General features: G+C 43.2%; 114 protein-coding genes, 1 tRNA gene and 1 other annotated feature (2 of these 116 only partly in view). Of the genes, 77 read left to right on the top strand and 38 right to left on the bottom strand.

Annotated elements, in window-relative coordinates; genetic code table 11:
* Positions 1–586 carry the start of a replication-associated recombination protein A gene (locus tag IGI72_RS16270; protein ID WP_015510472.1) on the bottom strand. It extends 692 nt beyond the left edge of the window, so the window shows 586 of its 1,278 coding nt (coding positions 1–586); the start codon lies at positions 584–586; its stop codon lies off the left edge, out of view.
* Positions 587–802: 216 nt separating this feature from the next.
* On the opposite strand from IGI72_RS16270, the gene IGI72_RS16265 reads away from it, so the two are divergent.
* The 19 genes from IGI72_RS16265 to IGI72_RS16175 all read left to right on the top strand — a co-directional run bounded on the left by IGI72_RS16265 (position 803) and on the right by IGI72_RS16175 (position 21,824).
* Positions 803–1,423 carry a DNA-3-methyladenine glycosylase gene (locus IGI72_RS16265; RefSeq protein ID WP_010749036.1) on the top strand — a complete coding sequence of 207 codons (621 nt, stop codon included), beginning with the start codon at positions 803–805 and terminating at the stop codon, positions 1,421–1,423.
* Positions 1,424–1,439: 16 nt separating this feature from the next.
* A complete protein-coding gene (locus tag IGI72_RS16260) occupies positions 1,440–1,928 on the top strand; it encodes a DUF3013 family protein (protein ID WP_005227763.1) in 489 nt (162 codons plus the stop codon).
* An 11-nt stretch (positions 1,929–1,939) separates the two neighbouring features.
* A complete protein-coding gene (gene prmA / locus IGI72_RS16255; RefSeq protein WP_438754799.1) occupies positions 1,940–2,887 on the top strand; it encodes a 50S ribosomal protein L11 methyltransferase in 948 nt (315 codons plus the stop codon).
* Between the two features lies 1 nt (position 2,888).
* Entirely contained in the window at positions 2,889–3,644 is a 756-nt protein-coding gene (locus tag IGI72_RS16250) for a 16S rRNA (uracil(1498)-N(3))-methyltransferase (RefSeq protein ID WP_438754797.1), read from the top strand.
* Between the two features lie 4 nt (positions 3,645–3,648).
* Positions 3,649–4,314 carry a hypothetical protein gene (locus IGI72_RS16245; protein WP_005227769.1) on the top strand — a complete coding sequence of 222 codons (666 nt, stop codon included), beginning with the start codon at positions 3,649–3,651 and terminating at the stop codon, positions 4,312–4,314.
* 187 nt (positions 4,315–4,501) lie between these two features.
* Entirely contained in the window at positions 4,502–6,712 is a 2,211-nt protein-coding gene (locus IGI72_RS16240) for a RelA/SpoT family protein (RefSeq protein WP_005227770.1), read from the top strand.
* A 6-nt stretch (positions 6,713–6,718) separates the two neighbouring features.
* Positions 6,719–7,165: a D-aminoacyl-tRNA deacylase gene (dtd, locus tag IGI72_RS16235; RefSeq protein ID WP_284590702.1), complete on the top strand. Its 447-nt coding sequence runs from the start codon at positions 6,719–6,721 to the stop codon at positions 7,163–7,165.
* A gap of 312 nt (positions 7,166–7,477) precedes the next feature.
* Positions 7,478–9,019, top strand: a complete 1,542-nt coding sequence (locus IGI72_RS16230) for an FtsX-like permease family protein (protein WP_208769942.1) — start codon at positions 7,478–7,480, stop codon at positions 9,017–9,019.
* Between the two features lie 12 nt (positions 9,020–9,031).
* Positions 9,032–9,706, top strand: a complete 675-nt coding sequence (locus tag IGI72_RS16225; protein ID WP_005227776.1) for an ABC transporter ATP-binding protein — start codon at positions 9,032–9,034, stop codon at positions 9,704–9,706.
* The gene (locus IGI72_RS16220) at positions 9,699–11,249 is read left to right on the top strand and encodes a PASTA domain-containing protein (RefSeq protein ID WP_438754793.1); all 1,551 of its coding nucleotides are present in this window, start codon (positions 9,699–9,701) and stop codon (positions 11,247–11,249) included. The genes IGI72_RS16225 and IGI72_RS16220 overlap by 8 nt, the downstream gene beginning before the upstream one ends.
* 189 nt (positions 11,250–11,438) lie before the next feature.
* Complete coding sequence (locus tag IGI72_RS16215) at positions 11,439–13,178, top strand: ABC transporter ATP-binding protein (protein WP_010749042.1); 1,740 nt, start codon at positions 11,439–11,441, stop codon at positions 13,176–13,178.
* Complete coding sequence (locus IGI72_RS16210) at positions 13,117–15,039, top strand: ABC transporter ATP-binding protein (RefSeq protein WP_005227782.1); 1,923 nt, start codon at positions 13,117–13,119, stop codon at positions 15,037–15,039. The genes IGI72_RS16215 and IGI72_RS16210 overlap by 62 nt, the downstream gene beginning before the upstream one ends.
* A gap of 200 nt (positions 15,040–15,239) precedes the next feature.
* Positions 15,240–15,734: a methylated-DNA--[protein]-cysteine S-methyltransferase gene (locus IGI72_RS16205; protein WP_015510466.1), complete on the top strand. Its 495-nt coding sequence runs from the start codon at positions 15,240–15,242 to the stop codon at positions 15,732–15,734.
* Positions 15,735–15,837: 103 nt separating this feature from the next.
* Positions 15,838–17,343: a phosphomannomutase/phosphoglucomutase gene (locus IGI72_RS16200; protein WP_438754790.1), complete on the top strand. Its 1,506-nt coding sequence runs from the start codon at positions 15,838–15,840 to the stop codon at positions 17,341–17,343.
* Positions 17,344–17,362: 19 nt separating this feature from the next.
* The gene (locus IGI72_RS16195; protein ID WP_005227790.1) at positions 17,363–17,566 is read left to right on the top strand and encodes a hypothetical protein; all 204 of its coding nucleotides are present in this window, start codon (positions 17,363–17,365) and stop codon (positions 17,564–17,566) included.
* A 158-nt stretch (positions 17,567–17,724) separates the two neighbouring features.
* Positions 17,725–18,399: a two-component system response regulator SapR gene (sapR, locus tag IGI72_RS16190; RefSeq protein ID WP_005227794.1), complete on the top strand. Its 675-nt coding sequence runs from the start codon at positions 17,725–17,727 to the stop codon at positions 18,397–18,399.
* Positions 18,396–19,433: a two-component system sensor histidine kinase SapS gene (gene sapS / locus IGI72_RS16185; protein ID WP_010749047.1), complete on the top strand. Its 1,038-nt coding sequence runs from the start codon at positions 18,396–18,398 to the stop codon at positions 19,431–19,433. The genes sapR and sapS overlap by 4 nt, the downstream gene beginning before the upstream one ends.
* 115 nt (positions 19,434–19,548) lie before the next feature.
* Positions 19,549–20,415, top strand: a complete 867-nt coding sequence (locus IGI72_RS16180) for a GRP family sugar transporter (RefSeq protein ID WP_015510464.1) — start codon at positions 19,549–19,551, stop codon at positions 20,413–20,415.
* Positions 20,416–20,438: 23 nt separating this feature from the next.
* The gene (locus IGI72_RS16175; protein ID WP_081116932.1) at positions 20,439–21,824 is read left to right on the top strand and encodes an APC family permease; all 1,386 of its coding nucleotides are present in this window, start codon (positions 20,439–20,441) and stop codon (positions 21,822–21,824) included.
* Positions 21,825–22,029: 205 nt separating this feature from the next.
* Here IGI72_RS16175 and IGI72_RS16170 read toward each other — a convergent pair whose 3' ends face one another.
* The 3 genes from IGI72_RS16170 to IGI72_RS16160 form a co-directional block, all read right to left on the bottom strand.
* Positions 22,030–22,887, bottom strand: coding sequence for an IS3 family transposase (locus tag IGI72_RS16170; RefSeq protein ID WP_240457400.1), 858 nt, complete (start codon positions 22,885–22,887; stop codon positions 22,030–22,032).
* 35 nt (positions 22,888–22,922) lie between these two features.
* The gene (locus tag IGI72_RS16165; RefSeq protein ID WP_074935028.1) at positions 22,923–23,615 is read right to left on the bottom strand and encodes a helix-turn-helix domain-containing protein; all 693 of its coding nucleotides are present in this window, start codon (positions 23,613–23,615) and stop codon (positions 22,923–22,925) included.
* A gap of 428 nt (positions 23,616–24,043) precedes the next feature.
* The gene (locus IGI72_RS16160; RefSeq protein ID WP_438754788.1) at positions 24,044–24,790 is read right to left on the bottom strand and encodes a MurR/RpiR family transcriptional regulator; all 747 of its coding nucleotides are present in this window, start codon (positions 24,788–24,790) and stop codon (positions 24,044–24,046) included.
* Positions 24,791–25,026: 236 nt separating this feature from the next.
* On the opposite strand from IGI72_RS16160, the gene IGI72_RS16155 reads away from it, so the two are divergent.
* The 20 genes from IGI72_RS16155 to IGI72_RS16060 all read left to right on the top strand — a co-directional run bounded on the left by IGI72_RS16155 (position 25,027) and on the right by IGI72_RS16060 (position 43,722).
* The gene (locus IGI72_RS16155) at positions 25,027–25,875 is read left to right on the top strand and encodes a class II fructose-bisphosphate aldolase (RefSeq protein ID WP_438754786.1); all 849 of its coding nucleotides are present in this window, start codon (positions 25,027–25,029) and stop codon (positions 25,873–25,875) included.
* A gap of 11 nt (positions 25,876–25,886) precedes the next feature.
* Positions 25,887–26,891 (top strand): zinc-dependent alcohol dehydrogenase family protein, encoded by a 1,005-nt coding sequence (locus tag IGI72_RS16150; RefSeq protein WP_438754784.1) that lies wholly within the window; start codon positions 25,887–25,889, stop codon positions 26,889–26,891.
* Between the two features lie 12 nt (positions 26,892–26,903).
* Positions 26,904–28,565: a PTS system mannose/fructose/sorbose family transporter subunit IID gene (locus IGI72_RS16145; protein WP_438754782.1), complete on the top strand. Its 1,662-nt coding sequence runs from the start codon at positions 26,904–26,906 to the stop codon at positions 28,563–28,565.
* Positions 28,566–28,584: 19 nt separating this feature from the next.
* Positions 28,585–29,028, top strand: a complete 444-nt coding sequence (locus IGI72_RS16140) for a PTS sugar transporter subunit IIA (RefSeq protein WP_438754780.1) — start codon at positions 28,585–28,587, stop codon at positions 29,026–29,028.
* On the top strand, positions 28,997–29,467 hold the full coding sequence (locus IGI72_RS16135; protein WP_438754778.1) for a PTS system mannose/fructose/N-acetylgalactosamine-transporter subunit IIB: 471 nt from the start codon (positions 28,997–28,999) through the stop codon (positions 29,465–29,467). Before IGI72_RS16140 ends, IGI72_RS16135 begins: the two co-directional genes overlap by 32 nt.
* 19 nt (positions 29,468–29,486) lie before the next feature.
* Positions 29,487–30,248, top strand: coding sequence for an SDR family NAD(P)-dependent oxidoreductase (locus IGI72_RS16130; protein WP_438754776.1), 762 nt, complete (start codon positions 29,487–29,489; stop codon positions 30,246–30,248).
* A gap of 20 nt (positions 30,249–30,268) precedes the next feature.
* Positions 30,269–31,000, top strand: a complete 732-nt coding sequence (locus tag IGI72_RS16125; protein WP_438754774.1) for a GntR family transcriptional regulator — start codon at positions 30,269–30,271, stop codon at positions 30,998–31,000.
* Between the two features lie 14 nt (positions 31,001–31,014).
* Complete coding sequence (locus tag IGI72_RS16120; protein ID WP_438754771.1) at positions 31,015–31,626, top strand: AAA family ATPase; 612 nt, start codon at positions 31,015–31,017, stop codon at positions 31,624–31,626.
* A gap of 473 nt (positions 31,627–32,099) precedes the next feature.
* Positions 32,100–33,563, top strand: a complete 1,464-nt coding sequence (locus IGI72_RS16115; protein WP_034870298.1) for an ABC transporter permease — start codon at positions 32,100–32,102, stop codon at positions 33,561–33,563.
* 12 nt (positions 33,564–33,575) lie between these two features.
* Positions 33,576–34,250: an ABC transporter ATP-binding protein gene (locus tag IGI72_RS16110; protein WP_438754769.1), complete on the top strand. Its 675-nt coding sequence runs from the start codon at positions 33,576–33,578 to the stop codon at positions 34,248–34,250.
* A complete protein-coding gene (locus IGI72_RS16105) occupies positions 34,243–35,556 on the top strand; it encodes a PASTA domain-containing protein (RefSeq protein ID WP_438754767.1) in 1,314 nt (437 codons plus the stop codon). The genes IGI72_RS16110 and IGI72_RS16105 overlap by 8 nt, the downstream gene beginning before the upstream one ends.
* A gap of 41 nt (positions 35,557–35,597) precedes the next feature.
* A complete protein-coding gene (locus IGI72_RS16100; protein ID WP_005233508.1) occupies positions 35,598–35,756 on the top strand; it encodes a hypothetical protein in 159 nt (52 codons plus the stop codon).
* Between the two features lie 75 nt (positions 35,757–35,831).
* Entirely contained in the window at positions 35,832–36,518 is a 687-nt protein-coding gene (locus IGI72_RS16095; protein WP_015510460.1) for a response regulator transcription factor, read from the top strand.
* Complete coding sequence (locus IGI72_RS16090) at positions 36,512–37,843, top strand: sensor histidine kinase (RefSeq protein ID WP_438754765.1); 1,332 nt, start codon at positions 36,512–36,514, stop codon at positions 37,841–37,843. Before IGI72_RS16095 ends, IGI72_RS16090 begins: the two co-directional genes overlap by 7 nt.
* A gap of 229 nt (positions 37,844–38,072) precedes the next feature.
* Complete coding sequence (locus IGI72_RS16085; protein ID WP_438754763.1) at positions 38,073–39,059, top strand: LacI family DNA-binding transcriptional regulator; 987 nt, start codon at positions 38,073–38,075, stop codon at positions 39,057–39,059.
* Positions 39,052–39,957, top strand: a complete 906-nt coding sequence (gene rbsK / locus IGI72_RS16080; RefSeq protein WP_438754761.1) for a ribokinase — start codon at positions 39,052–39,054, stop codon at positions 39,955–39,957. Before IGI72_RS16085 ends, rbsK begins: the two co-directional genes overlap by 8 nt.
* On the top strand, positions 39,932–40,327 hold the full coding sequence (gene rbsD, locus IGI72_RS16075; protein WP_074934048.1) for a D-ribose pyranase: 396 nt from the start codon (positions 39,932–39,934) through the stop codon (positions 40,325–40,327). Before rbsK ends, rbsD begins: the two co-directional genes overlap by 26 nt.
* Positions 40,328–40,346: 19 nt before the next feature.
* Positions 40,347–41,831, top strand: coding sequence for a sugar ABC transporter ATP-binding protein (locus IGI72_RS16070; protein ID WP_428206799.1), 1,485 nt, complete (start codon positions 40,347–40,349; stop codon positions 41,829–41,831).
* Position 41,832: 1 nt separating this feature from the next.
* Positions 41,833–42,786 (top strand): ABC transporter permease, encoded by a 954-nt coding sequence (locus IGI72_RS16065; protein WP_086337773.1) that lies wholly within the window; start codon positions 41,833–41,835, stop codon positions 42,784–42,786.
* An 18-nt stretch (positions 42,787–42,804) separates the two neighbouring features.
* Positions 42,805–43,722, top strand: a complete 918-nt coding sequence (locus tag IGI72_RS16060; RefSeq protein WP_074934049.1) for a D-ribose ABC transporter substrate-binding protein — start codon at positions 42,805–42,807, stop codon at positions 43,720–43,722.
* Positions 43,723–43,824: 102 nt separating this feature from the next.
* Here the strand turns inward: IGI72_RS16060 and IGI72_RS16055 are convergent, their stop codons facing one another.
* Together IGI72_RS16055 and IGI72_RS16050 are read right to left on the bottom strand one after the other, a co-directional pair.
* A complete protein-coding gene (locus IGI72_RS16055) occupies positions 43,825–45,018 on the bottom strand; it encodes a toxic anion resistance protein (RefSeq protein WP_005227814.1) in 1,194 nt (397 codons plus the stop codon).
* A 97-nt stretch (positions 45,019–45,115) separates the two neighbouring features.
* On the bottom strand, positions 45,116–45,757 hold the full coding sequence (locus IGI72_RS16050; protein ID WP_010749055.1) for a 5-bromo-4-chloroindolyl phosphate hydrolysis family protein: 642 nt from the start codon (positions 45,755–45,757) through the stop codon (positions 45,116–45,118).
* 218 nt (positions 45,758–45,975) lie between these two features.
* On the opposite strand from IGI72_RS16050, the gene IGI72_RS16045 reads away from it, so the two are divergent.
* Together IGI72_RS16045 and macP are read left to right on the top strand one after the other, a co-directional pair.
* Entirely contained in the window at positions 45,976–46,554 is a 579-nt protein-coding gene (locus tag IGI72_RS16045; protein WP_005227818.1) for an NUDIX hydrolase, read from the top strand.
* On the top strand, positions 46,547–46,843 hold the full coding sequence (macP, locus tag IGI72_RS16040) for a cell wall synthase accessory phosphoprotein MacP (RefSeq protein WP_005227820.1): 297 nt from the start codon (positions 46,547–46,549) through the stop codon (positions 46,841–46,843). Before IGI72_RS16045 ends, macP begins: the two co-directional genes overlap by 8 nt.
* Positions 46,844–46,901: 58 nt before the next feature.
* Here the strand turns inward: macP and IGI72_RS16035 are convergent, their stop codons facing one another.
* Entirely contained in the window at positions 46,902–47,504 is a 603-nt protein-coding gene (locus IGI72_RS16035) for a class I SAM-dependent methyltransferase (protein WP_438754758.1), read from the bottom strand.
* Positions 47,505–47,655: 151 nt separating this feature from the next.
* Here IGI72_RS16035 and IGI72_RS16030 point away from each other — a divergent pair, with 151 nt between their 5' ends.
* The 3 genes from IGI72_RS16030 to IGI72_RS16020 are packed head-to-tail and all read left to right on the top strand — an operon-like array spanning position 47,656 to position 49,258.
* Entirely contained in the window at positions 47,656–48,351 is a 696-nt protein-coding gene (locus tag IGI72_RS16030; protein ID WP_005227823.1) for a 5'-methylthioadenosine/adenosylhomocysteine nucleosidase, read from the top strand.
* Between the two features lie 43 nt (positions 48,352–48,394).
* Positions 48,395–48,958: a cysteine hydrolase family protein gene (locus tag IGI72_RS16025; protein WP_438754756.1), complete on the top strand. Its 564-nt coding sequence runs from the start codon at positions 48,395–48,397 to the stop codon at positions 48,956–48,958.
* Positions 48,959–49,258 (top strand): hypothetical protein, encoded by a 300-nt coding sequence (locus IGI72_RS16020; protein WP_005227832.1) that lies wholly within the window; start codon positions 48,959–48,961, stop codon positions 49,256–49,258.
* A 101-nt stretch (positions 49,259–49,359) separates the two neighbouring features.
* Here IGI72_RS16020 and IGI72_RS16015 read toward each other — a convergent pair whose 3' ends face one another.
* Together IGI72_RS16015 and IGI72_RS16010 are read right to left on the bottom strand one after the other, a co-directional pair.
* Positions 49,360–50,013: a hypothetical protein gene (locus IGI72_RS16015; protein WP_438754754.1), complete on the bottom strand. Its 654-nt coding sequence runs from the start codon at positions 50,011–50,013 to the stop codon at positions 49,360–49,362.
* Positions 50,014–50,058: 45 nt separating this feature from the next.
* Positions 50,059–50,388, bottom strand: coding sequence for a hypothetical protein (locus tag IGI72_RS16010; RefSeq protein WP_438754752.1), 330 nt, complete (start codon positions 50,386–50,388; stop codon positions 50,059–50,061).
* A gap of 870 nt (positions 50,389–51,258) precedes the next feature.
* Here IGI72_RS16010 and IGI72_RS16005 point away from each other — a divergent pair.
* Together IGI72_RS16005 and IGI72_RS16000 are read left to right on the top strand one after the other, a co-directional pair.
* The gene (locus tag IGI72_RS16005; protein ID WP_438754750.1) at positions 51,259–51,813 is read left to right on the top strand and encodes a hypothetical protein; all 555 of its coding nucleotides are present in this window, start codon (positions 51,259–51,261) and stop codon (positions 51,811–51,813) included.
* A 133-nt stretch (positions 51,814–51,946) separates the two neighbouring features.
* The gene (locus IGI72_RS16000) at positions 51,947–52,558 is read left to right on the top strand and encodes a hypothetical protein (protein ID WP_438754748.1); all 612 of its coding nucleotides are present in this window, start codon (positions 51,947–51,949) and stop codon (positions 52,556–52,558) included.
* Positions 52,559–52,767: 209 nt separating this feature from the next.
* Here the strand turns inward: IGI72_RS16000 and IGI72_RS15995 are convergent, their stop codons facing one another.
* From IGI72_RS15995 to IGI72_RS15985, 3 genes are all read right to left on the bottom strand, one after another.
* Positions 52,768–53,625, bottom strand: a complete 858-nt coding sequence (locus tag IGI72_RS15995; protein WP_240457400.1) for an IS3 family transposase — start codon at positions 53,623–53,625, stop codon at positions 52,768–52,770.
* A gap of 35 nt (positions 53,626–53,660) precedes the next feature.
* A complete protein-coding gene (locus IGI72_RS15990; protein WP_438753124.1) occupies positions 53,661–54,353 on the bottom strand; it encodes a transposase in 693 nt (230 codons plus the stop codon).
* A gap of 96 nt (positions 54,354–54,449) precedes the next feature.
* Positions 54,450–56,342 carry a M13 family metallopeptidase gene (locus IGI72_RS15985; protein ID WP_438754746.1) on the bottom strand — a complete coding sequence of 631 codons (1,893 nt, stop codon included), beginning with the start codon at positions 56,340–56,342 and terminating at the stop codon, positions 54,450–54,452.
* A gap of 140 nt (positions 56,343–56,482) precedes the next feature.
* Between IGI72_RS15985 and IGI72_RS15980 the strand changes: the two genes are divergently transcribed.
* Together IGI72_RS15980 and IGI72_RS15975 are read left to right on the top strand one after the other, a co-directional pair.
* Entirely contained in the window at positions 56,483–57,022 is a 540-nt protein-coding gene (locus IGI72_RS15980; protein ID WP_005233534.1) for a C39 family peptidase, read from the top strand.
* Between the two features lie 71 nt (positions 57,023–57,093).
* On the top strand, positions 57,094–58,059 hold the full coding sequence (locus IGI72_RS15975) for a ribose-phosphate diphosphokinase (protein WP_010749060.1): 966 nt from the start codon (positions 57,094–57,096) through the stop codon (positions 58,057–58,059).
* Positions 58,060–58,137: 78 nt separating this feature from the next.
* On the opposite strand, the gene IGI72_RS15970 is transcribed toward IGI72_RS15975, so the two are convergent.
* Together IGI72_RS15970 and IGI72_RS15965 are read right to left on the bottom strand one after the other, a co-directional pair.
* Positions 58,138–59,157: a LacI family DNA-binding transcriptional regulator gene (locus tag IGI72_RS15970; RefSeq protein WP_005227844.1), complete on the bottom strand. Its 1,020-nt coding sequence runs from the start codon at positions 59,155–59,157 to the stop codon at positions 58,138–58,140.
* A gap of 107 nt (positions 59,158–59,264) precedes the next feature.
* On the bottom strand, positions 59,265–61,529 hold the full coding sequence (locus IGI72_RS15965; RefSeq protein ID WP_438754745.1) for a glycoside hydrolase family 65 protein: 2,265 nt from the start codon (positions 61,527–61,529) through the stop codon (positions 59,265–59,267).
* Positions 61,530–61,780: 251 nt separating this feature from the next.
* On the opposite strand from IGI72_RS15965, the gene IGI72_RS15960 reads away from it, so the two are divergent.
* Together IGI72_RS15960 and IGI72_RS15955 are read left to right on the top strand one after the other, a co-directional pair.
* Positions 61,781–63,955 carry a PTS transporter subunit IIBC gene (locus IGI72_RS15960; RefSeq protein WP_074536166.1) on the top strand — a complete coding sequence of 725 codons (2,175 nt, stop codon included), beginning with the start codon at positions 61,781–61,783 and terminating at the stop codon, positions 63,953–63,955.
* A gap of 93 nt (positions 63,956–64,048) precedes the next feature.
* Positions 64,049–64,879 (top strand): endonuclease/exonuclease/phosphatase family protein, encoded by an 831-nt coding sequence (locus IGI72_RS15955; RefSeq protein ID WP_016609923.1) that lies wholly within the window; start codon positions 64,049–64,051, stop codon positions 64,877–64,879.
* A gap of 56 nt (positions 64,880–64,935) precedes the next feature.
* Here IGI72_RS15955 and IGI72_RS15950 read toward each other — a convergent pair whose 3' ends face one another.
* The 7 genes from IGI72_RS15950 to IGI72_RS15920 all read right to left on the bottom strand — a co-directional run bounded on the left by IGI72_RS15950 (position 64,936) and on the right by IGI72_RS15920 (position 73,000).
* Positions 64,936–65,376: a hypothetical protein gene (locus IGI72_RS15950; protein ID WP_005233546.1), complete on the bottom strand. Its 441-nt coding sequence runs from the start codon at positions 65,374–65,376 to the stop codon at positions 64,936–64,938.
* Positions 65,369–66,142 (bottom strand): MurR/RpiR family transcriptional regulator, encoded by a 774-nt coding sequence (locus tag IGI72_RS15945; RefSeq protein WP_005227853.1) that lies wholly within the window; start codon positions 66,140–66,142, stop codon positions 65,369–65,371. Before IGI72_RS15945 ends, IGI72_RS15950 begins: the two co-directional genes overlap by 8 nt.
* A gap of 63 nt (positions 66,143–66,205) precedes the next feature.
* Positions 66,206–67,537 carry a 6-phospho-alpha-glucosidase gene (locus IGI72_RS15940; RefSeq protein ID WP_008379332.1) on the bottom strand — a complete coding sequence of 444 codons (1,332 nt, stop codon included), beginning with the start codon at positions 67,535–67,537 and terminating at the stop codon, positions 66,206–66,208.
* Between the two features lie 13 nt (positions 67,538–67,550).
* Positions 67,551–69,143, bottom strand: coding sequence for an alpha-glucoside-specific PTS transporter subunit IIBC (locus IGI72_RS15935; protein WP_016609922.1), 1,593 nt, complete (start codon positions 69,141–69,143; stop codon positions 67,551–67,553).
* A 187-nt stretch (positions 69,144–69,330) separates the two neighbouring features.
* Positions 69,331–70,002: a type 1 glutamine amidotransferase gene (locus IGI72_RS15930; RefSeq protein WP_005227859.1), complete on the bottom strand. Its 672-nt coding sequence runs from the start codon at positions 70,000–70,002 to the stop codon at positions 69,331–69,333.
* Positions 69,995–71,344, bottom strand: coding sequence for a Mur ligase family protein (locus tag IGI72_RS15925; protein ID WP_005227862.1), 1,350 nt, complete (start codon positions 71,342–71,344; stop codon positions 69,995–69,997). The genes IGI72_RS15930 and IGI72_RS15925 overlap by 8 nt, the downstream gene beginning before the upstream one ends.
* Before the next feature lie 198 nt (positions 71,345–71,542).
* A complete protein-coding gene (locus IGI72_RS15920) occupies positions 71,543–73,000 on the bottom strand; it encodes a TrkH family potassium uptake protein (RefSeq protein ID WP_223597487.1) in 1,458 nt (485 codons plus the stop codon).
* 311 nt (positions 73,001–73,311) lie between these two features.
* Between IGI72_RS15920 and IGI72_RS15915 the strand changes: the two genes are divergently transcribed.
* On the top strand, positions 73,312–74,106 hold the full coding sequence (locus IGI72_RS15915) for a Cof-type HAD-IIB family hydrolase (protein ID WP_005227867.1): 795 nt from the start codon (positions 73,312–73,314) through the stop codon (positions 74,104–74,106).
* 150 nt (positions 74,107–74,256) lie between these two features.
* Here the strand turns inward: IGI72_RS15915 and IGI72_RS15910 are convergent, their stop codons facing one another.
* Positions 74,257–75,321 (bottom strand): iron-containing alcohol dehydrogenase family protein, encoded by a 1,065-nt coding sequence (locus IGI72_RS15910; protein ID WP_015510450.1) that lies wholly within the window; start codon positions 75,319–75,321, stop codon positions 74,257–74,259.
* Between the two features lie 162 nt (positions 75,322–75,483).
* Complete coding sequence (gene msrA / locus IGI72_RS15905; RefSeq protein ID WP_016609916.1) at positions 75,484–76,002, bottom strand: peptide-methionine (S)-S-oxide reductase MsrA; 519 nt, start codon at positions 76,000–76,002, stop codon at positions 75,484–75,486.
* A 128-nt stretch (positions 76,003–76,130) separates the two neighbouring features.
* Here msrA and IGI72_RS15900 point away from each other — a divergent pair, with 128 nt between their 5' ends.
* The 7 genes from IGI72_RS15900 (at position 76,131) to upp (ending at position 82,769) form a co-directional block, all read left to right on the top strand.
* On the top strand, positions 76,131–76,712 hold the full coding sequence (locus IGI72_RS15900) for a GNAT family N-acetyltransferase (RefSeq protein ID WP_015510449.1): 582 nt from the start codon (positions 76,131–76,133) through the stop codon (positions 76,710–76,712).
* Positions 76,713–76,848: 136 nt separating this feature from the next.
* Complete coding sequence (locus IGI72_RS15895; RefSeq protein WP_005227882.1) at positions 76,849–77,433, top strand: thymidine kinase; 585 nt, start codon at positions 76,849–76,851, stop codon at positions 77,431–77,433.
* 3 nt (positions 77,434–77,436) lie between these two features.
* Complete coding sequence (prfA, locus tag IGI72_RS15890; RefSeq protein ID WP_438754744.1) at positions 77,437–78,510, top strand: peptide chain release factor 1; 1,074 nt, start codon at positions 77,437–77,439, stop codon at positions 78,508–78,510.
* The gene (gene prmC / locus IGI72_RS15885; RefSeq protein ID WP_060791560.1) at positions 78,503–79,360 is read left to right on the top strand and encodes a peptide chain release factor N(5)-glutamine methyltransferase; all 858 of its coding nucleotides are present in this window, start codon (positions 78,503–78,505) and stop codon (positions 79,358–79,360) included. Before prfA ends, prmC begins: the two co-directional genes overlap by 8 nt.
* Before the next feature lie 176 nt (positions 79,361–79,536).
* Entirely contained in the window at positions 79,537–80,565 is a 1,029-nt protein-coding gene (locus tag IGI72_RS15880) for an L-threonylcarbamoyladenylate synthase (RefSeq protein ID WP_016609911.1), read from the top strand.
* Between the two features lie 81 nt (positions 80,566–80,646).
* A complete protein-coding gene (gene glyA / locus IGI72_RS15875) occupies positions 80,647–81,891 on the top strand; it encodes a serine hydroxymethyltransferase (RefSeq protein WP_005227890.1) in 1,245 nt (414 codons plus the stop codon).
* Positions 81,892–82,139: 248 nt separating this feature from the next.
* The gene (gene upp / locus IGI72_RS15870) at positions 82,140–82,769 is read left to right on the top strand and encodes a uracil phosphoribosyltransferase (protein ID WP_005227894.1); all 630 of its coding nucleotides are present in this window, start codon (positions 82,140–82,142) and stop codon (positions 82,767–82,769) included.
* A gap of 173 nt (positions 82,770–82,942) precedes the next feature.
* Here the strand turns inward: upp and IGI72_RS15865 are convergent, their stop codons facing one another.
* Positions 82,943–83,179 (bottom strand): hypothetical protein, encoded by a 237-nt coding sequence (locus IGI72_RS15865; RefSeq protein ID WP_005227896.1) that lies wholly within the window; start codon positions 83,177–83,179, stop codon positions 82,943–82,945.
* Between the two features lie 126 nt (positions 83,180–83,305).
* Between IGI72_RS15865 and IGI72_RS15860 the strand changes: the two genes are divergently transcribed.
* Positions 83,306–83,378 (top strand) — tRNA-Thr (locus tag IGI72_RS15860).
* 102 nt (positions 83,379–83,480) lie between these two features.
* Here the strand turns inward: IGI72_RS15860 and IGI72_RS15855 are convergent.
* Genes IGI72_RS15855 through IGI72_RS15825 form a run of 7 tightly spaced genes read right to left on the bottom strand, consistent with a single transcriptional unit; the run spans position 83,481 to position 89,608 of the window.
* The gene (locus tag IGI72_RS15855; protein WP_074934066.1) at positions 83,481–83,996 is read right to left on the bottom strand and encodes a YjbQ family protein; all 516 of its coding nucleotides are present in this window, start codon (positions 83,994–83,996) and stop codon (positions 83,481–83,483) included.
* A 4-nt stretch (positions 83,997–84,000) separates the two neighbouring features.
* On the bottom strand, positions 84,001–84,693 hold the full coding sequence (locus IGI72_RS15850; RefSeq protein ID WP_438754743.1) for a triose-phosphate isomerase: 693 nt from the start codon (positions 84,691–84,693) through the stop codon (positions 84,001–84,003).
* A complete protein-coding gene (locus tag IGI72_RS15845) occupies positions 84,693–85,541 on the bottom strand; it encodes a class II fructose-bisphosphate aldolase (RefSeq protein ID WP_159160653.1) in 849 nt (282 codons plus the stop codon). Before IGI72_RS15845 ends, IGI72_RS15850 begins: the two co-directional genes overlap by 1 nt.
* A gap of 12 nt (positions 85,542–85,553) precedes the next feature.
* The gene (locus IGI72_RS15840; protein WP_123834473.1) at positions 85,554–85,838 is read right to left on the bottom strand and encodes a PTS sugar transporter subunit IIB; all 285 of its coding nucleotides are present in this window, start codon (positions 85,836–85,838) and stop codon (positions 85,554–85,556) included.
* A gap of 15 nt (positions 85,839–85,853) precedes the next feature.
* A complete protein-coding gene (locus tag IGI72_RS15835) occupies positions 85,854–87,191 on the bottom strand; it encodes a PTS galactitol transporter subunit IIC (RefSeq protein WP_074536139.1) in 1,338 nt (445 codons plus the stop codon).
* 15 nt (positions 87,192–87,206) lie between these two features.
* Positions 87,207–87,662, bottom strand: coding sequence for a PTS sugar transporter subunit IIA (locus IGI72_RS15830; protein ID WP_005233600.1), 456 nt, complete (start codon positions 87,660–87,662; stop codon positions 87,207–87,209).
* A 2-nt stretch (positions 87,663–87,664) separates the two neighbouring features.
* A complete protein-coding gene (locus tag IGI72_RS15825) occupies positions 87,665–89,608 on the bottom strand; it encodes a BglG family transcription antiterminator (protein WP_123834475.1) in 1,944 nt (647 codons plus the stop codon).
* A 453-nt stretch (positions 89,609–90,061) separates the two neighbouring features.
* Between IGI72_RS15825 and IGI72_RS15820 the strand changes: the two genes are divergently transcribed.
* The 6 genes from IGI72_RS15820 to IGI72_RS15795 all read left to right on the top strand — a co-directional run bounded on the left by IGI72_RS15820 (position 90,062) and on the right by IGI72_RS15795 (position 94,964).
* Positions 90,062–91,246 carry an FtsW/RodA/SpoVE family cell cycle protein gene (locus tag IGI72_RS15820; RefSeq protein ID WP_074934069.1) on the top strand — a complete coding sequence of 395 codons (1,185 nt, stop codon included), beginning with the start codon at positions 90,062–90,064 and terminating at the stop codon, positions 91,244–91,246.
* A 9-nt stretch (positions 91,247–91,255) separates the two neighbouring features.
* The gene (locus IGI72_RS15815) at positions 91,256–91,633 is read left to right on the top strand and encodes an arsenate reductase family protein (protein WP_010749085.1); all 378 of its coding nucleotides are present in this window, start codon (positions 91,256–91,258) and stop codon (positions 91,631–91,633) included.
* Entirely contained in the window at positions 91,615–91,953 is a 339-nt protein-coding gene (locus IGI72_RS15810) for a glycine cleavage system protein H (RefSeq protein ID WP_010749086.1), read from the top strand. Before IGI72_RS15815 ends, IGI72_RS15810 begins: the two co-directional genes overlap by 19 nt.
* 77 nt (positions 91,954–92,030) lie before the next feature.
* Positions 92,031–92,280: a binding site (T-box leader), on the top strand.
* 71 nt (positions 92,281–92,351) lie between these two features.
* Positions 92,352–93,386 carry a methionine ABC transporter ATP-binding protein gene (locus IGI72_RS15805; RefSeq protein WP_005227918.1) on the top strand — a complete coding sequence of 345 codons (1,035 nt, stop codon included), beginning with the start codon at positions 92,352–92,354 and terminating at the stop codon, positions 93,384–93,386.
* Entirely contained in the window at positions 93,379–94,065 is a 687-nt protein-coding gene (locus IGI72_RS15800; RefSeq protein WP_005227919.1) for a methionine ABC transporter permease, read from the top strand. The genes IGI72_RS15805 and IGI72_RS15800 overlap by 8 nt, the downstream gene beginning before the upstream one ends.
* Before the next feature lie 44 nt (positions 94,066–94,109).
* Positions 94,110–94,964, top strand: a complete 855-nt coding sequence (locus tag IGI72_RS15795; protein ID WP_010749087.1) for a MetQ/NlpA family ABC transporter substrate-binding protein — start codon at positions 94,110–94,112, stop codon at positions 94,962–94,964.
* A 38-nt stretch (positions 94,965–95,002) separates the two neighbouring features.
* On the opposite strand, the gene IGI72_RS15790 is transcribed toward IGI72_RS15795, so the two are convergent.
* The 3 genes from IGI72_RS15790 to IGI72_RS15780 all read right to left on the bottom strand — a co-directional run bounded on the left by IGI72_RS15790 (position 95,003) and on the right by IGI72_RS15780 (position 97,546).
* Positions 95,003–96,049: a helix-turn-helix domain-containing protein gene (locus IGI72_RS15790; protein WP_213354847.1), complete on the bottom strand. Its 1,047-nt coding sequence runs from the start codon at positions 96,047–96,049 to the stop codon at positions 95,003–95,005.
* 248 nt (positions 96,050–96,297) lie between these two features.
* Positions 96,298–96,615, bottom strand: coding sequence for a DUF960 domain-containing protein (locus IGI72_RS15785; protein ID WP_005227922.1), 318 nt, complete (start codon positions 96,613–96,615; stop codon positions 96,298–96,300).
* A 316-nt stretch (positions 96,616–96,931) separates the two neighbouring features.
* The gene (locus IGI72_RS15780; protein WP_015510436.1) at positions 96,932–97,546 is read right to left on the bottom strand and encodes a 50S ribosomal protein L25/general stress protein Ctc; all 615 of its coding nucleotides are present in this window, start codon (positions 97,544–97,546) and stop codon (positions 96,932–96,934) included.
* A 300-nt stretch (positions 97,547–97,846) separates the two neighbouring features.
* Here IGI72_RS15780 and IGI72_RS15775 point away from each other — a divergent pair, with 300 nt between their 5' ends.
* The 3 genes from IGI72_RS15775 to udk all read left to right on the top strand — a co-directional run bounded on the left by IGI72_RS15775 (position 97,847) and on the right by udk (position 99,968).
* Positions 97,847–98,563, top strand: a complete 717-nt coding sequence (locus IGI72_RS15775) for a 16S rRNA pseudouridine(516) synthase (RefSeq protein WP_016609902.1) — start codon at positions 97,847–97,849, stop codon at positions 98,561–98,563.
* 14 nt (positions 98,564–98,577) lie between these two features.
* Positions 98,578–99,261, top strand: coding sequence for a YjjG family noncanonical pyrimidine nucleotidase (locus tag IGI72_RS15770; protein ID WP_438754742.1), 684 nt, complete (start codon positions 98,578–98,580; stop codon positions 99,259–99,261).
* Positions 99,262–99,344: 83 nt separating this feature from the next.
* A complete protein-coding gene (gene udk / locus IGI72_RS15765) occupies positions 99,345–99,968 on the top strand; it encodes a uridine kinase (protein WP_005227927.1) in 624 nt (207 codons plus the stop codon).
* 347 nt (positions 99,969–100,315) lie between these two features.
* On the opposite strand, the gene IGI72_RS15760 is transcribed toward udk, so the two are convergent.
* From IGI72_RS15760 to IGI72_RS15750, 3 genes are read right to left on the bottom strand one after another with little or no spacing between them, the layout of a single operon-like run.
* Complete coding sequence (locus IGI72_RS15760) at positions 100,316–100,789, bottom strand: GNAT family N-acetyltransferase (RefSeq protein WP_005227930.1); 474 nt, start codon at positions 100,787–100,789, stop codon at positions 100,316–100,318.
* A gap of 13 nt (positions 100,790–100,802) precedes the next feature.
* A complete protein-coding gene (locus tag IGI72_RS15755) occupies positions 100,803–102,119 on the bottom strand; it encodes a sensor histidine kinase (protein ID WP_005227932.1) in 1,317 nt (438 codons plus the stop codon).
* A 3-nt stretch (positions 102,120–102,122) separates the two neighbouring features.
* Positions 102,123–102,797: a response regulator transcription factor gene (locus tag IGI72_RS15750; RefSeq protein WP_005227933.1), complete on the bottom strand. Its 675-nt coding sequence runs from the start codon at positions 102,795–102,797 to the stop codon at positions 102,123–102,125.
* Positions 102,798–102,928: 131 nt separating this feature from the next.
* Between IGI72_RS15750 and IGI72_RS15745 the strand changes: the two genes are divergently transcribed.
* The 6 genes from IGI72_RS15745 to IGI72_RS15720 all read left to right on the top strand — a co-directional run bounded on the left by IGI72_RS15745 (position 102,929) and on the right by IGI72_RS15720 (position 109,141).
* Complete coding sequence (locus tag IGI72_RS15745) at positions 102,929–103,651, top strand: polyphosphate polymerase domain-containing protein (protein WP_121260667.1); 723 nt, start codon at positions 102,929–102,931, stop codon at positions 103,649–103,651.
* Complete coding sequence (locus IGI72_RS15740) at positions 103,641–104,318, top strand: DUF4956 domain-containing protein (RefSeq protein ID WP_005227945.1); 678 nt, start codon at positions 103,641–103,643, stop codon at positions 104,316–104,318. Before IGI72_RS15745 ends, IGI72_RS15740 begins: the two co-directional genes overlap by 11 nt.
* Before the next feature lie 15 nt (positions 104,319–104,333).
* On the top strand, positions 104,334–106,190 hold the full coding sequence (locus IGI72_RS15735) for a carbohydrate-binding domain-containing protein (RefSeq protein WP_438754741.1): 1,857 nt from the start codon (positions 104,334–104,336) through the stop codon (positions 106,188–106,190).
* 170 nt (positions 106,191–106,360) lie between these two features.
* Positions 106,361–107,845, top strand: coding sequence for an ABC transporter permease (locus IGI72_RS15730; RefSeq protein ID WP_284590737.1), 1,485 nt, complete (start codon positions 106,361–106,363; stop codon positions 107,843–107,845).
* Between the two features lie 10 nt (positions 107,846–107,855).
* Entirely contained in the window at positions 107,856–108,521 is a 666-nt protein-coding gene (locus IGI72_RS15725; protein ID WP_016609898.1) for an ABC transporter ATP-binding protein, read from the top strand.
* A 167-nt stretch (positions 108,522–108,688) separates the two neighbouring features.
* Positions 108,689–109,141: a YaiI/YqxD family protein gene (locus IGI72_RS15720; protein ID WP_015510428.1), complete on the top strand. Its 453-nt coding sequence runs from the start codon at positions 108,689–108,691 to the stop codon at positions 109,139–109,141.
* 52 nt (positions 109,142–109,193) lie between these two features.
* Here IGI72_RS15720 and IGI72_RS15715 read toward each other — a convergent pair whose 3' ends face one another.
* On the bottom strand, positions 109,194–110,936 hold the full coding sequence (locus IGI72_RS15715; protein ID WP_015510427.1) for an ABC1 kinase family protein: 1,743 nt from the start codon (positions 110,934–110,936) through the stop codon (positions 109,194–109,196).
* Positions 110,937–111,118: 182 nt separating this feature from the next.
* Between IGI72_RS15715 and IGI72_RS15710 the strand changes: the two genes are divergently transcribed.
* The 3 genes from IGI72_RS15710 to cshA all read left to right on the top strand — a co-directional run.
* Positions 111,119–112,195: a D-alanine--D-alanine ligase gene (locus IGI72_RS15710; protein ID WP_096741775.1), complete on the top strand. Its 1,077-nt coding sequence runs from the start codon at positions 111,119–111,121 to the stop codon at positions 112,193–112,195.
* Between the two features lie 86 nt (positions 112,196–112,281).
* The gene (locus IGI72_RS15705; RefSeq protein WP_413130402.1) at positions 112,282–113,631 is read left to right on the top strand and encodes a UDP-N-acetylmuramoyl-tripeptide--D-alanyl-D-alanine ligase; all 1,350 of its coding nucleotides are present in this window, start codon (positions 112,282–112,284) and stop codon (positions 113,629–113,631) included.
* A 290-nt stretch (positions 113,632–113,921) separates the two neighbouring features.
* On the top strand, positions 113,922–115,343 hold the 5' portion of the coding sequence (gene cshA / locus IGI72_RS15700; RefSeq protein WP_005227956.1) for a degradosome RNA helicase CshA. The gene runs 102 nt beyond the window's last position; 1,422 of the gene's 1,524 nt are visible here — the first part of the coding sequence; the start codon lies at positions 113,922–113,924; the stop codon falls past the right edge of the window.

Genomic DNA, 115,343 nt, shown 5'->3' with positions numbered 1-115,343 from the left:
CACTTCGTAAATCACCGTTGGTCGCTCGCGAGAGATGCAAGCGGGCATCATCGGTCAATACGATGGTTTCTGATCCAAGTCCGCGAGTTTCATCTGCTAAGGCTTGATCAATGGCGGTCAAAATGTCTTCTTCTTGGAGCGGTTTGACTTCAAAAATCTGTGTCCGACTGCGAATCGCTGGATTGATCGTAATGTAGGGATTTTCCGTCGTGGCACCGATCATAATGATCTTGCCGCTTTCTAAATGGGGCAGTAAAAAGTCTTGTTTTGTCTTGTCTAGTCGATGGACTTCATCAAGCAGTAAAATGACAGTACCGCTCATTTTGGCTTCCTCTGCCACGATCTGCAGGTCTTTTTTTGTATCTGTGGCGGCGTTCAGCATGCGAAACGCATAGCGTGTCGAGCCGGCGATCGCACTGGCAATGCTGGTTTTTCCGGTTCCCGGCGGTCCGTATAGGATCATCGAAGAAAGCATTTTGGCTTCGACCATTCGGCGAATGATTTTCCCCGGGCCAACCAAATGCTGCTGTCCGACGACTTCATCTAAGTTCCGTGGTCGCATTCGATAAGCAAGTGGCTGCTGCATAAAACGATCCTCTCCTTTTCCTGTAAGTATAACATAAGAACGTATATTCTCATAAACAAGCTGATTTGTGTCTTTACAGAAACAAAAGGGCGCTTATTTTCCACTCAGTCAGCAAAAATCAGGTTCGTTGAAAAGAAATCGTTGAGATCGTCGTAACTCTGTAGTCAAAGATAGTAAGTTCGCCGAGAATTGTGTAGAATAAAGAGGGTGATGAGAATGGATGAATTAATGGCACTTTTTGCGACACAGCCGACAACGACCATCGCACGTGCCTTATTAGGAATGTATTTGGAACATGAGACCCCAGAAGGAACAGTAGGTGGGTATATCGTGGATTGTGAAGCGTATCTAGGTCCCGATGATCTGGCGGCTCATAGTGTGGGCATGCGAAACACACCAAGGGTTCGGGCGATGTATCAGGAACCAGGTACGATTTATTTATATACGATGCATACGCATCGAATCGTCAACTTTATTACGCAGCCAAAAGGCATCCCGCAAGGAATCATGATTCGCGGGCTAGAACCGGTGGATGGGATCGCCTTGATGGAACAACAACGACAAAAAACAGGACCGGATGTAGCCAACGGCCCCGGGAAACTGGTACAGGCACTGCAGATCCCCGCTGAGCTTTATGGAGAATCGATTTTTACAAGCCCACTGCATTTGGTTCCTGAGCGCCGACGTACCCCAAAAGAAATTTTGGCATTGCCTCGGATCGGTATCCCAAATAAAGGGGAATGGACCCAGATGCCGCTTCGTTTTGCGGTGGCTGGCAATCCGTATTTGACAAATATACGAAAAACCGCTGTTCAGCAAGACCATGGATGGTGTTAAGAAAGAAGGAATAGTGATGGCGAAAGAAACGATATTGACTTACTTAGATCAGCGATTAACGAAAAAAATCACCGACTATGATGTGGCGATCGATTGGGATGCCAAAAATCATACGATCGAATTGGTGCTGCGCTTGTTTGCTGAAAATCCTCACCACGTGCAGATCGACGATGCACAAGGTGTGGCATCAGAAGAAGCGATCATTGAATTTGAAGATGGGATTTTGCTGTATGATCCACAAAAATCAACGTTTGATGAAGAAGATTATTTAGCGACGATCCCTTATGCAGGGAAAAAAGGGATCCAAAAAGCCTTGTTAGACGGATTGGTTGATTACATTCAAGAAATTTTAGAAGAAGGCCAAAGCGATCTGCTTGATTTCTTGAACGATGACAGTGAAGAAGCGATCTTTGAATTGCGATTCAACGAAGAAGAATTTGTGGAGAAAATGACGAACTATCAAGCGGGAGCTGGGGAAACCATGATCCCGTACCCTAGTTACTAAGGAGAACGAACATGAAATGGAATGAAGTAACCGTAGCGACAGCTAGCGAAGCAGTGGAAGCAGTCGCCAATATTTTAATGGAACACGGAGCAAGTGGGGTAGCGATCGAGGACGTTTTAGATATCGAAAATTTTAAAAGCGATGCGTATGGCGAAATTTTGGATAAAGAAACCTATACGACCTTAGAAGAAGGCGCCCAAGTCAGTGCCTATTTCCCAGAGACGATCTTTTTACCAGAAGTGCTGCCGACGATCAAAGCAGCCATCGACCGTCTGCCAGAATATGGTTTGGCGATCGGCAAAAACACCATCACAACGAGCGAGGTCGTGGAAGAAGCATGGGCGACGGCCTGGAAAAAATATTACCATCCAGTCCGTATCTCCCGCTATCTGACGATCGTGCCGAGCTGGGAAAACTATCAACCGCTGCAAGAAGAGGAAAAGATCATCACCCTTGATCCGGGGATGGCTTTTGGAACCGGCACGCATCCTACGACACGCTTGACATTACAAGCCCTAGAAGTCTACTTGCGAGGCGGTGAAACCGTCTTAGACGTCGGGACGGGCTCAGGCGTGTTGAGTATCGCCAGTAAATATTTAGGTGCCAAAGACGTGTTCGCTTATGATCTAGATGAAGTCGCTGTGAGGTCCGCCCAAGAAAATATGGCGATGAACCCTATTGCTCACGATGTGACCGTGCAGGCCAATGATCTCTTGCAAAAAGTGACGGTCCCTGCTGATCTTATCGTTGCTAATATTTTAGCGGACATCATTTTATTGATGATCCCTGATGCGTGGCGTCTATTGAAGCAAGAAGGGACCTTGATCGTTTCTGGGATCATTGAGACGAAAAAACAATTAGTGATCGATGCCATGATCGCACAAGGCTTTGAGATCGATCAATTGTTCAATCAAAAAGACTGGTATGCGATCGCCTTTAAAAAACCAGAGGTAGAGTAAGATGCAGCGATATTTTTTACAGGAGCCTTATGAAGCAAAAGCGGTGTTTGCCGTTTCGGGAGAACCCTTCCACCATATGATCCGAGTGATGCGCATGACTCCCGGGGCAAAAGTCGGTTTAGTCTTTGAGGATCATTTGGCGATCATTGCCAAGATCAAAGAAGCCGATGAAGAAACGGTGTACTTAGAGGAAGTCGAAAAAGAACAGCAGGACAAGGAATTGCCGCTGCAGGTCACGATCGCTAGCGGCTACCCGAAAGGCGACAAGCTGGAATTGATCGTTCAAAAAGGAACGGAGCTGGGGGCGGCAGCCTTTATCGGTTTTCCTGCACAAACTTCGGTCGTGAAATGGGATCAAAAGAAATTACAGAAAAAGCAGCAACGGCTGCAAAAAATCGCCCAAGAAGCGGCGGAGCAATCCCAACGGAAGATCGCACCAGCCATCACGCTGCTGGATAACGCCAAAGCATTTTGGCAAAGCCTCAGTCAGTATGATGCGGTCCTAGTGGCTTATGAAGAATCAGCCAAACAAGGAGAAGCAGCGATGCTGCTGCAAGTGATCACCGCATTGCCTGTTGGCAGCAAAGTTTTAGCGATCTTTGGTCCAGAAGGCGGTCTGACCCCCTCCGAAATCGAAGAAGCCCAGCAAAACAACGCCAAATTATGCGGGTTAGGCCCTCGAATTTTACGAACAGAAACAGCACCGTTTTATTTTTTAAGTGCTGTCAGTGTGCTAACGGAATTAAAGAGGATGTGAGTTGATGAATAAGAACCAAGAAGCAATCAGTGTCCGTTTGTTGACGGCCGATCTGACCGACTGGGTCTTGAAGGATTTTATCAATCAATATAAGACGACCTTAAAGGAAGTCGTCGTTTTGCCTAGTGCCATTCGGCGAGCGAAAATCTTGGCACAAGGCTCTTCCCTACAAATCGGCGCAGTGATCGATTACCCCCTTGCCCAAGGAACACTGGCAAAGGTGGCGTTTGAAATTGGTCGGGCGTTTATGGAAGGCGCCGATTTTTTGGAAGTCTGGCTGCCAGCTTCTTCCTTCATGGAAAATGATCGTGGCTTTGCGGAGCTGACTGAAACGATCCGCTCCTTGACCTTGACAGGAGGAGAGATCCGCTTAGCTGTGCAAACCGAGATCATGAATGAATTGACGAAGATCCAAGTAGCACAACGCTTGAAAGAAGAAGCTTGGCCAAAGATTGTGTTAGGGCAAAAACAACCACTAGCAGAAGCATTGCATGACGTGAGCTTGTTTTCCTTAGATGGCGGCAGTCAACTGTCGATCCAGATCAATCCTGACACAGTAGATGAACAAGCGCTGCAATCACTACAGGCTGCTGGCGCTGAGAAAATCGGGCTCTCGTATCATGTTTTTGAAGAATTGCTTAAGGACCAGCCGTCGCCCGATGTGCTTTGAACAACAGCGATTGAAAAATAGCTGAAAAATTTGTATAATAATACTACTAAATAAGAACTGCAGGTTAGACAGGAGTCCCATGCTTAGAACGTTTGTCCGCAAGGCTTTGGGTGCGTGACGAAACGTTAACAGCGACTTCTGTCTGCCTTTTTGATAGCACAAAAAAGAAAAGCAGGAGGCGGAATGAATGGCAAAAGAAGTTATATTGACCGGGCCCAATGTCATCAAATTGGTCGCTCATTATATGAGTGAAGAGCATGTTGCCTTTGTCCAAAAAGCATTAGATTACGCGACAGAAGCCCATAAAGAACAATTCCGTAAATCCGGCGAGCCTTACATTATTCATCCAATCCAAGTTGCGGGGATCTTGGCAGAATTGCAGATGGACCCTCATACCGTTGCAACTGGTTTTTTGCATGATGTCGTCGAAGATACCGATGTGACGTTAGCCGATCTGAAAGAAGAATTCGGTGCCGATGTAGCGATGCTAGTGGATGGCGTGACCAAGCTGGGTAAGATCAAGTACAAATCTCATGAAGAACAATTAGCAGAAAATCATCGAAAAATGTTGATCGCCATGGCGCAAGATTTACGGGTCATCATGGTCAAACTGGCTGACCGTTTACATAATATGCGTACGTTGAAACATCTGCGGGAAGACAAACAACGCCGCATCGCCCAAGAAACGATGGAAATCTATGCCCCATTGGCTCATCGTTTAGGGATCAGCCGCATCAAATGGGAATTAGAAGATATTTCTTTGCGTTATTTGAATCCACAGCAATATTACCGAATCGTGCATTTGATGCAGACAAAGCGAGAAGAACGGGAATCCTACGTTTCTGAAACCGTAGAAGAGATTCGAATCGCCACCGAGGAACTAGATATCTATGCTGAGATCTATGGCCGACCAAAGCATATTTACTCAATCTATCGCAAGATGAAAGACCAAAAGAAACAGTTCAATGAAATCTATGATTTGTTGGCGATCCGAGTGATCGTTGACTCCATCAAAGATTGTTATGCGGTTTTGGGAACGATCCATACAAAATGGAAACCAATGCCTGGGCGGTTCAAGGATTATATCGCGATGCCAAAAGCCAACATGTACCAATCGCTGCATACGACGGTCATTGGTCCCAAAGGCAATCCTGTCGAGATCCAAATTCGGACCCATGAAATGCATGAGATTGCTGAATTTGGGGTTGCTGCGCACTGGGCCTATAAAGAAGGCAAGACCGAAAAAGTCAGAGCCGACAAGATGACCCAACAAGTTGGCTGGTTCCGAGAAATCTTGGAACTACAAGATGAAAGCTATGATGCTTCTGAATTTATGGAAGGTGTCAAAGGCGATATTTTCAGCGACAAAGTCTATGTATTTACGCCAAAAGGTGATGTGACGGAGTTGCCTCAAGGCTCCAGTCCCCTGGATTTTGCCTATAGCATCCATACCGACATCGGTAACAAAACCACCGGCGCCAAGGTCAACGGCAAGATGGTCCAATTGGACTACAAGCTAAAAAATGGGGACATTATCGAGATCTTGACCTCACCAAATTCCTTTGGTCCAAGCCGCGACTGGGTCAAACTAGTGGCTACCAGCAAAGCGAAGAACAAAATCAAACGATTTTTTAAAGCCCAAGATCGTGATGAAAACATCATCAAAGGGCATGAGGCAGTGGTTCGTACCTTACAAGATATGGGCTTTGTGCCGAAAGAATTTTTGACGAAAAGCAAAATGGCGGAAGCTTGCGAACGGTTCAACTACCAAACAGAAGATGATCTATTTGCCTCTGTCGGCTATGGGGAAGTTAGTCCCACGACTTTAGCCAACCGTTTGACCGAAGAAGAACGGCGCGAGAAACAAATCGAGAAGCAAAAGCAGCAAGTCCAAGAGATGATCAATCAACCGACGAAAAAAGAACCAGAAAAAATGAAGGTTCGTCACGAAGGCGGCATTGTCATTGAAGGGGTCGATAACTTGTTGATCCGTATCTCCCGCTGCTGCAATCCGGTCCCTGGAGATTCGATCGTCGGCTACATTACCAAAGGCCGAGGAATCTCGATCCACCGCAGCGATTGTCCCAATGTTCAAAACAAAGACGCCGCGAACCGTTTGATCGATGTTGAGTGGGAAGATGCCACCGACATTAACAAAGAATACGATGCCGATCTTGAGATCTACGGCTATGATCGTTCTGGGTTGCTCAATGATGTCTTACAGACAGTCAACACTGTCACGAAGCGCTTAGTGAGTGTCGAAGCCAAAACCAACAAAGACAAAATGGCAACGATCCGCATCACGGTGGCGATTCAGAATTTGACTCATTTGAAATCGATCGTTGATAAGATCAAACAGATTCCAGATGTTTACAGCGTCAGACGTACGAAGGGATGAGAAAGAATGCGGGCAGTGATCCAGCGAGTCAGTCAAGCAAGTGTGTCGATTGAGGAGAATATCGTCGGTGCGATCCAACAAGGGTTTATGGTTTTATTGGGGATCACCCATGAGGATACAGGCGAAGATGTGGCTTATCTCATAAGAAAAATCAAAAATCTGCGGGTTTTTGAAGACGAAGAAGGTAAAATGAATCGGTCACTGGAAAGTATAAATGGCGCCGTCTTGAGTATTTCACAGTTCACCCTCTATGGGGAGACCAAGAAAGGCAATCGTCCCAGCTTCATTCAAGCGGCACCGCCAAGTATTGCGATCCCGCTTTACGAAGCTTTTAATGAAGGCTTAAAAGCAGAAGGGATCACTGTTGCTACTGGAAAATTTGGTGCAGATATGCAAGTCGCCTTGGTCAATGATGGCCCGGTGACGATTGTGATCGATACGAAAGAAAAATAAGTGATACAAAACGAAGGATTTTCTCGCTGGGAAAGAGTGAGAGAATTCCTTCGTTTTTTTATACTCTCGAAAGCGCCAAGCATTTTTGATGGAATCCAAGTAAAATTTAAGTTGAAATCGGGAAATCTTACAAAACTGTTAGCAAAAATCCCATTCTTTTATTTGTTATTTAACATCTTTTTCTTGTTCTTTTATAAGGGTTTTTAAATGGAAATATCGTTTGTACTCGTTTTTTTATATTTAAAATTCGAAAAACGCCCCTTTATTGCGATTGTTCTTGAGGGAGAAGTATGGAATAATTGTTAAAAAATAATGTCACTGGAGGAAAAAACAATGAACTTTTGGCAGCGTGCATTAAAAAGTATCACCAGAAGAAAAGGGAAATCATTTATTTTATTTTTAGTTCTATTTATTCTAGGCAATGTGATCGCTGGTGCTGTAGCAATTCAACAATCCACTGCCAACGTGGAGCGAGAGACGAAACGCAAAATGGGGAACGTAGCTACGGTGGAAATGGATTGGGAAGGTTTTGATAAAGACCATGCGGATGTTTCGGAGGAAGAACGGTCTCGAGAGGATTTTTATCCGAAACCACCAGCGCTTGATGTTTATAAGCAAATCGGTCAGTTAAGCTATGTCAAACAATATGACTATCAAATGATGGGCAGTTTAGAAACGAAAGAACTGAAAGCGTATGTACCAGAAGATGGTTCAATACAGATGGGCGGTCAATATTTCACATTGAAAGGCGGCAATTTGACACAGCCAATAGATATGCAAGAAGGGTTGATTCGTCTCGATGAAGGCGAAGGCCTAACGGAAAAAGATTTAAATGAACTGACGAATGCGGTATTGATCAGTAAAGAAGTTGCTGAACTGAATAACTTGAGCGTTGGTGATCAGTTGGTTTGGGATATCCGGACAGATATCATGATGGGCGGTGGAAGCGAGATCGTGGATGACGAAGAAAACGATGGCACAGAAGAAACTAGTGATGACAGCAACAGTGCCAGCTTTGATTATCCTGTGACGATCGCTGGAATTTTTTCGGTAGTTAAAAAAGATCAGAGCAATCAAAATGATTCATCGGATCAAAGTGGTAGTCAAAACTCCGATACGATATGGCAAGTGATGGATCAAATCAATACGTTTTATGCTAGTAATAATCTAGTCCTCGATTACACTAAGATTCAAGCAGAGAAGGTTTGGGGTGAAACAATCGATGAAGATGCAGATAACTTTTATCAACCGATCTTTGTCCTAAATTCAACGGATGACGTCGAAGCCTTTAAACAAGAAGCTGGTGCGTTATTGCCCCAATACTACCGCGTCGTTGCCAATACGGATCAATACGAGCAGATCGCCGGTGGTTTTACTCGTTTAGGAGTGATCGCAAATTACATCGTGATCATTGCATCGATCGCTACCATCTTTATCATTTCCTTAGTGGTCTTGCTTTTCTTACGAGATCGGAAACAAGAATTAGGCATCTATCTTTCCTTGGGGGAAAGTCGGGGGAAAGTCATTGGTCAGATCGTGATTGAAGTCTTGCTGGTTAGTTTAGCCGCATTGCTATTGTCCTTAGTGACCGGGAACTTATTAGGTGGTGCCGTTTCAAATACCTTGATGCAAAACGATTGGATGAGCAATCAAAATGAGATGGGCGGTGTTTATTATGGCAGTATGATGGCAGCTAATATTGATTACATGGATATCAAAAATGCTTATCAAGTATCCTTCTCAGCCGGCTACATCATCACGTATCTGCTGTTAGGTCTAGGAACTGTCTTACTCTCAGCGATTTTACCGCTATTGTATATTTTACGCTTGAATCCAAAGAAAATCATGATGTAGGAGGAACCAACGATGACTTTATTAGAAACGAAAGCAGTCGATTACTATTACCAAGACGGCGATCAGCGCCGCTATATACTGAAAGAGACCTCTGTTTCTTTTGAAAAAGGGACTTTCTATGCCATCTTAGGACAATCTGGTTCGGGAAAAACGACGTTTTTGTCCTTGATCAGTGCGTTGGATAGTCCGAAAAGCGGTCAAGTACTTTATGAAGGCACCGATATCGAAAAAATCGGGCATGAGAATTATCGCCGCGACGACATCAGTATCATTTTCCAAAGCTATAATCTGATTCCCTATTTGAGTGCAGTCGAAAATGTCTTAGTGCCGATGGCGATCACGAAAAATCAGCTACCAGACAATCAACGAGAAGTGGCGTACAATTTGCTGGATTATATAGGCATCACTAAAGAAAAAGCCGATCGTCTCGTCAATCAATTATCTGGTGGGGAACAACAACGGGTAGCGATCGCTCGGGCGTTAGCCACCAATGTCGATATCATTTTAGCGGACGAACCAACCGGGAATTTGGATGAAGAAATGGAACAAGAAATCATCGATATCTTTAAAGAGCTGGCACACGTCCACAACAAATGTGTGATCGTCGTGACCCACGCCAACGAGATCGCTCAACAAGCGGATGAAGTCTTGTATTTACGTAAAGGTGTGTTGAGCAAACATGAGTGATTTTTTATCAAATTTTAGCCCGGACAACTATGATGGCAAAAAGAAACCCACGCCCGATCACGAGAAAAAAACCAGCGAACCTGTCGGAGATCAAAACGCAAGTGGCGCAGAGCAAGCGGGCAAACCAGTAGAGCCGACGACGGTTCACCAATCAGAAGAGTCGACCGCTAGTGAGCCACTGAGTCGTTCGGCAGCCCGTCAACAAACACAGACGACTGAAGCAAAAGCGGCGAGTTCTTCGACGGAGAAGGTAGCATCAAAGGAACCAGTCAGCCGGTTTGGGAAAGAAGAAACGGAATTTGATCCGACCTACAAAAAGCGTAAGCAGAAAAAAATCTTGCTGATTTCCCTACTGACCGCCTTGGCGGTTGCCGTGATTGGGATCGTCTACTATCAAATGACCCATGTGAAGGTGCCAGATTTCACTGCCCAAGATCTGTCAGAAGCGCGGACGTGGGGCATGGAAGAAGGCGTCGCTATCAAAGTGGAGCAAGAATATGATTTTGACAAAGACGTCAACCAAGTGATTGACCAAAGTGTTGATCCTGACAAAAAGATCAAGAAGGGTGCCACATTGACACTGACGGCGAGTCTCGGGCCTGATCCTGAAGAACGCTTAGAGCTGCCAGATTTTTCAGCGATGCAAGTGACCGAAGCAAAAGAATGGATCGCCAGCAATAAAGCCGAGAACCTCTCTTTGATCGAACAATTTGACGACAACGTAGCAGCAGAAGCCTTTATTAAACAAGAGGCGGCCAACAAAGAGCTTGATTTGGCGGAATACAAACGCAAAGACCGTTTGAGTGTCTATTATTCAAAAGGGAAAGAGGTCTTTGAAAAGAATATTGAAGTACCTGATTTTACGGGCAAAGCCAAGAGTGAAGCTTCTGAATGGGCGAAAAAGAATGACTTGAAATACAAAGAAGAAACCGTCTTTTCTGACAGTGTCGCCCTGGATCTGGTGGTTTCACAAGAACCAGTCAAAGGCAGCAAACTCGCGAAAAAAGATGAATTTGTGGTGAAGGTCTCAAAAGGCCAAGCATTGACCGTTCCAGATTTTTCACAATACACGATCGAAGAAGCCCAAGGACTAGAATCGAAAATCCCGCTGCAAGTCAGCACAGTCTATTCCGATCAAGTGGCGTATGGTAGTTTCTTGAGCCAGTCGGAAGAAGCAGGCAAAGAATACAGCGAAAGCGATACTTTGCCAACCGTCAAAGTCGTCTACTCATTAGGCCGACCATATTTAAAAGACATCCGTTTCCAAGCAACGGAAGGCGACTTGCCAAAACTATTCTTTGATGAATACAAATCAAAAGGCGCCAACGTCTATTACGAAATCTACTATGTCGATTCGGCGGAACCAAAAGGAACCGTTGTTGAAATGAGCCGCTACGGCGAGTTTATTCCCCTAGAAACGTGGATCACCATCGGGATCAGCCGCGGCAATCTGCAAGGCAGTACCCAAACACCGCCGGCAGATGATGGCGGCGACGATGTCGATGAACCGATCAGTACCGCTGGTTCAAACGCTACCGAATAATCCTTACTAAGTGCTTTTTCAAACCGCATCAAAAAAGCAAGCACCCTTCTTTTTGGAAGGGTGCTTTTTACTTACTAATTGTAAAAAAAACACAAGCGAGCCGCTTGAAATCGCTGGGTCGATAAAGTAAACTTGATGGTAACGATAAAAAATGGCTCCGCAGTGCCATCTATAGAAGGGACGAAACAAATGATAAAAAAATTACTCGCGAATGTTGGCAGCTATAAGAAGGACAGCTTGCTGACCCCTGTGTATGTAGCAGGAGAGGTTGCCTTAGATGTCATTATGCCCCTGATCATGGCCATGATGATCGACCAAGGGATCGAAAAAGGAGACGCCGGTGTGATTCTAAGAGATGGCGGCTTGCTTTTTTTATGTTCCTTGATCGCATTACTTTTAGGAACGCTTGGCGGACGAACGGCAGCGATCGCTTCGGCTGGTTTTGCCCGCAACCTGCGGCACAATCTGTTTCGCCGAATCCAAGATTTTTCCTTTTCAAACATTGACCGCTTTTCTTCCTCCAGTTTGATCACCCGCTTGACCACTGACGTGACCAACGTCCAAAATGCTTACCAAATGATTATTCGTATTCTGGTCCGTAGTCCGTTAGTTCTGATTTTTTCACTTGCAATGGTTAGCACCATCAGTCCAGAACTTATGACGATCTATCTGGTTGTTTTACCGATCTTAGCGATTGGCCTGGCTTTAGTTATACGTTTTGCCCACCCGCTGTTTCTAAAAGTATTCCGCATTTATGACCGCCTGAATAATGTGGTGCAAGAAAATTTACAAGGGGTTCGCGTCGTGAAATCGTATGTTCGGGAAGAACAGCAAGAAGAACTGTTTGGCGAAGTGTCCACCGATGTTTATCGGAATTTCACGCTTGCGCAACGAATCGTCTCTTTCAACATGCCATTGATGCAATTTTCTGTCTATACGTGTATGCTGCTCCTGTCATGGTTTGGTGCTCAGCTGATCGTGGAACAAAGCAGCCTGACCACTGGGGAGTTAGTCAGCATGTTCAACTACACGATGCAGATTTTGATGAGCTTGATGATGATGTCGATGGCTTTCGTGCAGATTTTGATCGCACGAACGTCGGCAGAACGGGTCGTAGAAGTATTAGATGAAGAAAGTGACTTGAAAAATCCCGCCGATCCAGTCAAAGAGATCAAAGACGGCTCCATCGTTTTTGAGAATGTCGGCTTTAGTTACGCCAATGACAAAAACAAGCTGGCGCTGACGGATGCAAATCTGCGTATCGAATCCGGGGAAGTCATTGGAGTCATTGGGGGGACCGGGAGCGGAAAATCCACCCTCGTCCAGCTGATCCCGCGCTTATATGATGTGATTGAAGGGCGTGTCATCGTCGGCGGTCATGATGTTCGCGACTATGATTTAGAAGCATTGCGGGACCAAGTAAGTATGGTCTTGCAAAACAATGTCCTTTTCAGCGGCACCATCAACGACAATTTACGTTGGGGCAATGAAGAAGCGTCGGATGAAGAGATCCAGCGCGTGGCAACGATCGCACAAGCCGATCCCTTCATTCAAGAATTTCCTGATAAATATGAAACGCAGATCTCACAAGGAGGAAACAATGTTTCTGGTGGACAAAAACAACGGTTGACGATTGCTCGTGCCTTGTTGAAGAAACCGAAAATCTTGATCCTCGATGATTCTACCAGTGCCGTCGATACCAAAACCGACCGCAGTATTCGTGAAGGCTTGAAACGAGAAATCCCTGGAACGACGACGATCATTATTTCCCAACGGATCAATTCGATCGAAGATGCAGATCGGATCATCGTAATGGATGATGGCAAAATCAACGGCATCGGTACCCATGAAGAATTATTGGCAAACAATGCCATCTATCAAGAAGTGTACCATTCGCAGCAGAAAGGATTTGGTGAAGGTGAAGAATAGACAAGCAGCAAATCCCAAGCGCACATTGAAACGCTTATTGCGGACGATGTTTGGCGACTACAAAGGACAACTCCTATTCGTCGTTGTTATGATCTTATTAAGTGCCTTTGCCAACGTTCGCGGTTCGTTGTTTTTACAAGTCGTGATCGACGATCATATCACACCGCTTTTAGGGCAAGCCAATCCTGATTTTGGCGGCTTGTTTCGGGCGATCGTTCAAATGGCGATCATCTACCTGATTGGGATCTTGGCCGCACTGATCTATAACTTTATGATGGTCAAGATCAGTGAGGGGACGCAGAAAAAAATCCGTGACCAAATGTTTACGCATATGCAGTCTCTACCCGTCGGTTACTTTGATGCCCGCTCAGATGGCGACATCATGAGTCACTTTACCAACGATACGGATACGTTGCGCCAAATGATCTCCCAAAGTATTCCCAACTTGATGATGGCGGCGGTAACCTTTTGTTCTGTCTTTATCGCCATGTTCTCCATCAGTGTCCCATTGACTTTGTTCGTGATGCTGTCGATTATTTTGATGCTGAATGTGATCCGCATCATTTCTCGCCGCAGCGGCCGCTTCTTTGGCGCACAGCAACGAGATTTAGGCGCTGTCAACGGGTATATCGAAGAAATGATGCACGGGCAAAAAGTCGTCAAGATCTTCAATCATGAAAAAATCGTCATGGAAGAATTTGATGCCTTAAATGACCAACTACAAGAAAGTGCCACTAAAGCCAATGTCAATGCCAATACCTTGATGCCGATCATGATGAACTTACTGAATGTCCAATATGTCTTGATCGCCATCATTGGGGGCCTGTTTGCCATCAATGGTGTTTCTGGCCTAACGGTCGGGATGATCGCTTCTTTCTTGCAGCTGAGCCGTTCATTAAATGGTCCTATCAGCCAGGTGTCACAACAAATCAACTTTGTGATCATGGCGTTAGCTGGTGCCGAGCGGATCTTCCATCTATTAGATGAAACGCCAGAAATCGATCATGGCTACGTCACACTGGTCAATGCCAAATGGTCGCAAGGTCAGCTAGTTGAAACCAAAGAACGAACAGGCACGTGGGCGTGGAAACATCCCCACGAGGATGGGACCATTACCTATACGGAAGTGACGGGAGACGTGCGATTTGAAGATGTTGATTTCGGCTATGTCGACAATCAACTGGTCTTACATGATATCAATCTGTATGCAGAGCCTGGGCAAAAAGTTGCTTTTGTTGGTGCCACAGGTGCTGGTAAGACAACGATCACCAATTTGATCAATCGGTTCTACAACATCCAAGACGGGAAGATTCGTTATGATGGCATCAATATTGAAAAAATCCATCTAGAATCCTTGCGCCGCTCCTTAGGGATCGTGTTGCAAGACACCCATTTGTTTACTGGAACGATTCGCGAGAATATTCGCTTCGGAAAACTGGATGCTAGTGATGAAGAAGTGCTGGCAGCGGCAAAATTAGCCAATGCCGACATGTTTATCAACCACTTGCCAGAAAAATACGACACCGTGATCACGGGCGATGGCGAAGGGCTTTCCCAAGGGCAACGTCAGCTGTTGGCAATTGCGCGGGCAGCGATCGCTGATCCGCCAGTGATGATCTTAGACGAAGCCACCTCAAGCATCGATACCCGTACAGAGCGGATCGTCCAATCAGGGATGGACCGTTTGATGTCTGGACGGACCGTGTTTGTGATTGCCCATCGATTGTCTACGATCCAAAACTCCGATGCCATCATGGTGATGGATCATGGCCGTATCATTGAGCGGGGGACTCATGAAACGCTATTGGCGGAAAAAGGCACCTATTATCAGCTCTATACTGGAAAAATCGAATTGGATTGATCCTGCCATGGCTACGGCTTGAAGCTGCAGCGACTGGCGATCTACCTATTTTTCCCTTGTTTGCAACGACCGATTGGCAGTAAGCCAGTCGGTTTTTTTGCGCAGCTCGAAAAAATGGTATACTGTCACTGAGACAGCCGCACAACGGCGGCAGCACATAAGCAGTTGTGCTGCGAAAATGGATTCCATGAGGTGAAAACATGAAACTAGCATTGGCAAAGATCGTTTTAGATGATGAGTGGTATGAAGTGGTCCAATCGGAAAAAGGGTTAGTTTATTTTGGTCGGCAGCAGGATCATCATGAATTACTCAAGTTCTTTCCATTGGCTGAAATCAGTAGTACAGCTGATCTTGATCCAGTAATTGAAGCGCAGCTGCAAGCGTATTTTGCAGGGGAACCAGTGACATTTACTTTTGCGTTTGATTTTGTCGGGACACCATTTCAACAAACCGTTTGGCAAGCACTGACCCAAATTCCTTATGGACAAACCACTACGTATAGTGACTTGGCGCTGCGTATTCAACGACCGACTGCTGTCCGCGCTGTCGCAAATGCAGTGGGGCGTAACCCGATGATGATCGTGGTTCCTTGTCATCGGGTGTTAGGAAAAAACGGCCGCTTAACGGGGTACCGGGGCGGGTTAGCAACCAAACGCCGACTACTGCAACTGGAAGGGATTCCGTTTAAAGAGTAAGGGAAGCAAACTATTTATAGTAAAAAATACTAAAAAGCAATATCATTTCCTTTTTTCTCTGGTATAATAAAATTGATTCCGGTTACAAGAAGGGGTGGAGGAAATGAACATCGTTGATTTGCAAAATGGTTCTGATATTCGAGGAATTGCGATCGCAACAGAAAAAGAGCAGGTGACACTGACAGAGCAAGCGGTTCGGCAAGTTGCTTCGGGCTTGCGCAACTGGTTGGCAACAAAGGGCAGCGGTCCTTTTCGCGTGGCAGTCGGTCGTGACAGTCGCTTGAGTGGCGAAGCACTGCAAGAAGTGTTGATGGCACAGCTGCAGCAAGAAGGCGTGGCAGTGATCGATTGCGGCTTGGCAACGACACCTGCCATGTTTATGAGTACACAGTTTGCGGATTTCGACTGTGATGCTGGTGTGATGCTGACAGCGAGTCATTTGCCTTATTACTTTAATGGAATAAAAATTTTCAGCCGCCAAGGCGGTGCCGAAAAAACGGATATCCACTATATTTTGACCCACACTACCGTTCATGAGGCAGCGGAAAAAGGAAGCTATCAGCAAAAAGACTTGCTGACGCCTTATGCCCAAGATCTACTGCAAAAAATTCGCCAAGGGATAGGAACCAATGAGGAAAAACCTTTGGCTCGATTAAAGATCATTGTTGATGCAGGCAATGGCGCCGGCGGCTTTTTTGCTGAAAAAGTATTGCTGCCGCTAGGGGCAGATACGAATGGCTCGCAATTTTTAGAACCGGATGGGCATTTTCCCAATCATATCCCAAATCCAGACAATAAAGAGGCAATGGCAAGTATTCGCGAAGCCGTCTTGCGGGAACAAGCTGATTTAGGCATTATTTTCGATACCGATGTCGACCGCTCGGCCGTCGTGACCAAAAGCGGTGAGCCCTTGAACCGCAACAATATGATCGCTGTATTAAGCAAGATCATCTTAGCGGAACACCCTGGCACGCGTATCGTCACCAATTCGCCAACCTCTAATCATTTAAAAACCTTTATCGAAGCACTGGGAGGCCAGCAAGTACGCTATATTTCTGGCTACCGCAATGTGATCAACAAAGCGATCGAATTGAATGAAGCAGGACTGGACACACAGTTAGCCATCGAAACCAGCGGGCATGCCGCGTTTAAAGAAAATTTCTTTTTAGATGACGGGGCGTACGTGATCGCCAAGCTCTTGATGATGCTGCCTCAATTGCAACAGCAAGGCACGACACTGGATGAGCTGATCGCGGCGTTGCAACAACCCGCCGAGACCCAAGAATTGCGCTTTGCGATCCAACAAGCCGACTATCAAGACTATGGTCGCCAAGTGATCGCGGATTTAGCCGATCATTTGCTGCCAGGCTGGCAGATCGATCCAGAAAATGAGGAAGGCATTCGCATCAACTTGACAGCGCCTTATGGCCAAGGCTGGTTCTTGCTGCGAATGAGCCTGCACGAACCACTGCTGGTGCTGCAGATCGAAAATGATGAAGCGGGTCATCTACCGGCAGTCGTTCAAGCGATCGGTCGCTTCCTATCGCAGTATGAAGCCATCGATCAAAGCAAACTGACACAGTTTTTAGCACAGCAACCAAAAATTTGAAGAAAAGCAGGGAACTAAAATGGTGATCTTGATGCTGCTGATCATGGCAGTGACGTATGGTGTGAATTTTTTCTTGTTTCGTTACTTGAACAAACGACCAAAAATCGATGTCGTTGAACGGTTATCGATGTTATTAGGTGTCAACATGAGTGTGCTTTTTTTCGATGGAATCTTATTGTTTATCGGTAAATTACTGATCGAGACGGTAGAGATCATCGAATAACCCAATAGACATTTTTGCTTTGCCTCGCCACTGGCTTCTACCGTCAGTGGCGAGGTTTTTTAGGGTTTGCTAAAAACGGCGATTAATGTTCGCATTCGTTTTTGATATTTGATAAAGTAAAGAGGAGAAAATTACACAAAGTGAGGGAATTCACGGATATGGCAAAAATAATGGTAGTAGAAGATGAAGCGGTGATTCGCCAACTGATTATCGAAGAACTAGAAAAATGGCAGTTTGAGACCTTTGGCACGACGGATTTCCATCAAGTGTTGACTGACTTTGAAGAACAAGAGCCCCAACTGATTTTACTGGATATCAACTTGCCGGTTTTTGATGGCTACTATTGGTGTCAAAAAATCCGCGAAGCTTCCAAAGTACCAATCATTTTTATTTCTAGCCGCAATACCAATATGGATATGATCATGGCCATGAATATGGGAGCGGACGATTTTGTGACAAAACCTTTTGAGATCGACGTTCTGATTGCAAAAATCAATGCGCTGCTGCGCCGTTCCTACAACTATGTAGAAAGTAGCAGTGAAACATTAGTGCATAACGGTTTGACCCTCAATATCGACAATAGCAGCATGTACATCAATGGCGAAAGCATCGATCTTAGCAAAAACGAATACCGCCTGCTGTATATTTTGATGAAAAATCACGGCAAGATTTTAAGTCGGGAAAAACTCTTGCGGGCCTTATGGGATGACGAGCGATTTGTAGACGACAATACCTTGACGGTCAATATCAATCGTTTGCGACGAAAAATCGAACAAGCGGGGATGAACGGCTACATTGAGACCAAGGTTGGTCAAGGGTACATCGTACCATGACAAAGTGGCGGGTTTTGCGCAGTTTTTTGAAAGATCGTTGGCTGCTGTTTATCGGTTGGCTAGTCTTTTTCGTGTTGACGGTCTTAGTTTTTTGGCTGACTCCTCATTCCCCGATGGATTGGGGCACAGTCGGCTATCTCTTTTTGATGCAAAGTGTCTTGATGGTGTTCTTTTTAGCAGTCAGCTACTTATCTAAGCGGCGTTTTTGGCAAAAAATCACCCCCAAGCCTGGAGACAGCTTGCTGCAAAACTACTTGCAAGGAGCACGCTCGGCGGAAGAAGAACGGATCGAATCCTACATCAATCAGTTGATCCGAGAGCACCAAGAATTGATGCAGCAAGTCGTCAGCAATCAAGAAGAACAAAAGGAATACATCGATTCGTGGGTCCATGAGATCAAAGTCCCTTTAGCTGCATCACGATTGCTTTTGCATTCGATCGAATTTGATATTCCCGATGAAAAATTCATCTTACTAGAAAATGAATTGAACCGCATGAACGAATACGTCGAGCAAGTCTTATACGTCGCCCGCTTGGACAGCTTTTCAAAAGATTATCTGGTCCAAGAAATTTCATTGAAAGCCGTCATCCAGCCAGTTTTACGCAGTCAGGCCAATTATTTTATCCAAAAGAACCTGCACTATGCCGTTGAAGGCGAGGATCAGCAAGTGTTGACCGATGAAAAATGGCTCGGCTTTATCTTTCGACAGCTGGTCAGCAATGCCGTGAAGTACACACCACAAAATGGGCAGCTGACGATTCGGATCGAAAAAGATGCCCAAGGGACCTATCTCCACTTGCAAGATAGTGGGATTGGCATTCCTAAAGAAGACATGCGGCGCATCTTTGATAAAGGCTTTACGGGTGAAAATGGGCGCCAAACGGACACCCACTCGACGGGATTGGGGCTCTTTTTAGCGAAAAGTTTAGCGAAGGAATTAGGCATCGAGCTAACGGCTTCGTCGACAGTTGGAAAAGGAACCACCATGACGCTGTTCTTTCCGTTGTTGAGTTATTATGAGGAAAAACGCTAATCTGCTTTTTTTCGAGTATCTTTTTGTGTTTTTTGACAAAAATCACTTGTCCCTAGAACGTTTTCACTGATACACTAAAGCCTGTGTTTAAAATTGAATGGTAAGGATGAATGAAATGGAGATACTCGTTGCATTAGTACCAATGTTTGCGTGGGGCAGCATTGGTTTAGTAAGTGCCAAACTTGGCGGGGATGCGAATCAGCAAACGCTAGGAATGACGATTGGTGCCTTTTTCTTTTCGCTGGTCGTATTTTTTGTGACGATGCCAGTGATTGATGGAAAGGTGATTTTGATCGGTCTTTTGTCTGGTCTTTTTTGGTCCGTCGGTCAAAACGGTCAATTCCATGGCATGAAATATTTAGGTGTGTCTGTTGGACTGCCGCTTTCAACCGGCATGCAGCTGATTTTAAATACAGTCGCAGGTGCATTGTTTTTTGCAGAATGGACACAGACCCGCGATTATGCACTAGGTGTTAGCGCATTGATCTTGTTGGTGATCGGGGCGTATCTGACCGCTCGTCAAGATGGCGAAAGTCCGGTAGAAGCTGGCAGCAAGATGCTTGATTTTCCTAAAGGATTTCGGGCATTGATCTCATCAACGATCGGTTACGGCGCCTATACGATTTTGATTACTTGGGCGGGATTGGACCCCTTGGCGATCATTTTGCCACAAAGTGTCGGGATGCTGATCGGTGCCAGCCTATTTGCTTTAAGGAAGACGAAGGTCGACCGTTTTGTAGGGAAAAATACTTTGTCAGGGTTGTTATGGGGCATCGGAAATGTCTGCATGCTGATCACGGTTCAGCAAGTTGGACTCGCGGTGGGCTTCTCATTGTCGCAGATGGGGATCATCATTTCAACGCTAGGCGGGATTTTTATTCTCGGCGAAAAGAAAACCAAGAAAGAACTGCGTTATGTGGTGATTGGTTGTCTGCTGGTGATTATCGGTGGTGTTTTGCTGGGGTATATGAAAGCAACATAAACTTATATTTTTGAGGAGGAGTTATGGATTTATTTCGAAAAAAAGTCATACAACGGGAAAGTGTGACGAATTTAAAAAAAGAGTTGAAGTTAAAAGATTTGATTATGTTGGGGATCGGCGCCATTATCGGCACAGGTATCTTTGTTGTTACAGGGACTGCTTCTGCTGAGTATGCCGGACCGGCATTGATTCTTTCCTTTGTTGTAGCTGGTATCGTTGTTGTGTTATCAGGGCTTTCTTTTGCGGAATTTGCTTCTCGGATCCCTGTTTTAGGGGGCGCCTATTCGTATCTGTATGTCGTTTTTGGTGAATTTACCGCGTGGCTGGCAGGCTGGTTTTTGATTTGCGAGTTCTTATTGGCCGTTTCTTCGGTGGCATCTGGCTGGTCAGGCTATGTGCAAGGCTTCTTGGCCAGTGCGGATATCCATTTACCAACCGCTTTGACGGGCGGTTATGATCCAAGCAAGGGGACCTACATTGATCTGATTGCTGGTTTAGTCATTATTTTTGTAACCTTATGGGTCAGCCAAGAAGCGAAAAAAGCGTTGCGTTTGAATAATGCCATGGTATGGGTGAAATTCGGCGTGATCCTCTTGTTTATCGTCTTTGGTGCCTTTTTCGTGGAACCAGACAACTGGCAGCCCTTTATGCCCTTTGGTTTTTCAGGCGTCTTTAATGGTGCAGCGTTAGTCTTCTTTGCTTTTCTTGGCTTTGATGCCGTCGCAATGGCGGCGGAAGAAGTTGAAGATGCAAAGAAAAATGTCCCTCGGGGGATCATTGGTTCCATTGCGATCGCAACAGTCCTTTATATCATTGTAACACTGATCATGACGGGAATCGTGCCGTTTGCTGAATTAGGAGTCAATGATCCGGTGGCTTTTGCGATGCGTTATGTCGGTCATGGAGTGGTCGGATCAATCATTTCCGTAGGGGCGATCTTGACCTTATTAACAGTGACGATCGCTATGATGTACTCTTTGGCGCGTCTGTTATATGCCATCAGTAAAGATGGGTTATTGCCAAAAGCCATGCAAGCCATCGATCCTAAGCATAAAACACCAAAGAAAGCGACCTACATCGCTGGTGTTTTTGCTTTCTTCTTTGCGGCAGCTTTCCCGTTGAATATCTTGGCAGAATTGACCAACATTGCGGCATTGTCGTATATGATCTTAATGTCCTTAGGGATCATCAAGCTGCGGAAGATGATGGGGCCACCTGCTAAAGGTGAATTTAAAGTACCCCTGGTACCGTTATTGCCTTTGTTGTCCGTTGCCAGCTGTCTCTTCTTGATGACCCGTCTGCAAACGGCGACCTGGATCGTTTTTGGGATCTCTTTAGTGATCGGAATCGCGATCTATTTTGTATATGGCTATCGTAACAGCGAATTAAATGAGAAAATCGACGAATAAGATAGCGAAAAGACAAAGACCCAGATGTGCTGGGCTCCCCGTCAAGTGGACAATGAAATAGAATAAAATTATTTTGACGACTGTCTACCGAAATTCGGTAGGCAGTTTTTATGTTTTTTACTTTGTTTAACCTCAACTTTGCTCGACTGGCCTCCTTCTTGGTTAAGCGGATTTATTCTATTCGCTTGTCCAAGAGGGGGAGTGATTAAGCTGCCATTAATAATTCTTGATGAACTTGGATCGGTGTTTTGCTCTTCAAACATCGTTGATAGCGACCATTGTTGTAATAGTTCATGTATTTCTCGATCATTTCAACGAGACTTTCTCTACTGATAAACTTTCGCCGATAATATTTTTCTCGCTTAAGCATTCCCCAGAAGCCTTCCATTGGACCATTATCGGTACAACGGGCGACACGAGACATACTCTGCTTCATTTTCGCTTTCTTTAGCTTTGTGCAAAAAACTTTACTTGTATATTGAAATCCGCGATCGCTATGAAATAGCGGATGAGCGGTTGGCTCGGCGGCGACTGCTTGATCGAAGGTATCAAAGACTAATTTATTGTCATTTTTGTCGCTGATGACAAATGAAACAATGCGACGATCGGCGAGATCGAGAATAGCGCTCAAATAGATTTTCTTCACTTCGGCCCCTTCATAATACTTGAATTCACTCACATCTGTTAGCCATTTTTGATTCGGTTGATCCGCATAGAACTTTCGATTCAAATAATTTTTCGCAATATGATACGGAGTCTTGGATGCCTTAGTGATACTATTGCCTGAATGCTTGATGGTTGATTGGATTTGAAGTTTGCGACAGATTCGAAGAATACGCTTGTCATTCACTTGAAAGCCATAATCATTCACGAGATCTTCACAGATTCTGCGATATCCTTTATCGTTGTCTGCTTCATAAATATAACGAACAAGGTCTGCCAACTGTTCATTCAATACCACTTCAGGCAGTTTGGGATTTTTTAACCAACGATAATAGGCCGATCTTGTGACATGGAGCAGGGTACACATGGTGTTAATTGGATAGCTTTTTGTCTCGTGCAGCTCTTTGATCGATTGGTATTCAAACGTATGACGAACTAATTCAAATCCCGCCTCCTTTCTAACTCGCTGACTTTTTTTAACAGGTCATTTTCCATTTCAAGCAACTTGATCCGTCGTTCTTGTTGAGCCAGTTTATCGCGCATTTCTTCTTCGGGTGTTCTGGCAGGTTTACTTCCCGCTCGTTGCCCTCGACGGTCTTCTAAGCCTTTTTCTCCCATCTCGTCGTATTTCAACACCCAGTTCCGAACTTGTTGGTAAGAGACTTGGTACTGAATTGCGGTTTTCCCATAGTCTCGACCGTTGATAATACAGTCATGCACAATTTTAATTCGTTCATTCAATGTTGTTTTTCTGGATTTACTCATTCTACTTCCACCACTTTCTGATTTGAAGTTTCTATGAGTATTATATATCTTTAACCAGTCTTCTAATTGTTTTTTGTTACGAAGCCCGTATTTCTTGGCGACAGCTCTTAAGCTACCATGTGTTCCAGCTAAATAATCATGGACCGCATTCAGTTTCAACTCTGTTGAGTATGATTGATTCCTTTTTGTAGGGAGTAAACCTGTGGGTCCTTCATTCTCATAAAGAGTGATCCACCTTTCTATCGTACTGAAACTTACTTGTGCTTCTTTGGCCAGGCTGTTTATGCTAGCTTCATTTTTTAAAGCTCTTTCTACAAAAGCTAGCCGTTCTTCTGAACTTAATTTCATTTTTCCTCTAGACATACAAACTCCCCCTATATAAGCCACTTTATATTTCAGTGTCCTATATAGGGGGAGCATATCAATGTGGTCTTTGTCTTTTTTTGTTAACTATAGCAAAGCCTCCCAAAGAAATCTTTGGGAGGTATGTTCTTTTGTCATTCACATTCCGATGATTGCTGAAAGTAAAATTTTACAAAGAGGATGATGCAAACGGAAATTTATTGTCAAGGGGAAGTTGGTCAATTATTCGGAGTGAATAAATACTACGTTAGCTGCTTTAGAATTTCTTTAACTAAAAAAATAAATATAATTACAGTAAAATTTTATGATAAAAATATAAACACTTTATTTCAAGGGATCTACAAGCTGTTTTTATTTACTATTTACTAGAATAGTGATTCTAAGCAGTATCAAGTTTAGTTTTTTATTAATTCGTAAACTGAAAATTTCTATATACCAATATATTCTATTATTGTTCGAGTAATTACTAGCAAGGGGATTCTTGAAAAAACCGTTAGTCCGCTAACTTCCATAATTTTTTCAGTATGTCCAATAATTGTGATATCAGAATAGTTCTCTAAGTTGGTTTTACTTTTACAGCAGATCGTTATTACTTTAGCACCGATTTTCTGAGCATTTTTAGCCGACTCTACTAACTCTGGTGTTGAGTTACGTAGAGAAAGAATAATGATAATATCATCAGAAGTAACAATCTGTGCCGTATTTTTCATCCACATGCTATCTTTTACAATTATCGCATTATACCCAAGTAATTGAAGGTACATCTGAAATTCGTCTGCAATTAATGCTGTAAATCCTCTGGCATAAATAAAAATTTTTTGTGCGGCTTTTATATGTTCGATGATCTGATAAATTGAACTTGAGTCAATAGCATCAATTGTTTTTGTGCATTCTCGAAACGATTTCGCTAGAATATTATTAACAACATAAGGAGTGTCAAAAGAACTTTTTTCTTGTTTGTGTTGTGAAATTTTATATCGAAGCTCATTAATTCCTGAAAAACCACACTTTTGGATTGTTCGAGACACTGTCGCAGAAGAAACATAGGTTTTTTCTGCAATTTTTGTAATAGACAATTTAGGAATCAGAAGTTCATTTTTATTTAGAAAGTCTATAACTGATCGTTCAGATGATGATAACCTTTGATAAATTTCCTTATTAAGATCAATAATCATAATATCCTCCTAATTTATTTTTTTTATTCTATCATGAATGGATTTACAAGATTATATAAAATGACAGAAAAATTGTAAGGGTTTTCTTTCTCAGCATATATCATTTGATTTTTAGATATTATATGATTGAAACGAATCAAACGTACGTATATTCTAACATTTTTATATTGAGATAAATATGAAAGGGATGGCCATCTTTTGTTAGAGATTCGGATAATAGTTAGGAGGAGTTTTTGATGTACGTAACTTTAAAAAAAGTCTTAAAAGATGCAGATCAATTGAATATGGCAATTGGAGCATTTAATACTCATAACTTGGAAATGTTGCCAGCAATCATCAAAGCTGCTGGGAAACAAAAATCGCCAGTAATCATTCAAACCAGCTGTGGAACCGCAAATTATGTGGGGCATAAAAATCTTGTGGCTATTTGCAAATCAATGGCAGAAGAATATAGGGTGGATGTAGTTTTACATTTGGATCATGCGAAAGACTTCGGTGAAATTCGCAAAGCGATTAGTGCCGGCTACAGTTCCGTTATGTTTGACGGTTCGTCACTTCCTTTTAAAGAAAATATTCTTGGCACTAAACAAGTTGTCAATTTTGCTAAAGAATATGGGGTGAGTGTAGAAGCTGAGTTAGGGACTGTCGGAGGAACAGAAGATGGGGTAGTAGTCAGTCAAGATGAAGTATTTTATACAGATCCTAAAGACGCACTTGAGTTTGTAGCTGAAACAGGAATCGATGCATTGGCGGTAGCAATAGGAACAAATCACGGTCAATACATGTCAAAGACAGATATTGGTTTTGATCGTTTAAAACAAATAAAAAAAACTGTCGATATTCCATTAGTTCTCCATGGTGGTACAGGTGTCAAGGATTCAGATGTGAAAAAAGTGATTGATTTAGGGATTCGCAAATTTAATGTAGGAACGGAATTACTGATTGGTTGGAACCGCAAATCTAAAGAGTGCTATGATTTCAATAAAGAAAATATCTCTAATAGGGATAACGTTGTTCCTTGCCTAGAAAAAATAGAAGAGATTGTTTCACGCAAAATTATCCTATTCAAAAATATAAATGAGTAAGAGGGGTCATGATGAAAGCAGGTTATTATACAGGAGATTGCACGTATGAAGTACGTGATATTCCCGAAAGAGTTCCTATTGATGATGAAGTCAAGATTAGGGTTGCATGGTGTGGACTGTGCGGAACTGATATCCATAAGTTTCAAGGAAAAAATGGTGCCAGTGTTGTAATTCCACCTATTATTCTAGGACATGAATGCTCTGGTATTGTGACGGAAGTTGGACCTAATTGTAAGTACTTTAAAATTGGAGATCGCGTAGCGTGCGATCCTAGCTATGGTTGCGGAAAATGCATTTGGTGTCAGAAAGGTTTTCCAAATTTTTGTCTGGAACGACATGGTGTAGCAAAAGGCTTTTCCGAGTATGTTTATCCACCAGAGCAAAATGTTTATCACATTGCTGACTCATTAGATTTGGAATCTGCAGCCTTCACTGAACCTTTATCATGTGCGATTCATGGCTTAGATCTGATCAAAATTGAAAGCGGTAAGACAGTTGTAATGTATGGAATGGGAGCAATCGGTTCCTTGATGCTGCAGCTGATTAAATATAGTGGCGCTAGCGAAATCATCGTGGTTGAAAGAGAAGCTGAAAAACGAGAGTTAGCTTTAGATCTTGGGGCTACTTTAGCCGTGACTGATCAAGAAATTACATTTCTTTCTCAAGAAAAGAATATTGACTATGTGGTCGAATGTATCGGATTGAAATCTACAATGGAACAGGCAATAAAAATAGCTGGGAAAAACGGTAAAATCTTATTGTTTGGTTTAGGAGATCCAGAAGAGTTAGTTTCATTTAATCAGTTTGAAGCTTATAGAAAAGAGTTAAAAATTTTCACATCGTATTTAAATCCACATACTTCTGAGAGGGCTGTCAAACTTTTAGAAAGTGGTCTAATTGATACGAATAAAATAATTAGCGCCGAATTAAGTTTAGAAGAAATGGGCAGAGAATTAGAAACGTTAGAATATTCACGCAAAGGAAAAGTGATGGTTTATTTAAGTCAAGAACATTAAGGAGGCGTTAAAATGGTATTATCGGCAGTTTTAGTTGCAATTTTGGCAACGATGGGTCAATGGTGGTTCTTTGGACCTATAACAAAATGTTTGGTTTATCCGCTGACAACAGGAACTTTAGTTGGAGTATTCATGGTTGAACCAATGTTAGGAATGATGGCTGGTGCCAATATTCAATTAATTTATCTAGGGTGGATTTCAGCTGGGGGCACGATGCCTAGTAATACGATTGTTGCTGGAATTTTTGGTACTGCGATGACGATTCTATCTGGTGCTGACGCAAGTATGGCCGTAACATTTGCGATTCCATTCAGTATGTTAGGTCTGTTGTTAAATCAAATTTATATGACTGTAAATGCAGCATGGATTCATAGGGCGGACAAATTACTTGACACAGGTAATCTTCGAGGCGTTCGATTGATGAACTTTGTTCCATCAGCAGTTATGGCATTTATTTTATACGGTATTCCAGCTTTCTTGTTAGTTTATTCTGGTAGTAGTTGGGCGCAGCAATTAATCGATATGGTTCCTAAACACGTAATCAGTGCGTTAGAAGTAGTGGGTGGAATTATGCCCGCACTTGGGATTGCAATGTTACTGAATTATTTAGGAAAGAAAAAGCTAATTCCCTGGTTCTTCGGGGGCTTTTTCTTAACTGTTTATTCTGGATTAGGAATGACAGCAATTTCGATTTTCTCAGCAATTATTGCATTAGTAATGTATTTAAATAGCAATAATAAAGAAGAAAAAGTTGAAAAGAAAAAAGTTAAACGTTTATCTGTGAATAAGAAAATTGAAGCAGTTGAGGTTGAAGCAACTAGTGACAAAAAAAATACACCTTCTATAGTGTCAGAATACAGAAAGAAACTTTCTAAAAGTACCTTAGTTAAAACTTGGTTGTGGACAACTAGTACAGAATCTTGTTATAACTATGAACGTTTACAAGCTTTAGGTGCTGCTAACCTAATGATAACACCGATTCGCGAACTTTATGATACAAATGAAAAACGGGCAGAGGAATTAAAGAAATATATGGTCTTCTATAACTCAGAAGTATTTACGATCGGACCTATTATTAATGGAATTGCTTGTTCAATGGAAGAAGCACGAGCAAATGGTGAAGATATTGAAGCAAAAGATATTAATGCGGTACGCACAGGATTGATGGGTCCAGTAGCCGGTATCGGTGATACAGTCATGCAAGGGATCTTGTTCCCAATCCTTTTCGGTATCGGATGTTCATTAGCATTAGAAGGAAGCTACTTAGGGCCGATTCTCTCGTTCGTAGTGTTTGAAGTATTAATTTTTGGTTGCGGTTACTTTATGTTTATGACGGGATATAAGCAAGGAAAAACCTCATTATTGAAGATTTTGAAAAATGGGACGATTGACAAAATTATTAATGCATTTAGTATCGTTGGATTAATGGTTGTAGGAGCTATGGCCGCAAGCCGAGTAACGGTTAATACGCCACTAGCTATTAGAGTAGGTCAAGGAACCACTAGCCTTCAAGATGTTCTTGATTCTTTGGCGCCAGGTTTACTCCCACTAGGATTGACCTTGTTAGTATGGTGGATGTTGAAGAAAAAAATCAATACACTTTATATTATTATCGCAATTTTTGTAGTTGGGATCCTATCCTATTATTTAGGGATTTTAGGATATGCTGGATAAAAGTGAATGAGGTGAATGGATGGTTAATGTAGTTATCATAAGTCACGGAGAATTTTGTGAAGGATTGATAAGTAGTTTGAAAATGATTGCTGGAGATACCTATGATGTTAAAGCAGTTCCGTTATCTCCTGGAGAGTCACCAGATAGCTATCGAGAAAAATTAGCTGAGGTTTTATCTGGATATGAAGATCATGAGAGTGGCTTTCTTATTCTTTCAGATATTGCAGGAGGTACACCTTATCAGAGTGCTGCCTATTTATCAAGACAATTTAAAATTGGGTTAGTGTCAGGGATGAACCTGCCCATGTTATTATCGTTAACTCTTGAGAAAGTCGAGGAGGATACCTTAGATTCATTAGCGGAGAAAGCGACAGCAAAGGCTTCTGTTGGAATTCAAAGTAAAGTATTTGGAAAAGGGGAGAAAAGAAAACGTGCAAAACTTAGTGTTAACAAGGATAGATGATCGCTTGATTCATGGTCAAGTAATGACCGCTTGGATCAAAAATAAAGGTGCTAATCAGGTAGTGATCGTAGATGATGGAACAGCGAATGATGATTATATGATTGAAGTGTTGGAAATGGCAATTCCTGAAGAAATCGCAATTGGGATTTTTACGAAAGAAGATGGAGTCGCTTTCTTCAGTCAAGGGCTAGATGAGCCGACTATACTTTTAGTTAAAGGGCCAGATGTGCTGAATTATTTAGTGGATAATGGTATCAAAATAGAAGAAGTTGATGTGGGCGGTATGGGGACTCGTAAGGATCGGAGTGTTTTATATAAAAATATTTCGATAAGTGAGGAAGAAAACAAACAGTTTAAAGTGCTACTCGACAAAAATGTAAATGTTTTTATACAGGTGATGCCGCAAGATAAGCCAGTTGGGATAAATAAATATTTATAAATAGAGGTGTGTAATTTTAATGGATGGAAAAGTAATTGTGATAACAGGTGGGAGTAGTGGCATGGGAGCTGCTATGGCAAAAGACTTTGTAAATCGTGGGGCAAGAGTTGCTATTTTTGATCTAGACGAAACCAAGGGGACTGAATTGGTTGAGGAAGTTGGTTATAATCTTGCATATTATAAAGTTGATGTTACTTCAAAAATAGAAATCACAGAAGCGATGGATCAAGTTGAGAAAATCTTCGGACCTCTGACAACATTAGTAAATTCTGCTGGGGTTTCTAAAATAGTTCCATTTTTGGAAAGTAGTGAAGAACTTTGGGATTCGACGATAAATGTAAATTTAAAAGCAACATTCTTGTGTTGTCAAATTGCAATTGAGCGAATGCAGAAATATGGTGGTGGAGAAATTCTGAACATGTCGTCATTGTCAGGGAAAAAAGCTAGTTCTTGGCAAACGGTTTATTGTGCCAGCAAATTTGGTGTTCAAGGATTAACACAGTCTATTGCAAAAGAATTTGCAGATCAAAATATTCGTGTGAATTCTATGTGTCCAGGAATCGTCTATACTGAGATGTGGGAGAATTTAAAGTATGAGTATGCAAGGAAGCGGAAACTTGATCCTGAAAAGGTAATGGATTACTTCAAAGAAAATATACCAATGCATCGATTAGTTGATATGCAAGACGTAATTAATACCGCAGTATTCTTATTGTCTGAACAATCGAGCTACTTAACTGGACAATCAATTAATCTCGTTGGTGGAGAATGGATGGATTAATTTAAGGAGGATGGGAGTAGATGACTGCACTGGATTTTAGTGGGAGAGAGCAGCTTTACTATCAACTATATAACCGCTTGTTTCAAGGGATTATCAATGGTACTTATGCTGTGGGAGAGTGCATTCCTTCTGAGAGTGAACTGATGAAAACTTATCAAGTCAGTCGAGCAACAGCACGTCGATCAATGGAAATGCTTGCCAATGATGGTTTTGTTAAGAAACAAAGAGGTCTTGGTACAGTAGTCATCTCTACTCATCCGAAACATTCTCCGCAACGAGTTGCTAAATATTCTAAAAAAGGAAAAATAGCAACTGTTATATCTCGAAAAAAGATTATTGAGTTCGGTATAATCTGCGCATCAAAAAATATAGCGGAATCTTTAAACATAACGGAAGATACAGAATTAATTTGTTTAAAAAGGGTTCGTTATGGTGGTGAGGAGCCTTATTACTTAGAAATCAATTATTTTGAAAAAGAATATGTTCCAGAAATGTTAAATCGAGATTTCTCAGAAGAATCTTTACGTGTTTTCTTAGATAAAACGTATAACATCCAATGGTCTTATGCACATCAAGAGATTTATTCGATTATTGCAGACAATCAAATTTCGAAAATACTGAGAGTAAACAAAGGAATGCCATTACTCAGAATCAAAAGAGTGTCTTTTGATGTTGACGATGTACCAAGAGAATACGTAGACACCTACTATTTAGCGGATAAATACCATTTGGAGATAGAATTGACTATATAAGGGAATGATAATAAGTGAAAAAATCATTGATTTTATTAGCAGGTTTTCCAGGTACAGGAAAAACCTATTTAGCTAATTTGATTATGGAGAAATTTTCAGGTGTAAAGCTTCTTTCTCCAGATGATTTTAAGGAAAAAAATTGGGATTTTTATGGATTTAATAATCTTAGTGAAAAGGAAAAACTTATCCAGAGAAGTTGGGAAGAATATTATCAGGAAATGGAGGAAGCTTTTCAGCGAGATGAGAGTATACTCTCTGATTATCCGTTTAGTGATAAGCAAAGAAACAAGCTAGAACAATTAACCAATAAATATGGTTATCAAGTAATTACTATTAGACTAATTGCTGATTTAGATATTCTTTATGATAGACAGAAGAATCGAGATTTAGATAAAAACCGACACTTAGGTCACATTTTAACTAATTATCGTGAAGATGACAATTTGCATATTATTCGAGAATATGCAGATAACTTACTAGACTATAAAGAGTTTGTTCATCGATGTATAACAAGAGGATACGATACTTTTTCATTGGGTACTCTATATGAACTAGATGTAACGGATTTTTCACAAGTTAATTATGAGTTGCTATTCTCAAAATTAGAGAAAATGATATGTAGTTAATATTTAGTACAGAAATAAGTATCAAATTCTCAGTTCTTCCCTAATTCTTTAATGGTAAATTTTTTTAGTTGGGGTTTCTGGTATTGCGACTTTAATAGATATCTGCCGTTGACTTTAAGATGTACATTATCAATTGTATTCTATTGAATTAAGAAAACACATTTGAGTTTTTTTGCTTCAATAAAATAATCTTGGGGTTTTGATAATAATAAACTTGACACTTAGATTATGCCCTTTTTTGTACAATTGAATATAAAATCGCCTCCCAAAGAAATCTTTTGGGAGGTATGTTCTTTTGTCATTCACATTCCGATGATTGCTTGAGTCGATCATTGAAACAACAGTCTTTTTTATCAAACGTTCCCTACGATTCTGCTTTTTTTGAAAAAATTTGCAAATGACAGATTCACTAAAGGTTCATCCAGTATGCTTTTGTTAGAGAAAAAAAGAGAGGATGTTGGCAAGTGAATTATATGAAACGAGCATGGCTGAGTGTGACGAGAAAGCGAGGGAAATCTGCGATATTGTTTGCTGTTATTCTGATATTAGGAAATGTGATCGCTGGCGCAATTGCGGTCAATCAATCGACTCAAAATGTCGAAAAGCAGATCAAAAACCAATTAGGCTCACTGGCAACGATTGAGATCGATTATGAAGCGTTGATGGCAAATAGTGATAGCGGCGCAAGAATGGAGGAGATTCAGCCGCTGTCAGAAGAGCTGATCAAGCAGATCGGTGAACGCTCCGAAGTCAAGCAGTACGATTATTTGCGAGAAACAGTGATTGCTGTTGAAAATTTCAAACCCTATAGTTTCAGCCCACAAGAGGAAGATGAGAATGTCATGATCGTTGGGGGCATGCCTTCTGCGGTCTATTTAACAGGAACCAATCTCCTACAGCCGTTAGATTTTGAAGAGGATACGGTGAATTTAACGCAAGGTCGCTTCTTTAACGAAGAGGAGCAGCGTACGGGAAAACGTGTCGGCTTGATTTCTGAAGAGCTTGCTCAGGAAAACGGCTTGACCGTGGGAGACACTATGGTCTTAGATGGACAGTTTGTCGATTATTCGTCAGGGATGGACCCTGAGAAGCAAAAAGGCAATGATTACCCAATCGAAATCGTCGGGATCTTTAAAAATACCAGCTTAGAACAAGCGAACGATCAAGGACAAGATGGCATGGTCAGCTCATTTGCATTTGATGATCGGCCCTTCAATCGTATCTATATGCCCAATGATGCTGTGAAAACGATTGTTGAAGAGGAACGTGCGGGCCAGCAAGCGGCGTTTCCAGCGACAGATTTTGGTTCTGATGAGGAGTTCTTCACTCCACAATTCATTTTGAATCAACCAGAAGATGCAGAGCAATTCAAACAAGAGGTGACTCCGCTCTTGCCAAATGGCTATAAGGTCAATGCCTCTACGGATGAGTACGATCGTGTGGGAACCAGCATGAATCGCTTATCACAAATTTCTTCATATGTCGTAGTGATTGCGGTGATTGCTTCCTTGATTATTATCTCCTTGATCATTGTGTTGTTTACCCGAGATCGGAAATATGAGTTAGGCATCTACCTTTCGTTAGGGGAACGACGGAAATACGTGTTTGCACAAATCGTGCTCGAACTCCTGTTGATTGGTGTCAGTGCAATGCTGATCTCCTTGGTCACAGGGAATATGCTGGGCAAGATGGTTTCTGAATCTTTGTTATCCAGCAGTATGCTAGAAGCAAATCAAGCAGGGGTGGAGCAATTCTTTGTGGGCGTTGCGGGCGTACCGAAAATCGATCAAGCAACGATCAACGAAGCGTTTCGCGTTCAATACACCTTGCCTTATATCATTGCCTTTTTAGCGACCGGGATCGTGACGATCTTGCTTTCGGCAGTGGTGCCGCTATTATATATTCTGCGTTTGAATCCGAAAAAAATCATGCTGTAAGGAGCGAAGAACATGGCAATTTTAGAGACCAAAGAGATGACGTATTACTACCAAGATGGTGAGAATCGTCGGAAGATTTTAGATAAAACCAATATCTCCTTTGAAAAAGGTAAATTTTACACGATTTTAGGGAAATCAGGCTCTGGAAAGACCACCTTTCTTTCCTTGATCAGCGCATTGGATCAACCAACCGATGGGGAAGTATTTTTTGAAGGAAAAAATATCAAAACGATCGGCTATGAAGAGTATCGCCGCAACAAGATCAGTTTGATTTTTCAAAGTTACAACTTGATCCCATATTTGACGGCATTAGAAAATGTCCTTGTTTCGATGGCGATCTCAGACAACAAACTCCCCGATCAACACGATCAAATTGCGTATCGCTTGTTGGATTATATCGGAATCACCTCCACGAAAGCTGATCGTTTCGTCAATCAGCTCTCCGGTGGGGAACAACAGCGGGTCGCCATCGCTCGTGCCTTAGCGACCAATGTTGATATCATTTTAGCCGATGAGCCGACGGGAAATTTGGATGAAGGCATGGAGCAAGAAATCGTGGATATTTTTAAAGATTTAGCTGCTTTACACAACAAGTGCATCATCGTAGTGACGCATTCGACTGAAATTGCCAAGCAGTCGGATCAGACCTTTTATTTGAAAAACGGCGAGTTGACGGCCTATGAGTGATTTTTTATCGAAGTTTGAAGAAGACCCGAAAGAGCCAGACAAGGAATCAGCTACAGCTAAAGCACCTTCTTCCCGTGCTTCCCGCAAAGAAAAAGGTTCAGCTTCTTTAGAAGAGGGGATCGAACACGATCCCTCCTTCAAAAAGAAACGGCGGAAAAAACGACTGCTGGGGCTTGGTGCATTACTCGGACTACTTCTACTCAGCGGCTTTTTATTTTTCCAATTGGCGTACGTCCGACTGGATAACTTTGTAGATAAAGAGATCTCAGAAGTCAGGGAATGGGCGGCGGAACATGATCTTGCGATCGATGTGACGCCTGCCTATGATGAAGCCCCAGCCAATCAAGTGATCGCCCAAGAAGAAGCCGCCAGAAGTCGAGTCAGAAAAAGAAGCACCCTGCATCTAACGGTGAGCCAAGGCCCAGATCCAGAAGAGAAATTGGCATTGCCAGACTTTATGGAAATGACGAGGGACGAGGCAGCAGAGTGGATCGAAAAAAATCAAGCCAGCAATTTGACGATCGTCGATGAATACCACGATGAGATCGAGGAAAAAGCACCGATTCGAGTAGAATTTACCAATAAAGAAGTCTCGCAAGAAAACTATCATCGTCGAGATGTCGGACGAGTCTTTTATTCCAAAGGCGAAGAAACCTTTGAAAAAGATATTGAAGTACCAGACTTTCGTGATAAAACCCGTGCAGAGGTAGAAACCTGGGGGAAAGCCCATGAGCTGGAGCTTGAAATCAAAGAACAGGCTTCGGATACTGTGGAAGAAGGCAAAGTCATTGAACAAAGCGTGGCACCAAAAGAAAAAATCGCGAAACGGGATGCGTTTCAAGTAACGATTTCTCTAGGGAAAGGGGTCACCGTACCAGACTTTTCAACGATTTTACCAGATGATGCCCAGGCCGCTGTTGAGGGTGTTACTGTGCGGATGCGGATGCAGTTTACTCAGAGTCTGCCTTACGGACAATTGATCTCGCAAAGTGAGACCGCCGGGACCGTTTTAACCAGCAAAGATGACCAAGGCATTGAAGTCGTCTATTCAGCAGGTCAACCGTATATCAAAGATTACCGTCGAAGCGAGCTCCTTGAAGGGGATCTGCAAAAACTTTTCTTTGATGAATTCCGTTCAAAAGGGGCGAACATCAGCTATCAAGTCCGTTATGTCAATTCAGCAGAACCCTACGGGACAATCGTGGGGATGAGCAAGTTCAATCAGTTTTTACCGTTAGAAGATACGATCACCTTCGATATCAGCTTAGGCAATCAGACAGCCCCAGCGGCTACTGATCCAGAATAGCCGAGCGGATTTATCGAAGACCTGCAAAAAGGAGGAAACCCATGCGTCATCAAGAGAATTTTCAAGACCTTAGGAAAAAGCTGTTTGTCTTTTTGTTAAGCGGTATGGTAGCATTGTTGCTACACATGTGGATTCATCAATCCAGCGAACACGTGCGGATCGTTTCAACAGAACGGTTTATTGGAGAACAATTGGAATGATCCTACAGGAATGATTGTGCTGACCGAAAAGTGATTGAAAAAAAGAAATGATGAGTGTAAAAGGGGGACTGACCGATGCGGATCTTATTCGTAGAAGATGAGCCATCGATCGCAGAAGCGGTTGCCAGCTTATTGAAAAAACAGCATTATTCCGTTGATTTGGCGTATGATGGCGAGACTGGGTTGGACTACGCAGCAAGTGGGGTGTATGACCTTCTCGTTTTGGATATCATGCTGCCAAAAATCGATGGGATCACATTACTAAAGACGTTACGCAAGCAAAATATTCGCACGCCGATTATTATGTTAACGGCCAAAAGCGAAGTCGATGACAAAGTACTCGGCTTGGATGCAGGGGCAGATGATTACTTGACGAAACCTTTTCAAATGAAAGAGCTGCTGGCACGGATTCGTTCATTAAGTAGAAGAAAAGACTTGGATTATCAAGAAGACCAGTTAGCATTTGGCAACGTGGTCTTGGCGCGTAATGAGCTGCAGTTGGCTACGACGACCAATCAAGTGGTGCTGTCACCCAAAGAAATGAAACTGATGGAGCTATTTTTATCCAGACCTAAAGTGATTTTATCAAAAGAAACCATCATCAATAAGATTTGGGGCTTTGATCCCGATGTGGAAGAAAACCGCGTTGAGATCTATGTGTCGTTGCTGCGGAAAAAACTGACGCTGCTTGAAGCGGATATCGGCATTCGCACGATCCGCAATGCGGGGTATATTTTGCAGAGCAAGGAGCCGCCATGTTAAAAAAATTACGGAATAAAATGCTGTGGTTTAATATGGCGTTGATCTCAATCATTGTCTTAGGTGCCTTTACCTTTATCTATATTTTGAATGCCACCCAAATTGAAAACGAGATCCAATCATTGATTTCGCAAGAAGCCAACTCCTTAGCTGCGGTACCGTTGGATGAGGAGGAGGCCCGGCAATCACTGACAGACCCAGAGTATCCAATGATATTGACCATCACGAATAGTACCAGTGAGTTCAGAGAAATCGCTCTAGTCGACGTGGATCAAATGGATGTCGTGATTCAAAGTATTGATGAGGGTGTCGATGAGAGTGATCTTTATGAAGCCTTGGTCGATGCCGCAACGAAACAAGAGGAGATTCCCAATGAAGTGAAGGTAAATGACCGAGACTGGCGGTATGCGCTCTTTTTGGTGACTTCCATTAGTCATTATTCGATCAATCATGATTCGACGGGGGAATATTCCACCAGCATCAATAATTACGAGCCTTTTTATCAAGTGCTGTTCTTTGATGTCACCGACTACAAAACTAGTCTAAGCAACTTAAGAACCACGCTTTTGCTCATCGGGGTCTTAGCCTTAGTCAGTATTTATATCGCTAGCTTCTATGTCGCCAATCGGGCATTGCGACCAGTTGAGCTGGCTTGGCGCAAACAAAAAGAGTTTGTTTCTAACGCTTCCCATGAGTTGAAAACACCACTGGCGATCATTCAAGTCAATGCTGAGGTATTAGCTGGCAGTCCAGAAGAAACCTTGGAAAGCCAAACGAAATGGCTGGAAAACATCCAGTTAGGTTCCGAACGGATGGATGAACTAGTAAATAGCTTATTGATGCTGACCAAATTCGAAAGTGCCGAGCAAGAAGTCGTGCGTTCGGTGATTGATGCCAGTCAAGTCGTGCAAAGTGTTTATCAAAGCATGGAGGCCATTGCACTGGAAAAAGGAATCCACTATCAGGAACAGATCGCTAAACAGGTGCGCCTTGAAAGCAATGAGCAAGCCTTACGGCAATTGACCATGATTTTGGTAGACAATGCCTTGAAATATACACCTACTGGAGAAACCGTCACAGTGGCACTCGTTGAACGCCAACGAAAAACGGTGCTGCAAGTGTCCAACAGTGGTTGCCCGATCCCTGAAGAAAAAATTCCCTATGTCTTTGATCGCTTCTACCGCGGGGATCCTTCTCGCAACCATCAAGACGGTGGCTATGGGTTAGGTTTAGCCATCGCCAAAGCCATCACAGAAATGCTGCAGGCACAAATCAGTTTGACGGTGGATCAAGACGGCGTCAATCACTTTGAAGTTTCATTTCATTGAAAAATGAGCTTTACCGTTAGGAAATAAAAGATATGTCGCTGCGCTCATCAAATCTTTTGCCGCATTTCGAGAAAGTCTCGCTTTCTCGAAATGCGGCTATTTATGCAGCAAAACGCATTTTTTAGGAGAAGGGGACACCAAGGGAAAAAAGTTTTTTTATTTCTCCTTGCAATTTTCACAAAGTTCGGCTATGATATGTGTGTAATCGGTTACACAGGAGGGGAGCAACATGCCAACAATTAAAGATGTCGCCAATTTAGCTGGACTTTCCGTGGCGACAGTTTCAAGAGCCATGAATGGGACTGGCTATGTGAGCGAAAAAGCCCGTGAGAAAATCCATCAGGCGATCAATGAATTGAATTATTCCCCCAATGAAGTCGCACGTTCGCTGTATCAGAAAAAGTCAAAATTGATTGGTTTGCTACTTCCTGATATATCCAACCCGTTTTTTCCGCTAGTAGCCAAAGGCGTTGAAGACTTTCTACAAAAAAAAGGCTATCAAGTCATCCTTGGCAACATTCAAGAAGACAATGAGAAAGCCAATGAATATTTACGTGCGTTTGAGCAAAACAATGTGGCGGGGATTCTTTCCGCTGTCGAAAATAAAAATCGTACCCAAAGCAATATTCCGACGGTCGTCTTGGATCGGATCGATCAAGATGTCGAATATGGGGTTTATTCGGATGACCTTCAAGGTGGCGAACTTGCTGCTGAAGCGATCTTAAAAGGTGACCCCAAAAAGGTAGTCGTGATTGCTGGGCCTGAATCTGTCACCCGTGCTCGGGATCGTTTATTGAGTGTTGAATACACATTGAAAAAAGCACAAGTTCCTTATGCACTAGTGAAATCTACATCCTTTCTCTTAGAGGATGCGACCTTGACAGCGAAACAAGTTTTTTTAGAACATCCCACTGTCGATAGTGTGGTTGCCCCAAGTGATACCCATGCGATTGCCATCATGCAAGAGGCTTATCATCATGGCGTAAAGATCCCAGAACAACTTCAAGTGATCGGCTATGACGATATTCCCATCAGTAAATTGGTGGTGCCACGCTTGACGACGATCCATCAGCCTGCTTACCAAGTAGGTTACAAAGGAGCAGAAATGCTCTTTGCATTGATCAACGATCAATTTATTGAACAGAAAAAAATCATCCTTCCTGTTCATTTAGAAGAAAGAGAGACAGTAAGAAATGGAGGAACGCCAATTGAATAAGATCATCGTCATTGGTAGTATGGCAACAGATTTTGTAGTCACTACGAAGGTGAAACCCAATCAAGGAGAAACGGTTTTTGGGGAAAAATTTGACACGAATTTTGGCGGCAAAGGAGCAAACCAAGCCATCGCCGCTAGCCGTTTAGGCGCAGAAGTAGCAATGCTAGGCCATGTAGGAACCGATCGTTTCGGAAATGAAATCGTCGAAAACTTAAACGTGAACGGCGTTTCTACGGAGAATGTGGAACCCGTTACACATTTTCCATCTGGTGCCGCGCATATCATTTTGCATGAAAATGACAATAGCATCATTGTCATACCCGGTGCCAATAATGCGCTTGATTTAGCTCGCTTTTCCGAAATAAAAGGAAACATCACAGAGGCTGATTTAGTGATTTTGCAAAACGAGATTCCCCAAGAAGCCAATGAAGCCATCATCGACTGGTGTTGGGAAGCAAAAATCCCTGTTTTATATAATCCAGCACCTGCGAGAAAGCTCAATCCGCGTATGTTATCTAAGGTGGGGTATCTGACCCCTAATGAACATGAGTTTAAGTTACTTTTCCCCAATCAAAAGCTTGCTGACGTTTTAGCAGCCTACCCTAATCGATTGATCATTACCCTAGGTGCCAAAGGAGCGATTTTCCACAACGGGAAGTCCGAGGTCTTAGTTCCTGCCTTTCCAGTTGCTGCGGTCGATACTACGGGAGCTGGTGATACCTTCAATGGTGCATTAGCAGTAGGGATTTTAGCAGGTGTTCCCTTAGAAAACGCCATTGCCTTTGCCAACTTAGCAGCAGCAATCTCCGTCAAAGGATATGGTGCTCAAGGCGGAATGCCTACATTAAAGGAAATGAAGGAGAGTCCATTGTATGAAGAAGCATGGGGCATTAAATAGTGAGATCGACAAATTATTGGCGGATTTAGGCCACACCGATCAGCTTACGATCGGGGACTTGGGGTTGCCAGTACCCACAGGGGTGAAAAAAATCGATCTGGCATTAAAACTAGGTAGTCCGAGTTTTGAAGAGGTGTTATTAGTAATGCAACAAGAGATGGCAGTCGAGGCGATCGTTTTAGCAGAGGAAATAAAAACGGAGAATGCGGAGCAGTGGCAATTGATTCAAAAAACGTTCCCGAATGTTCCGATTCGTTTTGTTCCACATGAGGCATTCAAAGAAGAAACAAAGGAAAGCAAAGCCATTATTCGAACAGGGGAAGCGACACCCTATTCAAACATTATTTTACAAGCAGCCGTTATCTTCTAAAGAGACAGGAGGAAATCATGTGCAAGTCGAGATGAGCAATATTGAGAAATCCTTTGGGAAGAATCAAGTGTTAAGAGATGTCTCACTAACATTGTACCCTGGAGAAATCCATGCCCTAATGGGAGAAAATGGGGCAGGCAAGTCAACGTTGATGAACATTTTAACTGGGTTACATGCCAAAGATGCAGGGACGATTTTGATCGATGGCAAAGAAACGAACTACGCCGATCCGAAGGAAGCCGAACAAGCCGGTGTGAGCTTTATCCATCAAGAAATGAATAACTGGGAACAGATGACTGTATTGGATAACTTATTCTTGAATCGGGAATTGAAAACCACCTTTGGGCTACTAGATACGAAGAAAATGGCAAGCAAAGCGCAGGCAGTCTTTGAACAGTTAGGGATTCAGATCCCCCTTCAAAAAGAAGTGGATGAACTATCAGTCGGTCAACAGCAAATGATCGAGATCACGAAAGCGCTGATGACTGATGCCAAGGTGTTGATCATGGATGAACCGACTGCTGCCTTGTCGGATAAGGAAATTAATAATTTGTTTCAAATCATTCGTCGCTTGAAAGAAAACGGCGTAGCGATCGTTTATATCTCTCACCGAATGGAGGAGATTTTCAAAATAAGTGACAAGATCACTGTGATGCGGGATGGTCTATCGATCGATACGAAAAAGACGCAGGATACGACGATGGAAGAGGTCGTGAAGAAAATGGTCGGTAGAGAGTTAGCTGATTATTATCCAGAAAAACAAGCGCAGATCGGTGAAGTCGTTTTTGAAGTAAAAAATTTAACAGCCGCTTCTAAAGTTTACCAAGGCATCAATTTTCAAGTCAGAGCAGGTGAGATCCTTGGGTTCTCAGGTTTAATGGGTGCTGGACGCACAGAAGTCATGCGAGGAATATTTGGTTTAGATGAAATTGAAAGCGGTACCTTAATCGTCGAAGGGCAAGAAGTGAAAAATTCTTCGCCTTCAAAGGCAATCGCCAATGGCTTTGGCTTTCTAACAGAAAATCGGAAAACGGAAGGCTTGGTCTTAGACTTTTCCCTGACCGATAATATCAGTTTGCCCAGCATTGATAATTTTGTCAAAACAGGCATGGTCGATAGCAAGACTGAAGCCAGTTTCGTTGCGTTAATGATCGAGCGCTTACGCATCAAAACGATGAGTGCCCAGAATTTAGCCAGCGAGCTTTCTGGTGGAAATCAGCAAAAAGTGGTTTTGGCGAAGTGGATCGGTGTCGGACCAAAAGTATTGATTTTAGATGAACCGACACGCGGAGTAGACGTTGGTGCCAAACGAGAGATTTATCAGCTGATGAATGAGTTAGCGGAACGTGGTATTGCGATTTTGATGGTTTCTAGTGATCTACCAGAAGTGCTAGGTGTTAGCGATCGCATCATTGTTTTACACGAAGGAAAAATATCAGGGGAACTCTCTCGGCAAGAAGCCACACAAGAGAAGATCATGACGTATGCGACAGGAGGAAACTAATATGGAAAAAAGTGGTATGAAAACAAAACAACTCTCGGAATCAATTAGTAAATTGGGACCTTTACTCGCTTTGATTGCTCTAGTGGCTGCTGTCACTGCCTTAAATCCAAGTTTTTTATCACCCAGTAATTTGTTGAATCTTTTGCGGCAAGTCGCAGCGAATGGCTTTATTGCATTCGGAATGACCTTTGTCATTTTGACTGGGGGCATTGATTTGTCTGTAGGGTCCACCTTGGCACTTTCCAGTGCCTTGACAGCAGGAATGATGGCCAATGGGGTGTCACCTTTAGTCGCTATTTTGATTGGGTTACTAAGCGGAGCGATCCTTGGTGCGTTGAATGGACTACTGATCTCAAAAGGAAAAATGGCGCCGTTTATCGCAACCTTAGCAACGATGACGATCTATCGGGGCGCTACCTTAGTGTACACCAATGGAAATCCAATCACTGGACTAGGTGACAGCTTTCTATTCAGCTTTATTGGTCGTGGGTATCTTTTCGGGATTCCTTTTCCAGTCGTATTGATGTTTCTCGTGTTCTTTCTTTTGTTCTTGTTGCTTCATCGCACCGCCTTCGGACGAAAAACCTATGCCATCGGTGGCAATGAAAAGGCCGCTTTTATTGCTGGGGTGAAAATCGATAAGATAAAACTGATCATTTATTCGATCTCCGGATTGATGGCTTCAATCAGTGGCATGATCATCACTTCTAGGTTGAATTCTGCGCAACCAACAGCAGGGCAAGCCTATGAAATGGATGCGATTGCAGCAGTCGTTTTAGGTGGTACGAGCTTATCTGGTGGAAGAGGCAGAATTTTTGGCACGTTGATCGGGGCATTGATCATTGGTACGTTGAACAATGGTCTAAATCTATTGGGTGTCTCAAGTTTTTATCAACAAATCGTTAAAGGGATCGTGATCGTAATTGCAGTGTTACTGGATCGGAAAAGGAAATAAAAAATAGGAGGATCTATTATGAAAAAAATGTTTTTATTGGCAGCAGGCGTATTGGTACTTTCTGGATGTGGAGCGGCAACATTGGACAACGGTGGCAGTAGTGAGACACAAAGTGAGGAAAAAGCAGCTTCAGAATTGACAGTTGGTGTATCGATCTCCACCCTCAATAATCCGTTTTTTGTTTCCATGCAAGAGGGGATCAATCAATTGGCTGAGGAAAATGACACCGATGTACGCTTTGTTGATGCCCAAGATGATACTGCCAAGCAAAGCAATGATATTGATGATTTGATCCAACAAGGCGTGGATGTGCTTTTGATCAATCCCGTTGATTCTGCTGCTATCGTCCCGGCTGTTGAAGCCGCTAATAATGCCAACATCCCAGTTATTGCCATCGACCGTAGTAGCGATGGAGGAACGCTTTTGACGACGGTTGCCTCCAATAACGAAGAAGGTGGAAAAATGGCAGCAGAATTTATTCTCGAACAATTAGGGGAAAACGCAAAAGTGGTAGAACTTGAAGGCGTCCCTGGCGCTTCTGCAACCAGAGAGCGAGGAAAAGGCTTTGATGATTATGCTAAAGACAAACTGGATGTTGTTGAAAAGCAATCCGCAAACTTCAATCGAGCAGAAGGATTAACGGTTATGGAAAATATCCTCCAAGCAAACAATGACATTCAAGGCGTCTTTGCTCAAAACGATGAAATGGCTTTAGGGGCAGCCGAAGCGATGGGAAACCGAGAAGGCGTAGTGATTGTCGGGTTTGACGGTACTGAAGACGGACTCAAAGCCATCGAAGAAGGTAGAATGACGGCAACGATCGCTCAAAAACCAGAAGAAATGGGCCGCCTTGCATTGCAGGCAGCGTTTGACCATTTCCAAGGAAAAACAGTCGCTGAACAAATCGATTCACCATTAGAGTTGGTGAAAAAATAGGTAGACGCTCAATGCAGTTCCTACTTTCAACATCGAAAGCCCCTCTTTGGCTGACCATTTAGGTCACCAAAGAGGGGCTTTCTTTCATGTGTGGCGTTTCGTTTACTTGTTGCTGGTTAAATCCAATAAGCGGTCTTTCAAGTCTTCTTCTAGATGACCCAATTCCACTTCGGCAGCACGACGTTTTTCTTTTCCTTCTTTTTGGATCCGTAATGTTTCTTGGATCGTTTCCACAAGGTCGTTTTGTGTTTTTTGCAAGGTTTCGATATCGACGATGCCGCGCTCGTTTTCTTTCGCTGTTTCAATAGCAGAAACTTTCAACATTTCTGAGTTTTTCTTCAATAGATCATTGGTGGTCTCAGAAACTTGGCGTTGTGCCGTAACTGCATCTTTTTGACGCAATAAAGTCAAGGCAATGACCACTTGGTTTTTCCATAGTGGGATCGCTGTATTGACAGAAGCTTGGATTTTTTCTGCTAACGCTTGGTTCGTGTTTTGGATCAGGCGAATTTGCGGTGCCTGTTGGATCGTGATTTGACGTGCCAAGCGCAAGTCATGAGTCCGTTTGTCTAAACGATCAAGAAATTGCGTGTAATCGTTGGCGATCTGTACGTCCATTTGATCATTCGTTTCTTCTGCTTTTTTCATGGCTTCAGGAATGATTTTGGTTTGCAATTCTTGCATCTTCAACTCGCCAGCGGCAATGTAGATGTTCAATGCATCAAAGTAATCTTTGTTCTTTTGATACAACTGTTCCAACATCATGTTGTCTTTTAGCAAACCGTCTTTTTCTTTATCCAATTTGACGGCGATCTTGTCGATTTGGGCACCGATTTTTTGGTATTTAGCGGTGATTTCAAAAATGGATTGTTTTACTTTACCAAACATTCGCTTGAATAAGTTGCCTTCCCCTGCACGCAGTTCGTCTGGATTGGCTTCTTGCAAGCGATACATCAACTCCGTCAATGAGTCGCCCACAGGGCCGATATCAGCTGCTTGGACATGGTTCAACATGGATTGGGAAAACTCTCCAAGTTTGGTTTGGGCAGCTGCACCATAGGTGATGACCGCTTGCTGGTCGGTCGCATCGATTTTGCTGGCTAATTCTTGGGCCTGTGCTTGACGCTCTGGCGGTAATTTATCAATCAAACGCGGTGCCGTTTGCTGTTCTTTCAGCTGACTGATTTCCGCTTGTTGAGTGGTGGTCAAAGTGTCGACAGGGGTTGAAAATGGGTTGTTCAATAAATCGTCAAGCGTATCCGTTACGGGTTTTACTTGATTTGGTGTTTCACTCATAATAACTCCTCCTAATAATTGTCTGCTTTCGAAAAAAATCTAGCCTGGGCTAGATTTTTTTTTAGATTCTTTTCTTGTTGCCAATCAGAATCTATCCCTATTCATTATCTCGTTTTATGCTTTGTTTGGCAATGGATAACTCAACATCCATGTCATCAAGATCGTCTGCTACAAATTGGGAGTAGTCTTTGGCGATCAAGGAAGCCATTTGCTCGATGATTTGGGTGCTTTCCTCGATTTTATCATAGGTCTCACGACTTTTGATCTCATGGCTATTGATTTCAATGAACTTATCGGTCAAATCGACCATGTTGGGCAAGTGGGTATAAAGGAAATGACTTGCCAAAGGCAGTTTGGTCGGTTCTTTCACGAGTTCTTTGAAAAGAGCTTTTGAGGCACGCAAGGCATCGTGACGCAAGTCAATGGCTTTTAACTTGTTATTACTAGTGATATTTTTTTGGTATTTATCGATTTGGTGTTTCGTCTGATTCATCGTTTCACGGAACAATTCGATCTCACGAGCAGTCATTCCGCTTTTCAAGTAATGGGCTTCTCGTTCTCTCGTTAAAGAAGGCAAAACTTGTGGATCGGCTGCTGGAACTTTACGCCCTCTAATACCGACGTAGACTAAAATCGCACCGACGATTAATAATAGGCTCGCAAATGAATCGCCTACTACGTTAAAAATAATACTGATGAGGACGATCGCACCAACGATCAGCCAGATGTTTTTTTTCATTTTTCCTCCTCCTAAAAATCTCTTGGACAAGTAGATTGGGTTATTCGACATCTTTATTTTAGCATGTTCACTAAAAGAAAAATATCAGACTTGGGGTGGATTTTCCGATTTTTAGTAAATTCATAAGCTTTCTTGCTATTTCTTAAGAAGATATTTTTTCTAAATTATGCTAAAGTGTTTGATAGATAAGACGTATGAGGAAAGTTAGGTGTCGATAGATGTTAGAATTTAAAGATTTTGAAGAAAAAACGATCCAACGGAATGAAATTTTCCATGGCAAGATCATTGATGTGGTCGTTGATGATGTCTCCTTGCCAAATGGCGGGACCAGTAAACGCGAACTTGTCTTTCACCCTGGCGGTGTTGCCGTGATCGCCTTGACAAGTGAGAACAAGATGCTGTTCGTTCGTCAATTCAGAAAACCGTTAGAGCGAGTGATTTTAGAGATACCAGCAGGAAAAATCGATCCAGGAGAAGGTGCTCGTCCAGATTTGACTGGCGCCCGGGAATTAGAAGAAGAGACTGGCTATCGTGCAAAAACGCTGGAGCACGTTTCTTCTATGTACCTTTCACCAGGCTTTGCTAATGAGCTCTTGCACGTCTATTATGCCAAAGAGCTGGAAAAAGTGACAAATCCCTTACCGCAAGACGAAGATGAAGTGCTGGAAGTCTATGAATTGACCTTAGAGCAAGCACAAGCCGCTATCGCTGATGGAACGATCTGTGATGCGAAGACCGTGTTTGCGATCCAATTTTGGGAGTTGCTGGAATTGAAACGGAGGAACGGACTTGCCTAAAGAACCATTGATCACCCGCAGTGAGCTTCGACGCAGACGCGAAGAAGAACAAGCGGCAGCTGAACGCAATCAGCAAATCGTAGAAAAACAAAGCAAGAAAGAATGGAAACAAAAAGAAAAACAAATTGATAACCACTACCGAAAAGTGCGCAAGAAAAACAAAGAAATCACGAAGACCCGTGCCGGTGAGAACCAGAAATCTCGGGATCTGAACCGTTTTTTAATGAAAGCCATTGTGATCGTCACTTTATTGTTAGTCGTCGTTGGTTTAGCGATCTTTTTGTTGTGATTCTTCTAGTACTAAGAAAAAGCCGCCTCTGCATCTTCTGCAAGTGCGGCTTTTTTTGTTATTCGGTCGGCTTTTTCAAAATAGCTAAAAACATGGCGGCTGGCTGATTCATGAACAAATGATCCGCTTCATGAAAAACGGTAAAGGAAGTGGCGGTAAACCCAATCGCCTCTGTCAGTTGAGTCAATGCGGCAGGGTCAAACCCATTATGAACCAGCGGGTGAGACACGGCGGGATTTTTGAGGAAATCTACTAGATAAAGGGTTCCTCCTGGCTGTAGCAAGGCGTATAGTTTTTCCATCATAGCGGCTGTGTCAGGAATATGCAGCAAGACGAGAGATAGCAGCACAGCGTCTGCTTTTGCTTGTAAGGATTCTTGCAGCAGATCGTGGACAGTTGCAGAAGCATTGGCCAGCTGCAGTTGGTTGATTTTTTTTTCAGAAACCTCGATCATGTTAGGGGCAGTATCCCAGATGGCTAAGTGCTGGATATAAGCTGCTAAGGGCAAACTTACTAGGCCGGTACCGCCGCCGATATCGATCAGAGTTTGGTGCTGGTTGTCTTTAAAATAAGGTTCAAGGGTTTGGGTGACTAATTGTGCTAACGCGATCCGTTCAGGGGTATCGTATTTTGCTGCCATGGCATTGAAAATTTCAGACATAAGTGCCTCCTTTTATAATGACAAAAAACTGTTCGTTTCGTCAAAACTAGTTTATCATGAAAGGAGAAAAACACGTCAGTAGATACGTGGGAATTTCTGTTGTTTTTCATTTTAAAGGGTGAAAAATAAACGAGAAGCAGGAGGCAAACACATGAAAATTGGTATTATTGGTGCAATGGAGGAAGAAATCAAGGCGTTGCGGGAACAGTTGATTTCACCGCTTTCTTGGGAACGCGGCGGCGCACTATTTATTTCAGGAAGTATCGGCAATCATGAAGTGATCGTCGTTCGTTCAGGTATCGGCAAAGTTCTGGCATCGATCACCACTAGTTTATTGATCCAACAATACGGGGTCAATATGGTGATCAATACTGGATCAGCTGGTGGGATCGGTGCCGGTTTACAAGTAGGGGATTTAGTGATCTCAGATAAAGTGGCGTATTTTGATGTCGATGTGACGGGCTTTGGTTATGAATATGGCCAGCTGCCTGGCGGGATGCCTTTGTATTATGAAGCCAGCCGCTATTTGATCAGTGAGATGACGAAAGCCGCAGAAGCGACTCATCATACCGTGAAAAAGGGACTGATCGTTACCGGTGACAGCTTCATTCATGACCCGCAAAAAGTACAGGAGATTTTAGGACATTTTCCAGATGCCTTGGCTTGTGAGATGGAAGGCGCTGCGATCGCACAGACCGCGCAGCAATTCAATATTCCTTTCTTGATCGTGCGCGCGATCAGCGATACCGCCGACCACGCAGCAACCGTCTCTTTTGATGAGTTTATCTTAGAAGCTGGCAAGCGTTCCGCTGAAATGGTCTTGGCATTCGTTGAAACATTAAAGTAACTTAAAAAACAGGAGAGCCGATCCGTAAGAGGAGGAAGGAAGCATGAGAGCATTACTATCCATTGATTATACGTTTGATTTTGTTGCAGATGAGGGACGATTGACCACGGGTGCTGCTGGGCAAGCGATTGAAGCTGCCTTAGTGGCTCGGACGCAAGCCTTTATCGAAGTCGGTGAGTATGTCGTTTTTGCCATTGATCGTCATGAGGAAACAGACAACTATCATCCTGAAAACCGCTTGTTCCCACCCCACAATCTTGCGGGCAGTACGGGGCGACATCTTTACGGCCGTTTAGCACCGCTTTATGAAAACTATCAGGAAGCGCCAAATGTCTATTGGATCGACAAGCGTCATTACTCCGCCTTTAGCGGTACCGACTTGGACATCCGTCTGCGGGAAAGAGGGATTACGGAATTGTACCTGACCGGCGTTTGTACCGACATCTGTGTCTTGCATACAGCAGTGGATGCCTATAATTTAGGCTACCAACTGGTGATCGATGCAGATACCGTTGCCAGCTTTGACGCGGTCGGACATGAATGGGCACTACGCCATTTTGAAAATACCCTGGGCGCGAAAATCATTTCTGCGAAGGAGGAAGCATAAATGGGATGGATGGATCAATTAAAAGCAAATTTCAGTTTCAGTGAACTGACTAGCCTTTATCAAGCGTATCAAAAAGGGGATCTTGATGTGAAGGCGTTGTTGAACAATGACTTCTTACAAAAGTATACGGATTTTCAGAACTTGGATGAGTTTATGGCTAAATTAGGCATCCAGAATGAAAACCAAATCTTCGACTTTCTAAAAGACCGCCCCAATCGGCAAAAAGCCGATCAAGTCGTCAATGAGCATTCCCAATTTGATTCTGTGATCAGTATGATGAAAAAAGCTTTACAGAAATAAATAACGATAGAAGAAGGAGCCTTCGAAAATCAATTGATTTCCGAAGGCTCCTTCTTTATATATTAATTGGTGGGTTATGTAACAAATTGATTTTTTATTTGCTACCACATACCCCAATTATTAAGCTGTCTAAAGTTTAGCCGGCTGTTTCGTGTACCCGCTAAAGTATTGATGGCAGCAAGATCAATAATAGATACGTACATTGTCGCCATAGCGGTAACATACATGGTAGCAATTCCCGCTATCCCAATTGGATTTGCACCCATAAGTAGAAGAAAGACAGAGTCTAAAACGGTGTCATACATCCCTTTTATAGCCTTTTTCGAAGCTTGATCAATGGTTTCTTGTGTATCGATCATCTTGGAAATTTCTTCCATGAATTTTTCTGGGGAGTTTATGGATTTCAAGGTGTTGTAATCTTCAAATGTAGATTGAATGCTCTTAACTAAGTCTTTAGTATCCAGCTTTAATTTTGCTGAGGCGATTGTTGTCTTTACAAAGGAAGCCTGATTCCTTATCTCAGAGATAGAAGTTTGAGAAAAATAATCTTTAAGACTAGTTACCGTATCATAAGATGATAACGCAAAATTCAAGTACTTGGCTCCCGTAGTGGTTCTAAGGAAGGCATTGTAAGCATTGGTGTCATTGAAGGTGTAATACTCAGGGTAGTAACGAAGGGGAAGTCTGTCACCCACCAGCCCAGCATTGCGATCATAATCATGCACATCAAAATAATAAAGCATAAATGTGTGCATAAGTTGATCATTGGTGGGATTGTTCCCGTAAATTCTGGTGGCAAATTATTTGACTTTAGGAAACTCAAAAGGAACGACCGGCGTAACAGCTGGTAAATTTCTTTCTGAACGCTCCTCTGTTGGCATTAGTGACTGGTACTGTAAATTTTCAAAATCGATACTCGTATTAGCAAAGATTTCCAAAGATAAACCGATTTCTACTAGCTCTTCTTCAAGGGCGACCAATAGATTCGCTTTTTCGTAATGGTCATCAGGAACATCTGCAAAATTGCTACTCTCACTGACAGCATATGCCGTGATTGGTGAGAAAAAACCACTCAGTAAAACGACAAGTAACAATATAACTGAATATTTTTGCTTCAATTTTTGCTTCATTTCAATTCCTCCTCATAATTAAAGTTTGACAACACGTGTTATACAAGTTAAATTTATCATATAAAAAGACAAAAATGAATTATTTTATTTAAATTTGATTAATTTGTTTAAAAATGTAGGATTAGTTATTTCGCCTTAATTTTTGAAGGTATCCCTAAGCAGATAACCTTGCTTGCTAAAAGAGGAGGGAAGTGAAAAAAATCAAGATATTCGACGATGATACAACTAAAGGAAAATTGTATGCTTTGATTGATTATCTAGTGATCACCTCAGCCCTTTGTTTTAGTGCATATCATTCTTTTCCGCTTACGATTCCTAAGTATTTACATATTCCGGGGACGAACGAGTATATGGTAGGTGGCTTATTTAGCGTATTAATGTCCTACTCTCTTTATAAGACCTATTTGTTGAATGCGCATAAAAACATTCCTAAAGAAAAAAAACATAGTATAGAAATCAGTTTTTTTCTCGGCTTACTCGTCTCTTTTATTTTGCTTTTATTCAGATCAGAAAGCTTAATTAATCATTTGCTTTTTCGAAACCAATTACCTTTGGAACAGATTATGTATCACTTAGATCGATTGTATTTTCTCAATCTACTTATGTTACTGTTCGCTTTGATACGGTGTTTATTCGCTTTTGATTACTATCAAGCCTTTTATTACAAAAAAAGAAAATGCTACATGGGCTATATTTATGTATACAGCTTTTTATTTCTAGTAGGAGGTGCACTCTTCTATATGTGGATCATGTCCATAAACTTTTTATTTCGCAAATAGTGTCTTCGGAGTTTACGTCCATACCTCAGTGCCGCAGGAAAAGTTTTTTTCAAAAATATACTCAGTTATGAATAGCATAGGGGGCTTTGTATTGGGGAAAACGGATCAAGTGACGTTATACAAGCGAAAAGGAAAAATCTATTCCATCATTGATCATATAATTATGGGGGCTGCAATATTATTTGAAACATATCATAGCTCCCCAATTAGACCTATAATTCGTGGGAGATCAGATATTCGTGGGATTGGGTTGTCGGCTGTGAGCGCAATGGTGTTTTTGCTAGCTTGGGAGACAACTTTAAGTTTAAACCGTCATGAGCTTGTTCCTGAATACAAAAAGCATATCGCTGGAATTGAGCACGTTTTCTTCTTCTTGGTTGGTTTTTTTATCTTGATTTTCACTGCCGATCCCTTGATTGGTTTACTATCGCGAACGATACCGGTAGAGAAAATCACCTATCATCTGGAACGGCTCTACTTTCTTCATTTTTTTATGATGTTCTATATTTTGTTGCGGTGTGTATTGGCATTCGATTATTATCAAGCCTTTTATTATGAAGATAAAAAATGCAGGATGTACCATGTCTTGCTTTGTTTTTTCGTGGGCGTAGGTGTCATTCGTATTCTTCGTGCAGCTCTTACTTAATTTGTCTCATTTATTCACCCCTTCTAAAAAATCCATTAGCAAAAGACAAGACTCAGCTGATTAAAAGATTGTCTTTCAATCGAATAAGTTTGTTACAGGATTGCTTTATTTAAATTGTGAGGAGGTTTTTAATGTGTTGAAAAAAAGATATCAACCCCTTGATAGTTATCAGCGAAAAGGGAAGATCTATTCGATCATTGATTATGTAATCTTTGGGAGCGCAATAATTTTTGAGAAATATCATAGATTCCCACTCAGGCCTTATAGACCCCCAATCAGACCTATTGGAACTCTTGGAACTTCAGATATTCGAGAGATTGGGTTAACGGCTGTGAGTGCAATGATTATGATACTAGCCTGGAATACAACTTCAAGTTTAAATCGTCATGAGCTTGTTCCTGAATACAAAAAGCATCTTGCTGGAATTGAGCACTTTTTCTTCTTCTTGGCTGGTTTTTTTATCTTGATTTTCACTGCCGATCCCTTGATTGGTTTACTATCCCGAACGATACCGGTAGAGAAAATCACCTACCATCTGGAACGGCTCTACTTTCTTCATTTTTTTATGATGTTCTATGTTTTACTGCGGTGTGTATTGGCATTCGACTATTATAAAGCCTTTTATTATGAAGATAGAAAATGCAGGATGTACCATGTCTTGCTTTGTTTTTTCGTAGGCATAGGTATCATTCATATTCTTCTGGGGGTTCTTTCGTTAGTTGTCTCGTTCATCTATCACTTCTAAAAAATCCATAGCAAAAAGACAAACCATAGATTGCTGGGCTCCCCGTCAAGTGGACAATGAAATAGAATAAAATTATTTTGACGACTGTCTACCGAAATTCGGTAGGCAGTTTTTATGTTTTTTACTTTGTTTAACCTCAACTTTGCTCGACTGGCCTCCTTCTTGGTTAAGCGGATTTATTCTATTCGCTTGTCCAAGAGGGGGAGTGATTAAGCTGCCATTAATAATTCTTGATGAACTTGGATCGGTGTTTTGCTCTTCAAACATCGTTGATAGCGACCATTGTTGTAATAGTTCATGTATTTCTCGATCATTTCAACGAGACTTTCTCTACTGATAAACTTTCGCCGATAATATTTTTCTCGCTTAAGCATTCCCCAGAAGCCTTCCATTGGACCATTATCGGTACAACGGGCGACACGAGACATACTCTGCTTCATTTTCGCTTTCTTTAGCTTTGTGCAAAAAACTTTACTTGTATATTGAAATCCGCGATCGCTATGAAATAGCGGATGAGCGGTTGGCTCGGCGGCGACTGCTTGATCGAAGGTATCAAAGACTAATTTATTGTCATTTTTGTCGCTGATGACAAATGAAACAATGCGACGATCGGCGAGATCGAGAATAGCGCTCAAATAGATTTTCTTCACTTCGGCCCCTTCATAATACTTGAATTCACTCACATCTGTTAGCCATTTTTGATTCGGTTGATCCGCATAGAACTTTCGATTCAAATAATTTTTCGCAATATGATACGGAGTCTTGGATGCCTTAGTGATACTATTGCCTGAATGCTTGATGGTTGATTGGATTTGAAGTTTGCGACAGATTCGAAGAATACGCTTGTCATTCACTTGAAAGCCATAATCATTCACGAGATCTTCACAGATTCTGCGATATCCTTTATCGTTGTCTGCTTCATAAATATAACGAACAAGGTCTGCCAACTGTTCATTCAATACCACTTCAGGCAGTTTGGGATTTTTTAACCAACGATAATAGGCCGATCTTGTGACATGGAGCAGGGTACACATGGTGTTAATTGGATAGCTTTTTGTCTCGTGCAGCTCTTTGATCGATTGGTATTCAAACGTATGACGAACTAATTCAAATCCCGCCTCCTTTCTAACTCGCTGACTTTTTTTAACAGGTCATTTTCCATTTCAAGCAACTTGATCCGTCGTTCTTGTTGAGCCAGTTTATCGCGCATTTCTTCTTCGGGTGTTCTGGCAGGTTTACTTCCCGCTCGTTGCCCTCGACGGTCTTCTAAGCCTTTTTCTCCCATCTCGTCGTATTTCAACACCCAGTTCCGAACTTTTTGGTAAGAGACTTGGTACTGAATTGCGGTTTTCCCATAGTCTCGACCGTTGATAATACAGTCATGCACAATTTTAATTCGTTCATTCAATGTTGTTTTTCTGGATTTACTCATTCTACTTCCACCACTTTCTGATTTGAAGTTTCTATGAGTATTATATATCTTTAACCAGTCTTCTAATTGTTTTTTGTTACGAAGCCCGTATTTCTTGGCGACAGCTCTTAAGCTACCATGTGTTCCAGCTAAATAATCATGGACCGCATTCAGTTTCAACTCTGTTGAGTATGATTGATTCCTTTTTGTAGGGAGTAAACCTGTGGGTCCTTCATTCTCATAAAGAGTGATCCACCTTTCTATCGTACTGAAACTTACTTGTGCTTCTTTGGCCAGGCTGTTTATGCTAGCTTCATTTTTTAAAGCTCTTTCTACAAAAGCTAGCCGTTCTTCTGAACTTAATTTCATTTTTCCTCTAGACATACAAACTCCCCCTATATAAGCCACTTTATATTTCAGTGTCCTATATAGGGGGAGCATATCAGATAGCTAGGGTTTGTCTTTTTCTTACGCTATTGTTTACCAGATCTGCACACGATCTTCTGGTGCACGATACATAGGGTCACCAGGTTTGATATCAAAGGTTGTATAGAATTCATCGATGTTTTGAACTTGGATATTGGCACGTAGTTTCGCTGGTCCGTGGACATCGATCGACAGTAAGAGCTGTTGGTATTGTTCTTTGGCTTTTGTACGCCAGATCTTCGCCCAATTGGTGAAGAAGTCTGCTAAAGAAACATCGCTTTCTTTTTGCGCTGCTTCTAGCGCACAGCTTAGTCCGCCTGCATCGGCGATGTTTTCAGAAACAGTCAACGTTCCATTTACGGTACCACCGGCAAAGGGCAGGCCATCAAACTCGTCGATCATCGCTTGAGCTAAGCGTTCAAAGTGTGCCAAATCTTCTTCTGTCCACCAATTGTTTAAATTACCATATTCATCAAATTTTGCCCCGTTGTTGTCAAAGGCGTGGGAGATCTCATGAGCAATGACCGCGCCGATCCCCCCATAATTTGCGCTGGTGGATTGTTCCAAACTATAAAAAGGTGCTTGTAAGATTGCCGCTGGGAAAACGATCACGTTTTTAAATGGGTGATAGTAGGCATTCACGGTAGCGGCGGACATTTCCCATTCCTCGCGATCCACGGGCTGCTGCCATTTTTTGAAGGCATCTTCTCGGAACAAACGATTGAAATGCAGGGCATTTGCCAGCAGACTTTTCTCTTCATCGGTATGCAATTGGTCATAAATGGCAGGAACTTGATCAGGGTACCCGACATGGATGCCTAAACGATTCAATTTGATGATCGCTTTTTGGCGAGTTTCTTCACTTAACCACGTGTTGTTGCGCAAACGATCTTGGTAGACAGCAATCATTGTTTCCACCATGTGTTTGACGTCTTTTTTCGCCGTTTCCCCAAAGTACTTGCGTCCATAATAATCACCGATCACTTGACTAAAATGACCCATCGTTAAGTAATAAGCCGCTTTTTGTTGGGGAGCCGCTTCATCGATCCCTGATAAGTAGCGGCTGTAGGTTCCGCCTAACTGACGCAATTCTTCACTCAGATAGCTAGTATAGCGCAAGCTTTGGTTGACGATCATCCAGCCTTTCAAGAGTTCAAAATGGCTATCAGAAACAATAATGTCAAAGGCTTCAAAGTAAGCGGGTTCCGTTACGATCAGGTCTTCTGGTGTCCCTGGTAAAAGGGCCGTCAAGAGTTGTGTAAAATCGATCTTGCTGGCTTGCTTTGCAAATTCTTCCAAGGAGCGAGGATTGTAATTTTTGCTATAATCCGCACTTTCTTCCGCACTGCGGACGTGAGGGGCGATCAATTTATCAAAAGCGATCGCTTGCTCTACCAACGATTCCGCTTCTGCTTGGTCTTTTCCATAAGCAACTAAAACGTTGACGGCCATCTCAAAGTAGACTTGCAGCATTTCGCTTGCTTGGGGATTTTCTGTGTAATAAGTTTTATCCGGCAAAATAGTAGCAGGCGGATAGACCGACAAAGTATTCATTTGCGCGTTTTTCATGTCTGCATCGACATCTAGTTGGAAAGGCAAGGCAATGCCCTCTAAAACGAAACTTGCCAGTTGCTGATTCAATTCCTCATAAGAACGCAACGCTTCGATTTTTGCTAATAGTGCATTTGCTTCAGTAGCGCCAGCTGCCTCTCGTTGGGCAAAATCGCTGGCTAAGCGGTAAAAAGCCACAGCATCCTTCATGCGGCCTTTTGGCGTAGCATGGGGATCGTGTGCCATATTTTCAAATTCTGCGATCATTAAGGAATCGATTCCGTCAACGAGATCTTGGAATCCACCCGTAGCGGGTTTATCTGCTGGAATAACAGCGGTCTCCAGCCACTCGCCATTTACATAGTCATAAAAATCATCTTTTAACAAGGTTGTCATGTCTTTCGCTCCTCTCGCTTTCTACTATTATGAAACAAAATCTGTAAGGACGCAAAGAAAAGTTTTCTAGACGAAAAAGGGTTTTGATCCAAGTAGGAGGAGAATCTAAGGTATAATAAGAAAAAAGGCAGGTGAACGAGATGGAACAAGTAGAGTGGAAAGGGATCGCCGAAGAGCGGTTTCGTCCGTATAAGCAGTGGGTCACTCCTTCAGGGTATTTATGCGGCACCTATGCGGCAGCCGTCTTTTTGGCCTACTATCAAGATTACATCGATGAAACGATCATCCCGAAAGCGTTTCGTAGAAAAAAACAGCGGGATCTGACAGTAGTGACGGAAATGCTGCGGGTGCTGATTCAGCCTCATGGGTTGCCGACGATCGCTTGGCAGGTCAGTCATGGATTGACTCGGTTTTTCGATCAATTCCAATTGCCTTACCGCGGACGTGCGACTGTTGTTGGCGGCTGGCATCGAGCGTGCAAACGAATCGATGAAGGCAAACCGGTGATCATCGGTATTTTGAAGCCTTTAGGCAGCACATATGGCAATCATTGGGTCGTGGCTTACGCCTACGCTGAAACCGCCAGCGGAGAACGCTATTTTAAAGTTCATGACAACTGGGGCAACTACAAAAAAGTGATTCCCGCCAGTTGGGTAAACGGTACCGTCACACTTCCTTGAACGAGACGGTTAAAAAAACAGTCACTTTGTGCTAGAATAGAAGAAAACAACCACATTCATTGGAGGCAATCATGGGCGAAAGTTATAAAGATAGTTCGTTGAAAATTTTTAGTTTAAATGGAAATTTACCATTAGCAGAAAACATTGCGAAAGTTTTCGGTACAGAACTAGGGAAGTCAAAAGTGACACAGTTTAGTGATGGAGAGATTGCCATCAATATCGAAGAAAGTGTGCGGGGCGACCATATTTATATCATTCAATCGACGAATGAACCCGTCAATGATCACTATTTAGAGCTATTGATCATGATCGATGCGATGAAACGGGCTAGTGCGAAGACCATCAATGTCGTTTTGCCTTATTACGCATATGCGCGGCAAGACCGAACCGCCAACCCGCATGAGCCGATCACTGCAAAATTGATTGCCAATATGCTGGTGGAAGCAGGGGCTTCTCGAATCTTGACGCTTGATCTGCATGCCGTCCAAGTTCAAGGATTTTTCGACATCCCAGTGGATAATCTCTTTACGATCCCATTGTTTGCCCATTACTATCGCGAACAAAAAATGACGGGTGACGACTATGTCGTGGTTTCACCAAAAAACAGCGGTGTCCAACGGACCCGTAGTTTGGCAGAATACTTAGATACAGCGATCGCGATCGTCGATCAAGATGAAGCCGATGGCGGCTATGTGATCGGTGATGTCGTTGGGAAAAAATGTATTTTGGTTGATGACATTTTAAATACCGGCCATACATTGGCAAAAGCGGCAGACTTGTTGAAGGAAGCTGGTGCCAGCGAAGTGTATGCTTGTGTCTCTCACGCCTTGCTTTCACCGCCTGCTAAAGAAATTTTGGATCAATCAGCGATTGAAAGTATTTGTGTCACCGATTCTTGCTGGACCAGCGAAGAACGCCATCCAGAAAAACTGCACTACATTTCTTGTGCCGAATTGATGGGGGAAGCCGTTCGCCGCATTCACGAGAATACACCAATGAGTCCATTGTTCCGCCTGGAAAGCAAAGAGTATAAATAAAAATATGAAAAGCACCCGCTATCCTTAGGGACAGCGGGTGCTTTTGCATGTAAGGGGAAGTGGACAAGACCCAGCGGATCAGTTCAACTGGTTGCGGTTTAAGACCGTTTCTCGTTTGATCAGCTTATGTGGTACGACCAGCTGTACGCCGTTTGAATCTTCATGATTCAATTGCGCCATCAGCCGTTCGGTAGCGATTTTTCCTAAGGACAACACGTTGATATCGATACTAGTCAAATACGGATGGGTCAAAGTAGCAAAGATCGAATTGTTGAAACTGATGATGGATAAATCGTCGGGGACTTTGTAGCCATACATCGTTGCTAATTGAATGATCCGCACAGCGAACAGATCATCGATCACGACGATGGCCGTTGCTTGGGATTCTTTGATCGTTTCTTCAAACGTGACGTAATCTTCCGCTTTTTCAAAGGTCAATGCTGGGTAAAAGGGGAGATTTGCCAGCATCATGGCTTTTTGGTAGCCGAAGAAACGCTCGAAATACAGGTTTTCATGGGTCGTATTGGTAGCAAATAATATCTTCGTATGCCCTTGGGCGATCAGATGCTCAGTTGCTTGCTTGCCTAACAACTGGTTGTCATTATCGACAAAAACGATTTTGTCTTCATTGCTGTATGGTTGACCAATCAAGGTAAAAGGGACTTCTTTTTCGACCAGATAGTCGATGATGGGGTCTTTTTCATCGGAATAGACCAAGATAAAGCCATCTACTTGTTTTTGCAGGTGCATCCGTTCCACGTTTTTTAGTAATGTAGCAAAGTCACGGGCGGAGGCAACGGCAACCGTCATTTGATGATGGCGGGCCTCTTCATTGATGGCTTCGATCGTTTCTAAATAAAAGGGGTTTCCTAGTCGTTCTTTCGAATCAAGAGGCGGCAAGATCACGCCGATGGCACTGGATATCTGTTTGCCGAGATTTCGAGCCGCAAGATTGGGGACATAGCCCATTTCTGCCATTACTTTGCGCACTTTCTTCTTGGTATCTTCAGAAATGCTGGGATGATCGTTTACGACACGAGAAACCGTGGATGTAGCGACGCCAGCCTTTTTGGCGACATCTTTGACCGTAATGCTCACTGATTTCCCTCCTTTTTTAGCTTATAGTATCACAAAGTGTCGGCACAAGGGTAGAGCCAATCAAAAGAAAGAAGAAATGCAGACATTTCTTCTTTCAGAAGGCTTGTTTAGTTGATCGCTGTACTGATTTCGTCTTCTAAAACATAGTCTTTGCCATACAACTTGATTGGCAATGCCTCACCGCTGATTTTCTTCAAAGTCACCGTTGACTCATTGACGGAAACAAAGAGCAGACGTCCACGATAGTTGATGTGGAAGGCGTAGCGGCTCCACGTTTTAGGTAAGAATGGCGCAAACCCTAAGTGATCGTGATCGGTTTTCATTTGAGCAAAACCTTGAACGATCGCTAACCAGCTGCCGGTCATAGAAGTGATGTGCAAGCCATCATCGGTATCATTGTTGTAATTGTCCAAATCAAGACGAGCAGTCCGCTCATACATTTCCAACGCTTTTTCTTCCATGCCTAATTCCGCTGCTAAAATCGCATGGATACTTGGAGAAAGGGAAGATTCATGCACTGTCATCGGCTCATAGAAATCAAAGTTCCGTTGTTTTTCTTCTTTGCTGAATTGATCGCCGAAGAAGTAGATGCCTTGCAAAACATCGGCTTGTTTGATAAAGCAAGAGCGCAAGATATGATCCCACGACCAATTTTGGTTTAACGGCAAATGTTTTGGATCAAGATCGGAAACGGGCATCAAGTCTTTGTCTAAGAAGGTATCATGCTGGACGAACACACCAAGCTCTTGGTCTTCTGGGAAGTACATATTGTCGATGATGTCTTGCCATTTGGCTTGTTCTTCGTCAGAGATCGTGACAGCCGCTTCGTCTTTGAAGGCTTCATAGCTGGCTAAGGTATAAGCTAAGACCCAAGTAGCCATTTTATTGGTGTACCAGTTGTTATTGATATTGTTTTCGTATTCGTTTGGTCCTGTAACGCCATGGATCATGTATTTTTGCTGGCGTTTTGAATAGTGGACACGATCTGCCCAGAAACGTGAAATCGCGCTTAACACTTCTAATCCTTCTTTTTTCAGGTAACTTGTATCGCCAGTATAATTCGTATAGTTGTAGATGGCATAAGCGATGGCACCATTTCGGTGGATTTCTTCGAAAGTGATCTCCCACTCATTGTGGCATTCGATCCCAGTGAAGGTCACCATTGGGTAAAGGGCACCTGCTAAGCCTTGTTTTTGCGCATTGATATGGGCTTGCGGCAATTGGTTGTGACGGTATTTCAACAAGTTACGGGTCACTTCTGGTTTTGCTAATGCCAAATACAATGGAACTGCATAGGCTTCGGTATCCCAGTAAGTCGCACCGCCATATTTTTCACCAGTAAAGCCTTTCGGTCCAATGTTCAAGCGCTCGTCTTCGCCATAATAGGTTGAAAACAATTGGAACAGGTTGAAACGAATCCCTTGCTGCGCCGCAGCATCGCCTTCAATGATCACATCAGCTAAATCCCAGCGGGCTTTCCAAGCAGCGACTTGTTCTGCACGCAACGCATCATAATCTGCTTTGTATAAAGTGCCTAATTCGGTGACTTTTGCTGGATGATCATGAGCGGGAACATCACGACTCGTAACGATCAAGACTTCTTTGATCAATGAGAAGGTGTCACCGGCTGTTCCAGAAAAGGCAAAGGTATCAGCAACGCAAAGCTCGCTTTTCACGGAATCGATCGGTGTTTGGCTATGACGCATAGCAGAAGTGACAGTAAAGCGTTCAATGTCAAAATTATTTTCTACGGTCCGAGTGGTCAAGTAATGGAAGGTTTCGGTTTGACCATGAGCCAATTCTTCCCAGAAACGTTCGTCGTAGTTGCTGTCTTCGTTATGGACATTGTTATCTAGTTTAGAAACGACTTTGATCTCAGCGTCGCCTTCAATGATCTCAGCGTCCATCTTAATGAGGGCAAGTTCACGTTTTACGATGCTCAAGAAGCGTTCAAAAGAGAATTTTACGGTGGCACCTGCCAAAGTGACAGTAAAGTTGCGGCGTAAAATCCCGGTTTCCATGTCTAGTTCTAAACGGAAATCACTTGGGCTGATTTTTGCTAAGTCGACTAATTGGTCATTGACAAATAGGTCCATTGCAATAAAGTTGACCGCGTTGATCACTTTGCCAAAATAATCAGGATAGCCGTTTTTCCACCAGCCGACACGGGTTTTGTCTGGGTACCAGACACCAGCGATATAAGTACCTAAGTGATGATCGCCGCTGTATTGTTCTTCAAAGTTGCCGCGCATTCCCATGTAGCCATTCCCGATACTTGTTAGCGACTCTTGCAGTCGACGATTTTCTTTATCTAAGGTAGATGTCGCGATTTTCCATGGATCGATCTCGAACAATCGTTGGATTTTTTTCATGAAAGTCCCTCCAGAATCTTTTTGATATCTCTATCATAAGCGCAAACGATTGCATCGTCAAGTGAAAGTTGTTGCGTTTAAAGAATTTCCTATTAGGAAACATCGAGAAAGAGAGATCCAGTTATATAAAGGTGAAAAAGCGAATAGAATCCCTTTTGATATTTCTGGGTTTACAAAATCTTTTTTCTCCGTTAGAATGAACTCATTAAGAAACCGATTGCGTAAATCGATTCAGGGAAGGAAGAAGGAAGATGAAAAAATTATTGAGCTTCGAATTTTGGCAAAAATTCGGAAAAGCGCTAATGGTGGTTGTCGCTGTTATGCCAGCCGCTGGTTTGATGATCAGTATTGGGAAAACGATCCCAATGATCAATGCCGACTGGGCATTTTTGATCACTACAGGAGGCGTCATTGAAAACATTGGTTGGGCAATTATTGGTAACCTGCATTTATTATTTGCATTAGCTATTGGTGGTAGTTGGGCTAAAGAGCGAGCTGGTGGGGCATTTGCTGCTGGGATCGCCTTTATTTTGATCAATCGGATCACTGGTTCGATCTTTGGCGTGACGAGCGCGATGTTAACCGAAGAAGGCGCCTTTACCCATACGTTATTTGGGACGAAGATCATGATCGACGGCTTCTTTACTAGTGTATTAGAAGCACCTGCTTTGAACATGGGTGTCTTTGTCGGGATCATCGCCGGTTTTGTGGGAGCAACAGCTTACAACAAATACTATAATTTCCGCAAATTACCGGATGCGCTTTCCTTCTTTAACGGCAAACGCTTCGTACCTTTCGTAGTGATCGCCCGTTCAGTAGTCGTCGCATTAGTGTTATCGATCGTTTGGCCCTATATTCAGGCAGGCATCAACAACTTCGGTTTATGGATCGCGCAATCACAAGAAAGTGCGCCCGTTTTAGCACCGTTCTTATTTGGAACCTTGGAGCGGCTGCTCTTACCATTCGGGCTGCATCACATGTTGACGATCCCGATCAATTACACCGAATTAGGTGGAACTTACACGATTCTTTCTGGCGCACAAGCCGGCACCCAAGTCTTTGGACAAGACCCATTATGGCTTGCTTGGGCAACGGATCTAGTGAACATGCGCAATGCTGGCGATACGTCACAATATCAATTTTTATTGGAAAACTTTGTTCCTGCCCGCTTTAAAGTTGGACAAATGATTGGTTCATCTGGGATCTTGATGGGCTTGTCTTATGCCATGTATCGCAATGTCGATGCGGACAAACGGCACAAATATACCTCTATGTATTTATCAGCTGCTATCGCTGTCTTCTTGACAGGGGTAACGGAACCGTTGGAGTTCATGTTTATGTTTGCTGCCGTACCGCTTTACATCGTTTATGCAGTCGTACAAGGGGCTGCGTTTGCGATGGCGGACATCGTCAACTTACGGGTCCACTCTTTTGGGAATATCGAGTTGTTGACCCGTACCCCAATGGCGATCAATGCCGGCTTAGGACAAGATTTGATCAACTTTGTGTTAGTGACCATCGTCTTTGGTGTTGGGATGTATTTCTTGGCCAACTTCTTGATCAAAAAATTCAACTTTGCAACACCAGGTAGAAACGGCAACTACGAAACAGAAGGAGCCAGCGATGCGCCAGCAACAGCTTCGGCGGATGGCAATTTGAACCCAGATTCGCAAGTCGTGAAAATCATTCATTTATTAGGCGGACGTGAAAATATCGCCGACGTTGATGCATGTATGACCCGTTTACGGGTCTCTGTGAAAAATCGAGAAGCGGTCGGCGATGAAAAAGCATGGAAAGCCGCAGGGGCTTTAGGCTTGATCGTAAAAGACAACGGCGTGCAAGCAGTCTATGGACCGAAAGCAGATGTTTTAAAATCAGACATTCAAGATATCTTAGATTCTGGTGTCACGATTCCCGAACCGACGGCTAGTCAAGCACCAGTAGAAACCACTACCCACCAAAGCCAAGGCGTGACAGCTGAACTAGCTGCCGTTGCCACTGGAGAAGTGATGCCGATCACCTCTGTCAAAGACCAAGTGTTTGCGGAAAAAATGATGGGTGACGGTTATGGCGTGCGCCCAGAGCAGACGATAGTTGTCGCACCAATCAGCGGGAAAGTCACCAACATCTTCCCAACGAAACATGCGATTGGCTTGCTTTCTGATGAAGGCATCGAAGTATTGGTTCACATGGGCTTAGATACCGTTGACTTAAACGGTGCCCCCTTTACGGTAGCTGTCACTGAAGGACAACAAGTGGCGGTGGGTGACAAGTTAGCGGAGATGGATCTCGCTGCAGTAAGTGCTGCTGGCAAAGACACCACCATCGTTGTAGTGTTGACCAACAGCGATCAAATCGATTCCTTTGAATTGACCCAAATCGGTAAGCAACAAGCAGCCGCAGTTGTTGGAATCGTAAAACTATAATAAAATGACAAGCGGGTCGACTCTTTTGTTGACCCGCTCTCTTTTATTTTTTTAAGGAATCGTACAAGCAAACCGAGAGAAGGAGCCTTATTCATGAAGGTATTAACATTGAACACCCATAGCTGGTTAGAAGAAAATCAGCTCGAAAAATGCAAGATGATCGCACAAGAGATTGCAACAGGCGACTATGACATCATCGCCTTGCAAGAAGTCAACCAAACGATCGCTGCTCAAACCATCGTTCCTGATGGGCTTTATTGCCCCACAGATACGCTGGTGGAAATCAAGGAGGACAATTTTGCTTTGCGTCTAGTGGAAGAACTACAACTGTTAGACTGTGATTACTACTGGTCATGGACCTACAGTCACGTAGGCTATGACATTTACCACGAAGGCAATGCCTTATTGTCCAAGCAGCCCATCATTGCCAAAGAATACCTTGCTTCACAAGCCACGGATGTCTGGGATCATACCACACGCAAAAACCTGAGCGGCGTGACTGAAGCCGATGGACAGATCGTACAAGTCGTTAGCTGTCATTTTTCTTGGTGGCAAGACGGTAAATTTGCCTACGAGTGGCAACAGACAGAAGCATTTTTAGCAGAACGGGCAGATACCTTATTGATCCTAGGAGATTTCAACAACGATGCGGCCAGTTCTGGTCATCAACTCGTCCTTGACAGCTCCTTACAGCTGCAAGACAGCTTTTTAACGGCTGCCGAAACGATCGGTGAAGCCTCTGTCGTTAAAGCCATTGATGGTTGGCAAGACAATCGAGAAGCATTGCGGATCGATTATGTTTTTGCATCCAATGACCTGCAAGCAACGGAATACGAAGTCGTTTTTGACGGAACGCGTACTCCGATCGTCAGCGATCACTTTGGAATCAAAGTGGTTTTTGCTTCAAAAACAGAGCCAAACTAGCAGAAGCGACAGCAAAAAAGCAGTGCCAATCGGCACTGCTTTTCTTTTTGGGGAAGTTAAATCGCTGATCGAACAAGGAGGAAAAAGAATAAACTCAATAAAAGAATGAATGCTAATGCCCCATAGGTAAAACTCTTTTCGCCCCAAGTTGCGTTTTCCTCCTGACTCGAAAGACTCCTTCTTGTAAAAAAGACGAGTCCTGCGCCGATGACATTCGCTGTCAGTAACTGTTGAAAGAAGATCAGGAATAAATACTGACCCAAAAGGCCTTTTTTACTCATGGAAAACCGTTGAATAAAGTACAGGCAAGCCCCTTGCAGCAAAAGGAGACTACTTAACAAGACCCCTAAAGCGGCTAACGGTTGCGAGTTGAGGTACTGGGCAAAGGTCATCCCATGGTTGAAGGCAGTCAAGGAAAGATAAAGATAGTAAGCACCGGCGATCAAAAGCCAATAACTCAGTAAAATCAATGGAAACGCCCATTTTCGTTTAGTCATGGTTGCCCTCCTGTAAAGTGAATAGTCCGTAGGAACGGATCAAATAATCAATCAAGCAGCTTAGTCCAATCAAAGACTGGCTAGGGATTTTCTTGCGACCGATTTGAAAAAAATCGCAATAATAGGTCAGGTGAAACGTTGAATGGCGAGCAAAATAATTATCTCCTGGCGCACTCAATGTCAAAACGGGAATCTGACGAATCGCAAAAGTCGTCAGATTCTCTTTGACGTTTTCTGTTTCGCCGCTCAGTGAGGCGATGATCACACAATCTTCGGCAGTGATCATCGGCATGACCATATCAAATTCCGTTTTGTTCGGCAATACGATCACTCGTTTTTCCATAGAAAGCATCATTTTGGAAAACTCCTCCAGTGCTTTCTTTTGGGAAAACCCAGTTGGGTAGCAGTAGATAGTTTTGCTGCGGTCAAACAAGCGGTTGAGGGCAGCTAAGTCTACCGTTTTTAAATAGTTGAGGGTGGCGAAAATATCCTCTTGTTGCTTTTCAAAAATCGTTTTTTGTTGCGAAATCGTTGTTGCCTGTTCTTGCTGATGCCGTAGAAAATATTTGAACTCGGAATAGCCAGAAAAACCAAGTTTTTTCGTCAACCGTAAAATAGAAGACTTGGAGACGTGAACCTGCTCGGATAGCTCGACGATCCCCATAGATAGAACGGTGTCGCCGTTGGAAAGAATGTAGTTTAGAATGCCACGATCAAGTTCACTTAACTCTGATTGGTGCTGTTGAATCAAATACTGTAATTTCACAAAAACCCCTCCTTATGGATTAAGTATAGCTGAAAAGCCAGGAGGGGAGGCGAAGAACGCTGGCTAGTGTAATTCTGGCCAAAAGGCTTGATTTGCTTCAATCAATTCATCGAGTAATTCTTTGGCTACACGGGCATTTGGAACCACTTTTGAAAGAATCAGTGCTTGCCATAATTTCTGGTAAGAACCCTCTGCCCAAGCCTCCACGACTAATTTTTCTACGGCGACTTGTTGCTCCATCAATCCTTTTTGGAAGCGAGGGATCTTACCTTGTGTGATTGGTTCTGCCCCGTTACTGCCGACGATACAAGGCACTTCCACCATTGCCTGCTCATCAAAGTTGACGATCGCTCCTTCGTTAGGCACGATCAACAGCATCCGTTCTTGCGTGTTATAAGCGATCGCTCGTGCAAGGTCAACGATGTAGCTGGCGTGTTCATCCACTTCAAGCGTGGTGTCAGTCGCTGTCTGGTTTTCTACGATGCGTTGGCATTCACCAAAGACGTGTTTTTCGCGGCCAGCCATGACTTCATTTGCCCGTGTAAAAGATGGGTTGGTGTGCGCCACTTCATCTTGAGGGAAAAAGTAATATTTCAAGTAGGTATTTGGCAAAGTGGATGGATCAACTTCGTACACTTCTTTTGCTTTGGCAAAGGTGTGCATCCAGCTGGCATCAGCATGTTGGCTCGCTTCGATTTCTTCTGGCAATGAATAGCCGTATTTTGCCACATGCGCCTGGATCTGCGGCAGCAAATCATTGCCAGCTTTGTCTCGTATATCTGTCCACCAGCCAAAGTGATTCAAGCCATAATAGCGAACCACCAACTCTTTGCGAGAAGCTAAACCGATCGCTTGCGCCATCCGTTCTTCGATTCCCACTGGCATATCACAAATATTAATGATCTTGGCATCAGGGCGCAATTTACGAGTCGCTTCTGCGACGATCGCTGCAGGATTGGAATAATTCAACATCCATGCATCAGGGGAATATTTTTCCATGTAATCGACTAACTCCAATACACCGCCGATAGAACGCATCCCATAAGCGATCCCGCCAGGACCACAAGTTTCTTGGCCGACCACACCATATTTCAAAGGGATTTTTTCATCCTTTTCGCGCATCGCATACAAGCCAACTCGGATATGCGCCATCACAAAATCGACATCCTGAAACGCGGTTTCGGGATCAGTGGTTGCTAAAAAGCTGATTTCTGGTGCGCGTTCTTTCAATAAAATCTCGCAAGCTTGTGCAACTTTTTCTTGTCGTTCTTCCAAATTGTCGTAAAACTTGATTTGGCGAATCGGGAAACGATCCAAGTGTTCCAAAAGCATCAAGACGATTCCTGGGGTAAAGGTACTGCCGCCTCCGGCGATCACGATTGAAAATTTTTTCATTTTTGTTTCCTCCTTAGTCTGATACAGCTAATAATTTTTCGAATTGTTCTCTCACTTGTGGCACATCCAGGCCAACGATCACTTGGAAGGCGTTGCCGTTGCGAACGACACCATGGGCACCAGCGCCTTTAAAGATGTCATCTGGCAGCACTTGGTCTTGATCTTTGACGGTGATTCTTAGGCGAGTGGCACAATTAGTGACTTTATCAATGTTGTCGCGACCGCCAAACCCTTCTAAGTAGACTGCGGCTTGTTCGGTGTAGCGATTGGCACCAGCAATCACTGGCGTTCCAGTGTTGGCTTGTTTTTCTTTGTAATCTTTTTTGGTGTACAGTTTGACTTCGCTATTGTTTTCTTCCCGTCCTGGTGTGGCTAACTTAAATTTGAGGATCAAGAAGCGGAAAACAAGGAAATAAAGGGCAGTAAAGGCTAACCCGATCACCAGCTGCGTGAAGATCATACTGCGATGATTTTGAAATAGCGGAATCCAGACCTTCGCCAACAGATCAATCAAGCCGCCCCCCATATCACCAACGACCCCGAAGGCAAACATCGTTGCCGCCATGGTCGCTGCTAAAACAGCGTGCACCGCAAAGAGGGGTGGTGAGATAAAGAGGAAGGTGAATTCCAATGGCTCAGTGATACCAGCTAAAACGGCAGTTAAAGTGGCAGGGATCAAAATCGCTAAGACCTTCTTTTTGTTCTCAGGCTTGGCTGTGAAATAAAAAGCAGCAGCGATCCCTGGTGCAGCAAAGATCTTAGAATTGCCATGTAAAGCAAAGCCCCCTTCAGGGAAAAGCTCTTTCAATGGTCTGGTGGATTGGGCAAATTCTTGTAAATGTGCCATCCAGTATTTGGAGATTCCTTCTTCGACGACAGCGGGACCAAAAACAAAGGGGGTATACACGAAATGATGGAGACCTGTGGGAATCAATATTCGCTCTAAGAAAGTATAGAGCCAGACCCCAAAGACCCCAGCACTTGCTAGAAACCCTTGCATGGACCCAATGCCAGCTTGGACTTTCGGCCAAATCAATGCGATCAAGAAAGCAACTGGCAGCATTAAAAAGAAACCGAGGATCACGACAAAGGAAGAGCCTTGGAAGATTCCGAGAAAATCAGGCAGCTTCGTATCGAAAAACTTGTTGTGAAGATAGACGACGATCGCCGAAATAAAAATTGCTCCGATAATACCAGTATCTAATGTTTTGATGCCAGCGATCATTTTCAAGCCACTCTCACCGCCGGGATCAGCTGCAAAGTTGACACCGAAGAAGTTACCAAAGTACTCGATCATGCCAGAAATAAAATAATTACAAGTAATATAGACGACAAAGGCTTCCATTGCCGCTCGCGCATTGGCTTTTTTTGCGAGACCGATCGGTAATCCAATGACAAATAATAATTCCATTTGGTTGAAGACCGTCCACGCTCCGTTTTCAATGATCGTCCAAATGTTGTACCAAGTAGAGCCTTCAGTGGCGATGCTCCCCACAAGCATCGGATTTTTAAAAATAATACACAGCGCGACCATGATCCCTGAAAAGGAAAACAAGAGGACCGGGGTAAACATCGCACCGCCAAACCGCTGAACTTTTTCCATCATAATTTCTTAACATCTCCTTTCAATTTTTACTACAACCTCAGTATAGAAAAGAAAGATAGCGGTTACAATAAAGCGAGGAAGCATAGGAACGTAGAAGCAAACAAAGAGAAAAAGTGGCAACTGCGGGGAAATTTCCCATAAAAAAACAAACCTGCGAAAAACAGGTTTGTTTGCTACGTACGTGTATTTAAATTTCGACGTTGCCATAACGATTGGCAAGGGCGGTGCGGATCAAGCGCTCTGCCAAATGCTCATTTCTTGCAAGGAGCGGTCCGTGGAAGTAAGAGCCGAACACATTGCGGTAAACCACGCCTTCGGTTTGGTCTTCGCCATTGTTTCCTTGTCCTTGGATGACTTTCCCCAATGGTTTTTCCCCTTTACCTAAGAAAGTACGGCCATTATGGTTTTCAAAGCCATAATAGGTCTCATCGAATTCTTCATTGTGGATCACGATGTCACCGATGAACCGATTGTTTTCTTGGCTTAAGGTGTAATGATCCAAGGCACCTATCCCATTGATTTTCTCGCCGTTGGCACCGATGTAGTAATGACCCAGCAATTGATAGCCGCCGCAGATCGCCAGCATGACGCCATCATTTTCGATATAGCTGGTCAGAGCTTCTTTTTTTGATTGGATATCTTGTGAAACGATCACTTGTTCAAAATCTTGTCCGCCACCGAAGAAGACGAGATCATATTTTTCAGGATCGAAGGGCTCGTGAATGCTGACGACTTCTGCGTTGAAGGTCACGCCTAGTTTTTCGGCCACGTAGCGCAGCATCAAGAGATTGCCGTTGTCGCCATAAGTATTCAAAAGATTTCCATACAAGTGGGCAACATTCAGTTGATACTTAGTCACGACTCATTCCTCCTTTGATATAGCCTTTTTCCGCAAGCTTTTTGCGTAGCTGCAAGACTGCAGTGTAAGTCGCTAAAATATAGACTTTTTCTGTTGGTAAGTCTGCGATTTGCTTGATGACGTCATCAAGTTCAGGGGTTTCAATGATTTTTTCTTCAGGGATCCCCGCAACTTTTAGCCGCAACGCCATATCTTTGTGACGATCACCACCAGCGATCACTTGAGGAATCCCCATATCGGCAAACGCTTCATGGTCGCCATCCCAAATCCAGCTGACGTCGATCCCATCTGCGTAGTTGGCATTCAACAAGCTGACTAGCGAGAATGGATAGGGCGACAGGCCGATCATATCGATGACTTGGTTCAAACCAACAGGGTTTTTAACTAAGACTAACGTACATTCTTTGTCACCAATGCGGATCACTTCTTGGCGACCAAAGACTTTTTCGTCATAGGCCAAACCAGATTTGATTTTTGCAGGTGCTACGCCATAATATTCCGCAACCGCAGTTGCCGCCAGCGCATTGTAGACATTGTACATCCCACCGACTTCGATGCGATAGTCATTGCCATCGATCACAAAATCAGCAGAGGTGTTGTCCATTGCGGTCATTTCCGTCAGTTTATAATCCAATTCTGGTCGATGGAAGCCGCAATTTGGGCAGTAGTATTTTCCAAGATTGGCATAGGTGATCATTTTATAGTGTAAAATGTGATGACACTCAGGACACAACACGCCATCCGTATTGTAATGGGCCATCTGCTCTTCATCTGGCAAATGATCAAATCCATAGTATTTCCGCGGATTGACAGTTGCTACCGAATTGAACAGTGGCGAATCCCCATTGCAGAGGATCGTAGCTTCTGGTGAGTTTGCGGCACCTTCAACGATCATTTTATAGGTCGTATAGATCTCGCCATAACGGTCCATTTGATCGCGGAAAATATTAGTGAAAACGAACAATTCCGGTTTGATGTACTTCGTTACTTTGCTGAGACTGGCTTCATCGATTTCTAAAACCGCGAATTTTTTGCCTTTTTTAGGGCGTGCCGATAGAAAGGTTGAAACGATCCCTTGGACCATATTGGCGCCGGTGGGGTTCGTCAATACTTCATCAAATTCTTGGCGCAAAATATTGACAGTCAAGGCAGTCGTCAATGTTTTGCCGTTGGTGCCTGTGATCACGACGACTTGGTAATCTTTCGCCAAATGATCTAATATATGTGGATCAACTTTTAATGCTAATTTACCAGGCAGGCTTGAGCCGCCTTTGAAAAAGTTCTTTAATACCCATTGAGAGGTCTTACCGACTGAAACAGCCAGATGACTTCGTATTCCCATAATGTAACCCTCCATTAGAGCGAATGCTTTCATTGTGCAAATTCAATTTATCATACCATATACCAAGAAAAAGGTTAAATTGCTTTTGCGATTCTTTAAATTTCTGCAAAGACCATCCTGATAAATGGCTCTTTTACTTGCGATGATCAAAGGCTTGAAAAGCAAAACAGCAAACCTTCTGCCAGGTTTGCTGCTGCTTTAACCGATAATGATTTTTTCCGTTGGGTACTCGTAGCCTAAGTCACGTGTTTCTTTTGGTACGAATAACATCAAGGTGTACAGCATACCGACACGGCCGATAAACATCAAAAGAGCAATCACGAGTTTGCCGATGGTTGATAAATCGCCCGTGATTCCTAAAGAAAGCCCTGTGGTTCCAAATGCCGAGGAAACTTCAACAATGATGGCGATCAAAGGGATATCCTCGATGGCGGTCAAGAATAAGACACAAAAGAAGCACATACCCATCGAAAGCATGAAGACTACCACTGATTTGCGGACGTCATCTTGATCGATCCGGCGACCGAAGATATTGATATTGTCCTCACTTTTCAAGAAGGCATAGAGGTACAGCCCAATGATGGCAATGGTCGTCGTCCGAATCCCCCCGCCAACAGAGCTGGGACTACAACCAATAAACATCAGCAAGGAGAAAACGATCAACGTCGTGGTTTGAAAGTTGCCTAAGTCATGGATCTGCAGGCCAGCATTCCGCGTTGTCATGGAATAAAACATGCTGTTCATCCACATACCGCTAAAGCTGTAATCTTTGAACAAATAATCTTTCTCAAGGAAAAAGATCGCTAATGTACCGCCGACAAAGAGGATCACGAAAGCCAAAACAGCAATTTTTGTGAATAATGAAAAGCGAAACGGCAAGCGGCGGCGTTGTTTTTTCATTTTAAAAAGGACCCATTCCCGAAAGTCCATAATTACTGGAAATCCGATCCCCCCGATAAAAATCAAAATCATGATACACGTCAGGAAGAAATAATCATGAGAAAACGGCAAGATGGAATTGCCCGTCACATCAAACCCTGAGTTGGTCACAGCAGAGATCGCTTGATAAAATCCATAAAAGATCGCATCTCGCCAATTGTCATAATAGCCGTAAAGATGAAAATAAACAGCAAAGATCGTGCCTGCTACCACCTGACAAAGCAAGATGATTGTAAACGTCGTTCGAATCATCCGAACGATCCCACTAAGCTTTGGCTGATTCATATCCGTCATGATCAACTGGCGCTGCTTTAAACTGATTTTGCGCCGTGAGACGATCGCAAAAAAGGTCGAGATCATCATGATCCCTAAACCGCCGACTTGAAAGAGGACTTCCAATAAGATGACCCCGTGGTCGTTAAACACGTCATTGATCGGAAAAGTAGTCAGCCCAGTGACACTGACCGTGCTGACCGCCATAAAGAACAGATCGATAAACGCGACATGAGAGCCGGGTTCTCGAAAGAAGGGGAGTGAAAAAAGCCCCAAAGAGACCACCGTCATCACGATATAATAAAAAACAATCACTTGGATTGAAGACACGTTCTGGGAAATAAACGTCTTGCTCCTGCGCTGCGTCAAGCGGGCAAAGCGGGTAAAGTTCATTACAAAAAACCCCTCACTAAATAAACTATCCCCAGTATACCAAAGAACCAAGTAGATTTGAAAGAAAGCAGGATAGAATTCATGGGAGCAGAAATTGTGTAAGGAAAAGCTTTTGGAAAGTGTCGTTGGGTTATAGGACACGATCAGGCTGTGGTTCTTGCGGCAGCTTGATTGCTTAAGAAACTTAAAAACTCGAAGCAAATCAGTAAGGATTTCACGATTTCAGAAGAAAACGCTGGCAATTTATGAGAAGATAAAAGAAGTAAAAGATAGCAGCGACGATCCGCACGGAACAATAGCGAGAAAGCGGACAAAAAAGCGCATCAAATTTTTTGAAAATCGAGACGGAAATGGGGAGTATCATGAAAGACGTAAAAATTATTTTTTTCGATGTTGATGGCACACTAATCGATATGAGCAAAAAGCAAATCTCTGAAAGAATGTTAGCCACATTAAAAGCCTTGAAGAAGCAAGGGATCCTGTTGTGCATTGCGACTGGCAGAAGTCCCATCGCGTTGCCGCAATTTGAAGGCGTGACCTTCGATGCGTTTTTGACCTTTAACGGATCGTATTGTTTTAATCAAGCCGAGGGGATCCACCAAAACCCGATTCCTAAAAAAGATGTTCAGCAAATCATTGAAAATGCGACGGCACTCAAGCGTCCAGTAGCGATCGCTACGAAGGACCGAACGGTTGCCAATGGCAAAGATGCTGATTTAGTTGAGTATTTTTCCTTTGCCCACCAAGAAGTGATCGTGGCAGAAGATTTTGATGAGGTGATCCAACAGCAAGACATTTTTCAAGTGATGCTAGGCTCAGGGAAAGAAGACTACGCCAAAGTGATGGCAAATACCACGGAGGCGAAAATCACCGCCTGGTGGGATCGCGCAGTCGATATTATTCCAGCCAGCAGTGGGAAAGGAAGCGGCATTGCCAAAATGCTGGCTTACTATGGCTTGGATAAATCTGAAGCCATTGCCTTTGGCGATGGCAACAATGACATTGAGATGCTGGAGGCAGTCGGCTGGGGTCTCGCAATGAATAATGCTTCGGATGAGTTAAAAGCAATCGCCGATGAAGTGATCGGTCACGTAGCCGAGGAAGGCATTTATCATTACTGCTTAGAAAACGGGCTGCTGGGTGAAGTCGTGCAGTGATGGGCAATGCTTCAGTTGCTGTCGCCCGCTAAGAATATGCGCAGCCAGGATCGCTACTGCGTGTCTGTTTGATCAAATAAAAAAACTGTTTCCGAAATGTATTAGGGAAACAGTTTTTTTGATATAAAGCTGTTTAGCAATGTGTACGGTTTACAGCGCCTCCACTGCTTCGATCGCCTGATAGACTTTTTCGGGTGTGATCGCAGGATCGATCAAAATAAAGGTTTCTTCTTCTTTGACAGCATAGGTCAGAACCGAGGCGAAGTAATCCCGATCAAGGCGTGTCACGTGGAGATCCTTCAGCTTCATTGGCAAGTGCAAAGCTTCGTAAAATGGCCGTAATTCTTCAATCACATCAAAATCATTGGTATAGGCAAGCTGGACCCAAATGCAGTAGGCGACTTTGTTGCCGTGCAAGACGGTATGGGTCTCACTCAAATAAGACAAGCCGTCGTGCAGCGCATGCGCACCAGATGTGCGGCCAAATTCGACTGCAAAACCGCCAACTTCGCCTGCCAAAGCAATGATCGCATCGGTGATGCGGGCAAAGGCGGGGGTCAGCTGCCCGACTTCTAAGTCTTTGACGGCTTGGATCGCATCGGCAATCAGCAAGTTTTTGATCAAAAGAGCGCTTTGGAAACCTAGCCGTACTAAGGCAGTCTTGTCGTCTTCTGCCATGTTGCGGACGATGGCTTCCATTTCATAATATTTGGCTAACGTATCAGCGATCCCAGCGATAAAGTAATCAACGGGTGTGGCTAGTAAAAAACGGGTGTCGACGATCGTCATGTAGGCACCTTTTTTGGCATAGTCGATTTTACAAATCGTATGATCAGGGTAATAGGCGACGATCACCGGGGTGAAGGGTGCACAGTTGGAAACCAAGGTAGGGATCACGATCAATTCTGCGCCAAGGGTTTGGGCGGTGATTTTTGCTGTATCAGCGACCTTGCCGCCGCCGATTGCCACCACGGCATCCGCTTGCTGGATCGCTTCAGCTAAGGCTTGCGCATTTTCATAACTCGATGATCCATCGTAGCGGTAGATCGGGTAGTCAAATGAATGGGGGTAATAGGCTGAAAACACATCGAATGACTGCTCCCCAGTGATCACGGCAACTTCTTGGAACTCACTTAAATACTCTGGCAAATCAGATAAGACCCCATCGCCAGTAATATATCGATTAGGACCTGGACGGACTTCATTGGCTAACATCAAACAAACACTCCTTTATAATCGTCAGAATTTTCTAATCAGTGTATCGCGAAAATGCCCTGACTGTCAATTTCCTTTTGGCAAAAGAAACAGAAAACAGCCGATCTGCCTTGGGAGCAAATCGGCTGTTAATGATGAATCGGGAGGCATGCTCCAAAAATGTTAGGCCCAGTTCTGGCGAATAAAGCCAGCTCGACCGGAGCCTTCGCTATAAGCATTGTAATGGGCTGCATTTTTCTTGTAAAAATCTTGATGGTAGTCTTCTGCAGGATAAAAAGGTTCTGCTGGTTCGATCTTCGTTACGATCGGACGGTCAAAGCGGCCGCTAGCTTGCAACTGCGCCTTTGATTTTTCCGCAATCGCTTTTTGTTCTTCACTATTGTAAAAAATTACTGGACGATAGGAATCACCACGGTCGGCAAACTGACCAAACGCATCCGTGGGGTCTGTCTGCTGCCAATAGATGGCAACCAATTCTTCATAAGAGATGACCTCAGGATCAAAGGTAATCTCAACTGCTTCGGTGTGACCGGTGGTTCCTGTCGTTACTTGTTGGTAGGTTGGGTTAGGCACATGGCCGCCAGTAAAGCCAGAAACCACTTTGAGGATGCCTGGCTGCGAGTCAAAAGGTTTCACCATGCACCAAAAACAACCGCCAGCAAAAATTGCCGTATCTTTCATAGGTATTCCTCCTTTGCTTCTATGGTATGCTTCTAGTAGAGAAAAACAAGAGATATGCTTGTAAGAAGGAAAAAAACAGAAAATGAGTTCTTTACGAGAAAACAAAATGAGAAAGAGAGGCACAACCAATGTTAGATAAATCAATTCCATATGCAGAAATCTGGATGAAGCGAGCGCACAAAAGTACACCGATCCAGCCTGTTCAATCCGATAACTATTCATTACGCAGCTACCAAACAGGAGACGAAAGGCATTGGGCACGGATTGAAACATCCGTCGGAGAGTTTGACAATGAGGCCGAGGCATTGGCGTATTTTGAAAAGGAATTTATGCCCGAGCAAGCACAGCTAGGACAACGAATGTTTTTTGCCCTTGATCAATCAGGTACACCGGTCGGTACGGCTACCGCTTGGAAAAAAGCCAAGCAAGACGGCACACCGGTTCCACTAGTCCATTGGGTAGCAGTAATGCCGCAAGCTCAACGTCAAGGAATCGCTCGCGGCTTGGTCACGCAAGTCGTTTCTGTCTTGGAGGCAGCCAACGAACCGATGTATCTTCATACGCAAACCTGGAGCCACGCAGCAATCACGCTCTATCAGCAGCTTGGTTTTGTGATCATTGCAACGGATATCAATGGGAATGAAAATCCAGAATATTCGCTGGCTTGTCAAGTATTGGCAGAAGTTGCTCAAAAAGCCAGAAACGAGTAAGGGATGGCGGCGGCAAAAAATCCGTTAATTTTTCGTAAAACTCTTGCGTAAAAGGCGGCAGGTGTCGAATTTAAGTCTGTAAAAATTCTCCTTTTTCAAGTATAATACCAAAGGAGTATGAGGAAGGATGGGCGAGATGGCACAGCTTTTTTTTAAATATGGCGCAATGAATAGTGGGAAAACGATCGAGATATTGAAAGTTGCTCACAACTATGAAGAACAAGACAAACCAGTCGTGATCATGACAAGTGGATTGGACACGAGAAGCGGTGTGGGAAATGTTTCAAGTCGCATCGGCTTAGAACGAGACGCGATCCCGATTTTTGATGAAACGGATCTGTTCCATTTGATCAAAGACCTCGGTTACAAACCTTATTGTATTTTGATCGACGAAGCACAGTTCCTAAAGAAGCATCATGTGCTGGCTTTCACCAAAATCGTGGACGAGTTAGGTATCCCTGTGATGGCCTTTGGTTTGAAAAATGATTTCCGCAATGAATTATTTGAAGGCTCAAAATACTTGTTGCTTTACGCAGATAAAATCGAAGAGATGAAAACCATCTGCTGGTTCTGTCATAAAAAAGCAACCATGAACTTGCACTATATCGACGGAAAACCCGTTTACGAGGGCGACCAAGTACAAATCGGCGGTAACGAAGCGTATTATCCTGTTTGCCGCAAACATTACTTTCACCCGGGAATGAAAAAAGAAGGAGAATAATCAATGTACGATCAGTTACAAGCAATCGAAGACCGTTACGAAGAATTAGGCGAATTACTTAGTGATCCAGCCGTGATCTCTGACACCAAACGCTTCATGCAGCTTTCAAAAGAAGAAGCTAATACACGGGAAACGGTGGAAGTCTACCGTCGTTACAAAGAAGTCGTTGAGGGAATCAAGGATACCGAAGAAATGCTTGGGGAAAACCTTGATGCGGAAATGGCAGAGATGGCCAAAGAAGAACTCTCTGACTTGAAAAAAGAAAAAGACGTTTTAGAAGAACGCATCAAAATCTTGTTATTGCCAAAAGATCCGAATGATGACAAAAACATCATCATGGAGATCCGTGGTGCAGCAGGCGGCGATGAAGCAGCCTTATTTGCTGGCGATCTTTTCAATATGTATCAAAAATATGCGGAAAACCAAGGCTGGAAAGTCGAAATCATGGATGCCAACGTCACTGGGATCGGTGGGTACAAAGAAGTCATCATGATGATCACTGGCGACAACGTCTTTTCAAAATTGAAATACGAGAGCGGCGCCCACCGAGTGCAGCGGGTACCGTCTACCGAATCACAAGGCCGAATCCATACGTCTACGGCAACGGTCGTGGTTATGCCCGAAGCTGAAGAAGTCGAAATCGATATCGCAGACAAAGATATTCGGACCGATATTTACCATGCCTCTGGTGCTGGTGGTCAGCACGTCAACAAAACAGCTTCTGCTGTTCGTCTGACGCACTTGCCAACAGGGATCGCTGTTGCGATGCAAGATGAGCGTTCACAGCTGAAAAACCGTGAGAAAGCGATGAAAGTCTTGCGGGCACGGGTCTATGACCAAATGCAGCAAGAAGCACAAAGCGAATACGACGCAAACCGTAAATCAGCAGTGGGTACCGGCGATCGTTCTGAACGGATTCGCACCTATAACTTCCCGCAAAACCGCGTAACAGATCACCGTATCGGGTTGACTATTCAAAAATTGGATCAAATTTTAGCTGGAAAACTCGATGAAATTGTTGATGCACTGATCGTTTACGATCAAACATCAAAATTAGATGAGATGCAAAATGGCTAAAACCTATCGAGAAGTCCTTTCACGGGCTTCTTCTTTTTTAGAAACGAAAGGGCTGGACGGGTATGCGATCCAATACCTGTTTTTACAGCGAAAAAACTGGCAGCAACTCGATTGGCTGCTGCAGATGGACCAACCCATCTTAAGGGAAGATGAGGCACAGATCGCAGCAGATCTTGAGCAGCTGCTGCAGCATGAACCACCGCAATATTTATTAGGGTATGAAGAATTTTATGGGCATCGCTTAAAAGTGACCCCTGCAACCTTGATCCCGCGTCCAGAAACCGAAGAGCTGGTGGAAAAGTGTTTGGCAAAATTACCAGCAGATCAGCCGCTGCGAGTCGTAGACATCGGCACAGGTACTGGAGCGATCGCCATTGCCTTAAAATTGGCACGTCCGCAGTGGGCCGTAAGTGCCGTGGATCTTTCAGCAGAGGCATTAGCCGTTGCTAAAGAAAATGCGGCAGCCTTAGGCGCGGAGATTCGCTTTTTCCAAGGAGATACCTTAGAGCCCGTGGCAGATCAGCAATGGGATCTGATCGTTTCCAACCCACCGTATATCAGCGCTGAAGAGTGGCCGCTGATGGATATCAGCGTAAGAGAAAAAGAGCCTAAAATGGCGCTTTTTGCACAAGAACAAGGATTGGCGATCTATAAGCAATTGGCACAGCAAGCACCGAATTGTTTGGCGCCTAACGGGCAAATGGCGCTAGAAATCGGCTTTCAGCAAGGATTAGCTGTTCAACAGCTTTTTGCAGCCGCTTTTCCCAACAAAGAAGTCACTGTAGTAAAAGATCTTGCGGGTCAAGACCGGATGGTGTTCGTCAGTCATCCACAAGATGTGGATAAATAAATTTTTTTTGCTACAGAAAAATTGCAAAAACCTTATGAAATGAACGACTTCTAAATAAACCGAGTTATAAACAGGGTTATCCACACTTGACAAACGACTTATCCACAAAATGTGGAAAAGAAACGAGAAAATGTTGATAAGTGTGGAAACTTCTCAAAAAAGGATGTGGATAAATTGTGGAAACAAAAATTTTTGATCAAACACAGTTGAACGAAGCCGCAGCTATTTTAGCTGAGGGGGGATTGGTGGCGTTCCCGACGGAAACCGTCTATGGACTAGGGGCTAGCGCGCTTTTGCCCACGGCTGTTGCGCAAGTATATCAAGTCAAAGGGCGACCTAGTGACAACCCTTTGATCGTTCATATTGCCGAACCAGAGCAGTTGGAACCGTTTGTGGATAACAAGCATCCTTTTGCTGATAAATTGATGGAAACTTTCTGGCCTGGGCCCTTAACCTTGATCTTTTCGATCAAAAAAGACAGTTTACCTAGCATTGTTACTGGCGGCTTATCCACAGCGGCTTTTCGGATGCCAAACAACACCAAGACGTTAGCGTTGATCAAACAAGCCCAACAGCCATTGGTTGGCCCTAGCGCGAATACTTCTGGTAAACCAAGCCCAACATCAGCTGCGCATGTTCAGCATGATCTGGCAGGCAAAATCGCTGGCATCTTGGATGATGGGGTGACGCAGATCGGTGTCGAATCAACGGTCTTAGATTTGAGTGACCCAACGGCGCCGCCGATCATCTTACGTCCTGGTGCGATCTCTAAAGAGCAGCTTGAAGCAGTTTTACAAACAAAAGTCCTCGTCGATCAGCACTTAGTAACAGAAAGTGAAGCACCCAAAGCGCCGGGCATGAAATACAAGCACTATGCACCGAATACCAACGTCATGATGGTCAATGACCAAGATTGGCCGGCAGCCATGGCTTGGGCAAAAGAACAGCAGTTTAAGGTAGGGGTTTTAGCTGGACCAACGATCGCCGAGCAAGTCCGCTTTGAAGCTGCAGCCATCTATTTATTTTTTGATGACAGTGTGGAAGCCGCGACAAAAGGGCTGTTTGCTGGTTTACGGGCGTTAGATGAATCGATTGCTGAGTTAGATGTCTTATTTGCACCCACGTTTCCAGAAAGCGGCTTAGGGGCTGCTTATATGAATCGGTTGAAAAAAGCTGCAAATCAAAGTTTCTTTCAAGAAAATTAGCAAAAAACCAGAATTCATTATAGGTAGCTTATGAAGAAATGTGATACAATGCTACCATTAAGGTAAAGGGGTGTTGTAAGCATGGATTATCAAACGTTTGATCCCGAATTGTGGCAAGCGATCGAAAAAGAAACGAATCGTCAACAAAACAATTTGGAATTGATTGCGTCTGAAAATATCGTTTCAGAAGGTGTAATGGCTGCGCAAGGTAGTATTTTGACAAATAAATACGCTGAGGGTTATCCAGGTCGTCGTTACTATGGCGGTTGTGAATTTGTTGATGTGGTAGAAAACTTAGCAATTGAACGGGCGAAAAGTATTTTCGGTGCGGCATATGCCAATGTTCAACCGCATTCTGGTTCTCAAGCCAACACAGCAGCTTATTTAGCGTTGATCGAAACAGGCGATACAGTATTAGGGATGGATCTTTCCGCAGGTGGTCATTTGACTCATGGCTCACCAGTGAATTTCAGCGGCAAGACCTATAATTTTGTTAGTTATGGTGTTGATCCTGCAACAGAAGTCATCGACTACAATGTCGTTCGTATTTTGGCGCGTAAGCATCAACCGAAACTGATCGTTGCTGGTGCCAGTGCTTACTCACGTACGATCGATTTTGCGAAGTTCCGTGAAATCGCTGATGAAGTTGGCGCAAAATTGATGGTGGATATGGCGCATATCGCTGGTTTAGTAGCGGCTGGTCTTCATCCAAACCCAGTTCCTTATGCGGACATCACGACTTCTACGACCCATAAAACATTACGCGGCCCTCGAGGCGGCTTGATTTTAACAAATGATGAAGACTTAGCGAAAAAAATCAATAGTGCCGTTTTCCCTGGTATCCAAGGCGGCCCATTAGAGCACGTGATCGCAGCGAAAGCTGTTGCTTTTAAAGAAGCACAAGATGAGTCGTTCAAAGAGTACTCTGAGCAAGTCATCCGCAATGCACAAGCAATGGCGAAAGTCTTCAACCAAGCACCACAAGCCCGCTTGGTCTCTGGTGCAACAGACAATCACCTATTATTGATCGATGTGCGCGGCTTTGATTTGAACGGCAAAGAAGCAGAAGCTTTGCTGGATCAAGTCAATATCACCGTCAATAAAAACTCGATTCCTTTCGAATCATTAAGTCCTTTCAAAACGAGTGGGATTCGCGTGGGGACACCAGCGATCACTAGTCGTGGCTTTAAAGAAGAAGATTGTGTCGAAGTGGCGAAATTGATCGTCAAAGTTTTAGAAAAACCAAATGATGAAGCCGTTTTGGCAGAAGTCACGGCGCAAGTCAAAGAATTGACGGACAACTATCCACTTTATAAAAATAAATAAAAGGGGACTGTGACAGAAGTTAAGGTCAGACAAGACGTCTCACGCGTTTTTCCTGCGCTATAGCTCTTTGATCACCGAAAGTGAAAAAGGGGCTAGAATAAACGCAGAGGCGCTTCTCATGCCGTCTTGTCTCCTTCCTTCTAACGCAATCCTTTTTTTGAGGAAAAGCAGTATTGCCTGTGGCAGATGGTTGTAACAAGAGCCGATTTGCTTTAAAATAAGAGAAAAACCAAAGGAGATTTTTTTAAATGGGTAAATTTCAAGTAATCGATCACCCGCTGATCCAACACAAATTAACAATGATCCGCGACAAGAACTGTGGAACAAAGGTTTTCCGTGAAGTTGTTAATGAAATCGCAATGTTGATGGCGTATGAAGTGTCTCGCGACATGCCGCTTGAAGATCTAGTGATTGAAACACCAATTGAAGAATCAACACAAAAAACACTATCTGGTAAAAAGGTAGCGATCATTCCGATCCTGCGCGCAGGTCTAGGCATGGTTGATGGTATCCTTGAATTGATCCCAGCCGCAAAAGTTGGTCATATCGGGATGTACCGTGATGAAGAAACGCTAGAACCACACGAATACTTCGTAAAATTACCTGAAGACATCGATGAACGTCAATTATTTATCGTTGACCCAATGTTAGCTACGGGCGGTTCAGCGATCATGGCGATCGACGCACTGAAAAAACGCGGCGCTTCAAACATGAAATTCGTCTGCTTAGTTGCTGCACCAGAAGGCGTGAAAGCATTGCAAGATGCCCATCCAGATGTTGACATCTATACTGCAAATCTTGATGAACGCCTAAATGAACACGGCTATATCGTTCCTGGTTTGGGCGATGCCGGTGACCGTCTATTCGGTACAAAATAAATCAATACAAATAAGACAAAGGCAACTGAAGTTTTGCCTCGTCAATGATGCCATGGAAGAAGATCGACAGCCAAAACGGTTCGATCGGTTATCCATGGCTTTTTTTAGCTTTTCATAAAATCAGACCATGAAAAAAGGAGAAAATCAACTGATTTTCTCCTTACATAAACGGGTTATAGTTTGGTTAATTGTTTGTAATTGATGATCAATACACCATTACTTTGCGAAACTAATTTCTGGTTTTCTGGGGTTTCGTTCAGCTCGACCACCGCAGAGTTTTTCAACTGCTTTGTGATGGTACCAGTTTGTTTCTTCCCATGGAACGTGAACATGACAGGAGTAGCGACCTCAAACGTTGAACCTTCTTGTGACGGGACAATTGTTGTTTCGAATTTACCAAATGTTGCCATGTAAAAACCTCCTTGATACTTCTATTATATCACAATTTTCGGAAAATTTCAGTAAGTAGATTTTTTTCAGCAGACCTCTTTACAAAACAACCGTTTTTGCATATAATTTTCTTTGTGCCATACAACGCCAGCTTAGCTCAGTTGGTAGAGCAACGCACTCGTAACGCGTAGGTCACAGGTTCGAATCCTGCAGCTGGCATAAGAAATGAAAAACCATGAATCTTCTTTTAGAGGATTCATGGTTTTTCTTTTGCATGCGATAAGTAATCTCAATTTTTCTTGGTTTACCCGGTAACTGTTTTTATTCGCCCATTAGCATTACATGGCATGTCCTATTTCGCACACGATTTTGATCGAAATCAACAAAATAGATATAGCCTACGGAACCGATCTCTAGCTTGCCGTTACTTAAAATAAAGCTTTCGCTTGCACCGAAAAAACTCGAGCGAATATGTGCATCGCCGTTTAAAATCGTTGCTGGATCTGTTGGGTAGTTTGGATCGTCCAGACTCATCAAAAATTCTAAATGCTTTGGTCCAGGATAACGGTAATCGGTATTTTCTGATAACTCACGAGGAATAATCTTATCGAGAATTCGGTTTAAATCAACTTGAAGAAATTCATCTCCGTTAAAGTCTGTATCATGCATGTATTCTTCAAAGATAACCGAACAGGTCGTATGAGGAGACTGTACGAGACAGATTCCATTTGAAATTCCACTTTTTTCAACCATCGTTTTCACTTCTTCTGTGATGTTGTGGTAAGACACTCGATTCCCGTTAGAAGTTAACGTCAGTTGCTCTTTTACAAATTTCACAGTGTTAATCCTCCTTTTTATACTTCACCGCTTGTTTGATCATTTCTGTAAGGGTTTGAACTGGATCTTCTGCTTGCACAATGCCGCTTGTCCCACCAGTGCCATCAGCCCCTGACGACAAAGCTTTTTCAACATCGACAGCACTAGATATACCAGCTGCCTGCAGAATTAGGATTTCTGGATCAATTTCACGAACAACACGATTTGTTTCCATCATGTATTGAAGATCACTGGTTTGTCCTGTTCCAATTAGTTCTGTTGGCTCGCAAACCATCACATCGGGTTTTAGGGAAGCTGCGGCTCTTGCTTCAGTCAATGAATTCGCACAAACAATTGTTAAAATTCCCAATTCATTTGAGCGTTGCATCGCTTTAGTCAGTTCTTGCAATGTCATGGGGTGTTCAGCATGGTTTAAAAAGGTAGCTTCAGCACCGGCTTCTGCCACTGCTTCGGGTAAAACATAACCCATTCCTCGACCGATTTCGATTCCGTCTAAATGTTGAACAGTGATGAATAAATGTGTTGTTGCCTGTTTAATTAGAGAAACGTCTGCTTGCTGCACAGTAAATAGAATGTCGATGTCATATAAAGACGACAACTCATCAGCAGCTTTTGCCAATGCCAATGCTTGTTTTCCATAAAGATAGGCTTTGGGATTGACGACAAAGAATGGCGTTCTTAAAGTTCTTTTTTTCATTAGCTTTCTCCTTCACGATAAGATTTGGTATGAAAGACTTTAAAATAGTGCTCGAGTGTCTTGGACATTCCATTGCTTGCTGAGTGAAGTAGATCGAAATAGTCATTTGGTTGATTTTTGTGAATTTCATTCATAGCAGCAGTGATGAAGTCCGTAAAAATATTTATTTTACGGATACCTTCTAAGGCACATTTTTCAAGGTTTTCATCGCCAGAAGAGGATCCGCCATGCAGAACAAGAGGAACATTGACGGCATGGTGTATTTCATTTAAAACGTCAAAATTTATTTTGGGTATCCCTTGATAATGTCCGTGAGAGGTGCCAATAGAAACTGCCAACGAATCAACACCGGTTAATTTGGCAAATGCAACAGCCTCAGAAGGTTCTGTGTAAATAGATTGACTATTTAGGGCTGATTCCAGACTGTTTTCCGACCCAACGTGCCCGATTTCCGCTTCAACAACGACACCATTTTTATGAGCGTAATCGGCGATCTCCTTTGACCGACGGACATTTTCTTCGAATGACTCCTCAGAAGCGTCGATCATTACGGAAGTAAAACCTAAATGAATGGCTCTTTTGATGACCTCTTCATCGGTACCGTGATCTAGGTGCAGAGCGATAGGTGTAGTGCTTTTTTTTGCTAAAAATTTTCCAATCATGGCAGCCTCTTCTAAAGTCAACATGTTCATATGGGATTGAGCGAAGGCCAATATCAAAGGTTTGTTCAAACTTTCAGCAGTTTCCGCGTATGTTCTTGCACTAGTTAAGTCGAAAAAATTTGCTGCGGGTAATGCATAGTTGTGTTTTTCTGCATGTGCGAATAGTTCTTTTGTTGTGACCAACATAGGGCATTCTCCTTACTCTTTGATTTTCTTTTCGATTTTCGCGTACATCTCTTCTGTACCAATCCCTGTTAAGAGCGGTAGCCCCATAATTACACGATCTTTGATTGAGTCTGGAACAACCGTTGTACTCACCACGATGTCATAGTTATCAATTTTATTCATCTCATCTGCCACTTTGGATTGATACAGTTTCACTTGATCAGTTAATCCTTTTTCTTTCAGCCATTCTTTTACCTTATTTGTTACAATTGTTGAAGTTGCAACACCTGTACCACACATAATCAGTAATTTTTTCATTATCATTTCCTCCTATTATTTCGATGTTTGTTTCTTGGGACGAATTTTATTTACATAAATCAATCCAAACAAAACAGAGATGCCAATTATGGCTAAACCGCCCCAGCTTAATATTTTGGTTAAGCCGACATAAAGGAATGTGGTCCATAAACCACCTTCAGCCATAGCAGTGATCATAGAGTTTCCTTGTAGATCAAAGTTTGCGGATCGAGCAGCAGTAGTGACAAGCGGTGCTGCCCACGAAGTAATATATAGAATGCTTACCATATAAATCGTTCCAGCAATTACTGTTCGAATGATGTTTCCTCCAAAAACAGCAGCCATCAAGCAAATCAGAAAGGGAATAGTTGCTAAATCACCAAAAGGCAAGGTCGTATTGCCAGGTAGAACTACGGCTAACAAAATAGTGATCGGAACTAAAAGCAATGAGGAAGAAAGGACAGCTGGATGACCAACCGATAATGCTGCATCCATACCGATGTAAAGCTCTCTTCCAGGAAACCGTTTTTTGACGAATTCATTTGCAGATTCAGAAATAGGCGTTAGACCTTCCATCAGTAAAGCCACCATTTTGGGCATCAAAACCATCACAGCGCCTGTTTGGACGGCTAATTGGCCGACACCTGCTGTGTCATATCCGGCAAGTATTCCCATGATAAGACCAATCAAAAAGCCCATAACAGTAGAGTCGCCAAAGACACCAAATTTTTTCTGAATGGTTTCTGGATCTGCTTTCCAATCTTTTAGTCCTGGAATACGATCAAAGAGCCAATTCATAGGTAGTGCAAAGATGAATCCTGGTGCGGCGGTACCATGAGGAAAAGTAATATTAGGAAATCCGTAGAACTTATTAATGATCGGACCTAAAATATCTCCCATTAAAAGAATCATCATCAAATAGATGACGGTCGCCGCGATTCCCATTGCAAAATCTCCAGTGAGGGCATAAATCAGAGAAGAGATGAAGGCTGCGTGCCAAATATTCCAAATATCTACATTCAATACTTTAGTCAGCCCTAAAATGATGAGTAGAACATTTAGGACCACACCAATCGGAATCGCAAGACTTCCTAAAATCGTCCCGTAAGAAATTGCCGCTGCGGCAGGCCATCCGACATCAATCGTTGTCAAATTTAATCCTAAACGTTCAACCATATGTTGTGCTGCGGGACCCAAACTGCTGCTTAGAAGGTCAATCACCAAATTCAATCCAACAAACCCAACACCAACAGTTAAGGCTGAAGTAAAGGCTTTGCTAGGTTTTGTCCCCAAAATTATTCCAAAAATAAAAATTAAAATCGGCAAAACAACGATTGAACCTAGATCAACGAACCACTGTAATGCATTTAACATAATTGTTCCTCCTTTTTATTGCAGTCCATTTTTTTCAATAATCGAAAGATACGCTTCTTTAGTCGTTACTGAGGATAGGGCTTCCAAAACCCCGGGTGTTTGAAACATAGAGATAAGATTTTGCAGCATACCCAATTGCTCATGTGGTTCCTTCAGTGCAAGCATGAACAACAGGGATACATCGATTTTCTTTTCTTGTGAACCCATTTCAATAAATGAAAGGGGAGAGGCAAGTGACATAAAAGCGACTTGGGATCGTAAAACAAATTTGCTGTCCGTGTGTGGGATCGCTACCCCAATGCCGTTAATTTTTAAACCTGTAGGAAAGGTTTCTTCTCGCTGTACGATATTTTGATAGAACTGATCATTTACACAATGAGTTTTGATGAGTTCGTCTGCTAATAGTCGAAAAGCTTCCTCTTTTGTTTTAGAATCTTTTTCAAGTAACACGATTTGGTGATCAAAAAACATGATCAATTTCCTCCTCTTAACAATCTTTGATACAGTTCTTCTTGCGTTTGACTATTAACGATCCATTGAATTTCTTCGGCTGAGTTAAACAATCCGTAAATCGAAGCGATCAACTCTTTTGCCTCGATCATGTTTTCTTCAGCAATCGCAAGCAAAACAATTAGTTGGATTTTTGTGTCTCCCCAAGTAATTGGCGCATCGAGGGTGAGAAAAGCAAGTTTTGTTTCTTTCACTGTATGTGGATCAGCATGTGGAATGGCTACTCCCGTCTTTAAGCCAGTGCTTCCTAGTTCCTCTCGTTCAAATAGAGAAGGCTTAAATTTTGTTGTAACAAGCTTTTTTTTCAGATAATCATCTGCTAAAAAATCTAGTACATCTTTTTTTGTTCGAAACTTTTTTTTGACAAAAAGGAAAGTAGGATCTAAATATTTTTGTAATAAAGTCGTTTTCTGGTATTTTTTTGAGTAAAAATTTTTCTCATTCTCATTAAGATTAGATATCTTTGCAGAGATTCTTCCTATTTCTTCGGTAGTAGGAAGCGGCGAAATATAAATAACTGGCGGTGCTGTAATGTCCAATGGAATAGTTGATATGATCAGATCAACAGTCTCAAGAGATGTACTGGCCAGTTTACTTAAAGGAATGATCTCCAATACGGTATCAGCAGCGATCGTCTGTTTGATACGGTTAAAAATCAACTCCGATGTAGCAAAACCTGATTGGCAAACAATTAGTATATGGTTAGTAATTTTTATCTTTTCAAAGGCTAACTGAAAATGGATCGTCAGAAAAGAAACTTCGTCTTCTGTTAATAAGATTTGAAATCGCTCCTCTAAATCTCCAATTGCATATTTGGTCAATGTATACATTGTTGAGTATTGTTTTTTGATACTTTTTATCAGTGGGTTTTTCAATAAAATGCCTGTCTTTGATCGATGGATCATGGGAACGATATGAGCCAATAATGTTTGCAGTAATAATTTATCTTGTGTCAGATCTGCGTTTAACATATGTGACATTTTTTGAATAATTTGTTTCGTACAATTTGTGATAATAGATTCGTGAGGCTCATCCATTTGTCCAAAAGGTTCGATACCGTGTGCTAATAACAGGGAACATACATATTGAATATCTGTATCACTAAATTGAACAGGTAGTTGCTGTTGGATCATTTCAGAAAAATCGACCGCGATCATATAGAATTTCATTCGTCTAAGTTCGTCAAATACTAGATGCTCTTGTTTTTCAATGTGTTTATCTATAAGAAGTCTTGAAAGAAAAATTCGCAATGAAAGCTTCAAGGATTCAATAGAATAATTATTGACTGGATGACCGATTGTTTGAGTCATATCTGAGACAAATTTCTTCGTTAAATCGAGTACCTTAGAGTCAAAGAGATTGCTCACTAAAAGATTTTCACTGGCTTTGGCGTCGGTATACTTCTCTAAAAAAGATTTGAATACGTTTTGAGTAGCAGATTCAACTGAGGTTAGCTTGAGTCCACTAGTAGTCATTTTTGTAGATACGTGATGGAATCGACAGAAAGCAACGATTTCATCAACATCTTTCTTTATTGACTGGTTGCTAATATAAAAATATTCAGAGAATTCCTGATAGTGCATTGGCTTTACTGAAAACAGATAGTTAGCGAAAATAAAGATTTTACGATAATTAGGTGAAAATAGTTCGAGTTTAGTCTCTTTTTTTGCTAACAATCGATAACCATTCTGTTTCGCTGATTCAGAACCAGATAAAAAGATTCCTTTTCTTGGTACTTTTTTGATAGCTAGTCCCGAATCTTTTAGTTTCTTTTCTAAAGTCGTTAAATTGTTATAAACCGTTTTTTGGGATACATTTAACTGCTTTTGAAAAAAAGATGCAGGGCGAAACTCCTTTTGTTCTAATAGCAATTGCAACAGTAGCTGTTCTCGATTACTTAAAATCATTGGTTCACCTCCGGAAGCGCTTCCTTAATTGTATTCTAGTGAAATTATATGGTGGCGTAAATAACATTTCATTACCACATTAATGTGGTAAATACGATTGTCGTATATCAATTTATATTTTGTAAAAAGTAGTCATTTGTTGCTATTTATTTGAAACGAAAACTAGGCGGGGATCTATCATGGAGTTAAAGTTGCTTTATTCTGTTACATAGAGCAAAGATTTATCAAAAATAAAGAAGAATACATAGAATAAGGTATTTGATTAATAAGAAGAATGGGCGAATTCAGCGATTATTTCGTTGTAATTCTAAACAATTTTGGATTGTTTTTAACCCTCTTTTCCCGAAAATCATTAAAGTTTCTAAATTTTTTGTGAATGCTCATGGACAATCCTTTCTTTTCTCCTCAATTATCACTATAATGGATAAAGATTCTACAGAAGAGAGTGTGGACATGGAAAATTCACGAATAAAAACGAACGATAATCGAATTGACTACGGTGTGATTCTACCCGTATTTTTATTATGTCTGATTGGTTTGGCGTCCCTGTATGTGGCGCTGACACACGATCCGAATAATCCGAATATGCTGCGAACGTTAGGGTTTCAAGCTTTATGGTATGTGTTAGGCGTTGTTGCCGTGATCGTTATCATGCAGATCAAATCAAAATGGCTCTGGAAATTGACGCCCTATATTTATGGAGCTGGGTTAGCCGTTATGTTGGCGCTACTGAAATTTTATGATCGGACGATGGAAGCATCGACAGGGTCGAAAAACTGGTTTAGTTTTGGTCCCTTTACCTTGCAGCCTTCAGAATTGATGAAGATCGCCTATATCATGATGTTGGCGTTGGTCGTCACGCAGCACAATGTCAAGCATCGGGAACGGGATCTGAAAACAGATGGGTTACTGATTGCAAAAATGTTAGCCGTCACGATCCCAGTCCTGATCCTGATCACCTTACAAAATGACTTTGGTACGATGTTGGTCTTTCTAGCGATTTTCGGTGGGGTCTTCTTGATGTCAGGAATCTCATGGCGAATCATCGTGCCAGTGATTGCGGCATTTGTGATTCTCGGCGGTGGAACGATTTTCTTAGTGACTACCGATGTTGGTCGCGAGTTTCTGTACAATACAGGAATCTTTAAAGAATACCAATTCGCCCGTATCGATTCGTGGCTAGATCCTTTTCATGATACCCAAGGGCAATCCTTCCAATTGGCGTATGCTCTGATGGCGATCGCCTCTGGTGGGATGTTCGGGAAAGGATTTAATGTCAGCGATGTGTATGTACCAGTCCGAGAATCCGATATGATTTTTTCGGTGATCGGTGAGAATTTTGGGTTTATTGGCAGCGCGTTTGTCATTTTATTGTATTTTATTTTGATCTATCGAATGATCCGCGTATGTTTCGATACCAACAATGAATTTTATGCCTACTTGGCAACTGGGATCATTATGATGATTCTCTTCCATGTGTTTGAAAACATTGGCGCAAACATCGGTCTCTTACCGTTGACGGGGATTCCACTGCCGTTTATCAGCCAAGGAGGATCTGCCCTATTAAGCAATATGATTGGGATCGGTTTGATTTTATCGATGCGCTATCAAGCTGAGACCGCACCAAAAACACTTTAAGGAGTTCACATGATTACATTTTATTGGTACCCAAAATGCAGTACATGCCGAAATGCGAAGCGTTGGTTAGAAGAGCACGAGATTCCCTTTGAAGCGATCGATATGGTAGCTACACCGCCTCAACCGGAACAATTGCTGGCTTGGATCCAATCAAGCGAAGCACCGTTAACCCGTTTCTTTAACACAAGCGGCATGAAATACCGTGAATTGCAATTAAAAGAAAAAGTGCCGACCATGACTGCCCAAGACGCAGCCGATGTGCTGGCAACCGATGGTATGTTGATCAAGCGCCCACTGCTGGTTAGCGGCGACCGCTTTTTGATTAATGGATTTAAAGAAAATGAATATGAAGGAGTCTTACTAGAATCATGGAAAAGAAATGCTTAAGAAAAAAAGATAATTTGTGGGTTTTGTTTAACGGGAAAGAATATTGTGTCGGTTTAACAAAAGAAGCGCAAGAAGAACTTGGTGCGGTCACGTTTGCTTCGATTCAAAAAGCAGGAACTGCTTTAAAACAAGGAGAGACCCTTGTTGAGCTGGAAGCGGAAAAAGCAGTCAGTGAATTTCCAAGTCCATTGACGGGCGTGATTTCTTCCGTAAATGAAAAAATCGATCAATCGATTGATACCTTAAATGATGAAGACGAAATGAACGCTTGGCTGGTCAGCTTCAAAGAGGTTGACCCAAGTCAATTTGAAGCCTTGTAAGTCAAATCTGTAAAAACGACTATTTTTTCAAAAAGAATTGACAGTCGGATAAGACGTTGCTATAATTTGCTCAATAAATGAATGCTTTGAAAAGAAGAGTACATGTTCTTAACGTACACAGAGAGCCCTGTTTGGTGCAAATGGGCAACGGAGAGAGGATGGAAGATGGTCTTTGAGCATGATAGGTGAGTGGAAACAAGCCTATCACGGGAGGCACCCGTTACAGTGCAGCAGTATGCGAAGCAATTCAAGTACTGAGCGAGGCTGTTGATGCGAATCGACAGTAAATCAAGGTGGTAACGCGGAAGTTGTGCTTTCGTCCTTTGTAACAGTATAATGTACAGAGGATGAAAGCTTTTTTTGTGTTTAACCAACCAAAGAGGAAAGATGGGAATAACATGGCATTAATCGAATTGTCGCATGTAAAAAAGTCATTCGGCAAAAAGCAAACGGCTGTCCACGCCGTCAATGATGTTTCACTGCAAGTGGAAAAAGGCGATATCTACGGAATCGTCGGTTACTCTGGTGCTGGGAAAAGTACATTAGTACGTTTGTTGAACGGCCTAGAATTGCCGACAGCAGGAGATGTAGTCATTAACGGTCAAAACATTTTGGCATTGAAAAACAAAGAATTGAGAAACTTCCGCAAAAAAATCGGCATGATTTTTCAGCACTTTAATCTTTTATGGTCTCGAACGGTGGCGGAAAACATTGAATTGCCATTGGAGTTGGCTGGCGTTGAAAAAGCAAAACGCCGTCAACGAGCGCAAGAGCTGATTAAATTAGTTGGGTTGGAAGGACGGGAGAATGCCTATCCGGCACAATTGTCTGGCGGACAAAAGCAAAGAGTCGGGATTGCTCGTGCATTAGCGAATGAACCAGAAATTTTGCTGTGTGATGAAGCAACGAGTGCGTTAGATCCACAAACAACAGAAGAAGTGTTGGATCTCTTGCTTTCCATCAATAAAAAATTGCATTTGACGATCGTCCTGATTACCCATGAAATGAACGTCATTCGCAAAATCTGCAATAAGGTCGCGGTGATGGAGCATGGGCAGATCGTGGAAGAAGGGTCAGTGCAATCGGTTTTCCGTAACCCACAGCAGGAAGTGACCAAACGTTTTGTTCAGCAAGATTTGGAGCCAGAAGAAGATGCTGAAGAATTACGGCAAGCCTTCCTACGAGAAAATCCGCAAGGGCATTTAGTGACCTTGACTTTTACACAAGACAACGCCAATGAACCAGTGATTTCACAAGCAATCCGTCGCTTCCAGATCGATGTCAATGTCGTTTACGGAAAGATCCAACAAACCAATGAGGGATCCTTTGGCGGCTTGACGGTTTTATTGACAGGTGAAGCAAGTGAGATCGAAAAAGCGATCGCCTTTTTCAAAGAGCAGCAAGTAGGCGTGGAGGTGATTGAACGTGGATAAGTCATTTGTAGAAACCTATTTTAATTTTGAAAAGGTCGACTGGGCCAATATGCAGCAAGCAACCCTAGACACCTTGTTTATGACTTTCTTCTCCATGGTTTTAGTGGTCGTGATCGGTTTACTTCTAGGATTGGCGCTTTATTCACTAGGGCGTAAACAAACAGCGGGAGCCAACATTTTCTATAACGTGGTTTCCATCATCAGTAACGCCTTTCGTTCAACGCCATTTATGATTTTGATGGTCTTGATCATTCCGTTTACAACATTATTAGTCGGTTCATTCCTAGGGGCAAAAGCAGCGATCCCAGCATTAGTTTTATCGGCGGCACCGTTTTATGCTCGGATGGTGGAAATTGCTTTTCGTGAAGTCAATCCTGGTGTGATTGAAGCAGCGGAAGCGATGGGTGCTAGTTACTGGGAGATCATCTACAAGATCGTGATTCCCGAAAGTGTTCCAGCATTGATTTCAGGACTGACGGTCACAACGATTTCAATGATTGGTTATACTGCTATGGCAGGCGCGATCGGTGCCGGCGGGCTAGGCGCTTTGGCTTGGCAAGAAGGATTTCAACGTGGAAATTACACTGTTACGCTTGTTGCAACAGTGATTATTTTAATTATCGTTTTCATTATCCAAGGAATCGGCGATTTCCTTGCGAAAGCCACCGATAAACGGTAAATGAAACGAAGAACAAAAAGTGGAAAATATGGGAGGAAATGGATATGAAAAAGATTTTTGGTATTGCAACAACCTTATTGTTAACTGCCGCTTTAGCTGCTTGTGGCACAGGCTCAAATTCAGGAAGCTCTGACTCATCTGCGGCTGAGGGAGAATCAACAAAATTAGTGATCGGTGCATCAGTTACGCCTCATGCGGAAATTTTAGAACAAGCCAAACCTTTACTAGCAGAAGAAGGCATTGATCTTGAAATCAAAACCTTCGATGATTATGTGTTGCCAAACAAAGCATTGGAAAATGGCGATATCGATGCCAATTACTTCCAACACATTCCTTACTTGAACAAACAAATCGCAGACAATGGCTATGATTTTGTCAATGCTGGTGCGATCCATATCGAGCCAATGGGTCTTTACTCAAAACGAATCTCTGATATTTCAGAACTAGAAGATGGTGCAACGGTTCTTACTTCCACTTCTGAATCTGACTGGGGTCGTATCCTAACGATTTTACAAGATGCTGACTTGATCACTTTAAAAGACGGCGTTGATACAGAAACGGCAACCTTTGATGATATTGCTGAAAATCCGAAAAACTTAGAATTTAAACATGACGTCGATCCATCTCTTTTGGCGACTGCTTATCAAAACGACGAAGCAGACCTAATTGCCATCAATGCGAACTTCGCATTCGGGATCGATTTGAACCCAGCGGATGATTCTGTTTTATTAGAAGCGGATAATTCGCCTTATGTCAACGTGATCGCTGTCCGCAGTGGCGACGAAGATAGCGACAAAATCAAGAAATTGATCGAAGTGCTGCATTCAGACGAAATCAAAGACTTTGTGGAAGAACAATGGCAAGGTTCAGTGAAAATCGTTGATGCTGACGCAAAATAATTCACTGCCAACTAAATGAACCTCAAAAGAGCGTGTCGCTACTTAAGCGGACGCTCTTTTTTTTGCGGAAAGGCAATGATCGGTTGGAAAAAAGAGAGCTCTTGCCAAATGCATTCATAGAGTAAGGGCAACTCGGGATGCTTTTTTAAGAGTTTTTCGTAATGGGGAAGCTGAGTCAAAAAAGCCTGGACCAAGCGTTGGGAACGTTCAGATAGGCAAGGATTTAGTGGCGGATAGACAAATAAATTGCCTTCCAGTAAGGCGCCCAAAAGATGGGCTTGGAAAATTTTCGACAAAAGCACTTCTAATGGTTGCTGGAGCGGATGCTCCGACAAAATCGGCGTGATGATTCGGCGCAAAAGGAAGGCTTCTTCTGTTGGCACATAAAAAGGTTCCAGTGTTAGCAGCTGTTGCCACAAAAATAAATAGCTGCGTTCACCAACTAAATAAAAACGCGGCACAAAACATGTTGGATAAACTTGCTGAGTAAACGTGGCGGGGGTGTTGGGATAAAAAGCGTTTGCCCGCAACTGATGAATCTGCTTCAGTTCTTGAAACGCTTGATTAGAAGAAAGCGTCGGGCTTGCTAAGAGGGTGAGTCGAAAAATCACATAGCGCAGTTGCCGTTCATTACCAGTAATCAAAGGAAAACTGCGACGGTCGATCCTTAGATGATAAGGTGCCAAAAAAAAGGAAAAGGACAAAAAGCGCCGATGCAAACTGGAGGGGCTCAGGTAATACCGCTTGTGGAGGTCTGCAAAGGAAATGGTCGGCATTTTTAACAGTAACAAGAGCAACTGATAGTTTGTACTTTTATTAAACAATGCAGCAAGCATTTCTGTATGGGGGAAGTTTTTGCTGGCTAGGGGCTGCTGCAAATCATGAAAGGCACGAATGTGTCCTTGCTGCACATCATAATGGAAGGAAGGGTCCTCGTTTAAACAACTGGACAGTAGCCGACGGATCGTTTTGACGGAAAGATTTTGATCGGCAGCAGCTTTATTCAAAGGAAGGGGATTTTCGCTCAAGAGCATCGTGGACAGACGCAGCATTTGCATAATATCTTTTTCAAGGATATTTTTCAAAACCAGGCACCTCTTTCAGCTGAATTTTGCAACTGTCCTTATTATAAGGGAACTTCACACGTTATTTTAACACACAAAAAATAGTCAATAAAACGTAATAAAAAACGGGGGATTCATTGGTTGCTTCCTCGAACCCTGTATATTATAGAATTAAATGAGAGGAAGGAATCAAAAAAAACCACCTTTTAAAATAAAAAGGGTGGTTTTTTATGTAAGTAACGTTATAAAAAGAGAAACACGAAGCGCTGTTAACGAGTCTCGCTAGGCAATAAAATCGTTTGCCGCTGCCCATCGTCATACACATAGACTTTTTGGGGATAGAGGTCGGAATAACGGTAAGGCAGATCAACGCCGAGTTCGATTTGACTTTGTGCTTGAGAAAAAAGCAGTGTGACACGACCGTGATTGTTTTGGACTTCAAAGGTGAGCAGATTTGTCAACGGAATAAACCCTTTTAAATCGAGATCGATGATTAACCAAATACTATCGATCAGTTCGCCAGGCAGTGTTTGAACAATCCCGCCAGAAGCGTAGCGGCTGCGGTGATCATCAAATGTTTCAAACATAAAAACCCCTCCTTCAAGTAGGCTTGCCAATAACATCAAATTTGTCTATTTATCATAATGAAGAACCGTCAAAAATGCAACTACTTCTGCTTTTCTTTTTGGGCAGCGACGCATTTTAACTATTTTCTTAAAAATTTGATGGGTTGGCTGGATCAAGCTTTCCCATGATGTCTTTCAGTGGAAAATAGTCAGTTGCAGCTCACCAGCTCTTCGTAAGAATGAAAAAGACTCTTAAAGGAAAAGCCCTTCAAGAGTCTTGCATTTCTTAGAAGTGTCTGTTGATTGAAGACGCGATCTTAAGAACGATGTTCTATGATTATTCTTCGTCTTCACCGATAACTGCTGGTTCAGCAGCTTCGCCAGCTTCTTCATCTTCAGTGATTTCTTGTGGTTCAGTAACCGCAACGATTTGTTCTTCTGGATCGGTCACGATCGTGTACTCGTCGTTCTTAGGCAGATCAGCCACTGTTAATGAATCGCCGATCTCTAATGACGTTACATCGATCTCAACACGTTCAGGCAATTTGTCTGGTGTTGCTGATACAACGACTGTATACAAGTTTTGTGCTAGAACACCACCAGCTTTGACACCAGCAGATTCGCCAATTAAGGTTACTTCTGCTTCTACTTCTGTTTCTTCATTCATATCGACAGATAGGAATTCAACGTGGGTTAAATTGCGTGTGAAGGTATCTGATTGATACTCTTTGATCAGTGTATTGACTTTTTTGCCTTCTAAACTGATCGTGATTACGGTATTCAATCCATTTTCACGCAAGATTTTTTCTAATTCTGCTGCATTGACAGCAATCGGTGTGCTTTCTACTTTGTACCCATTGACAATTGCAGGTACTTTTCCTTCGTGGCGCAACTTGTTCCGTAAAGAACGTGGGCGAACTTCTCTTTTCGTAACTTCTAATGATACTGACATAACTCAATTCCTCCTAAAATTTTCTCGTTAATAACGAGATTTTTTAAGCAAATTTTGTTAACTCTGCACATTAAGTGGTACGTGAGTGAAAACACGCAAAAGGGCAGTTGTGTACACAACTGCCCCAGAAAGTTTTGGTTCAACTTTTCTCCACCAGGTCATAACGCTGTGTATGAGAAACTATATTTACTTTACTCTTTAACCTTACGCAAAAAGACAAAGAAAGTCAAATCATTTGAAATCCTGGCAGTTTTCTTTCGCTAGATCCTGAGCTATAATAGCCACTATGGAGAAAAATTTATGCGTTTAGATAAAGTGATCGAGCAACAATTGAATACTTCTCGTAAAGAGATGAAACGGTTGTTTCAGCAAGGGAAAGTCCTCGTGGATCAAAGGATTGAAGGGCGACCTGAGCGCAATGTCGATAGCGCCATCCATCAAATCATCGTTGCGGGTCGTCAGTTGGAGACGCAGGAACGCTATTATATCGTCAACAAGCCCAATGGTGTCGTTACAGCGAATGTTGATCAACAGCACCAGACAGTGATCGATTTGATTGCACCAAAGGACCAGCACCCAGATCTTTATGCCGTCGGTCGATTGGATCGGGACACGGAAGGGTTGGTATTAGTTACGACGAATGGTCAGTTAGGCTATGACTTGCTGCATCCCACCAAAAAGGTGACCAAGCGATATGAAGTGGTGGTCAATGACTTGGTGACTCCTGAAGATGTGGCGGCATTTGCCACAGGGATTACCTTTCATGGTGGTGTCACTTGCAAACCAGCTGCCCTAACGATCATCGATGCCCGAGCGGCTCGTTCCTTTGTTTCGTTAGAAATCGCTGAAGGCAAGTTCCATCAAGTGAAAAAGATGTTTTTAGCCCGAGGGAAAAAAGTCATTCAGCTGAAACGAACAGCGATGGGTTCGCTAGTTCTACCAGATGATTTAGCAGTGGGGAGTTATCGCTCGCTGACGCAAGAAGAATTAAGAGGACTGGCGGCGCATTTCCGCTGAGAAAGAGGGAGAAAATGAAGTATAAAACATTATTATTTGATGTCGATGACACGATCCTCGACTTTCAAGATACCGAAGATCAAGCCTTAAAAGCACTATTTAAAGCTCATGGCTTGGAAATGACCCCAGAGCGCAAACAAAGCTATCAAACGATCAATCATGATTTGTGGCAGCAGTTTGAGCAAGGGAAAATTACGAGAGACCAAGTTATCAATGAGCGTTTCGGTTTGTTTTTTGAAACGCAAGGCATTCAGGTCGATAGTCCAGCAGTTGAATTGGCCTATCGGGAATTTCTAAATGAAGGACATAAACTGTTAGACAACAGTGATGAGATCTTAGCGGAGTTGGCGCAGCATTTTGACCTATACGTGGTGACGAACGGGGTTTCTGAAACCCAATATCGCCGCTTGGAAGATGCCAAATTAAAGCCGTATTTCCGTGATATTTTTGTTTCAGAAGATACAGGGTATCAAAAACCAATGAAAGAATATTTTGACTATGTGTTTGCTCGCATACCAAACGTTAAAAAACAAGAGACAGTCATTATTGGCGATTCACTGACTTCAGATATCTTAGGCGGACAACTGGCAGGGATCGATACGATTTGGTTCAATCCAAAGAAAAAAAACAGTGGTGAGATTCAGCCTACTTATGAGATCGAACGTTTGCAGCAATTACTTCCTTTATTGCAGCACTGATTCTACAGAAACAGTAGTAATTTGCCGAATTTTCGCTATAATAGAACCAGTGTGAATTTTTTAAGATGAAAGAGGTTAATTGAATGACGAATGGCAAGCCCATTATTATTGGTGTGACAGGTGGATCAGGTAGTGGAAAAACAAGCGTGAGTCGGGCGATCTTTAATCATTTCCCCAATCATTCTATTATGATGCTTGAACAAGACTCCTACTATAAAGACCAAAGTGATCTGAGCTTTGAAGAACGGTTGAACACCAACTATGACCATCCTTTTGCATTTGATACTGATTTGTTGATCGATCACTTGCAACAGCTGCTTGCATATCAAACGATCGAAAAACCCGTCTATGATTATGTCGCGCATACCCGCAGCGAAGCAACGATCATTCAAGAACCCAAAGAAGTCATTATCTTGGAAGGGATCTTGATTCTAGAAGATGAGCGATTGCGTAATTTAATGGATATTAAACTTTATGTTGATACAGACGATGATATTCGGATTATTCGCCGAATCAAACGTGACATGGAAGAACGTGGCCGGACATTGGATTCTGTGATCGAACAATACTTGACGGTGGTAAAACCGATGTATCATCAATTCATCGAACCGACAAAACGGTATGCCGATGTCATCGTACCAGAAGGCGGCGAAAACCACGTAGCCATCGATTTGATTACGACCAAAGTAGCGACCTTCTTATCCTAAGTTTTTTTATCCATCAATTGGAATGTTTCTATTTGAAAAGTAACAATTGATTCATGAAAAACTGCTGATAGGCACTCTTTCTTGAGAAATGCTTATCAGCAGTTTTAATTTTATAAAAAACAGTAGTATTCCGACTAAATTTATGGTAAAGTAATCCTCATGCGACGAGTCGAGAAGGTCTAGCATTAGCTGACCAGATTGATAGCAGAGGCACACCGCGTAAGCAACCTACCGGATTTGTAGGGTGTCGGAATATTCCTTTTGTGGAGATAGGGTATTCTACTAGCAATAGTACTGTGAGTAAAGAAAGCTGTGAACATTTTTGTTCACAGCTTTTTTTTGTTCATTTAGGTGAGAGAACAGCGATAGATGGTGGAAGACTCTCCCCAAGGATGGTAGCCCGTTCCGATCGGTTCAAAAGCAAATTTCTCATAAAAAGTAGAAAGATCCGTACATAGATACAGAGAATCAAAACCAGCTCCAGCAGCACGTTGCTTGGCTGTTTCGATCAAAAGGCGGGCACCGCCTTGGCCACGCCACAAAGGGTCCACATACAAGGCGCAAAGCCAAGGGGTCAAATCCATCCGACTGATGAAGTCGTTGGGGATCAAGCCACCGCAGCCGATGATTTGATAACGTCCGTCTGCTGCGATTTCTTCGTTGACCAGCAGCAGCCATTGCGGCAAAGGATTTGCTGAAAAACTATGGGTCAGGCTATCCTCATAAACCATGAGGGAGTCGGGACCAGCCCACTGTTTTTGGAAGTAACGAATGGCTTCTGCTAAGTAGTCAGGGTGTTCTTTAAGGGTGATGACCTGCATTTGTTTTTCTCCTTTATCCTTCTTTAGGTAAACGAATCTGAAAAATAACCCCTCGTGGCTGCAAATCTTTGACCTGGATTTGTCCCTTGTGCTCTTCAACGATTTGCTTGGCGATCGCTAAGCCTAAACCATAGCCGCCGGTCTCTTTGGAGCGGGAACGATCCTCGCGGTAGAAGCGGTCAAAGATACGGGCTTTTTCTTCATCGGAAATGGCTGGTCCTGTGTTTTTGACCTCGATCAGCCATTGCTTGTTAGAAATCTCCGATAAGAGGGTGATTTTATCACCACTGCTGGTATATTTTAAGGCATTATCTAGGAGGATCACGAGGACTTGATGGATTTTCTTTTGGTCAAAGCAAGCGGTCGTTTTGGCAAAGTTTTCGACAACAAAGTGTTTTTGATCCAATTCGGCAATTTCTTTGAAAGGTTTGACTAAGTCATCGATAAAAGGAGCTAGCTCGATGGTTTCTTTTGTCAAAAGCAATTGATTGGAATCACTGCGGGCGATCGTCAGTAAATCCGCCGTTAATCCAGTCAGCCGCCGAGTTTCCGCTAACGCTTGGGCGATGCTTTCAGATTCTTCAATGATCGTATGATTGGGCTTGGTAAACAGGCGTTCCAGACTGTTTTGAATGATCGTCAATGGAGTGCGCAGCTCATGGGATGCATTTTCGACAAATTCCTGCTGTTTTTTCCAGGAGGCTAAAATGGGGCGCATGTTCAAGCTGGAAAGCAAATAGCTGATCCCGATCGAAAGAATCCAGAAAAAGATCATCGATAAAATCAAAATCGTTTGGAAATTGTTCATCGCATTTTTGATTTGGTTAGTGTTCGCCAAGACTTGGATATAGCCGACACCAGCATCATTTGTTGGTGCTTTGGTGGTGATCGAACGAAACAAAAGGGTCTCTTCTTCCTCTGACAAGGACTGATCCACCACTGAAAAAGATGTGATACTGTCTAAGTGGCTTGTATCTAAAGATAAACTTGCCAGTTGTGAAAAGCGGCCGCCCAAGGTCTGCTTGTTTAATATCTCACCGTCTTCAGACCAGAGAATCAACTGGGTATTGAAGCGATTGGTCCCAGGGATCTTTGGCATGGCACTATCTGGTGGCAATACCTCTAGATTGGATTGCGAAGCGCTGATCTCTGCTTGGATCAAGCGGGTATCTTTGACTGCTTGTTCCAAAGAAATGTCGGTTTGCCGATAAGCCGATTGGTTGAACAATTGGAGGACGATGGTTCCTAAAAGTAAGAAAACCAACGCAAAGGCACTGACATTTAGGAGAAAGGAGTGCAGCCGTTGTCTCTTAGAGCGTTCTTTATTCATAGACTAGGCTCCTTGCATAATATAGCCGACATTTCGCAACGTACGGATCTCTTTGTCGATCCCTGTCTGGCGCAAGTGTTTCCGCAGATTGCTCATATAGACTTCGACGACAGTCAAGGTCGTTTCTGAATCAAATCCCCAGATGCGATCAAAAATCTGTTCCTTAGTCAAAATAATGTTTCTATTTTGTAGAAAATAAAGCAGCAGCTCAAATTCTTTCCCTTGGATCGGCAAAAGCTGCCCTTGGTAACTGACCTCATTGGTGCCAAGGTTGCACAGCAATCCGTTATATTCCAGTGTATTTTCATTGAACAAACCTAAGGAGCGTTTTAGCAACGCTTTGATCCGCATCAATAATTCTTCCCGATAAAAAGGCTTGGTCAAATAATCATCTGCCCCTTTTTGAAAACCAGTCACTTTGTCTTCTAAGCCGTCTTTGGCTGTTAAAATCAGGACGGGTGTTTGGAGTCCTTTTTTTCTTAGGGCAGAAAGCACCTCATAACCGTTCATCTCTGGCATCATCAAGTCGAGAATAATCAAATCATAGATCCCCGTTTCTGCCTCGTATAAGCCTTCGCTGCCATCATAGGCTTGTGTGACGTCACCGATCTCGCTGACGATTTCTTTCATATTATCAGATAATGTTTTGTCATCTTCGATCACTAATAGTTTAATCATGTTCCCACCTCTTTAAGGATAAGAATAGCACGAATAGCATAAAAAATGCTTAAAAAACTGTTTTGCCTTAAGCTGCATTTAAGATAGCTGCCGTAAATTCAGTGCATGGATTTCAAGGGAGGAACATTTTTATGAAATTGAAAAAAGTCTTTCAAAGAAAAGAGACAAAATATTTAATAGCCAAGGAGCAATTTCCTGCATTTCTTGCTGAGCTTCAGCAAAGAATGGCGATCGATGAATATGGGCAGCACACGATTATGTCCTTGTATTACGATACCCACGATTACCGCTTTATTCGTCATTCGATGGACAAACCGAAATACAAAGAAAAATTTCGGGTCCGCAGCTATGGCATACCGACAGAGCAGCAGTTGATTTTTTTAGAGATCAAAAAGAAAGTCAATGGCGTGGTCTACAAACGCCGAATCCCGCTGCCCTATGCTGACTATTGTCGCTGGTTGCAAACAGGGGTCTTGCCGTCAATGGCAGAAGCACCGCAAATCGCTGCAGAGATTCACTGGCTATTTAAGCAAAACCCAGACTTGCTGCCGAAAGTGTTGATTGCCTATGATCGCTTGTCGCTGTTTATTGATGATGATAGTGAATTTCGCGTGACATTCGACCAAAACATTCGCTTTCGCACCTATGATCTTATGTTCGGTTCTGGCAGTGAGGGAGCGCTGGTAGCACCTGAAATCGGGGTGTTGATGGAAGTGAAAGCCCTCGGCGCTTATCCATTATGGTTTGTGGAGCTGTTGAACAAATACAGCGTGCGCAAAGGTAGCTTTTCAAAATATGCCCAAACGTATCAACGGCATTTGTTCAAGAAGGAGGAATGGTTACATGTTATCTAGTCTGTTTTCTGGCGATACGAGCACCTTGGAATGGCGTAGCTTATTGATCTGTATCGCCGCCTCATTGCTTTTAGGAATATTGGTAGCTGCGATCCATATGATCCGCAATGTCTACACAAAAAACTTCGTTATTACCTTGGCGGTCTTACCGATCCTCGTTCAATCCGTGATCATGCTAGTCAACGGCAATCTTGGCACAGGTGTGGCGATCTTAGGCGCCTTCAGTTTGATTCGTTTCCGCTCGGTTCCAGGAGGGTCTAGAGAGATCACCAGCGTCTTTTGGTCGATGGGGATCGGTCTGGCAACTGGGATGGGCTACGTCGGCTATGTCGTGATTTTTTCCATCATCGTGGCGCTTTTCTTGACCCTTTTATACACGGTACCCTTTGGCGATCGACAAGCCACGAGTGAACGAGAACTGAAAGTCACGATTCCAGAAGATTTGGATTATCCGCAACTATTCGATGATCTCTTTGAAAAATATACGCATTCTGCCAAACTGACATCGGTTCGAACGACCACGATGGGGAGCTTATATGAGTTGCGTTATCAGTTGCTGTTAAAAGACCAAGCGCAAGAAAAACAAATCATTGATGAAGTTCGGGTTCGTAATGGCAATTTACCCGTTGTTTTAGGCAAGCTCACCGCTAACCGCGATGAGCTGTAGAAGGAGGAACCTCTTATGAAAAAACTCATTTATCCGCTCTTACTCTCATCGCTGCTCCTAGGCGCTTGTGGGCAAACCGATAGTAGTAGCACGAGCAGCAGCTCCAGTTCTGCAGCGGCTGTTTCAGGTTCTGCCGCAGTGACCAACGTTGCAACGACTCTTGATGATGCTACGGACTATTATGGCAGTTACGAAGAAGAAGACGTGGATGCCTCCTACGATGAGGCGACCGCCACGCAACTTGAATTGAATGACGGCGATACGACGGCTGTTGATGGAGTTGCAGTGGAAGACCAAACGGTGACGATCACGCAAGCTGGTACCTATGTCGTCAGCGGTTCCTTAAGTAATGGTCAACTGGTTGTCAACGTCAATAAAGAAGAAAAAGTCCATCTGATCTTTGCGGGTGTCACGATCACCAATGAAGACGGGGCGGCAGTCGTCATCGAACAAGCAGAAAAAGTCATCACGACCTTAGCCAGTGATACGACAAATACTCTGATAGATGGCAGCAGCTACACCTTGGCGGAAGGTGAGACGGAACCAGATGCCGCTTTTTATAGTAAAGAAGATTTGTCCATCAACGGTGATGGAACGTTGGTGATCACAGGAAATTACAGCAACGGGCTGCGCAGCAAAGATGATTTGGTTTTAGCTGGTGGCACGATTGAGATCACAGCGAAAAACAATGCCATCAAAGGAAAAGATTCCGTGTCGATCTTGGCAGGGAACTACACACTGAACACCACTGAAGGAGATGGCATCCAAGCGAATAATTCGGAAGATGCGGAAAAAGGCTACGTTGCGATCGATGGCGGTACCTTTACGATCCAAAGTGGGCGTGATGGCATCCAAGCAGAAACAAATTTAGGCATCCAATCAGCCGATCTCACAATCAAAACGGCTGACGGGGCACAAAGTCAGTCGCTAGTGACGGATGAAAGCTACAAAGGATTGAAAGCTGGCGGTGTGATGACCATCAGCAGCGGTACCTTTGCGATCAATAGTGCAGATGATAGCCTGCATGCCAACGATACCATCAACATCACAGGTGGTACGATCACTGCCAACAGTGGTGACGACGGCATACATGCGGACAATGAATTGACGATCTCCGATGGGACGATTGCTATCGAAGAATCCTATGAAGGACTAGAAGCAAGTGTGATCACGATTGCTGGTGGTACGACACACGTCGTGGCTAGCGATGACGGGATCAATGCCGGTGGCGGCAGTGATACAGAGGAAACCACTGGCCAATTTGGGCAAGACAGCTTTGGTGGCGGTCCTGGCGGTGGCGATACCGCAGATGACAGCAAACAAATCACAATCACTGGTGGGACGTTGGTGGTCGATGCCGAAGGGGATGGCCTGGACAGTAACGGCAATGTCACTATGAGTGATGGGGTCGTCATCGTAAATGGTCCAACGACCGGTGGCAATGGCGCTTTGGATTATAACGGGACGTTTGAAATCACTGGCGGTGTCTTGTTAGCTGCTGGTACGACCGATATGGCCATGAATGTCAGTGGGGGAAGTCAACAGTCGATCGGGATCAGTTTCGATCAAACCCAAGCAGCAGAGACCCTTGTGACCTTAAAGGATAGTCAAGGACAGACGATCTTGTCCTATGCACCAAGTAAAAGCTACCAACATGTGGTTCTTTCTAGCCCAGATTTGACGGATAGCAGCTATACATTGGTCAGTGAGGGAACGAATGATGCGCAAGCTGTTTCTGGTTATTATGCTGGTGGGACCCTTAGTGATGGGACGGAATTAGGAACGTTGCCCGTCACGGAAACGATCGCCAACTTGACCCAATCAGGAGCGACAGCGACAACCAATCAAATGGGTGGCGGCTTTGGCCGTTAGTTGAAGGTTCCTCGATCATTCCCTGGGGGTCATCAATAAAACGTGCAGATCGCAGAAGACAGCTGCGGTCTGTTCCAACGTTTTGAAAAATTAGGGGAAGATTTAAGTTCAATTTAAGCTAAGGTTCTTATAGTCGAAATACAATAATTTGCCATTCAGGAGGAACAAAGATGAATTTTTTGAAACGAGGGCTCCAAAGTTTATGGGCGAAAAAAGGCCGGAGTCTGCTGCTGATCGCCGTATTTTCTGCAATCTTGATTTTTGTATTGGCGGGTTTGACGATTCGCAGTGCAGCGCTAGTAGCGACTGAAAATGCTCAGAAAAGTGTCGGCGCAACCGTGACGTTGCAAGCCAACCGTGAGCAGGCTTTTCAGCAAAGAAGTTCTTCATCTGACAGCGATGACCAGAGCACACGTCCAGATCCAGGGAGTTTTCAATCGACACCTGTAGCGATCACAGATGCCCAAGCAATCGCTAATTTAGACGGGGTTGCTTCATATAGTTTTGAAGTCAGTACCTCGGCTGATGCCGTCAGCGGGATCGAACCGATCTCTAGCAGTGACTCCTCGACAGAGTCAGAAGCAACCGATAGCAGCGAGTCGGGGCAAATGGGCGGTATGCCAGGAGGTATGCCTGGTGGGAGTATGAGTACAGGTGATTTCCAAATCACTGGCGTATCAACCAGTGCGGCGTATACGACTTTTTCGGAAGGAACAGCGACGATCACGGATGGAGAAGGAATTACTTCTGAGGACGAAGGCACAAACCAAGTCTTGATTGAATCCTCACTAGCTGAAGCGAATGATTTAGCGGTCGGAGATACGTTTTCAATCACTGATGCAGAGGACAATGAAGTAGAAGTGACGGTCAAAGGAATCTATGAAACGAGTGAAGTTGGCAACAGCATGAGCCAAATGTTTAACTTTCTCAACCCAGCCAACACGATCATTGCCTCTTATACCCTTGCCAATACGTTGAGCGGCAATGAGGACACCATTGATTCAGCAACCTATACCTTGAGTGATCCGTCTGAAATGACGGCATTCGTGGAAGAAGCAGAAGGATTGATCGATACAGAAACCTATAGCATCCAAACCAATGATCAGATGTATCAATCGATGCTGACACCGTTGAATAATGTCGCGAGCTTTGCCAAAAATATTATTGTGTTAGTTGCTGCTGCCGGTATCATTATTTTGACGTTGATCGTGATGATGTCGATTCGGGAACGTCGCTATGAGATTGGCGTATTGCTCTCTTTAGGCGAGTCACGAGCCAAAGTGATCCTACAGTTTTTCACAGAGATTTTTGTCTGCATGGTATTTGCTTTAGGGATCGCGGCCGCTAGCGGCAATCTTGTCGGTAATGCCGTCGGAGAGCAATTATTGGCACAGCAAACCGAAACGACGACGGATCAGGCAGCTGCTGAAAACGCTGGACCTGGAGGCGGAGAGATGCCGCAAATGGGCGGTAACCGTGGCGGTTCTTTCCCATCCTTCACCCAATCAGCAGAAGTGGAGTCCTTAGAAATTACCGTTTCCCCTCAACAAATTGGTCTATTGGCATTACTCGGTCTAGGGATCAGCTTTGGCTCGATCTTACTCTCGTCGGCGGGCATTTTGCGGCTGAACCCGAAAAAAATCTTGGTTTCTTAGGAGGAACGACATGACATTACGAACAGAACAATTAGGCTATTGGTATCAAAGCGAAGCAGAAGCCCTGTTTCGTGGCGTTGACTTGACCTTCGAGCCTGGCAAGATGTATGCGATCTTAGGTTCCAGCGGATCGGGGAAAACGACCTTCCTGTCGCTGATCACAGGCCTAGATACCCCGAAAGAAGGAAAGATTTTCTACAACGAAGAAACGTTAGCAAAAATCGGGCTGCGGGAGTACCGCCGCAAAGATGTGTCCATCGTGTTCCAAGCCTATAATCTATTGCCTTATCTGTCGGCATTGGACAATGTGGTGACAGCGATGGCGATCGCGAAGTCGCAGCAAGCCGATAAAAAGGCCTACGCTTTAGCAAACTTAGCCAAAGTTGGCATCACGGAAGAGCTGGCACTGAAAAAAGTGACCCAATTATCGGGTGGGCAGCAGCAGCGGGTGGCGATCGTTCGCGCATTGTGCTGTGAGCATGAGCTGATCGTAGCGGATGAACCGACTGGAAACTTGGATGAAACGACGTCCAAAGAGATCGTCAAACTGTTTCAAGAAATTGCTCATGAGCAAAAAAAATGTATTATCTTAGTGACCCATGAGCAAGAAGTAGCCAAGGCTTGCGATGTCGTTTATGAGCTAAAAGAGCGAGCCTTTTCTAAAGTTGAAGGATAAGCTTTGCTTAGGGTAGCTGCTAGTTATTAGGGCGGAGGCAGTTGCTCTTCTTGAGGCTTTAAATACATCCTCAAGGAAACGGCTGTAAAGTCTGCTTGCATCTTCGCCTTGCTCCTCTTACAATAGAAGTAATTGTAAACGAAGAAACTTGTGAGGGGAGTGTGGAGATGCGACTTTTTATTGACGGCGATGGATCGCCAGTGAAAAACGAAGTGATTGAGCTGGCTCAGCAATATCAGCTGCCGGTGGTGATCGTCACCAGTGTCGATCATTACACGACCAAAGATTATCCTGCCCATGTTCACTTTGTCTATGTCGACAAAGGCTCGGATCGTGCGGATTATGAAATCGTGAAGGAAATAGAGCCCGGTGATTTTCTCGTTACCCAAGATTATGGGTTAGCCTCTTTGGTCTTGCCGAAAAAAGCGCGGGTTTTTCACCATAACGGCACAGAGTATTTGCCAGAAACGATCGATTTTTTACTTGGACAACGCTACTTAGGTGCGCAGATGCGTAAAGCAGGCAAGCGTACAAAAGGACCGAAGCCCTTTACGAAAGAGGATCGGGAAGCCTTCAAACGAATCTTTGAAAACGAATTGCGACAGACTCTTGCAAAATAAGCACCCTCAAGACCCAGCTTCTGCATGAACCACGGGAATTGAAGGTGCTTATTTATTTCTTGCGAAAACGATCATAGAAGTATTTGCTGACTAAAGCCACGATCGCGAAAAATGCTAAGGTATATCCGAAGATTCCCATCTGATGGACGAAGGCTCCTTGTTGCGGGCTGGCGACCACCAATAAGGAAGAGCCAAGGATGACCGCAGCTAGAATAATACCGATCACCAGTCGATTGACCATCTGATCAAAGCGGTCCAATAGCTGTTTTTGTTCGCGGATCTCTAGATTCAATCGGTGTTTACCAGTCGCAAAAGTGTCTAAGACAGCCAAGGTCCGATCGGGAAGATGGCTAAGTGCCCGCAAGCTTTTTGCGGTTGCCAAGGCGCTTTTTTTCACCTCGTCTTCAATACTCAGCTGCTGTAGGAAATATTTTTGTGCAAAAGGCTGAGTGACTTCCATCATTGATAATTCGGGATCTAAGGCTTTGATCACACCTTCCAAGGTACCAAAAGCCTTGATCAGCAAAGTGATGTCTCGATGCATCTGCAGTTGGTTATCATGGCAGATCGTGATGACTTCCGCCATCACTTTTTGCAAGTCGATATCCTTTAGCGGCATATTATAGTAGTTTTCAACAAATTTTTGCAGGTCTTGGTAGAAGGCGACTTCGTCAAAGGAACTGCCGCTGCTGTTGCACAACCGCAAGACGGCTTTACCGACTTCTTGGGTGTCTTGGGTATAAAGAGCAATCAACGCATCGGCTAAACGGCTGCGTAAAGACTGATCCAAATGACCCATCATCCCAAAGTCCAAGAAAATCACTTGGTAAGGCGGCATGACAGCTTCTTCTTGCCATTTCAACGAATAATCGACCCCGCCGAGGACACCGACGCGCTGCTTGACTTGAAATGGTTGTGGGCGGTTGGCTTGATCCGTGAAGACATGCAAGAAAAGATTGCCAGGATGTGGATCAGCGTGAAAGAAGCCATCTTCAAAGACTTGTTTCATAAAGTTTTCGACTAATAGCGTCCCCACTTGTTTTTTCACGGCTTTCACGGACTGATTGTCATAAACGATGTCTTGATTTTTGCGGGTCAGTAAGCAATTCAAGCTTTCACCTGCCATGTAATCCATGACTAATACTTTTTGGGTACACCATTCGGGATAAACTTTTGGCAATGCCAACTGCGGGTCTTGGTGATTGTTGCGGTAGAATTCCTGTGCGTTTTTCATCTCTTGCAAAAAATTCGTTTCATTGGCAAGTGATCGTCGGACTTCGCTTAGCACGCTTTTTAAATCCACCACATTGGCTTCTGGAATTGCGCGAACCAACGGCAGGGCTTTTTCAAAAAGATCGAGATCCACTTGAATTGCCGCAATGATCCCTGGATGCTGTACTTTGACGATCACTTCTTTGCCGCTGAGCAAGTTTGCTCGATGAGCTTGTCCGATGGAAGCTGAGGCGACTGGAATTTCATCAAAAGCGGAAAAAACTTCCGTTAGCGGTTGCTGCAGTTCTGCTTCCAGCAGTGCTTTGACCTTGGGAAATGGATCACTTTTGACATTGTCCTGCAGCTGCTTGAATTCATCGACAAAGGTGCTGGAAAGCAGATCATTGCGGACCGAAAGCATCTGCCCGATTTTGATAAATGTTGGTCCTAATTCTTCAAACGCTTGACGCACCATTTCGGGGTGCTGCTGTTTGCTGATATTTTGAACGACTTTGTATTTCAAAAAGACTTGAACGATTTGTTTTAATCGTCCTTTTCTAGAAGGAGCGGTTTGTTCTGTCATAGGTCCCACCTCTTTAAACGTGCCGTGATATATTCATAGTACTGACAAAATGAAAAACATTCAACTAACGACTGTGTAAGCTTAAAGAAATTTCTGCAAGATTTAATGCCGGTTGGTCGATTTTGTGCTAAAATGTGGAAGACTTAGTTTGGTAGAATCAATGAATACAGGAGGAAATTCTTTTGAAAATCATTTTATTATACGGGGGACGCAGTGCAGAACATGAGGTATCACTGTTATCCGCTTTTTCAGTTGTTAATGCTGTATATTATAATTACTACCAAGTTCAATTAGTAATGATCACCAAAGAAGGACGCTGGTTAAAAGGCCCATTATTGACTGAGGCGCCAACGTCTCCAGATACTTTGGCATTGACCAATGAAGAAACCAAAGGGGAAGAAATTTCACCTGGGGCAATCTACGAAGAAGACGCGATCGTCTTTCCTTTACTTCACGGACCAAATGGCGAAGACGGCACGATCCAAGGGTTTTTAGAAACCATCGGAATGCCTTATGTCGGAGCCGGTGTCTTGACTAGTGCCTGTGGGATGGACAAAATCATGACCAAGTATATCTTGCAAGCTGCGGGGATTCCGCAAGTTCCCTATGTACCAGTCTTGAAAAATGCGTGGAAAGAAAATCCGAAAAAGATTTTCGATCAATGTGAAGGCAGTCTGCTTTATCCAATGTTTGTCAAACCTGCCAACATGGGCTCAAGTGTCGGTATCTCGAAAGCCGAGAACCGTGAAGAACTGCAAAATGCGCTACAAGAAGCGTATCGCTACGATACCCGAGCGATCGTTGAACAAGGAATCGAAGCCCGTGAGATCGAAGTAGCCGTTCTTGGAAACGAAGACGTTCGGACCACAATGCCGGGAGAAATCGTAAAAGATGTTGCCTTTTATGATTACAATTCCAAATACATTGACAACCGAATCGAGATGCAGATTCCTGCACAAATTCCAGAAGAAACACAAGCCAAAGCTCAAGAGTTTGCGAAAAAAGCCTATACGATGTTAGGCGGCAGCGGATTGAGCCGTTGTGATTTCTTTTTGACCAATAAAAATGAGCTCTTTTTAAATGAGCTGAACACGATGCCAGGGTTCACTGAATTCAGCATGTACCCACTGCTATGGGAGAAGACCGGCTTGCCTTATGGGGATTTGATCGAAGAATTGATCCAATTAGGGATGAATCGTTTCAATCAAAGACGTTCGTTCTTGACCAATGTAGAAGCAACAGAAAACGAAGCAGAATAAATAGCAGGAAGAAAGCCAGCTCAACTCAAGGAAAATACTTGAAGCGATCTTGTGCTTTCTTTTTTTAGGAAAAAGGAGCGAACCTGATGAATTTTACTGTAAAAGAAGCCGCTGCCGTATTTGGTCAGCAAATTGAAAATGAAACGCCACTTGCCTCTGTGGAATTTGACAGCCGTCTGATCAAAGAAAACAGTCTCTTTGTTCCCTTAGCGGGGACCCGTGACGGACATGAATTTGCCCAACAAGCCAAAGACAATGGGGCGATCGCCACACTGTGGAGCCACCCTACGATCGAACCGCCGCAAGACATCCTTGTGATTCCTGTCACGGATACCGTCAAAGCGTTTCAACAATTGGCACGAGCGTATAAAGAAAAGCTTGCACCGAAAATCATCGGTATTACTGGAAGTAACGGGAAAACGACCACCAAAGATATGGTGGAAGCGGTCATGGCCCAAAAGTACCAGACCTATAAAACCCAAGGCAACCACAACAATGAACTAGGCGTGCCTTTGACTATCTTGCATGCGCCAGAAGATACCCAAGTGTTGATTTTAGAAATGGGAATGGATCATGCAGGTGAAATCGAAGTCCTTTCGCGCTTAGCAGAACCTGACGCTGCCGCTATCACGTTGATTGGCGAAGCCCACATTGAAAACTTAGGGTCCAGAGAAGGGATCGCCAAAGCCAAAATGGAGATCACCGCAGGATTGAAAAAAGACGGCTTCTTTATGATGCCAGCTGATGAACCATTGTTAGAGCCCTTTGTTCCCAATTTAACGCAGACCATTGAAACTTTTGGCTTAACTGAGGGAGATCTACAAGGAGACATCGTGGAGGAATCGCAAGATCAGACGATTTTTACGGTAGCAGGTACGACCTTTACCTTACCGGTCTTAGGCGGCTATAATGTCAAAAATGCCTTGATCGCGATTGGGATAGGACGTCATTTTGGTGTAGCAGATGAAGCGATCAAGGAAGGCTTGGCGCATTTTCAATTGACGAAAAATCGGACCCAATGGGTGACTGCTGGTAATGGGGCAGCGATTTTGAGCGATATTTACAATGCCAATCCGACGGCCATGGGTCTTGTATTGGATAGCTTCCGCAAATTGCCTTTAGCAGGACGACGGATCGCCGTATTGGCAGATATGCTTGAATTAGGACCAGATTCTCCACAAATGCACGAGCAGATGACCGCACACTTAGACGACTCGTTCCAGCTAGTTTTCCTTTATGGCAAAGAAATGCAGGCGTTGCAAAAACGACTAGCGAACACCGCCCTTGCTGACAAGGTGCGCTATTTTGCGATCGATGAAAAACCACAGCTGATCGCCTCCTTAATAGAAACTTTAGAACCTTCCGATAGCCTAGTGATCAAAGGCAGCAATGGCATGGGCCTGAGTGAAGTCGTTGATGCACTAAAAGGAATGTAAAAGGGAGTTGAAATCTTGCTGAAACTTTCAAAGCGTGTTATACTTATCTAACGCCGAAAGATGAAGCACAGAATGATTACTGTAAAAAACATTGACGTTTTGAGATAAAATGATGGCTGAGACAAACAACACTTGTTTTAGCCTTTTATAATGCCTTCGTGAAGCGGTTTTTCGGTACCGAGAGAAAGATAAGAGTAAATGGGACTACTCTTGTGTTTCTGAAGAACTAACCTACGCTTCGATGATAGAAAAACAGGCATCGAAAAGATGACCAGCCTAGGAGGATCCATTTGAAATTTAAAGATCTAGAATTATCCAACGAATTATTGACTTCTGTTGAGCGTGCCGGCTTTGAAGAAGCAACACCCATCCAAGAAGCAACGATTCCATTAGCCTTAGCAGGCAAAGACGTGATCGGTCAAGCACAGACCGGTACTGGTAAAACCGCCGCATTTGGTTTGCCAATGTTAGAAAAAATTGACCCAACGAACCATCAACTACAAGGATTAGTGATTGCCCCAACCCGTGAATTAGCGATCCAAACCCAAGAAGAATTGTACCGTCTTGGTAAAGACAAAAAAATTCGTGTACAAGCAGTTTACGGTGGAGCCGATATCGGCCGTCAAATCCGTCAACTAAAAGATCGTCCCCACATCGTGGTTGGTACACCAGGTCGTATGTTAGACCATATCAACCGCCACACCTTGAAATTAGGCACCGTTGAAACGCTTGTATTAGATGAAGCGGATGAAATGTTGAACATGGGCTTCTTGGAAGATATTGAAAAAATCATCAGCCAAGTACCAGATGTTCGTCAAACATTGCTATTTTCAGCAACAATGCCGCCAGCAATCAAAAACATCGGCGTGAAATTCATGAAAGAGCCTGAACATGTACAGATCAAAGCCAAAGAAATGACCGCTGATTTGATCGATCAATACTATGTTCGTTCAAAAGACTACGAAAAATTTGATATCATGACTCGCTTATTGGATGTGCAAACGCCAGAATTGACCATCGTTTTCGGTCGTACGAAACGTCGTGTCGATGAATTGGCGCGCGGCTTAGAAGCCCGCGGCTATAAAGCAGAAGGCATTCATGGAGACCTTTCTCAACAAAAACGGATGAGCGTTTTGCGTTCATTCAAGAGTGGTCAACTAGATATCTTAGTTGCCACAGACGTTGCAGCTCGTGGATTAGATATCTCTGGTGTTACACACGTTTATAACTACGATATCCCTCAAGACCCTGAAAGCTATGTTCACCGGATCGGACGTACTGGCCGTGCTGGAAAAGGCGGAATGTCTGTGACTTTCGTTACACCAAACGAAATGAGCTATCTGCACGTCATTGAAAACTTAACGAAAAAACGGATGACACCAATGCGCCCACCGACCGAAAAAGAAGCGTTCAAAGGTCAATTAGGTGCCGCAATCGAATCTGTTGAAACCAAATTGGATGAAAATGGCTTAGATAAATACTTGCAAGCAGCCGACGATCTATTAGAACGTTATTCTGCACAAGATTTAGCAGCATTGCTTCTAAAAACTATGGCGAAAGATCCTGCTGATTTAGCACCAGTGAAGATCACACCAGAGCGTCCATTGCCTCAAGGGAAAAAATCATTCAACAAAAATGGTCGTCGCAGCAACAATAGCAACGGCAATCGTAACCGCAAAGAAAACGGTGGGAACCGTGGCGGCGGCAACGGC

The organism is Enterococcus sp. DIV1059_2 (assembly GCF_051713685.1).
GTDB classification, from domain to species: domain Bacteria; phylum Bacillota; class Bacilli; order Lactobacillales; family Enterococcaceae; genus Enterococcus_D; species Enterococcus_D casseliflavus.
Note: the sequence above shows the minus strand (reverse complement) of the source record. Positions and strands in the feature narration are given on the sequence as shown.

Bases quoted from the DNA above. Each gene is read 5' to 3' on its own strand.
- IGI72_RS16145 (WP_438754782.1), top strand. From the start codon at position 26,904: ATGGTATTATCGGCAGTTTTAGTTGCAATTTTGGCAACGATGGGTCAA.
- IGI72_RS16105 (WP_438754767.1), top strand. From the start codon at position 34,243: ATGAGTGATTTTTTATCGAAGTTTGAAGAAGACCCGAAAGAGCCAGAC.
- IGI72_RS15900 (WP_015510449.1), top strand. From the start codon at position 76,131: ATGTTAGATAAATCAATTCCATATGCAGAAATCTGGATGAAGCGAGCG.
- sapS (WP_010749047.1), top strand. From the start codon at position 18,396: ATGACAAAGTGGCGGGTTTTGCGCAGTTTTTTGAAAGATCGTTGGCTG.
- IGI72_RS15755 (WP_005227932.1), bottom strand. From the start codon at position 102,119: ATGAATAAAGAACGCTCTAAGAGACAACGGCTGCACTCCTTTCTCCTA.
- IGI72_RS16265 (WP_010749036.1), top strand. From the start codon at position 803: ATGGATGAATTAATGGCACTTTTTGCGACACAGCCGACAACGACCATC.
- rbsD (WP_074934048.1), top strand. From the start codon at position 39,932: ATGAAGAAGCATGGGGCATTAAATAGTGAGATCGACAAATTATTGGCG.
- IGI72_RS15730 (WP_284590737.1), top strand. From the start codon at position 106,361: ATGAATTTTTTGAAACGAGGGCTCCAAAGTTTATGGGCGAAAAAAGGC.
- IGI72_RS15720 (WP_015510428.1), top strand. From the start codon at position 108,689: ATGCGACTTTTTATTGACGGCGATGGATCGCCAGTGAAAAACGAAGTG.
- IGI72_RS15745 (WP_121260667.1), top strand. From the start codon at position 102,929: ATGAAATTGAAAAAAGTCTTTCAAAGAAAAGAGACAAAATATTTAATA.
- IGI72_RS15805 (WP_005227918.1), top strand. From the start codon at position 92,352: ATGGCATTAATCGAATTGTCGCATGTAAAAAAGTCATTCGGCAAAAAG.
- IGI72_RS16165 (WP_074935028.1), bottom strand. From the start codon at position 23,615: ATGTCTAGAGGAAAAATGAAATTAAGTTCAGAAGAACGGCTAGCTTTT.
- IGI72_RS15810 (WP_010749086.1), top strand. From the start codon at position 91,615: ATGGAAAAGAAATGCTTAAGAAAAAAAGATAATTTGTGGGTTTTGTTT.
- msrA (WP_016609916.1), bottom strand. From the start codon at position 76,002: ATGAAAGATACGGCAATTTTTGCTGGCGGTTGTTTTTGGTGCATGGTG.
- IGI72_RS16015 (WP_438754754.1), bottom strand. From the start codon at position 50,013: ATGCACACATTTATGCTTTATTATTTTGATGTGCATGATTATGATCGC.
- IGI72_RS15925 (WP_005227862.1), bottom strand. From the start codon at position 71,344: ATGGGAATACGAAGTCATCTGGCTGTTTCAGTCGGTAAGACCTCTCAA.
- IGI72_RS16205 (WP_015510466.1), top strand. From the start codon at position 15,240: ATGAAACTAGCATTGGCAAAGATCGTTTTAGATGATGAGTGGTATGAA.
- IGI72_RS16230 (WP_208769942.1), top strand. From the start codon at position 7,478: ATGTCACTGGAGGAAAAAACAATGAACTTTTGGCAGCGTGCATTAAAA.
- IGI72_RS15955 (WP_016609923.1), top strand. From the start codon at position 64,049: ATGAAGGTATTAACATTGAACACCCATAGCTGGTTAGAAGAAAATCAG.
- IGI72_RS16095 (WP_015510460.1), top strand. From the start codon at position 35,832: ATGCGGATCTTATTCGTAGAAGATGAGCCATCGATCGCAGAAGCGGTT.
- IGI72_RS15985 (WP_438754746.1), bottom strand. From the start codon at position 56,342: ATGACAACCTTGTTAAAAGATGATTTTTATGACTATGTAAATGGCGAG.
- sapR (WP_005227794.1), top strand. From the start codon at position 17,725: ATGGCAAAAATAATGGTAGTAGAAGATGAAGCGGTGATTCGCCAACTG.
- IGI72_RS15840 (WP_123834473.1), bottom strand. From the start codon at position 85,838: ATGAAAAAATTACTGATTATGTGTGGTACAGGTGTTGCAACTTCAACA.
- prfA (WP_438754744.1), top strand. From the start codon at position 77,437: ATGTACGATCAGTTACAAGCAATCGAAGACCGTTACGAAGAATTAGGC.
- IGI72_RS15815 (WP_010749085.1), top strand. From the start codon at position 91,256: ATGATTACATTTTATTGGTACCCAAAATGCAGTACATGCCGAAATGCG.
- IGI72_RS16065 (WP_086337773.1), top strand. From the start codon at position 41,833: ATGGAAAAAAGTGGTATGAAAACAAAACAACTCTCGGAATCAATTAGT.
- IGI72_RS15830 (WP_005233600.1), bottom strand. From the start codon at position 87,662: ATGTTTTTTGATCACCAAATCGTGTTACTTGAAAAAGATTCTAAAACA.
- IGI72_RS15705 (WP_413130402.1), top strand. From the start codon at position 112,282: ATGAATTTTACTGTAAAAGAAGCCGCTGCCGTATTTGGTCAGCAAATT.
- IGI72_RS16035 (WP_438754758.1), bottom strand. From the start codon at position 47,504: ATGTCTGAAATTTTCAATGCCATGGCAGCAAAATACGATACCCCTGAA.
- IGI72_RS15820 (WP_074934069.1), top strand. From the start codon at position 90,062: ATGGAAAATTCACGAATAAAAACGAACGATAATCGAATTGACTACGGT.
- IGI72_RS16025 (WP_438754756.1), top strand. From the start codon at position 48,395: ATGAGAGCATTACTATCCATTGATTATACGTTTGATTTTGTTGCAGAT.
- IGI72_RS15915 (WP_005227867.1), top strand. From the start codon at position 73,312: ATGAAAGACGTAAAAATTATTTTTTTCGATGTTGATGGCACACTAATC.
- IGI72_RS15980 (WP_005233534.1), top strand. From the start codon at position 56,483: ATGGAACAAGTAGAGTGGAAAGGGATCGCCGAAGAGCGGTTTCGTCCG.
- IGI72_RS15975 (WP_010749060.1), top strand. From the start codon at position 57,094: ATGGGCGAAAGTTATAAAGATAGTTCGTTGAAAATTTTTAGTTTAAAT.
- IGI72_RS15845 (WP_159160653.1), bottom strand. From the start codon at position 85,541: ATGTTGGTCACAACAAAAGAACTATTCGCACATGCAGAAAAACACAAC.
- IGI72_RS16115 (WP_034870298.1), top strand. From the start codon at position 32,100: ATGAAACGAGCATGGCTGAGTGTGACGAGAAAGCGAGGGAAATCTGCG.
- IGI72_RS16250 (WP_438754797.1), top strand. From the start codon at position 2,889: ATGCAGCGATATTTTTTACAGGAGCCTTATGAAGCAAAAGCGGTGTTT.
- IGI72_RS16125 (WP_438754774.1), top strand. From the start codon at position 30,269: ATGACTGCACTGGATTTTAGTGGGAGAGAGCAGCTTTACTATCAACTA.
- IGI72_RS15960 (WP_074536166.1), top strand. From the start codon at position 61,781: ATGAAAAAATTATTGAGCTTCGAATTTTGGCAAAAATTCGGAAAAGCG.
- IGI72_RS15865 (WP_005227896.1), bottom strand. From the start codon at position 83,179: ATGGCAACATTTGGTAAATTCGAAACAACAATTGTCCCGTCACAAGAA.
- prmC (WP_060791560.1), top strand. From the start codon at position 78,503: ATGGCTAAAACCTATCGAGAAGTCCTTTCACGGGCTTCTTCTTTTTTA.
- IGI72_RS16020 (WP_005227832.1), top strand. From the start codon at position 48,959: ATGGGATGGATGGATCAATTAAAAGCAAATTTCAGTTTCAGTGAACTG.
- IGI72_RS15785 (WP_005227922.1), bottom strand. From the start codon at position 96,615: ATGTTTGAAACATTTGATGATCACCGCAGCCGCTACGCTTCTGGCGGG.
- IGI72_RS16110 (WP_438754769.1), top strand. From the start codon at position 33,576: ATGGCAATTTTAGAGACCAAAGAGATGACGTATTACTACCAAGATGGT.
- IGI72_RS15760 (WP_005227930.1), bottom strand. From the start codon at position 100,789: ATGCAGGTCATCACCCTTAAAGAACACCCTGACTACTTAGCAGAAGCC.
- IGI72_RS16260 (WP_005227763.1), top strand. From the start codon at position 1,440: ATGGCGAAAGAAACGATATTGACTTACTTAGATCAGCGATTAACGAAA.
- IGI72_RS16090 (WP_438754765.1), top strand. From the start codon at position 36,512: ATGTTAAAAAAATTACGGAATAAAATGCTGTGGTTTAATATGGCGTTG.
- IGI72_RS16045 (WP_005227818.1), top strand. From the start codon at position 45,976: ATGTTAGAATTTAAAGATTTTGAAGAAAAAACGATCCAACGGAATGAA.
- prmA (WP_438754799.1), top strand. From the start codon at position 1,940: ATGAAATGGAATGAAGTAACCGTAGCGACAGCTAGCGAAGCAGTGGAA.
- IGI72_RS16050 (WP_010749055.1), bottom strand. From the start codon at position 45,757: ATGAAAAAAAACATCTGGCTGATCGTTGGTGCGATCGTCCTCATCAGT.
- IGI72_RS15965 (WP_438754745.1), bottom strand. From the start codon at position 61,529: ATGAAAAAAATCCAACGATTGTTCGAGATCGATCCATGGAAAATCGCG.
- IGI72_RS16245 (WP_005227769.1), top strand. From the start codon at position 3,649: ATGAATAAGAACCAAGAAGCAATCAGTGTCCGTTTGTTGACGGCCGAT.
- upp (WP_005227894.1), top strand. From the start codon at position 82,140: ATGGGTAAATTTCAAGTAATCGATCACCCGCTGATCCAACACAAATTA.
- IGI72_RS16030 (WP_005227823.1), top strand. From the start codon at position 47,656: ATGAAAATTGGTATTATTGGTGCAATGGAGGAAGAAATCAAGGCGTTG.
- IGI72_RS15835 (WP_074536139.1), bottom strand. From the start codon at position 87,191: ATGTTAAATGCATTACAGTGGTTCGTTGATCTAGGTTCAATCGTTGTT.
- IGI72_RS15740 (WP_005227945.1), top strand. From the start codon at position 103,641: ATGTTATCTAGTCTGTTTTCTGGCGATACGAGCACCTTGGAATGGCGT.
- glyA (WP_005227890.1), top strand. From the start codon at position 80,647: ATGGATTATCAAACGTTTGATCCCGAATTGTGGCAAGCGATCGAAAAA.
- IGI72_RS15780 (WP_015510436.1), bottom strand. From the start codon at position 97,546: ATGTCAGTATCATTAGAAGTTACGAAAAGAGAAGTTCGCCCACGTTCT.
- IGI72_RS16160 (WP_438754788.1), bottom strand. From the start codon at position 24,790: ATGATTATTGATCTTAATAAGGAAATTTATCAAAGGTTATCATCATCT.
- IGI72_RS16195 (WP_005227790.1), top strand. From the start codon at position 17,363: ATGGTGATCTTGATGCTGCTGATCATGGCAGTGACGTATGGTGTGAAT.
- IGI72_RS16010 (WP_438754752.1), bottom strand. From the start codon at position 50,388: ATGAAGCAAAAATTGAAGCAAAAATATTCAGTTATATTGTTACTTGTC.
- IGI72_RS15990 (WP_438753124.1), bottom strand. From the start codon at position 54,353: ATGTCTAGAGGAAAAATGAAATTAAGTTCAGAAGAACGGCTAGCTTTT.
- IGI72_RS15725 (WP_016609898.1), top strand. From the start codon at position 107,856: ATGACATTACGAACAGAACAATTAGGCTATTGGTATCAAAGCGAAGCA.
- IGI72_RS15825 (WP_123834475.1), bottom strand. From the start codon at position 89,608: ATGATTTTAAGTAATCGAGAACAGCTACTGTTGCAATTGCTATTAGAA.
- IGI72_RS15750 (WP_005227933.1), bottom strand. From the start codon at position 102,797: ATGATTAAACTATTAGTGATCGAAGATGACAAAACATTATCTGATAAT.
- IGI72_RS15850 (WP_438754743.1), bottom strand. From the start codon at position 84,693: ATGAAAAAAAGAACTTTAAGAACGCCATTCTTTGTCGTCAATCCCAAA.
- dtd (WP_284590702.1), top strand. From the start codon at position 6,719: ATGCGGGCAGTGATCCAGCGAGTCAGTCAAGCAAGTGTGTCGATTGAG.
- IGI72_RS15775 (WP_016609902.1), top strand. From the start codon at position 97,847: ATGCGTTTAGATAAAGTGATCGAGCAACAATTGAATACTTCTCGTAAA.
- IGI72_RS15910 (WP_015510450.1), bottom strand. From the start codon at position 75,321: ATGTTAGCCAATGAAGTCCGTCCAGGTCCTAATCGATATATTACTGGC.
- IGI72_RS16175 (WP_081116932.1), top strand. From the start codon at position 20,439: ATGGATTTATTTCGAAAAAAAGTCATACAACGGGAAAGTGTGACGAAT.
- IGI72_RS16100 (WP_005233508.1), top strand. From the start codon at position 35,598: ATGCGTCATCAAGAGAATTTTCAAGACCTTAGGAAAAAGCTGTTTGTC.
- IGI72_RS16150 (WP_438754784.1), top strand. From the start codon at position 25,887: ATGAAAGCAGGTTATTATACAGGAGATTGCACGTATGAAGTACGTGAT.
- IGI72_RS16210 (WP_005227782.1), top strand. From the start codon at position 13,117: ATGCCATCTATCAAGAAGTGTACCATTCGCAGCAGAAAGGATTTGGTG.
- IGI72_RS16055 (WP_005227814.1), bottom strand. From the start codon at position 45,018: ATGAGTGAAACACCAAATCAAGTAAAACCCGTAACGGATACGCTTGAC.
- IGI72_RS16140 (WP_438754780.1), top strand. From the start codon at position 28,585: ATGGTTAATGTAGTTATCATAAGTCACGGAGAATTTTGTGAAGGATTG.
- IGI72_RS16085 (WP_438754763.1), top strand. From the start codon at position 38,073: ATGCCAACAATTAAAGATGTCGCCAATTTAGCTGGACTTTCCGTGGCG.
- IGI72_RS16240 (WP_005227770.1), top strand. From the start codon at position 4,502: ATGGCAAAAGAAGTTATATTGACCGGGCCCAATGTCATCAAATTGGTC.
- IGI72_RS15895 (WP_005227882.1), top strand. From the start codon at position 76,849: ATGGCACAGCTTTTTTTTAAATATGGCGCAATGAATAGTGGGAAAACG.
- IGI72_RS16225 (WP_005227776.1), top strand. From the start codon at position 9,032: ATGACTTTATTAGAAACGAAAGCAGTCGATTACTATTACCAAGACGGC.
- IGI72_RS15950 (WP_005233546.1), bottom strand. From the start codon at position 65,376: ATGACTAAACGAAAATGGGCGTTTCCATTGATTTTACTGAGTTATTGG.
- udk (WP_005227927.1), top strand. From the start codon at position 99,345: ATGACGAATGGCAAGCCCATTATTATTGGTGTGACAGGTGGATCAGGT.
- IGI72_RS16200 (WP_438754790.1), top strand. From the start codon at position 15,838: ATGAACATCGTTGATTTGCAAAATGGTTCTGATATTCGAGGAATTGCG.
- IGI72_RS15940 (WP_008379332.1), bottom strand. From the start codon at position 67,537: ATGAAAAAATTTTCAATCGTGATCGCCGGAGGCGGCAGTACCTTTACC.
- IGI72_RS16155 (WP_438754786.1), top strand. From the start codon at position 25,027: ATGTACGTAACTTTAAAAAAAGTCTTAAAAGATGCAGATCAATTGAAT.
- IGI72_RS16130 (WP_438754776.1), top strand. From the start codon at position 29,487: ATGGATGGAAAAGTAATTGTGATAACAGGTGGGAGTAGTGGCATGGGA.
- IGI72_RS15770 (WP_438754742.1), top strand. From the start codon at position 98,578: ATGAAGTATAAAACATTATTATTTGATGTCGATGACACGATCCTCGAC.
- IGI72_RS15715 (WP_015510427.1), bottom strand. From the start codon at position 110,936: ATGACAGAACAAACCGCTCCTTCTAGAAAAGGACGATTAAAACAAATC.
- IGI72_RS15735 (WP_438754741.1), top strand. From the start codon at position 104,334: ATGAAAAAACTCATTTATCCGCTCTTACTCTCATCGCTGCTCCTAGGC.
- IGI72_RS16180 (WP_015510464.1), top strand. From the start codon at position 19,549: ATGGAGATACTCGTTGCATTAGTACCAATGTTTGCGTGGGGCAGCATT.
- IGI72_RS16215 (WP_010749042.1), top strand. From the start codon at position 11,439: ATGATAAAAAAATTACTCGCGAATGTTGGCAGCTATAAGAAGGACAGC.
- IGI72_RS16220 (WP_438754793.1), top strand. From the start codon at position 9,699: ATGAGTGATTTTTTATCAAATTTTAGCCCGGACAACTATGATGGCAAA.
- IGI72_RS15795 (WP_010749087.1), top strand. From the start codon at position 94,110: ATGAAAAAGATTTTTGGTATTGCAACAACCTTATTGTTAACTGCCGCT.
- IGI72_RS15935 (WP_016609922.1), bottom strand. From the start codon at position 69,143: ATGATGGAAAAAGTTCAGCGGTTTGGCGGTGCGATGTTTACCCCGGTC.
- IGI72_RS16060 (WP_074934049.1), top strand. From the start codon at position 42,805: ATGAAAAAAATGTTTTTATTGGCAGCAGGCGTATTGGTACTTTCTGGA.